The organism is Microbacterium pasadenense, from assembly GCF_047246565.1.
GTDB lineage: Bacteria > Actinomycetota > Actinomycetes > Actinomycetales > Microbacteriaceae > Microbacterium.
The window spans coordinates 1-115343 of sequence record NZ_JBFOKN010000004.1 but is presented as its reverse complement, the minus strand read 5'-3'; the positions used below and the strand labels follow the sequence as shown (position 1 = coordinate 115343).

The 115343-nt window shown below is 70.5% G+C and carries 98 protein-coding genes and 1 pseudogene (1 of these 99 running past the window's edge); 70 read left to right on the top strand and 29 right to left on the bottom strand.

Annotation, left to right across the window (positions count from 1 at the left end; genetic code table 11):
* The 4 genes in view from AB3M83_RS12750 to AB3M83_RS12735 are tightly spaced (at most 14 nt apart) and all read right to left on the bottom strand, a layout consistent with a single transcriptional unit that may run on beyond the window.
* Positions 1-696: the 5' portion of a TolB-like translocation protein gene (locus AB3M83_RS12750; RefSeq protein WP_412948729.1), read on the bottom strand. Its footprint begins 645 nt before the window's first position; 696 of the gene's 1341 nt are visible here — the first part of the coding sequence; its start codon is at positions 694-696; its stop codon lies off the left edge, out of view.
* Positions 696-1754 carry a polysaccharide pyruvyl transferase family protein gene (locus AB3M83_RS12745; RefSeq protein WP_412948726.1) on the bottom strand — a complete coding sequence of 353 codons (1059 nt, stop codon included), beginning with the start codon at positions 1752-1754 and terminating at the stop codon, positions 696-698. The genes AB3M83_RS12750 and AB3M83_RS12745 overlap by 1 nt, the downstream gene beginning before the upstream one ends.
* Before the next feature lie 14 nt (positions 1755-1768).
* Positions 1769-2671: a glycosyltransferase family 2 protein gene (locus tag AB3M83_RS12740; protein WP_412948724.1), complete on the bottom strand. Its 903-nt coding sequence runs from the start codon at positions 2669-2671 to the stop codon at positions 1769-1771.
* Complete coding sequence (locus AB3M83_RS12735; protein ID WP_412948721.1) at positions 2668-3471, bottom strand: WecB/TagA/CpsF family glycosyltransferase; 804 nt, start codon at positions 3469-3471, stop codon at positions 2668-2670. The genes AB3M83_RS12740 and AB3M83_RS12735 overlap by 4 nt, the downstream gene beginning before the upstream one ends.
* Before the next feature lie 556 nt (positions 3472-4027).
* Between AB3M83_RS12735 and rplM the strand changes: the two genes are divergently transcribed.
* From rplM to AB3M83_RS12710, 5 genes are all read left to right on the top strand, one after another.
* Positions 4028-4474, top strand: a complete 447-nt coding sequence (gene rplM / locus AB3M83_RS12730) for a 50S ribosomal protein L13 (RefSeq protein WP_412948719.1) — start codon at positions 4028-4030, stop codon at positions 4472-4474.
* Positions 4475-4503: 29 nt separating this feature from the next.
* Positions 4504-4989 carry a 30S ribosomal protein S9 gene (gene rpsI, locus AB3M83_RS12725; protein WP_412948716.1) on the top strand — a complete coding sequence of 162 codons (486 nt, stop codon included), beginning with the start codon at positions 4504-4506 and terminating at the stop codon, positions 4987-4989.
* Between the two features lie 7 nt (positions 4990-4996).
* Positions 4997-6340, top strand: coding sequence for a phosphoglucosamine mutase (glmM, locus tag AB3M83_RS12720; protein WP_412948714.1), 1344 nt, complete (start codon positions 4997-4999; stop codon positions 6338-6340).
* 56 nt (positions 6341-6396) lie between these two features.
* Complete coding sequence (locus AB3M83_RS12715; RefSeq protein WP_412948712.1) at positions 6397-7539, top strand: acyltransferase family protein; 1143 nt, start codon at positions 6397-6399, stop codon at positions 7537-7539.
* Positions 7540-7692: 153 nt separating this feature from the next.
* On the top strand, positions 7693-7863 hold the full coding sequence (locus AB3M83_RS12710; RefSeq protein WP_412948710.1) for a CsbD family protein: 171 nt from the start codon (positions 7693-7695) through the stop codon (positions 7861-7863).
* Between the two features lie 60 nt (positions 7864-7923).
* On the opposite strand, the gene AB3M83_RS12705 is transcribed toward AB3M83_RS12710, so the two are convergent.
* Positions 7924-8673, bottom strand: a complete 750-nt coding sequence (locus tag AB3M83_RS12705) for a GntR family transcriptional regulator (protein WP_412948709.1) — start codon at positions 8671-8673, stop codon at positions 7924-7926.
* A 182-nt stretch (positions 8674-8855) separates the two neighbouring features.
* On the opposite strand from AB3M83_RS12705, the gene AB3M83_RS12700 reads away from it, so the two are divergent.
* The 9 genes from AB3M83_RS12700 (at position 8856) to AB3M83_RS12660 (ending at position 21510) form a co-directional block, all read left to right on the top strand.
* The gene (locus tag AB3M83_RS12700) at positions 8856-9947 is read left to right on the top strand and encodes a substrate-binding domain-containing protein (RefSeq protein WP_412948707.1); all 1092 of its coding nucleotides are present in this window, start codon (positions 8856-8858) and stop codon (positions 9945-9947) included.
* Positions 9948-9979: 32 nt separating this feature from the next.
* Positions 9980-11470 carry a sugar ABC transporter ATP-binding protein gene (locus tag AB3M83_RS12695; RefSeq protein ID WP_412948704.1) on the top strand — a complete coding sequence of 497 codons (1491 nt, stop codon included), beginning with the start codon at positions 9980-9982 and terminating at the stop codon, positions 11468-11470.
* The gene (locus tag AB3M83_RS12690; RefSeq protein WP_412948701.1) at positions 11467-12459 is read left to right on the top strand and encodes an ABC transporter permease; all 993 of its coding nucleotides are present in this window, start codon (positions 11467-11469) and stop codon (positions 12457-12459) included. The genes AB3M83_RS12695 and AB3M83_RS12690 overlap by 4 nt, the downstream gene beginning before the upstream one ends.
* Positions 12456-13514 carry an ABC transporter permease gene (locus AB3M83_RS12685; RefSeq protein ID WP_412948699.1) on the top strand — a complete coding sequence of 353 codons (1059 nt, stop codon included), beginning with the start codon at positions 12456-12458 and terminating at the stop codon, positions 13512-13514. Before AB3M83_RS12690 ends, AB3M83_RS12685 begins: the two co-directional genes overlap by 4 nt.
* Positions 13507-14379: a 3-hydroxy-5-phosphonooxypentane-2,4-dione thiolase gene (gene lsrF, locus AB3M83_RS12680; protein ID WP_412948696.1), complete on the top strand. Its 873-nt coding sequence runs from the start codon at positions 13507-13509 to the stop codon at positions 14377-14379. The genes AB3M83_RS12685 and lsrF overlap by 8 nt, the downstream gene beginning before the upstream one ends.
* 81 nt (positions 14380-14460) lie before the next feature.
* Complete coding sequence (locus tag AB3M83_RS12675) at positions 14461-16125, top strand: glycerol-3-phosphate dehydrogenase/oxidase (protein ID WP_412948694.1); 1665 nt, start codon at positions 14461-14463, stop codon at positions 16123-16125.
* Positions 16126-16144: 19 nt separating this feature from the next.
* On the top strand, positions 16145-17635 hold the full coding sequence (locus AB3M83_RS12670) for an FGGY-family carbohydrate kinase (RefSeq protein WP_412948691.1): 1491 nt from the start codon (positions 16145-16147) through the stop codon (positions 17633-17635).
* A complete protein-coding gene (locus AB3M83_RS12665) occupies positions 17632-19560 on the top strand; it encodes an SDR family NAD(P)-dependent oxidoreductase (protein ID WP_412948689.1) in 1929 nt (642 codons plus the stop codon). The genes AB3M83_RS12670 and AB3M83_RS12665 overlap by 4 nt, the downstream gene beginning before the upstream one ends.
* Before the next feature lie 117 nt (positions 19561-19677).
* Positions 19678-21510, top strand: coding sequence for a hypothetical protein (locus AB3M83_RS12660; protein ID WP_412948687.1), 1833 nt, complete (start codon positions 19678-19680; stop codon positions 21508-21510).
* Positions 21511-21707: 197 nt separating this feature from the next.
* Here the strand turns inward: AB3M83_RS12660 and AB3M83_RS12655 are convergent, their stop codons facing one another.
* Positions 21708-22649, bottom strand: a complete 942-nt coding sequence (locus tag AB3M83_RS12655; RefSeq protein WP_412948685.1) for a Ppx/GppA phosphatase family protein — start codon at positions 22647-22649, stop codon at positions 21708-21710.
* Between the two features lie 73 nt (positions 22650-22722).
* Here AB3M83_RS12655 and coaA point away from each other — a divergent pair, with 73 nt between their 5' ends.
* From coaA to rfbD, 4 genes are all read left to right on the top strand, one after another.
* On the top strand, positions 22723-23670 hold the full coding sequence (gene coaA / locus AB3M83_RS12650; RefSeq protein ID WP_412948682.1) for a type I pantothenate kinase: 948 nt from the start codon (positions 22723-22725) through the stop codon (positions 23668-23670).
* 97 nt (positions 23671-23767) lie between these two features.
* Positions 23768-24637, top strand: a complete 870-nt coding sequence (gene rfbA, locus AB3M83_RS12645) for a glucose-1-phosphate thymidylyltransferase RfbA (protein WP_412948680.1) — start codon at positions 23768-23770, stop codon at positions 24635-24637.
* 2 nt (positions 24638-24639) lie between these two features.
* Positions 24640-25638, top strand: a complete 999-nt coding sequence (gene rfbB / locus AB3M83_RS12640; protein ID WP_412948678.1) for a dTDP-glucose 4,6-dehydratase — start codon at positions 24640-24642, stop codon at positions 25636-25638.
* A 2-nt stretch (positions 25639-25640) separates the two neighbouring features.
* On the top strand, positions 25641-27047 hold the full coding sequence (gene rfbD / locus AB3M83_RS12635) for a dTDP-4-dehydrorhamnose reductase (RefSeq protein WP_412948782.1): 1407 nt from the start codon (positions 25641-25643) through the stop codon (positions 27045-27047).
* An 84-nt stretch (positions 27048-27131) separates the two neighbouring features.
* Here rfbD and AB3M83_RS12630 read toward each other — a convergent pair whose 3' ends face one another.
* Together AB3M83_RS12630 and AB3M83_RS12625 are read right to left on the bottom strand one after the other, a co-directional pair.
* The gene (locus tag AB3M83_RS12630; RefSeq protein WP_412948676.1) at positions 27132-30950 is read right to left on the bottom strand and encodes an IPT/TIG domain-containing protein; all 3819 of its coding nucleotides are present in this window, start codon (positions 30948-30950) and stop codon (positions 27132-27134) included.
* A gap of 285 nt (positions 30951-31235) precedes the next feature.
* The gene (locus tag AB3M83_RS12625) at positions 31236-31712 is read right to left on the bottom strand and encodes a CAP domain-containing protein (protein ID WP_412948675.1); all 477 of its coding nucleotides are present in this window, start codon (positions 31710-31712) and stop codon (positions 31236-31238) included.
* A gap of 176 nt (positions 31713-31888) precedes the next feature.
* On the opposite strand from AB3M83_RS12625, the gene glmS reads away from it, so the two are divergent.
* Both glmS and AB3M83_RS12615 read left to right on the top strand, forming a co-directional pair.
* The gene (gene glmS / locus AB3M83_RS12620; protein ID WP_412948674.1) at positions 31889-33739 is read left to right on the top strand and encodes a glutamine--fructose-6-phosphate transaminase (isomerizing); all 1851 of its coding nucleotides are present in this window, start codon (positions 31889-31891) and stop codon (positions 33737-33739) included.
* Positions 33740-33875: 136 nt separating this feature from the next.
* Complete coding sequence (locus AB3M83_RS12615; protein WP_412948673.1) at positions 33876-35186, top strand: UDP-glucose dehydrogenase family protein; 1311 nt, start codon at positions 33876-33878, stop codon at positions 35184-35186.
* A 109-nt stretch (positions 35187-35295) separates the two neighbouring features.
* Here the strand turns inward: AB3M83_RS12615 and AB3M83_RS12610 are convergent, their stop codons facing one another.
* Positions 35296-36246 carry a CPBP family intramembrane glutamic endopeptidase gene (locus AB3M83_RS12610; protein WP_412948672.1) on the bottom strand — a complete coding sequence of 317 codons (951 nt, stop codon included), beginning with the start codon at positions 36244-36246 and terminating at the stop codon, positions 35296-35298.
* An 84-nt stretch (positions 36247-36330) separates the two neighbouring features.
* Between AB3M83_RS12610 and AB3M83_RS12605 the strand changes: the two genes are divergently transcribed.
* The 4 genes and pseudogenes from AB3M83_RS12605 to tsaE all read left to right on the top strand — a co-directional run bounded on the left by AB3M83_RS12605 (position 36331) and on the right by tsaE (position 39580).
* A complete protein-coding gene (locus AB3M83_RS12605; protein WP_412948670.1) occupies positions 36331-36918 on the top strand; it encodes an arsenate reductase/protein-tyrosine-phosphatase family protein in 588 nt (195 codons plus the stop codon).
* A gap of 561 nt (positions 36919-37479) precedes the next feature.
* Positions 37480-37830: pseudogene (locus AB3M83_RS12600) on the top strand (holo-ACP synthase); the annotation flags it as partial.
* 125 nt (positions 37831-37955) lie between these two features.
* Positions 37956-39080, top strand: coding sequence for an alanine racemase (gene alr / locus AB3M83_RS12595; RefSeq protein ID WP_412948669.1), 1125 nt, complete (start codon positions 37956-37958; stop codon positions 39078-39080).
* Positions 39077-39580: a tRNA (adenosine(37)-N6)-threonylcarbamoyltransferase complex ATPase subunit type 1 TsaE gene (gene tsaE / locus AB3M83_RS12590; RefSeq protein ID WP_412948668.1), complete on the top strand. Its 504-nt coding sequence runs from the start codon at positions 39077-39079 to the stop codon at positions 39578-39580. The genes alr and tsaE overlap by 4 nt, the downstream gene beginning before the upstream one ends.
* On the opposite strand, the gene AB3M83_RS12585 is transcribed toward tsaE, so the two are convergent.
* The gene (locus AB3M83_RS12585; protein ID WP_412948667.1) at positions 39558-39695 is read right to left on the bottom strand and encodes a hypothetical protein; all 138 of its coding nucleotides are present in this window, start codon (positions 39693-39695) and stop codon (positions 39558-39560) included. The genes tsaE and AB3M83_RS12585 overlap by 23 nt on opposite strands.
* Before the next feature lie 18 nt (positions 39696-39713).
* Between AB3M83_RS12585 and tsaB the strand changes: the two genes are divergently transcribed.
* From tsaB to AB3M83_RS12565, 4 genes are read left to right on the top strand one after another with little or no spacing between them, the layout of a single operon-like run.
* The gene (gene tsaB / locus AB3M83_RS12580) at positions 39714-40382 is read left to right on the top strand and encodes a tRNA (adenosine(37)-N6)-threonylcarbamoyltransferase complex dimerization subunit type 1 TsaB (RefSeq protein WP_412948665.1); all 669 of its coding nucleotides are present in this window, start codon (positions 39714-39716) and stop codon (positions 40380-40382) included.
* Positions 40379-40930: a ribosomal protein S18-alanine N-acetyltransferase gene (rimI, locus tag AB3M83_RS12575; protein ID WP_412948663.1), complete on the top strand. Its 552-nt coding sequence runs from the start codon at positions 40379-40381 to the stop codon at positions 40928-40930. The genes tsaB and rimI overlap by 4 nt, the downstream gene beginning before the upstream one ends.
* A gap of 10 nt (positions 40931-40940) precedes the next feature.
* Positions 40941-41999 carry a tRNA (adenosine(37)-N6)-threonylcarbamoyltransferase complex transferase subunit TsaD gene (tsaD, locus tag AB3M83_RS12570; protein ID WP_412948661.1) on the top strand — a complete coding sequence of 353 codons (1059 nt, stop codon included), beginning with the start codon at positions 40941-40943 and terminating at the stop codon, positions 41997-41999.
* Entirely contained in the window at positions 41996-42592 is a 597-nt protein-coding gene (locus tag AB3M83_RS12565) for a hypothetical protein (protein WP_412948659.1), read from the top strand. Before tsaD ends, AB3M83_RS12565 begins: the two co-directional genes overlap by 4 nt.
* Before the next feature lie 16 nt (positions 42593-42608).
* On the opposite strand, the gene AB3M83_RS12560 is transcribed toward AB3M83_RS12565, so the two are convergent.
* Positions 42609-43808 (bottom strand): class I SAM-dependent methyltransferase, encoded by a 1200-nt coding sequence (locus tag AB3M83_RS12560; RefSeq protein ID WP_412948657.1) that lies wholly within the window; start codon positions 43806-43808, stop codon positions 42609-42611.
* A gap of 194 nt (positions 43809-44002) precedes the next feature.
* Between AB3M83_RS12560 and AB3M83_RS12555 the strand changes: the two genes are divergently transcribed.
* The 3 genes from AB3M83_RS12555 to AB3M83_RS12545 all read left to right on the top strand — a co-directional run bounded on the left by AB3M83_RS12555 (position 44003) and on the right by AB3M83_RS12545 (position 49118).
* A complete protein-coding gene (locus AB3M83_RS12555) occupies positions 44003-45358 on the top strand; it encodes a hypothetical protein (RefSeq protein WP_412948656.1) in 1356 nt (451 codons plus the stop codon).
* Between the two features lie 170 nt (positions 45359-45528).
* Positions 45529-47448 carry a dynamin family protein gene (locus tag AB3M83_RS12550; RefSeq protein WP_412948655.1) on the top strand — a complete coding sequence of 640 codons (1920 nt, stop codon included), beginning with the start codon at positions 45529-45531 and terminating at the stop codon, positions 47446-47448.
* The gene (locus tag AB3M83_RS12545; RefSeq protein ID WP_412948653.1) at positions 47445-49118 is read left to right on the top strand and encodes a dynamin family protein; all 1674 of its coding nucleotides are present in this window, start codon (positions 47445-47447) and stop codon (positions 49116-49118) included. Before AB3M83_RS12550 ends, AB3M83_RS12545 begins: the two co-directional genes overlap by 4 nt.
* A 394-nt stretch (positions 49119-49512) precedes the next feature.
* Here the strand turns inward: AB3M83_RS12545 and AB3M83_RS12540 are convergent, their stop codons facing one another.
* From AB3M83_RS12540 to AB3M83_RS12530, 3 genes are read right to left on the bottom strand one after another with little or no spacing between them, the layout of a single operon-like run.
* Positions 49513-50418 (bottom strand): IniB N-terminal domain-containing protein, encoded by a 906-nt coding sequence (locus tag AB3M83_RS12540; RefSeq protein WP_412948650.1) that lies wholly within the window; start codon positions 50416-50418, stop codon positions 49513-49515.
* Positions 50415-52940, bottom strand: coding sequence for a helix-turn-helix transcriptional regulator (locus AB3M83_RS12535; protein ID WP_412948647.1), 2526 nt, complete (start codon positions 52938-52940; stop codon positions 50415-50417). Before AB3M83_RS12535 ends, AB3M83_RS12540 begins: the two co-directional genes overlap by 4 nt.
* A 3-nt stretch (positions 52941-52943) precedes the next feature.
* The gene (locus tag AB3M83_RS12530; RefSeq protein ID WP_412948645.1) at positions 52944-54356 is read right to left on the bottom strand and encodes an Hsp70 family protein; all 1413 of its coding nucleotides are present in this window, start codon (positions 54354-54356) and stop codon (positions 52944-52946) included.
* Between the two features lie 310 nt (positions 54357-54666).
* Here AB3M83_RS12530 and groES point away from each other — a divergent pair, with 310 nt between their 5' ends.
* The 4 genes from groES (at position 54667) to AB3M83_RS12510 (ending at position 58269) form a co-directional block, all read left to right on the top strand.
* Positions 54667-54963 carry a co-chaperone GroES gene (gene groES, locus AB3M83_RS12525; protein ID WP_017203655.1) on the top strand — a complete coding sequence of 99 codons (297 nt, stop codon included), beginning with the start codon at positions 54667-54669 and terminating at the stop codon, positions 54961-54963.
* Positions 54964-55116: 153 nt separating this feature from the next.
* Positions 55117-56055 carry an EamA family transporter RarD gene (rarD, locus tag AB3M83_RS12520; protein ID WP_412948642.1) on the top strand — a complete coding sequence of 313 codons (939 nt, stop codon included), beginning with the start codon at positions 55117-55119 and terminating at the stop codon, positions 56053-56055.
* Positions 56056-56228: 173 nt separating this feature from the next.
* Complete coding sequence (locus tag AB3M83_RS12515; RefSeq protein ID WP_412948640.1) at positions 56229-57584, top strand: ABC transporter substrate-binding protein; 1356 nt, start codon at positions 56229-56231, stop codon at positions 57582-57584.
* A 190-nt stretch (positions 57585-57774) separates the two neighbouring features.
* Entirely contained in the window at positions 57775-58269 is a 495-nt protein-coding gene (locus AB3M83_RS12510) for a GNAT family N-acetyltransferase (protein ID WP_412948638.1), read from the top strand.
* Positions 58270-58309: 40 nt separating this feature from the next.
* Here the strand turns inward: AB3M83_RS12510 and AB3M83_RS12505 are convergent, their stop codons facing one another.
* From AB3M83_RS12505 to AB3M83_RS12490, 4 genes are read right to left on the bottom strand one after another with little or no spacing between them, the layout of a single operon-like run.
* Entirely contained in the window at positions 58310-59077 is a 768-nt protein-coding gene (locus tag AB3M83_RS12505; RefSeq protein WP_412948637.1) for an ABC transporter ATP-binding protein, read from the bottom strand.
* Positions 59074-60120, bottom strand: coding sequence for an ABC transporter ATP-binding protein (locus AB3M83_RS12500; protein ID WP_412948635.1), 1047 nt, complete (start codon positions 60118-60120; stop codon positions 59074-59076). Before AB3M83_RS12500 ends, AB3M83_RS12505 begins: the two co-directional genes overlap by 4 nt.
* Positions 60110-61090 carry a branched-chain amino acid ABC transporter permease gene (locus AB3M83_RS12495; RefSeq protein WP_412948633.1) on the bottom strand — a complete coding sequence of 327 codons (981 nt, stop codon included), beginning with the start codon at positions 61088-61090 and terminating at the stop codon, positions 60110-60112. The genes AB3M83_RS12500 and AB3M83_RS12495 overlap by 11 nt, the downstream gene beginning before the upstream one ends.
* A gap of 6 nt (positions 61091-61096) precedes the next feature.
* Entirely contained in the window at positions 61097-62365 is a 1269-nt protein-coding gene (locus AB3M83_RS12490; RefSeq protein WP_412948632.1) for a branched-chain amino acid ABC transporter permease, read from the bottom strand.
* Positions 62366-62682: 317 nt separating this feature from the next.
* On the opposite strand from AB3M83_RS12490, the gene guaB reads away from it, so the two are divergent.
* The 7 genes from guaB (at position 62683) to AB3M83_RS12455 (ending at position 71336) form a co-directional block, all read left to right on the top strand.
* Positions 62683-64185, top strand: a complete 1503-nt coding sequence (gene guaB / locus AB3M83_RS12485; RefSeq protein ID WP_412948780.1) for an IMP dehydrogenase — start codon at positions 62683-62685, stop codon at positions 64183-64185.
* 216 nt (positions 64186-64401) lie between these two features.
* On the top strand, positions 64402-65292 hold the full coding sequence (locus tag AB3M83_RS12480; protein ID WP_412948630.1) for an endonuclease domain-containing protein: 891 nt from the start codon (positions 64402-64404) through the stop codon (positions 65290-65292).
* A gap of 112 nt (positions 65293-65404) precedes the next feature.
* Entirely contained in the window at positions 65405-66523 is a 1119-nt protein-coding gene (locus AB3M83_RS12475; RefSeq protein ID WP_412948778.1) for a GuaB3 family IMP dehydrogenase-related protein, read from the top strand.
* On the top strand, positions 66523-67419 hold the full coding sequence (locus AB3M83_RS12470; RefSeq protein WP_412948628.1) for an SURF1 family protein: 897 nt from the start codon (positions 66523-66525) through the stop codon (positions 67417-67419). The genes AB3M83_RS12475 and AB3M83_RS12470 overlap by 1 nt, the downstream gene beginning before the upstream one ends.
* A 10-nt stretch (positions 67420-67429) precedes the next feature.
* On the top strand, positions 67430-67948 hold the full coding sequence (locus tag AB3M83_RS12465; protein ID WP_412948625.1) for a DUF3817 domain-containing protein: 519 nt from the start codon (positions 67430-67432) through the stop codon (positions 67946-67948).
* On the top strand, positions 67945-69525 hold the full coding sequence (guaA, locus tag AB3M83_RS12460) for a glutamine-hydrolyzing GMP synthase (RefSeq protein ID WP_412948623.1): 1581 nt from the start codon (positions 67945-67947) through the stop codon (positions 69523-69525). The genes AB3M83_RS12465 and guaA overlap by 4 nt, the downstream gene beginning before the upstream one ends.
* Positions 69526-69725: 200 nt before the next feature.
* Positions 69726-71336 carry a sensor histidine kinase gene (locus AB3M83_RS12455; RefSeq protein ID WP_412948621.1) on the top strand — a complete coding sequence of 537 codons (1611 nt, stop codon included), beginning with the start codon at positions 69726-69728 and terminating at the stop codon, positions 71334-71336.
* A 131-nt stretch (positions 71337-71467) separates the two neighbouring features.
* Here the strand turns inward: AB3M83_RS12455 and AB3M83_RS12450 are convergent, their stop codons facing one another.
* Entirely contained in the window at positions 71468-72367 is a 900-nt protein-coding gene (locus tag AB3M83_RS12450; RefSeq protein ID WP_412948619.1) for a Bax inhibitor-1/YccA family protein, read from the bottom strand.
* A 132-nt stretch (positions 72368-72499) separates the two neighbouring features.
* Here AB3M83_RS12450 and AB3M83_RS12445 point away from each other — a divergent pair, with 132 nt between their 5' ends.
* The 5 genes from AB3M83_RS12445 (at position 72500) to AB3M83_RS12425 (ending at position 80181) form a co-directional block, all read left to right on the top strand.
* Entirely contained in the window at positions 72500-73507 is a 1008-nt protein-coding gene (locus tag AB3M83_RS12445) for a glycerophosphodiester phosphodiesterase family protein (protein ID WP_412948616.1), read from the top strand.
* Positions 73508-73619: 112 nt separating this feature from the next.
* Positions 73620-74867, top strand: coding sequence for an MFS transporter (locus AB3M83_RS12440; protein ID WP_412948614.1), 1248 nt, complete (start codon positions 73620-73622; stop codon positions 74865-74867).
* 10 nt (positions 74868-74877) lie between these two features.
* Positions 74878-75810, top strand: coding sequence for an ABC transporter ATP-binding protein (locus tag AB3M83_RS12435; protein ID WP_412948611.1), 933 nt, complete (start codon positions 74878-74880; stop codon positions 75808-75810).
* A complete protein-coding gene (locus AB3M83_RS12430; RefSeq protein WP_412948609.1) occupies positions 75807-76886 on the top strand; it encodes an ABC transporter permease in 1080 nt (359 codons plus the stop codon). Before AB3M83_RS12435 ends, AB3M83_RS12430 begins: the two co-directional genes overlap by 4 nt.
* A 187-nt stretch (positions 76887-77073) precedes the next feature.
* Positions 77074-80181, top strand: a complete 3108-nt coding sequence (locus AB3M83_RS12425) for a S8 family serine peptidase (protein WP_412948607.1) — start codon at positions 77074-77076, stop codon at positions 80179-80181.
* A 70-nt stretch (positions 80182-80251) separates the two neighbouring features.
* Here AB3M83_RS12425 and AB3M83_RS12420 read toward each other — a convergent pair whose 3' ends face one another.
* Positions 80252-80665, bottom strand: coding sequence for a DUF8738 domain-containing protein (locus tag AB3M83_RS12420; protein WP_412948605.1), 414 nt, complete (start codon positions 80663-80665; stop codon positions 80252-80254).
* A gap of 108 nt (positions 80666-80773) precedes the next feature.
* Between AB3M83_RS12420 and AB3M83_RS12415 the strand changes: the two genes are divergently transcribed.
* Positions 80774-81070 (top strand): biopolymer transporter Tol, encoded by a 297-nt coding sequence (locus AB3M83_RS12415; RefSeq protein ID WP_412948603.1) that lies wholly within the window; start codon positions 80774-80776, stop codon positions 81068-81070.
* A 4-nt stretch (positions 81071-81074) separates the two neighbouring features.
* On the opposite strand, the gene AB3M83_RS12410 is transcribed toward AB3M83_RS12415, so the two are convergent.
* The 3 genes from AB3M83_RS12410 to AB3M83_RS12400 form a co-directional block, all read right to left on the bottom strand.
* Positions 81075-81746 carry a hypothetical protein gene (locus AB3M83_RS12410; RefSeq protein WP_412948601.1) on the bottom strand — a complete coding sequence of 224 codons (672 nt, stop codon included), beginning with the start codon at positions 81744-81746 and terminating at the stop codon, positions 81075-81077.
* 57 nt (positions 81747-81803) lie between these two features.
* Positions 81804-82202, bottom strand: a complete 399-nt coding sequence (locus AB3M83_RS12405; RefSeq protein ID WP_412948599.1) for a hypothetical protein — start codon at positions 82200-82202, stop codon at positions 81804-81806.
* Between the two features lie 252 nt (positions 82203-82454).
* Complete coding sequence (locus AB3M83_RS12400; RefSeq protein ID WP_412948597.1) at positions 82455-84047, bottom strand: serine/threonine-protein kinase; 1593 nt, start codon at positions 84045-84047, stop codon at positions 82455-82457.
* 137 nt (positions 84048-84184) lie between these two features.
* On the opposite strand from AB3M83_RS12400, the gene AB3M83_RS12395 reads away from it, so the two are divergent.
* The 6 genes from AB3M83_RS12395 (at position 84185) to ligD (ending at position 93520) form a co-directional block, all read left to right on the top strand.
* A complete protein-coding gene (locus AB3M83_RS12395) occupies positions 84185-85291 on the top strand; it encodes an FUSC family protein (protein ID WP_412948594.1) in 1107 nt (368 codons plus the stop codon).
* A 99-nt stretch (positions 85292-85390) separates the two neighbouring features.
* Positions 85391-87838: an ATP-dependent helicase gene (locus AB3M83_RS12390; RefSeq protein ID WP_412948592.1), complete on the top strand. Its 2448-nt coding sequence runs from the start codon at positions 85391-85393 to the stop codon at positions 87836-87838.
* A 210-nt stretch (positions 87839-88048) separates the two neighbouring features.
* Positions 88049-89371, top strand: a complete 1323-nt coding sequence (locus tag AB3M83_RS12385) for an HNH endonuclease signature motif containing protein (RefSeq protein ID WP_412948589.1) — start codon at positions 88049-88051, stop codon at positions 89369-89371.
* Positions 89372-89555: 184 nt separating this feature from the next.
* Positions 89556-91247, top strand: coding sequence for a sunset domain-containing protein (locus tag AB3M83_RS12380; RefSeq protein ID WP_412948587.1), 1692 nt, complete (start codon positions 89556-89558; stop codon positions 91245-91247).
* A 110-nt stretch (positions 91248-91357) separates the two neighbouring features.
* Entirely contained in the window at positions 91358-92461 is a 1104-nt protein-coding gene (locus AB3M83_RS12375) for an SseB family protein (protein WP_412948583.1), read from the top strand.
* 45 nt (positions 92462-92506) lie between these two features.
* The gene (gene ligD, locus AB3M83_RS12370) at positions 92507-93520 is read left to right on the top strand and encodes a non-homologous end-joining DNA ligase (RefSeq protein WP_412948581.1); all 1014 of its coding nucleotides are present in this window, start codon (positions 92507-92509) and stop codon (positions 93518-93520) included.
* On the opposite strand, the gene AB3M83_RS12365 is transcribed toward ligD, so the two are convergent.
* The 4 genes from AB3M83_RS12365 to AB3M83_RS12350 form a co-directional block, all read right to left on the bottom strand.
* Positions 93517-94725 (bottom strand): AI-2E family transporter, encoded by a 1209-nt coding sequence (locus tag AB3M83_RS12365; protein WP_412948577.1) that lies wholly within the window; start codon positions 94723-94725, stop codon positions 93517-93519. The genes ligD and AB3M83_RS12365 overlap by 4 nt on opposite strands.
* 47 nt (positions 94726-94772) lie before the next feature.
* On the bottom strand, positions 94773-95813 hold the full coding sequence (locus AB3M83_RS12360; RefSeq protein WP_412948574.1) for an ATP-dependent DNA ligase: 1041 nt from the start codon (positions 95811-95813) through the stop codon (positions 94773-94775).
* A gap of 22 nt (positions 95814-95835) precedes the next feature.
* On the bottom strand, positions 95836-97062 hold the full coding sequence (locus AB3M83_RS12355) for an acyl-CoA dehydrogenase family protein (protein WP_412948571.1): 1227 nt from the start codon (positions 97060-97062) through the stop codon (positions 95836-95838).
* A gap of 77 nt (positions 97063-97139) precedes the next feature.
* Positions 97140-97802 (bottom strand): TetR/AcrR family transcriptional regulator, encoded by a 663-nt coding sequence (locus AB3M83_RS12350; protein ID WP_412948569.1) that lies wholly within the window; start codon positions 97800-97802, stop codon positions 97140-97142.
* A 61-nt stretch (positions 97803-97863) separates the two neighbouring features.
* Here AB3M83_RS12350 and AB3M83_RS12345 point away from each other — a divergent pair, with 61 nt between their 5' ends.
* Positions 97864-99378 carry an FAD-dependent oxidoreductase gene (locus AB3M83_RS12345; RefSeq protein WP_412948567.1) on the top strand — a complete coding sequence of 505 codons (1515 nt, stop codon included), beginning with the start codon at positions 97864-97866 and terminating at the stop codon, positions 99376-99378.
* A gap of 51 nt (positions 99379-99429) precedes the next feature.
* Here the strand turns inward: AB3M83_RS12345 and AB3M83_RS12340 are convergent, their stop codons facing one another.
* A complete protein-coding gene (locus AB3M83_RS12340) occupies positions 99430-99933 on the bottom strand; it encodes a small multidrug efflux protein (protein WP_412948564.1) in 504 nt (167 codons plus the stop codon).
* A gap of 153 nt (positions 99934-100086) precedes the next feature.
* Here AB3M83_RS12340 and AB3M83_RS12335 point away from each other — a divergent pair, with 153 nt between their 5' ends.
* The 4 genes from AB3M83_RS12335 to sucD all read left to right on the top strand — a co-directional run bounded on the left by AB3M83_RS12335 (position 100087) and on the right by sucD (position 104099).
* A complete protein-coding gene (locus tag AB3M83_RS12335) occupies positions 100087-101289 on the top strand; it encodes a sensor histidine kinase (protein WP_412948561.1) in 1203 nt (400 codons plus the stop codon).
* Positions 101286-101888: a response regulator gene (locus tag AB3M83_RS12330; RefSeq protein ID WP_412948559.1), complete on the top strand. Its 603-nt coding sequence runs from the start codon at positions 101286-101288 to the stop codon at positions 101886-101888. Before AB3M83_RS12335 ends, AB3M83_RS12330 begins: the two co-directional genes overlap by 4 nt.
* 124 nt (positions 101889-102012) lie before the next feature.
* Positions 102013-103179 (top strand): ADP-forming succinate--CoA ligase subunit beta, encoded by a 1167-nt coding sequence (gene sucC, locus AB3M83_RS12325; RefSeq protein ID WP_412948557.1) that lies wholly within the window; start codon positions 102013-102015, stop codon positions 103177-103179.
* Between the two features lie 17 nt (positions 103180-103196).
* Positions 103197-104099, top strand: a complete 903-nt coding sequence (sucD, locus tag AB3M83_RS12320; RefSeq protein WP_412948555.1) for a succinate--CoA ligase subunit alpha — start codon at positions 103197-103199, stop codon at positions 104097-104099.
* Positions 104100-104167: 68 nt separating this feature from the next.
* Here the strand turns inward: sucD and AB3M83_RS12315 are convergent, their stop codons facing one another.
* Positions 104168-105586, bottom strand: coding sequence for an NCS2 family permease (locus tag AB3M83_RS12315; protein WP_412948553.1), 1419 nt, complete (start codon positions 105584-105586; stop codon positions 104168-104170).
* Between the two features lie 35 nt (positions 105587-105621).
* Here AB3M83_RS12315 and AB3M83_RS12310 point away from each other — a divergent pair, with 35 nt between their 5' ends.
* The 11 genes from AB3M83_RS12310 to AB3M83_RS12260 form a co-directional block, all read left to right on the top strand.
* Complete coding sequence (locus AB3M83_RS12310) at positions 105622-105966, top strand: DUF2200 domain-containing protein (protein ID WP_412948551.1); 345 nt, start codon at positions 105622-105624, stop codon at positions 105964-105966.
* A gap of 18 nt (positions 105967-105984) precedes the next feature.
* Positions 105985-107244, top strand: coding sequence for a cell division protein PerM (locus AB3M83_RS12305; protein WP_412948549.1), 1260 nt, complete (start codon positions 105985-105987; stop codon positions 107242-107244).
* A 4-nt stretch (positions 107245-107248) separates the two neighbouring features.
* Positions 107249-107836: a phosphoribosylglycinamide formyltransferase gene (purN, locus tag AB3M83_RS12300; RefSeq protein ID WP_412948546.1), complete on the top strand. Its 588-nt coding sequence runs from the start codon at positions 107249-107251 to the stop codon at positions 107834-107836.
* 16 nt (positions 107837-107852) lie between these two features.
* A complete protein-coding gene (gene purH, locus AB3M83_RS12295) occupies positions 107853-109460 on the top strand; it encodes a bifunctional phosphoribosylaminoimidazolecarboxamide formyltransferase/IMP cyclohydrolase (protein ID WP_412948544.1) in 1608 nt (535 codons plus the stop codon).
* Positions 109461-109538: 78 nt separating this feature from the next.
* Complete coding sequence (locus tag AB3M83_RS12290) at positions 109539-110252, top strand: WXG100-like domain-containing protein (RefSeq protein WP_412948542.1); 714 nt, start codon at positions 109539-109541, stop codon at positions 110250-110252.
* Positions 110253-110255: 3 nt separating this feature from the next.
* On the top strand, positions 110256-110942 hold the full coding sequence (locus AB3M83_RS12285; RefSeq protein WP_412948540.1) for an HAD family hydrolase: 687 nt from the start codon (positions 110256-110258) through the stop codon (positions 110940-110942).
* Complete coding sequence (locus AB3M83_RS12280; protein WP_412948538.1) at positions 110939-112066, top strand: hypothetical protein; 1128 nt, start codon at positions 110939-110941, stop codon at positions 112064-112066. The genes AB3M83_RS12285 and AB3M83_RS12280 overlap by 4 nt, the downstream gene beginning before the upstream one ends.
* Before the next feature lie 72 nt (positions 112067-112138).
* Positions 112139-112858 carry a hypothetical protein gene (locus AB3M83_RS12275; RefSeq protein ID WP_412948535.1) on the top strand — a complete coding sequence of 240 codons (720 nt, stop codon included), beginning with the start codon at positions 112139-112141 and terminating at the stop codon, positions 112856-112858.
* Positions 112858-113466, top strand: a complete 609-nt coding sequence (locus AB3M83_RS12270) for a hypothetical protein (protein ID WP_412948534.1) — start codon at positions 112858-112860, stop codon at positions 113464-113466. Before AB3M83_RS12275 ends, AB3M83_RS12270 begins: the two co-directional genes overlap by 1 nt.
* Positions 113467-113515: 49 nt before the next feature.
* The gene (locus AB3M83_RS12265; RefSeq protein WP_412948531.1) at positions 113516-114391 is read left to right on the top strand and encodes a hypothetical protein; all 876 of its coding nucleotides are present in this window, start codon (positions 113516-113518) and stop codon (positions 114389-114391) included.
* A partial coding sequence (locus tag AB3M83_RS12260; protein ID WP_412948528.1) for an RDD family protein occupies positions 114388-115343 on the top strand: 956 nt, incomplete at its 3' end. The genes AB3M83_RS12265 and AB3M83_RS12260, both read left to right, overlap by 4 nt.

Sequence of the window (115343 nt, the reverse complement as noted above, 5' to 3'; positions counted from 1 at the left end):
CTCCTGCCAGCGGGCGATGAACATGATGCGTCGTCCGTCTGGTGACCATTTCACATGAAACCCGAAGAACCCGCCGCGCCTCACGTCGATCTTGGCGAATGACTCGCCGAGCTTCTCGTAGATCTCGGCGAACGAAATCGCCAGACGCGAACGCCCCGTTGCCACGTCGGTTGCGAACAAGCCGTCATCTTCCTGAGCGCCTTGAGGTGCTGAGCGTTCGCTCGCGGGCACCACTACCCCATATCCGGGTTGAACGAGCCATATGCGCTTGAGGTCCGGCGAAAGAAGCGTCTTCCCGTCGGGAGAGGCCATGTACGCAGGCCCCGCGAGCTCGCTCTCCCGGCCAGAGGACGGATCCACGACTGAAGCTCGAGGTTTCCACTCGCCCGGATCGATGCGATTGAAGAACAACTGACTGTCCGAGGCCCCCCATTGAACTTGTGCGCCGAGTTGGGTATCCCATGCGGCGGTTCGTGTTCGATATACCTCGTCGCCGGATTCAAGCGAGATGACGATGACCGAGGCGCTGTCACCGGGCTCAGGCAGCCTGTCCTCGTAGTCAAACTCGGTGAGAGCAACGAAGCTGCCCGACGGACTAATTGGCGACGTGTCATAGAAGCGATGAATCGAAGGAACGCCCGGTCTAGATACCTGGCGTATGGGGACGATAGAGCTGAATGGGGGCGGGGTGGCCATCAGGTTTCAGTGCTCGAATCAGGTGGGATAGGTCCGGTCGGTCGGGCAATGATCGCGGCGACTTCGTCGAGGTCTGACGCGGCGATAGTGACAGCCTTCGCGTATTCCGCTTCTCGCGTCAGCACCGCGTTCACGCTCAGGGCGGACAGGGGCGACTGACCGTCGACGATTTCCAGTTGAAACACGTGGTCGAATGTATTGCGTAGCTTTGCCGGACGCCCCGTGTCGATTCCGATCGGGACGCAGCCCTCCGTGAGCGCGATGATCAGAACGTGAATCCTGTCGCTGAGAACAACCCGAGATGATTGGTACAGGCTCCGCAGCGCCCGCTCGTGTTCTGCGTGGGTCCGGTGGGCTGGCCAATCGAAGAGTTTTCCGCCTAGTTGATCAGCCAACTGAGCGGCACGCGCGGAATCATGCCTTACCTGGACCACAGCGCAGACCTCAAGTGAGTGATCGGTAGCGTAACGCCTGAGCGAGCTGATGAACTCGTGGGAGAGCGGTTCACGGTCCGCGCGCACTGAAACCAAGAGTCGGTTCCGGTTGTCGGCGCGCTCATTCGAAGTGATTCCGAATGCCCAATCCGGCTGAACGATCCCTCTGCCGCACGTCTCGCGACTGGCTCGGTCGCGCCAAGTCAGTACACTCGCAACGCGAGCAAGCTGGCCTAGGGGCGTCTTGGACAGGGAACTTCCTGGACGCACGCTCACGCCGGCGACGATGACCTCGCCGCCCGTTATACGCGCGAGCGTAGCGATCCCAATCTGCCAAGACGCCTTTATCTGCTCAGCTCGCGTTCCTACGAACTCGCCTGCGTTCGCCGCAAAGGTCAAGCGCCCTCGAATCGCGAACGAGCAAGCGCGGATCAGCCATCGGAGCCTAGAGGTGTACGTGACATCGGCAGGTTGCAATCCGAGTCCGGACGCGTAGTCTGCGTCTCTGCCAACGAGGACGTGGAGCTCGCCGCGCGCACGCAAAGCATCAAGATACGCTCGCCGCAGGACCGAGTCCCCGAGGTTATCGCGTTGGCCAGCGGGGTTGACGAAGATCATGTTCATAGCCAGTCCAAGAGTCATACGGAGCTTGACGCTTTCCCCGCGCTCCGGATAGAACGGCGTCGGGATACGAGCGCCGGAATCGACGAAAGCCCAACGAGCACGGCGGCGGGATGAGGTCCATAACGAAGCCCTCGGCGCAGCAACCGAGTAGCGTTCTTCAGGTCACCCGCGGCCAGTGCCGAACGAACAGCCACAGAGCATAGGAAATCGCCTGCCGAACGTCGTGAGATCGGGACTTCGAGGTGATCAAGCCACTCCTCACTCGCGCTCCAATTCGTGGACCGAGAGATAGAGCCGTTCGATCCCTGGTGAACATAGACGAGTGGATCCCGCATTGTAACGATCTCGTGGCCCGCCCTCGCCAGGTCGATCAGTAGCGTCCAATCCTGATGTCGGGAAAGGTCCGCGCGCCAGGGCACTTTGATGGCCGTTGATCTCGTCATCATCAGCGATGAGCTTTGTATGAAGTTGCGGCGAAGCCGCATCGTCGAGCGGTCGAGAAGATAATCAACGATAGAGGCCGAGTTGTCGAAGGGGCGCTCGGGAACCAGCCGGGCCGACGCCTCGGATTGAAGCCATGCCCTAGTCGCGATAACGCTGTCGGGTTTGGCCGTCAGCTGCTCGAGTTGCGCCTCCGTCTTGGTCGGTGCCCACACGTCGTCATCATCGAGGAACGCAACGACTTCAGTCGCAGAGCGCGCGACGCCTAGATTTCGCGCGGCACCGCCACCAATGTTGCCGGACGTGAGCACGAGGCGGTGGGGATAATCGTGGAGCATCGCTCTCACTTCCGCCCCTTTTTCTGGCCGGTCAAGGGTCACAAGCACATCGACCTGGACGCTTTGCTGAGTCACCGACTCGACCGCTCGACGGAGCTCGGGTCGACCGATCGTGGGGATGATTGCGGTGGCCCTCATCGGGTGCTCGTCTTCTTGCGCAGGATGGAAAGGAGGATGAACGGCTCCACGAGATAACGGTGTGCCAATCTCCGCGGATGAGACGCGAGACGCCAGGTCCACTCGAGGCCGATCTTTCCGAGCCACCTGGGGGCGTGGACTTGATGACCGGATAATTGGTCGATCGCTCCGCCTACCGTCGCGATCACCCCTCCGACGTTGGCTTCACGCAGCAGAAGTGCGACTGATTCCTGCAAGGGCATTCCGAGAGCGACGAGGGTGATGTCCGGTTGGAACTGCCGAACTTGCTCGACCGTCTGCTTTGCCTTATCCGGTTCCCACGGGTCTGCGGGGATTCCCAGAAACTTCTTGCAACCCGCACCTTCATAGCGGTTCAGAAAGTCAGCATTGGCCGATTCCGAAGCTCCCAGCACACATATCCGGCGAATTCCCACCAGGCTGATCGCGTCGTCGATCCAGTCGGTGGATCCAATGCGGTATGCGGAGGATAAAGCAACCTCTTTGCGACGCCGACGAACCTTGTTCAAGTAAGTAAGCAGTGGGCGGCCGTCGATAAGCACGAGATCCGCTACTTCGTAGAAAGCTCGAAATCGAGAATTCGTATGAAAGAGGTAAACGCTGTGCAGGTTATGCGCGGCTAGGATCGATGACCCGCGCCGATCGAGTGCCCCCTCGAGGTGGCGTGCCACGTCGAGGGTGGTGCGGGGTGTGACCGAAACCCCGAAAAACTCCAGGACCACGGAATCCAGTGCTGTTGATGCAGAGGCCTCGCGGGGTCTGATGGTTTTCTCTTCGGGCATGTTCGTAGTCTCGTTCACAATCGAGAGGCGGAGTTGGTTTGCAGTCCGCGACGGTTTCGTGGCAAGGGCGCACGCTCGACACTGGGCGAAGCTCCGGCGCCCCAATGAGGGGCACCGTCAGGAGAACCTACCAGGGCGATGTGTCCGCAACGTGTACGCCCTCATCCGTCCTTCCGACACGAATCGTCTCGGTGTCCGCCTCTTGACATGCGGGAACAACACTCAGCCACCGCAAGGTCGGTAGCCGCAGGCACCGATGACGGTGAAGGCGGCGTGCCCTTAGCGGAGTGCGGTAGCGGCCGCATCAGCGATCGCAGTGAGGCCGGGGGCTGAGCTATTCGCACTCTGGGCACCTAGCTCGTCGCGAGTCCGCTGACCGAGCGAATTAGGCGGGTGGCTGATCGTGGCGTAAGCTAGAGCTTTGGTGCTCGGCTCAGCTGACCCGACACCACGAACGTGAGCCCTCCACTGGCGTGTTCTGGCGGCATCCGCGAAGAACCACCCCGGAGCGGGATTCACGAACTCCTCCGTTCGAATCTATGAAAGCAGCACTACTGTGACGCGCACATACACCCCCAAGGCTGGTGAGATCAGCCGCCAGTGGCTGGTCATCGACGCAACCGACGTCGTCCTCGGCCGCCTCGCCTCGCACGCAGCAACCATCCTGCGCGGCAAGCACAAGCCCACCTTCGCCAACCACGTCGACACCGGCGACTTCGTCGTCATCATCAACGCCGACAAGGTGGCCCTCACCGGCCAGAAGCTCGAGCAGAAGAAGGCCTACCGCCACTCCGGCTACCCGGGCGGCCTCAAGTCGGTCACCTACGCCGAGCTCCTCGAGAAGAACCCGGTCCGCGCGGTCGAGAAGGCCGTCCGCGGCATGCTCCCCAAGAACAGCCTGGGACGCCAGCAGCTGTCGAAGCTGAAGGTCTACGCCGGTGCCGAGCACCCGCACGCGGCCCAGCAGCCCACCACGTACACCTTCGACCAGGTCGCCCAGTAAGCGCCGCAGAGAAGAACAAGGATTATCTGATGGCGAAGATCGCTGACTCCCTCGACCAGACCCCCGAGAGCTACTCCACCGAAAGCCCGGCTGCCGCCGAGACCGCACCCGCGCGTCCCGTCCTGTCGGTTCCCGGTGCGGCTGTCGGCCGCCGCAAGCAGGCCATCGCCCGCGTGCGCCTCGTTCCCGGCTCGGGCACCATCACGGTGAACGGCCGCACCATCGAGGACTACTTCCCGAACAAGCTGCACCAGCAGCTGATCAACGACCCGTTCACGGTCCTCAACCTCGCCGGTGGCTACGACGTCATCGCCCGCATCTCGGGTGGTGGCCCCTCGGGCCAGGCCGGTGCGCTGCGCCTGGGCATCGCCCGCGCGCTGAACGAGATCGACGTCGAGAACAACCGCCCGACCCTCAAGAAGGCCGGCTTCCTGTCGCGTGACGCTCGCGTCAAGGAGCGCAAGAAGGCTGGTCTCAAGAAGGCGCGTAAGGCTCCTCAGTACTCGAAGCGTTAATCCTTCGATGGCACTGTTCGGGACGGACGGTGTGCGGGGCCTCGCGAACGGCCCCCTCACCGCCGATCTCGCGCTCACCCTGGCCCAGGCGACCGCTGTCGTCCTGGGCCAGGGCCGTATCGCGAACGCGCGCAAAGCCGCCGGCAAGCGGCTGACCGCGGTCGTCGCCCGTGACCCCCGCGTCTCGGGTGAGTTCCTCTCGGCAGCGGTCTCCGCCGGACTCGCCTCGTCCGGCGTGGATGTGCTCGACGCCGGCGTGCTGCCGACGCCCGCCGCCGCCTTCCTCGTCGGCGACGTCGACGCCGATTTCGGTGTCATGATCTCGGCGTCCCACAACCCGGCCCCCGACAACGGCATCAAGATCTTCGCCCGCGGCGGCGTCAAGCTGCCCGACGAGGTCGAGAAGCGCATCGAAGAGGCACTGGACGCCCCGAAGCTGCTTCCCACCGGCGGCGGCGTCGGCCGCATCCGCCGCTTCGCCGACGCGGAGGACCGCTACGTCGTCCACCTGCTCGGCTCACTCGATCAGTCCCTGCGCGGCGTGCACGTCGTGCTCGACTGCGCGCACGGCGCCGCGTCCGGCGTCTCGCCCGAGACGTTCCGGGATGCCGGCGCGAAGGTCACCGTCATCGGCGCCGATCCCGACGGCGTCAACATCAACGAGGGTGTCGGGTCGACGCACCTCGACCACCTCGTCGGCGAGGTCATTCGCACCGGCGCCGACCTCGGCATCGCCCACGACGGTGACGCCGACCGCTGCCTCGCCGTCGACGCCGACGGCCGCATCATCGACGGCGACCAGATCATGGCGATCCTCGCAGTGTCGATGAAGGAGCGCGGTCTGCTGCGCGAGGACACCCTGGTCGCCACGGTCATGAGCAATCTCGGGCTGCACCGGGCGATGGAAGCCCACGGTATCCACGTAGAGACGACGGCGGTGGGGGACCGGTACGTGCTCGAGCGGATGGCGAACGGTCGTTACTCGCTCGGTGGCGAGCAGAGTGGGCACGTGATCATGAGCGACTACGCCACCACCGGCGACGGCGTGCTCACCGGACTTCACCTGGCGGCCGAGATCGTGCGGCGCCGCAAGCCGCTGTCAGAGCTCGCGAAGGTCATGACGGTGTTCCCGCAGGTGCTGCTCAACGTGAAGGGCGTCGAGCGATCGCGCGCGACCGATCCGGACGTCCTCAACGCCGTTGCAGCGGCGGAAGCCGACCTGGGCGACGAGGGACGTGTGCTGCTGCGCCCGTCCGGCACCGAGCCGCTCGTGCGGGTCATGGTCGAGGCCGCGTCCGAGGAGGACGCGCAGCGGATCGCGGACCAGCTCGCCGAGGTCGTGCGGGGCTGATCCACCTCGGCGCAAGGGGCAGGTCCTACTCAGGCCGTCGCGATAGCGTCGAAACCGTGAGACCCCCGCAGCGCCTGGCTTCCCTCGACGGGCTCCGCGGTGTCGCGGCCGTCGTCGTGCTCGCGCACCACGCGCTACTGACCGTTCCGGCGCTCGCGGCCGGGTACTACGACCGGGTGACGCGCGACCCGCTCGCGTGGATGCTCTCGTACACGCCGCTGCACACGTTCTGGGCGGGGCGCGAGGCCGTCTACCTCTTCTTCGTCCTCAGCGGCATGGTGCTCGTGCTGCCGGTGCTGCGGAAGGGCCGGGAGTTCTTGTGGCTCTCCTACTACCCGAGGCGGGTGCTGCGCCTCTACCTGCCGGTCGCCGCGGCCGTGCTGTTCGGATTCGCCCTGTCGGTGCTCGTCACCCGGTACCAGGCCGAGGGACTCGGCGCCTGGATGAACAACCGCAACGTCGAGTACACCCTCGAAGGGCTGTTCCGCGACGTGCTGCTCGTGTTCGGGCCGTCATGGGTGATCACCCCGCTCTGGTCGCTCCGGTGGGAGGTCTTCTTCTCACTCCTGCTGCCGGTGTTCGTCCTCCTCGCCGCCACGCTGCGGCGGATGTGGTGGGCGAAGATGGCGGCGGTCTTCGCCCTCCTCATCGTCGGCTCGCTGACCGGCTCCTCCTATCTCTTCCTGCTGCCCATCTTCGCCATCGGGGCGCTGCTGATCGCGGAGTGGGAGCGGATCGGAGAGGCGGCATCCCGGCTCGACGCCCGCCCGTGGCGGTGGCCCGCGTTCATCGGGGTGGCATCAGTGCTGACGACGAGCACGTGGCTCCTCGCCGGCGCCGGCGACGCGGCGTTCGCGCGCGCCATCGGGTGGGTGCCGATCCTCGGGGTGACGCTCTTCGTCATCGTCGCGGGGTATCACGCTCCCTCGGTGCGCCTGCTCGAGAGCCGGCTCGCCCAGTGGCTCGGCATGATCTCCTTCGCCCTCTATCTGGTGCACGAGCCGCTGATCATCGCCGCCCGCTTCCTCACCTTTCCCCTCTCGCCGCTCGTCGGCATCGCGGTGTCGGTGCCGCTCGCGTTCCTCATCGCCTGGGTGTTCGCGCACTTCGTCGAGCAGCCCGCGCACCGGCTCGCGAAGGCCGCCGGCATGGGATTCGCGAACCTGTTCACGCGCTCGGCAGCGCGAGGACCGCACTGACCTTTCGTCCCTGATCGAGGCGGTGGGCTTCCGGATGCCGGCGCGTACCTCATCCGGCGGCAAAATGCGACCACTTGGCTCGATCCGGTCCGGCTCCGTAACGTGGGGCATCCGAGGCTGACCGTCTCGGACCGATCGACGGAAGGACCGCTTATGGGACTCGACGACAAGATCAAGAACGCCGCTGAAGACGTCACCGGACAGGCCAAGGAGGGCGCCGGCAAGGCGACCGACAACGAGCGCCTCGAGAATGAGGGCAAGGGCGACCAGATGGGCGCCAACCTCAAGCAGGCCGGCGAGAACGTCAAGGACGCGTTCAAGTAAACACTCATCATCAGCGGCGCCCCGGGTCTTCGGATCCGGGGCGCTTTGCTGTGTCCGGGCTCAGCGGATGCCGACGTAGAACCGCGAGTCCTCGCTGCGGTGCAGCGCGTGGTACAGCTCGAAGGGTGAACCGTCGGCATCCCACGCCACCGACTCGATCGCGAGAACCGGTCGGCCAGGATCGAGCTGGAGGAGGTCAGCGTCTGCGGAGTCCGGGATCACCGCGCTGATCCATCGGTCGGCGCCGCTCGGCTCAACCCCGAACCGGCGCCGCAGCAGTGCGTAGAGCGAGGTGTTCTCGAGTTGACCCGGTGCGAGGGTGGGGAAGCGGTCGAGGGGCAGGACGGTGTCGACCAGCAGCCAGGGCGTGTCGTCGACACTGCGCAACCGGCGCAACCTGACCACCGGAGCGCCCTCGGCGATTTTCAGCTGCACAGCCTCGTCGGGTGTGGCGGTCCGCGTCTCGAACTCGAGGACGCGTGTCGATATGTGGCGGCCGGTCGGGGCGAGGTCATCGGACGAACCGGTGACCGACCCGACGAACTTGAGCTCCGGTCGCTGCGGCGCGACGAATGAGCCGCGGGCACGCACTTTGTAGATCAAGCCCCCGCGTACGAGATCAGCCAGCGCCTCCCGCACCACCGTGCGTGACACCCCGTAGCGATCGATCAGTTCCGACTCCGACGGCAATGCCTGGTCGGGGCGCAGCATGCCCTGAGCGATCTCATCGCGCAGCAACTTCGCCAGCTGCTGCCAGAGAGGCAGATCGGACTCGCGGTCCAGGGCGCTGTTCGTCGCGCGTGTCGGCATGCCGTCTCCTTCGTGGCCGCAGGGGCTCGGCGTTGAGCGTACCAATGGCTCAGTTGACACAACGCCGCCGCATCCCTACCTTAGTCATCACCAACTTGTTATGACGAGTTAGTTGTGACAGGTTCCCTCGCACTCACCACCGAGTGCTCGTCTCGCGACGAAGCGAACACAGGAGGCAAACAATGAAGTTCCCAACGATCCGCCGAACCCTGACGGCGATCACGGCGGTCGCTGCGGCGGCTCTCGTGCTGGCGGGATGTTCGAGCAGTCCCGGCACGCAGACGGCCGGTGCCGGTGAAGACGACCCCAAGGGCCTGAAGATCGCCCTGTCGAACGGCTTCGTCAACGGCTGGCGGCTCACGCTGATCGACAAGTTCGAGACCGAGGCCGAAAAGCTCAAGAGCGACGGCACCGTCTCGGAGTTCTCCGTCGTGAACGCCCCGGGCGAGAACAGCGCGACCGAGCAGGCATCCCAGATCCGCAGCCTCATGCTGAAGAACCCCGACGTCCTGATGGTCATCCCGGCATCGTCGAGCGCGCTGAAGCCGGTCATCGAGGAAGCCTGCACCGCCGGCATCAACGTCATCATCCTCGACGCGGACATGGACACGAGCTGCGGGACGGTCGTGCGGAACGAGTACGGCCAGTGGGGCGCCGATTCGCTGGAGCCGGCGCTCGAAGCCATCAGCGGCAAGGGCAACGTCGTGATCAACCGCGGCGTCGTCGGCTCGCAGCCCGAAGAGGCCTTCCATGCTCGTCAGCAGGAGATCCTCGCCGAGCACCCGGACGTGAAGGTCGTCGCGGAGATCAACGGCTTCTGCGACTCGGCCACGGCGCAGAAGGAGATCGTAGGAATCCTCGGTTCGCTTCCCGAGGTGGATGCCGTGCCCGGCTGCATCGGCGGCATGGGTGTCGTGCAGGCCTTCGAGTCCGCCGGACGCGAGGCGCCGGTGGTCGTCTTCGACACCGACGGCAAGTCGCTCAAGTTCTGGAAGGACAGCGGCATCGACAACGGGTCGTTCGCCGCCCTGACCGACCCCGGCCAGGTCGTGGCCGCGCTCTACGTCGCGCTGGCGAAGGAGCGGGGTGAGGATGTGCCCACCGAGGTGGTGCTGCCCCTCGTCCAGGTTGCTCAGGCGGACCTCGACTACTGGGTCGACGCGCTCGGCACCGACGAGTACGCGGCGATCGCGTGGGATGAGTCCTCCATCGAAGCCGCGCTGTCGGCGATCGCAGCGGGGGAGCCCGTCGAGGCCCCCGCGCTGAAGAAGTAACCCGTACGGCCGACCGGTTCGAAGGAATCTCCATGACCACTGTGATGCGGAGTACCGCACATCCCCGGGCGACAGAGGTCGTCCTGACCGCAACGGACGTGTCCAAGCGGTACGGCAGCACCAGAGCGCTCGCCGGGATCGACCTCACCGTGTCCGCGGGCGAGATCCTCGGACTGGTCGGCCATAACGGTGCGGGCAAGAGCACTCTCATGCGCGTCCTCGCGGGCCGCGAGGCGTCCGACACCGGCCGCGTCAGCTGGCGGGGCGGCCATGAATGGAATCAGTCCGTCGCCGCGCGAGCGGGCGTCCGGATGATCTATCAGGAGCTCGCGCTCTGCCCGGATCTCACGGTTGCCGAGAACATCGCTCTGAGTGACCCGGCGGCGCGGGGATGGGCCTGGCGTCGCACCGCCGAGACCAGAGTCGCGCGGAAGCTGGACAACGTCTTCCCCGGACATGGCATCGACATCGTGCGCCGCACGAGCGACCTGAGCATGGCTCAACGGCAGATGCTCGAGATCGCTCGTGCCCTGTGCACCGATGATCTCTCGATGCTGATCCTCGACGAGCCCACCGAATCGCTCAGTGTGGACGCGACCCGCCAGCTCTACGACCACCTGCGCGATCTCGCCGCAGACGGCGTGAGCATGGTGCTGATCTCCCACCGTATGCAGGAGGTGCTCGCGAACGCGCACCGGATCGCGGTCATGAAGGACGGCCGCATCGTCGACGCCGTGGACACCGAGACGGCGAGCGAGGACGCGCTGCTGACGACGATGGGCGGTGAGGTGCGCGCCGACACCGCCACCATCAAGCGCGTCACGAGCGCAGCCCGCGACGACCTGCAGACGGACGGAACCGTCGCCCGTCTCGCCGACAGCGCGGTGCCCTTCGCCGTCCGACCCGGTGAGATCATCGGGCTCGCCGGACTCGCCGGGCACGGTCAGGACGCGGTGCTCCGTCGACTGTGGGCGGGTGGTCGCGGTGTCAGCGTGACCAGACGGCGTGCGTATGTGCCCGGCGACCGCCAGACCAGCGGCATCTTCCCCCTGTGGAGCGTGGCCGAGAATCTCACGGTGTCCTCGGGACGGGAGCTCTCCGCGGTCGGGGTCATCCGAACACGCCGCAAGACCGATCTCGCCGGCGAATGGGTGCAGCGCCTGAATATCAAGGGCGGGGCGCGCGCGGCCATCACATCGCTGTCGGGCGGCAATCAGCAGAAGGTTCTGGTCGCACGAGCGTTCGCGACGGATGCCGCGCTGGTCCTGCTCGACGATCCGTTCCGCGGTGTGGACGTCGCGACCAAGAACGAGCTCTACGCGCTCATGCGGGTGGAGGCCGCTCGCGGCCGCTCGATCGTCTGGTACTCCACCGAGAACAGCGAGATGGCCCACTGCGATCGCGTGTATGTCTTCCGCTCGGGCCGCATCGTGAGCGAGCTCGCGCACGACGAGATCACTGAGGACCGCATCATCGCCGATTCGTTCGGTGCCCACGACCGCACCCAGGAGGACGTCCGATGAGCACGACCGCGCTCCGATCAGCCCCGCCGCTCGACGCCTTCCCGACTCCCGCAGGTCGCTTCCGCGCGAGCGCCGCCAATGGCTCGCCCGCACTGCTCGCGCTTGCGACCCTCATCGCCATCTTCATCGTCACGGCATTCCTGCAGCCCGGCATCCTGAGCGTGCCCGGGCTCACGCTGATGCTGATGTCATCTGTGCCCCTGGTGCTCGCGGCGCAGGCCCAGATGATCATCATGAGCGTTGGTGACATCGACCTGAGCGTGGGGTACCTCGTCGGTCTGGTGACCGTCATCGCCGCCACTCTCTTCATCGATGCGCCGGTCCTCGCTCTGCTGTCGATCGTCGGGATCGTCCTCGCCTACGCGGTCCTGGCGCTCGTCGTCCAGCGTCGTGGCGTGCCCTCCATCATCGTCACCCTCGGGATGTCGTTCGTGTGGCTCGGCATCGGCCTCCAGATCCGGCCCACGCCGGGCGGGGCGACCCCGGACTGGCTGTCGATGATCTCCACCTGGCGTCCCACATGGTTCCCGGCCCCGGTGATCTTCATCATCGTCGCCACGGCGATCGGCTGGTTCGTGACGCGTCGCGCGCGCATCGGCACGCAGATGCGCGCGCTCGGGTCGCACGCAGCCACCCTCGAGAAAGCGGGGGTCTCGCTGACTCGCACGCGGATCGTCGCCTACGCGCTGGCCGCGATCCTCATGATCCTGGCGGGACTGATGCTCGCGTCGCAGACCTGGTCGGGCGACATCAACGCCGCCAGCGAGTACACGCTGATGACGATCGCGGCGGTCATTCTCGGAGGCGGCACGTTCTCGGGCGGACGAGCGCTGCCGATTGGCACGACTCTGGGCGCCGTCACGCTCGGCCTCATCACGGTCCTGTTGAGCCTCATCAACCTCCCATCCAGCCTGCAGTCGGCCGCGCAAGGACTCATCGTCATCGCCGTGCTCGCCGGTCGCATCATCACCGAGAGGTTCGTCCGATGACCGCTGTCGACACCGCCACGCTCGAGACCGCGTCGAGCAGCCGGCGGCCGATCTGGCCCGCCTGGGGATGGTCCCTCGTCGGGGTGATCGCCGTCTGGGCCGTCATCATCGCGGTACGGCCCGGCTCACCGCTCGATCCGGTGACCCAGTCGCTCTCGCTCGCACCTTTCCTGGTCCTGGTGGCGCTTGGCCAGATGCTGGTCATCACACTCGGCCCGGGCAACATCGACGTCTCGGTCGGGACGGTCATCTCGATGTCCTCGTACGTCTCTGTCGCCGTCGCCGCATCGTTCGGCCCGGTGGTGGGACTGCTCGCAGCCGCCGCGGCGGGCGTCGCTGCCGGTCTCATCTCCGTGGCAGCGATCCTGCTGCTCCGGGTCCCGCCCATCATCGCGACGCTCGCCACGAGCCTCGTGGTCACGAGCGCCACGCTGCTACTGGCTGATGCCGCCCGAGGCGGTGCGGACCCCGCGCTGCGCGGCTTCGTCAACGCGAAGATCCTCGGCATCCCGGTCATCGCGGTCCTCGTCGCCGTCGTGACCGTCGCGGTCTGGTTCCTCCTGCGGCACACCCGGCTGGGGCTGTCGATCATCGCGGTCGGACAGAGCGCGCGGGCCGCCGAACGCGCCGGGATCAAGGTCGCTGGTGTCACGGCGATCGCGTACTTGTTGAGCGCCGGTTTCGCGGGTCTCGTCGGCGGATTGCTGGCTGCGTTCATCTCTCCCAGCACCGTCCTCGGCACGAGCTACATGCTCGATTCGATCGCGGTCGTCGTCATCGGCGGAACGCTGATCTCCGGTGGCCGCCCGGTGCCCGTCGGTGCATGGACGGGGTCCATGTTCTTCGTGCTGCTCTCGGGACTCCTCAACCTCGTCGGCTGGTCGGTCGGCGCGCAGAACGTCCTGAAGGGCGTGCTCGTCGTGCTGGTCGTGGTCGTCGCGTCCGCGGCGACCGGCACCGGCCGCTCCAGTCTCCGACGCCTGCGTGCTTCGCTGCGATCCCCCCGGCCGTCCTCTCACACCACCCCCTCACAGAAGGAGACCAGCAATGGCTGACCTCGACGACCTCCGCGACGGAACCGACTTCTCCGGCGCGACCGCCGCTTCCCGCGGCTTCCACCTCAAGGGCCAGGCGGGCCAGGACTGGGGGATGCGTGCTCGCTTGTCACGCGTCTTCGATCCCGCCGACGGCAAGACGGTGATGCTCGCCTTCGACCACGGCTACTTCCAGGGGCCGACCTCCGGCCTGGAGCGCCTGGACCGTTCGATCCTGCCGCTCGTGCCGCAGGCGGACGCGCTGATGTGCACGCGCGGCGCCCTGCGGACGACCATTCCCGCCGACACCGGGAAGGGCATCGTGCTCCGCGCGTCCGGCGGCCCGAGCGTGCTCAAGGAGCTTTCTGACGAGGAACTCGCGGTGTCCATCGACGATGCCGTACGGCTGGATGCCGCAGCTCTCGCCGTCCAGGTCTTCGTCGGCGGTGAGAACGAGACGAAGTCGATCAAGAACCTCACAACGCTCGTCGATCAGGGGCAGCGCACCGGCATCCCCGTCCTCGCGGTGACGGCGGTCGGCCGCGACATGGTGCGCGATGCTCGCTACTTCCGCCTTGCGACCCGGATCAGCGCCGAGCTCGGTGCCGCATTCGTGAAGACCTACTACGTCGAGGACGGCTTCGAAACCATCACCAGCTCGTGCCCGGTGCCGATCGTGATCGCCGGTGGCAAGAAGGTCGAAGAGCGCGAAGCGCTGCGGGTCGCCTATCAGGCGATTCAAGAGGGCGCGGCGGGCGTCGACATGGGCCGCAACGTGTTCCAGTCGGAGCATCCCGCCGCCATGCTCGCCGCGGTGCGCGGCGTGGTGCACGACGGCCTGGAGCCGGACGAGGCGTTCGACCTCTTCCAGTCTCTGTCTCACTGACCGCCCCGCTGTGGGCGCCGGCGTCCCGCCGCCGCCCACAGCGTCTCCCGGGCGCCCATCTGCCCTGTAAGGACTGCTCTCATGCCCCTTCTCAACACCTACAGCGCTCCGCGCGCCGCCGACGTCGTCGTCATCGGTGCCGGAATCAACGGACTGGCCATCGCGCGCGAAGCAGCTGCGCGCGGTCTGGACGTCGTGATGATCGACCGCGACGACATCGCCGCGCGGACCTCTGCCATCTCGACGCGCCTGATTCACGGTGGACTGAAGTACCTGCCGCGCTTCGAGATCCCGTTGGTGTTCGAGTCGATCCGCGAGCGCGACATCCTGCTGCAGACGGCGCCCCACCTGGTGCGGCCGTATCCGATGCTGATCCCGTTCGCGAAATGGAACAAGACGCCCGGATGGCTGATGTCGTGCGGTCTGATCCTCCACGACGTCCTCGCGCTGGGCAAGAAGCTGCCGCTGAACCGGATCGTCTTCTCCCGTCGCATGAAGAAGGAGTGGCCCTCGGTCGCGCAGGCCGGTGTGAAGTGGGGAGGGCTGTTCCAGGACGCCCATGTCCCCGTGACGGAGCGATTCGCCATGGAGATCGCCATCGACGCCAGTCGTCACGGCGCGACCGTCCTGACCCACACGCCGGTCACAGGCCTGATTCGCGAGGACGGCCGCGTGACGGGGGTCCGCTACCACGACCGGGAGACGGGCGTCGAGCATGAGCTGCGGGCGCCGGTCATCGTCAACTCCGCCGGTCCGTGGGTCGACGCGATCCTCGACCTCGCCGGATCGCACCCACGGAAGATCGGCCCGACGAAAGGCAGCCACCTCGTCGTGGACGCCTTCCCGGGAGCGCCCGACACGTGCATCTTCTTCGACTCCCCGGAAGACGGGCGTCCGATGTTCATCCTCCCGTGGCACGACGGTCGGTTCATGATCGGCACCACCGACCTCCCTTACGACGGGTCGATCGACGAGGTCGTGATCGACGACCAGGAGGTGGACTATCTGCTGCGCTCCGCGAACACCATCGTCCCGGGCGCCCACCTAGTCCCGGACGACGTCCTGTGGTCCTACTCGGGAGTGCGCCCCCTGCCTTACGTCGCTGATCTGACGGACCCGTCCTCGGTATCTCGCGACAGCGACATCATCGTGCACACCGGCGACACCGCGGGGCTGATGACCGTGATCGGCGGAAAATACACGACGCATCGCGCTCTCGGCGAGCAGGCGCTTCGCAAGATCGAGCAGGCGCTCGGACTGCGCCATGAGGCCTCGCCGACTCGCACCGCTCGGTTCCCCGGCGCACCCGCCGACAGTGTGGCCGCTTTCCGGGCGACGTTCGTCGAGCGGAGCAGTCTCGAAGCGCGCACCGCGGGCCGCCTCGCCGACATCTATGGTGCGCTGGCGCGGCCCATCGAGGCGCTCGCGACGACCGACCCGGCGCTCGCCGAAGTCATCGACGACGAGACCGGCGCAATCGCCGCAGAGGTCGTCCACGCCGTGCGCGAGGAAGGTGCAGTGAGTCTCGAGGACATCCTGGTGCGACGCACCGTCATGGCGTTCGCCTCGGACGTCGGTCTGGCTGCGGCGCCGCGTGCCGCAGCGGTGCTCGTCGCCTATGCCGGATGGACGGAGCAGCACGCCGAGGCCGAGGTCGCACGCTACCGTGAAGCAGCTCGGCGTTTCCTGCCGCGGGCGCTTCGAAACGACCTCGTCGAAGACCAGGTCCGCGCCGGAACGCTCTGAACCCGGGAGAACGAGCATCATGAACCCCTGCGTGATCGGCATCGACGTCGGTCTCACATCCGCCAAGGCCGCAGCTTTCGATGCCTCCGGCAACGAGATCCGGACCGTGTCCGCCCCGAATCCTCGGGTCGCCGTCTCGCGCGAGCGACAGGAGATCGACATGCTCGCGCTCTGGAGCGTCGTCGCCGACGTCCTCCGGGACCTCACCGCCGACCTCGCCCGCGAGGGGTGGGCCGTCGCCGCTGTCGGCGCGACGGGGCACGGCAACGGGCTCTACCTCGTCGACGAGGATCTGACACCGGTCCGTGCGGCGATCGCCTCGACGGACAGTCGGGCGGAGAGCATCGTCGCGGGCCTCGATCCGGAACAGGTCGAGCAGGTCCGACTCCTCACCGGCTCCATTCCCTGGGCGGCGCAGCCGGGGGTGCTGCTTCGATGGCTCAGCGAGCACGAGCCCGACTCTCTCCACCGTGCTCGGTGGGCGCTCACCTGCAAGGACTGGCTCACCCTGTGCTTGACCGGGGCGCCCAGCGCCGACCTGTCGGACTCATCGGGTTGCGGCCTCGTCAACCTCCGGACCCGCGACTACGAGCCCGCTGCGCTCGACTTGCTCGGGCTGCCAGCGAGTGTCCGCGCGCTTCTGCCCGAGCTCCACGCGTCCGATGCCGTCGTCGGCGCGATCACGGCGGAGGCCGCGGCGAGCACGGGTCTGCCCGCGGGCATCCCCGTCGTCGCAGGCTGCATGGACTGCGTGGCCAGCCCGCTCGGCGCCGGATCCGCGGGCCGCGGCGACGTCACGGTCATCGTCGGGACCTGGGCGATCAACAGCGTCGTCGTGCCTGCGGACGATGCGCCACCACGCGTGACCATCAACGCGCTTCTCCCCGACCCCGATCTGATGCTGGCCATGGAAGTCGCCCCGACCTCTGCGGCCAGCGTGGAATGGGCCGCCAGCATCCTCGGCGCGCGGGCGACGTCGCCGGTGACGCCACGCGACCTGCTGGACTCCTGCCGGGACGCGCCGCCCCTGGCGGACGGTCTCGTCTTCCTGCCGTTCATCCACGGCGCCCCCGAGCACTTCGGTGCCTCCGGGACTCTGCTCGGCATCAAGGGGAGTCACACCTTCGCTCACGTCGCGCGCGCGGTCGCCGAGGGGATCACGCAGTATCACCGCGTACAGATCGACAAGGTCCGCGCATCAGGCGCCGACGTGGTGTCGGCGCCGTGGACCCTTGCCGGCGGGGGAGCGAAGAACGCCCAGTGGGCGCAGATGTTCGCGGACATCGTCGGGCACCCGATGCGCCGCCAGCTCGGCACCGAGCTGGGCGCCCGTGGCGTGGCGCTGCTGGCGGCCCGAGGCATCGGCGTGGACATGGGTCCGTGGCGGGTCGACCCGGACCCGGCACTCGTCGTGTCACCGGGAGAATGCCGCGACGCGTACCGCGATCAGGCCCGGCGGTTCGATCGCATCCTCGCCGCCATGGGTCACGTCTGGGAGGTCTCGGCATGAGCCGACACGGCAGAGCGTACGAGGCGGACCTCGCCGCGATCGTCCGCGTCAGTCGAGCGCTGGGCGAGGATCCGGCGTTCGTCCTGCACGGCGGCGGGAACACGTCGATCAAGACCTCCGGTGTCGACCTCACGGGCGAGCCCATCGACCTCGTGCTCGTCAAGGGCAGTGGCTGGAACCTGGGCACCATCGAGGCCGCGGGGTTCGCGCCGCTTCGTCGTCGCCGGCTGCAGGACCTGCTCACCCTGGATTCGCTCGACGATGTCGCCATGGTGAACGAGCTTCGGCTGGCGTCGCTGGATTCCGCTGCGCCTACGGCATCCATCGAAGCGCTCCTCCATGCGTACCTGCCGGGCAAGGTGGTGCTGCACTCGCATGCCGATGCCATCGTCTCGCTCACGAACCGGGACGTCGACGCGGCGGAGATCGCGGACGTTCTGGGAGCGCGGGTCCTCGTCCTTCCGTACGTCATGCCGGGCTTCCCGCTTGCGCGCCTGATCGCGTCGACCGACGTGGCGGCGGTCGACGCGGTGGTGCTGCGCAACCATGGCCTCTTCACTTTCGGCGACGATCCCGATGGCACCCTCGATCGGCACCGCGCACTCGTCGCCCGCGCCGCGGAGGCCGCCGGCGTGGAGTCCTGGGGTGATCCCGGCGCGGCACGCCCCCGCACGGGCGACCTGGTCGAGATCGCCGAACTTCGCCGAGAGATCTCGGAGGCTGCTTCGCGTCCGATGCTGCTGAGGCAGTCGGCCTCATCGCGCGCCGCAGAGGTCGCACGACGGCCGGACCTGGTCGCCTGGTCGAGCCGGGGAACCGCGACGCCCGAACACGTGCTGTACACGAAGCGGTCCGCCCTCGTCGGCCGCGACGTGGGTCAGTACGCGGCTCGATACCGGGCGTACGTCCAGCGCAATCGTCACAGAGCGGGTGAGATCGTCGAGCTCGATCCGGCCCCGCGCGTGGTGCTCGATCCTGACCTGGGCCTGCTCATCGCGGGTGACACCGCTCTCGACCTCGGGGTCGCACACGATGTGACACTCCACACCTACGACGTCATCGATGCCGCTGATCGGCTGGGCGGATATCGGTCGCTCGATGAGCCGCTGACGTTCGACATCGAGTACTGGTCCCTCGAGCAGGCCAAGCTCGCCGGTCGAGCCAGGAAGCCACTCACCGGCGAGGTGGCCGTTGTCACCGGCGCGGCATCCGGAATCGGCCGCGCGACGGCGGAGCGGCTCCTCGCGAGCCGCGCGTCGGTGCTCGGGATGGATCTCAACCCGGAGGTTCTCAGCGCCTTCCCGGACGACGGCTGGCGGGGTGTCGTCGGGGACGTCACTGATCCCGCCGCCATCGGTGAGGCCCTCGATACCGCCGTCCGGGACTTCGGTGGTGTCGATGTCGTCGTGGTGGCCGCCGGTATCTTCCCGCCGACTCAGCCGATCGCCGTCCTCGACGATGCCGTGTGGGAACGAGCATTCAGCGTCAACGTGACCGCTGCAGCCCGACTCCTTCGAGCTGCACACCCCTTCCTGGCGAGATCACCCCGTGGAGGGCGGGTGGTCTTGGTGTCGACGAAGAACGTGATCGCGCCCGGCCCCGGCGTCGCGGCCTACTCCGCGAGCAAGGCGGCCGCGGCGCAGCTTGCGCGGGTGGCTGCACTGGAATGGGCGGAGGACGGCATCCGAGTCAATCAGGTCGAACCGGACGCCGTGTTCGATACGGCAATCTGGACGGAGGAGCTGCTGGAGGAGCGCGCGGCCCAATACGGCATGACCGTCGCCGACTACCGGACGCGGAACCTGCTCGGCACCGAGGTCACGAGCGCCGCTGTCGCAGATGCGGTCGCGATGTTCTGCGAAGGACTTCCCGCAACGACGGGCGCCCACCTGAGCGTCGACGGTGGTAACGACCGCGTCATCTGATCCCGCCGCCGTCCGGTGCATGCACGAGAATGATGAGATCCTTCTCATTTTGGTAGTGCCCGGGTCTAGACTGTCCGGACGAGTCGACCCGAAACCGGCTCTTCTGGGGAGTACGTGATGTCCCAGCGAGGATCAGCTCTCGCGAGGCAGCGCATCCTGCTCGGCGCCCGCGTGTGGTGGGACGCCGTCACCGGCGGTGCGTTCTTCACGCGCGCCTCGGCGCTCTTCGCTCTGCTGCTGTCGATGACGATCCTCGCGCCGAACCAGCACTTCGAAACGGGCAGCGGCTACGTCGACGTCGGCGTGGTGGGCTTCGTGAGCGGGACCCTGCTCGTCATCGCCCTCGTGCCTGTCGCGTTCGCGGAACGAGCCGTGCAGGACCGCCGGTCGCGGGCCGTGATGGTTCTGGGGGCCGTCCTGCTGGCATCCGTCGCCCGTCCGTACGTGAACGAAGGGCTGTTCGTCGTCCTCTACGACGTGGCGCCCGCGGGCGACATCTGGCCGGATCGGGCGTTGTCGAACATCCTCATCTGGATGGCGAGCCTGTCGATCATCGCGATGACGATCCGGTCGGCGGAACTCACCCGCGGCACGCGCGGCAGGCTCACCCACGCCGTCGCGACGCTCGAACACGGCCGCCGCCGGCTGGCGCGCTTCGACCAGGACAATCGGGCGATGCTCGCCGAGCTGACGGCCGACCTGAGGGCGCAGCGAGACCGGATGCTCACCGGCACCATCGACTTCGCCGCCGTCCGGGACTATTCGAACACGGTGCGCGCTGCCAGCCACCGACTCGAGGAGCGGGCGCAGCTGAGCCTGCGGCTCGTCGAGGTCGCGGGCGAGGAGTCCGCGCCGGTCGAATCGCCGCGGCCGTCGGCGCTCGCGCTGCTGCAGCCGCCGCCGTTCCTGCTGGTCGGCGTGGTGTTCTTCGTCGGCGCGCTGCCGTACGCGTACGGTGTGGGCGGCATGCCGTCCGCACTCGCCGCGGTCGCGGCCGGCGTGCCCATCACCGTGCTCGCCGACTGCGTCAGCCGGGTGTTCAGCGAGGGGCTGTCCGAACGCGATCGTGGAATCGTGATCGTCGCGACCTGGCTCGGCGCCGGCATCCTGATGACGATGCTCGCCCACCAGCTGGTCGACACCTCCGACCCGTCACGGTTCGTGCCCCTGCTGTCGTTGCCGCTCGTCGCCATCGCGCTCGCCGCCTGCGCCGACGCCATCAACCGCGCCGCCGTCAGCGCTCGGCGCCTCGAGGCGGTGCTCGGGATGGTCGCGCGAACCGTGACGCGCCGCACCGCGCAAGCGCGCCGTCCGCTGCGTCACGCGGCGCACGTGCTGCACGGGCGAGTGCAGGGACGCTGCGTGATCCTCGCCGCCCACGCCGACGAGTGGGAGGTCACGGACGCCGAGATCGAGACCTTCCGGCGCGAGACGGATGCGGCCTTCGACTCGGTGCACGAGGTCACGCCAGAGGCAGACGCGGACGGCCGCGAGGCGGTGCAGTCGGCGCACGAGGAGCTGTCCGAGCTGCTCGCGACCTGGAGCAGCGTCCTCGACGTGACCAGCACCATCACCGATGCCGCCGCCGAGGTGCTCGACGACGAGGAGATCTCGCGCCGCGTCGCCACCGTCGTGAACGAAGGCTTTGTCAACGCGGTGAAGCACTCGGACGCGAAGTCGGTGTGGCTCTCGATCGACGTGGTCGGGGCGACGCTCGCAGTGCGGACCTGGTCGATCGGCGAGTTGGACCATGCTCCAGGGGCGGCCGTCACGAGTCGGCGCGTCACCGGGCTCGGAGACGGTGCCCGGGTGTTCCAGCGCGGTGAGCACGTGGTGCTGGAAGTCTCGCTTCCGGTGCTTCCGGCGGGTGCGCCGGGTGAGCCGGACACGGATGCCGCGGGTGCGGCCGGCAGGCTCGGGCGGAAGGCCTTCGGGACCCGGATTCGGTGAGACGCCCTGATCTCGCCGAGCCGGACGGACCTGGGCGTCCTCGCCGAGACGGACGGTTCGCGGCGAGACGGACGTCGTGACGGTGCGTCTCGCGCTGGATCGTCCGTCTCGCGCTGGATCGTCCGTCTCACCGGCGATCGTCCGTCTCACCGGCGATCGGGTGTCTCGGTGCGGCCGGGCGGGGCGGCATCCGTCCCTCAGGTGCCGGGCGCGCTCCAGCTGAGCGACTCGATGTAGCGCAGCAGCACGCCCTCGCGCAGCGCCCATGGCGAGACCTCGAGCTCGTCGACGTCGAGCAGCGTCATGGCGGTGTGCAGGACGACGGCGCCCGCGACGATCTGGAAGGTGCGATCCGCGGTGATGCCGGGCAGCTCCTGGCGAGCGGATGCCGGGATGCGCGCCAGCCGGGGGATCCACGCTCCGAGTGCCGAGCGCGGCAGCATCCAGCGTTCCGCTCCGATGCCCGGTGCGGTGTATCCGGCGAGCTTCGCCAGCGAGCGGATCGCCTTCGACGACCCGACGATGCGGTCGGGTCGCGGCTGGGTGCGGAGCGCCTCGGCGACCGGCGTCAGCACGGCGGTCGCGTGCTCGCGCAGGCGGTCGACCGCATCGAGCCCGGGCGGATCGTCGGGCAGGAACTCGATCGTCATGCGGCCCGCGCCGAGCGGGACGGATGCCGCCAGGTCGGGCAGCTCGTCCTGGCCGGCCGCCACCTCGAGCGAGCCGCCGCCGATGTCGAAGAGGAGCACCTGGCCGGCCGACCAGCCGAGCCACCGGCGCACCGCGAGGAAGGTGAAGCGCGCCTCGGTCTCGCCACCGAGGACTTGGAGCTCCTGGCCGAGCGCATCCTCGATGCGCTCGATCACCGCGGGTCCGTTCGCCGCTTCGCGGACCGCACTCGTGGCGGTGGCGAGCAGCTCGACGACGTTCTCCTTCTTCGCGACCTCGCGCGCCTGGGCGACCGCGGCCACCAGCGCCTCGACGCCGGTCTCGGTGATCGTGCCGTCGGCATCCAGGTACCGCATCAGCCGAAGGACGGTGCGCTGGCTCGTCGTCGCGAGGGGCCGGCCGCCCGGCCGCACGTCTGCGACCAGCAGGTGGACGGTGTTCGAACCGATGTCGAGGACTCCGAGGCGCACGGTCCGACAGTAGCGCGTGGCTTGCGCGGGCACGCGGACGGAGGCACGCCGGCGGGGAGATAGAGTTGCGGCGATGTCCCCGGACGAGACGCTGATGACCGTCGATTCGCTCTACCGCGAGATCGGCCGCGCGGAGTGGGCGCGCATGGCCGCCGGCATGCAGAGCCCGCTGACCGAGACCGAGGTCGTGCAGCTGCGCGGCATCGGCGATCGCCTCGACATCCGCGAGGTGCAGGAGGTCTACCTCCCCCTCAGCCGGATGCTGTCGCTCTACGCCAGTGCGACCAAGCGGCTCGGCGCCGACACCGCCGGGTTCCTCGGCGAGGCCGACTCGACCACGCCGTTCATCGTCGCCGTCGCCGGCTCGGTCGCCGTCGGCAAGTCGACCGTGGCGCGCCTGCTGCGGGAGCTCATGAGCCGCTGGCCGGGGACGCCCCGGGTCGAGCTCGTCACGACGGACGGGTTCCTCTACCCCAACGCCGAGCTCGAGCGTCGCGGAATCATGGACCGCAAGGGCTTCCCGGAGTCGTACGACCGCCGCGCCCTCGTCGAGTTCCTCGTAGCCGTGAAGTCGGGCGCCGCCGAGGTGCGCGCTCCTTATTACTCGCACATGCGGTACGACATCATCCCCGACGCGCACGTGACGGTGCGGCGCCCCGACGTCATCATCGTGGAGGGGCTGAACGTCCTGGCATCCGCCCCGAACCCGCACGACATCGCGGTCAGCGAGCTCTTCGACTTCTCGGTCTACGTCGACGCCGAGATCGCGCACATCACACAGTGGTACGTCGACCGGTTCCTCGCGCTGCGCGCCGCCGCGTTCTCCAACCCGAACTCGTTCTTCCGGGTGTTCGCCGACATCTCCGACGACGAGGCCGTCGAGCGCGCGCTCGGGTTCTGGAACGACATCAACCTGCCGAACCTGCGCGAGAACGTCGAGCCCACGAAGCACCGCGCGAAGCTCGTGCTGCAGAAGGGGGCGAACCACACCGTCGAGACGGTGCGGCTGCGCAAGCTGTAGATCGGATGCCGCGACATCGGCGCGCCTCGGGACCCTCGGTAGGATCGCTTCTGGTCTCATGGCCAACTTCACGGTCGATCGACCAGACGGGGGAACGATGAAGGGCATCATCCTGGCGGGCGGTTCGGGCACGCGCCTGCACCCGATCACCCTGGGCACGTCGAAGCAGCTGATCCCGGTGTACGACAAGCCGATGGTCTACTACCCGCTGACCACGCTCATGCTCGCCGGCATCCGCGACATCCTCATCATCACGACGCCGCACGACGCCGAGCACTTCGAGCGGCTGCTCGGCGACGGCTCGCAGTTCGGCGTGACCCTCACGTTCGCGCAGCAGCCCTCGCCCGATGGGCTCGCGCAGGCCTTCACGATCGGCGCCGACCACATCGGCGACGACAGCGTCGCGCTGGTCCTCGGCGACAACCTGCTGTACGGGCCGGGTCTCGGCTCGCAGCTGCAGCGGTACCGCGACGTCGACGGCGGCGCGGTGTTCGCCTACTACGTGGCCGAGCCGAGCGCCTACGGCGTGGTCGAGTTCGACGAGAGCGGCCGCGCCGTCTCGCTCGAGGAGAAGCCGGCGCAGCCGAAGAGCAACTACGCGGTGCCCGGTCTCTACTTCTACGACAACGACGTCGTCGAGATCGCCCGCAACCTCGAGCCCTCGCCGCGTGGCGAGTACGAGATCACCGACATCAACCGGGCCTACCTCGAGCGCGGCAAGCTCGCGGTCGAGGTGCTGCCGCGCGGCACCGCCTGGCTCGACACCGGCACGTTCGACCAGATGCTCGACGCCGGGGAGTACGTCCGCACCATCGAGCGCCGCACCGGACTGCGCATCGGTGTCCCCGAGGAGGTCGCCTGGCGGCAGGGCTTCCTCACCGACGAGGAGCTCCGCGATCGCGGCGAGAAGCTCGTCAAGTCCGGCTACGGAAAGTACCTGCTCGACATCCTGAATCGGGGCGCATGACCATGGCTCACCTTCTCGTCACCGGCGGCGCCGGCTTCATCGGCTCGAACTTCGTGCACCACGTCGTCGCGCACACCGACCACACCGTCACGGTGCTCGACAAGATGACCTACGCGGGCAACCGCGCCTCACTGGCGGGGCTGCCCGACGACCGGGTCGACGTCGTCGTGGGCGACATCGCCGACGCGGAGCTCGTCGACGGGCTCTTCGCGAAGGCGGATGCCGTGGTCCACTACGCCGCCGAGTCGCACAACGACAACTCTCTGCACGACCCGCGGCCGTTCCTCGACACGAACATCATCGGCACGTACACGCTCCTGGAGGCCGCCCGTCGCCACGACACCCGGCTGCACCACATCTCCACCGACGAGGTGTACGGCGACCTCGAGCTCGACGACCCGGCGCGCTTCACCGAGCAGACCCCCTACAACCCGTCGTCGCCGTACTCGTCGACGAAGGCCGGGTCGGACCTGCTCGTCCGCGCCTGGGTGCGCTCGTTCGGCGTGCGCGCGACGATCAGCAACTGCTCGAACAACTACGGCCCGTACCAGCACGTCGAGAAGTTCATCCCCCGTCAGATCACGAACGTGATCCGCGGCATCCGTCCCAAGCTCTACGGCAAGGGCGAGAACGTGCGCGACTGGATCCACGCCGACGACCACTCGTCCGCCGTGCTGACCATCCTCGACCGGGGCGAGATCGGCGAGACGTACCTCATCGGCGCTGACGGCGAGAAGGACAACAAGACCGTCGTCGAGCTGATCCTCGAGATGATGGGCCAGCCCCGCGACGCGTACGACCACGTCACCGACCGGGCCGGGCACGACCTCCGCTACGCGATCGACTCGACGAAGCTCCGCACCGAGCTGGGCTGGACCCCGGCGTACTCCGACTTCGAGGCCGGCCTCGCGGCGACCATCGACTGGTACCGCGCCCACGAGGACTGGTGGGCGCCGGCCAAGGACGGCGTCGAGGCCTTCTACGCGACCAAGGGCCAGTGACCGTGGCGGAGACCGAGTTCGGCAAGCAGCTGCAGGCCATCGAGACGACGATCCCCGGGCTGACCCTCTGGGAGCTGCCTGTCCACGGCGACAGCCGAGGCTGGTTCAAGGAGAACTGGCAGCGCGAGAAGATGACCGCCCTCGGCCTCGCCGACTTCGGCCCGGTGCAGAACAACGTGTCGTTCAACGACGCCGTCGGGACGACGCGCGGCATCCATGCCGAGCCGTGGGACAAATGGGTGTCCGTCGCGACCGGCCGGATCTTCGGCGCGTGGGTCGACCTGCGCGAGGGCCCCACCTTCGGCGCCGTGTTCACGGCCGAGATCGACCCGTCGCGCGCGATCTTCGTGCCTCGCGGCGTCGGCAACTCGTACCAGACGCTCGAGCCCGACACCGCGTACACGTACCTCGTGAACGACCACTGGTCGCCGGATGCCTCGTACTCGTTCCTGAACCTGGCCGACGAGACCGCCGCGGTCGACTGGCCCATCCCGCTCACCGACGTCGAGATCTCGGCGAAGGACCTGGCGCACCCGCGGCTGGCGGACGTCGTGCCGATCCCGGCGAAGAAGACGCTCGTCGTCGGTGCCGGCGGCCAGCTGGGGCTCGCGCTGCGCGCCGCGTACGCGGGCGACGCGACCGTCGAGTTCGCGACGCGTGCGGACCTCGACCTGACGGCGGACCTGTCCGGCGCTCGCCGCTGGCGCGACTACGGAACGATCGTCAACGCTGCCGCCTACACCGCGGTCGACGCCGCCGAAACCGACCGCGCCGGGGCGTGGGCGGGCAACGTCTCGGCGGTCGCGCAACTCGCGCGCATCGCGACCGAGCACGGCATCACGCTCGTGCACGTCTCGAGCGACTACGTCTTCGACGGGTCGGCGACGTCGGCCTACCGGGAGGACGAGCCGTTCGCCCCGCTCGGCGTGTACGGGCAGACGAAGGCGGCAGCGGATGCCACGGTGTCGACCGTGCCACGGCATTACATCGTCCGCACGTCGTGGGTCATCGGCGAAGGGAAGAATTTCGTCCGGACCATGGCGTCGCTCGCCGCGCGGGGCGTCGACCCGTCCGTGGTGGACGACCAGGTCGGGCGGCTGACGTTCACGGACGACATCGCCCGCGGCATCCGTCACCTGACCTCGTCGGGTGCGCCGTACGGCACCTACAACCTGACCGGCGCGGGGGAGCCCGCCTCGTGGGCGGACATCGCGGCGGAGGTCTTCGAGCTGACCGGCTCCGACCGCGCCCGGGTGACGGGCGTCTCGACCGAGGCGTACTTCGCGTCGGCGGCCGCGCCGGTGTCGCCGCGGCCACGTTGGTCGGTCCTCGACCTGGCCAAGATCGAGGCGACCGGGTTCACGCCGCGCGACTGGCGCGAGTCGCTGCGGGAGTACCTCGCCGAGTAGGCACCGGAGGTTCCGGTGCGGGCGGGACATCGCCCGCGCAGCACGAAGGGCCCGTCGCGATGCGACGGGCCCTTCGTGGTCCGGTCAGGCGGTGCGGCGGCGCAGCAGCGCCATCGCACCGGCGGCCATCAGCAGGAGTCCTGCCAGCAGCGTCATGACGAGCGCCGTGCTGTCACCACCGGTACCGGGCAGCGAGCCGCCGGCGCCCGTTCCGTCACCGGTGTCGCTCCCGGCTCCGACTCCGTCACCGGTGCCGTCGCCGGCACCCGTCCCATCGCCGGCGCCGCTCCCGTCACCGGGGCCGCTGCCGTCGGCCGCGGGGAGGTAGGTGAAGGTGCCGGGGTCGCTCGGACCATCGGGCGAGGCCACCACCACGTCGACGGCACCCGGCGAGCCGGCCGGCGTCGTCACGCGGATCTCGGTGTCGGAGATCACCTCGAGCGCGGTTCCCGGAACGCCGCCGAAGAAGACGCTCGTCGTGTCGCCGAGGTTCTGACCGGTGATGGTGACCACGGTGCCGCCCGTCTCGGGACCCTCCGCCGGGGTGATCGTGCCGATCACCGGGGCATCGGTGTACTCGAATCCGTCCGGCAGCGTCTCGGTGCCGCAGGCATCCGACCCGACCACCGTGACGTCCACCGTGCCGACGCCGGCCGGCGCCACCGCGACGATCCGCGAGTCGCTGATCACCTCGAAGCTGGTGGCGGGAGTCGTGCCGAAGAGCACCGCCGTGGCATCCGTGAAGCAGTCGCCGATGATCGTGACCTCGGTGCCGCCCTCCTCGGGGCCGCCCGGAGGCGTGACCTCGTCGATCTCGGTGCCGGCGATGTAGGTGAAGTCCACCGGCGCGCTGTCCCCGTTGGGGTGCAGCACGACCACGTCGACCGTGCCGGGAGCGTGCGCCGGCGAGGTCACCGTGATCTCGGTGTCGCTGTCGACCGTGAATGCCGTTCCGGCGATGCCGTCGAAGCTGACGCCGGTGGCCCCGGTGAAGCCCTCACCCGAGATCGTCACCACAGTGCCGCCGTCCTCAGGACCCCGGTCGGGGTCGAGGCCGGTGACGCTGGGGACGTCGAGGTAGGTGAAGTCGCCGGCCGTCACGTCGCCGCCGGGGTGCTGCACCACGATGGGAACCGTGCCGGGCGTTCCGGGCGGGGTCACCACGGTGATCGTGCCGTCGTCGACCACCTCGAAGCCCGTGCCGGGCTCGCCGTCGAACGTGACACCGGTGGCGTCGGTGAACCCGTCGCCCTCGATCGTCACGACCGTGCCGCCCGTCTCGGGACCCTCGGTCGGGTCCGCCGCGGTCACGACCGGGGCGGGCAGGTACTCGTACCCGTCCTCCTCGGTCACGTCGCCGCACGTCCCCGAGGTCACCACGGTGACATCGACCACGCCGGTGCCGGCCGGGACGACGGCGGTGATCTCGGTGTCGCTCACGACCGTGAAGCTGGTCGCGGCCGTGTCGCCGAACAGCACGGCGGTGGCATCCGTGAAGCAGTCGCCGGTGATCGTCACCGTGTTGCCGCCGTCCTCGGGACCGACGCCCGGGTCGACCTCGTCGATCTCGGCCACGTCCAGGTACTCGAAGTCGAAACCGGCCGAGTCGCCCGTGCCGTTGGTCACGACGACGTCCACGATCCCGGGAGCACCCGGCGGGGTGATCGCCTCGATCTCCGTGTCGCTCACGACCGTGAACTCCGCTGCGTCCACCCCGTCGAAGGTCACGGACTCGGTGCCCGTGAAGTCGGTGCCGGTGATGGTCACCGCGGTGCCGCCCGTCTCGGGTCCCTCACCCGGGTCGATGTCCGACAGCGTCGGCGACCCCGGGATGACGTACGTGAAGCCGTGGTCCACGGTCACGTCACCGCAGTCGGGGTCGCTCGTCTCGATCGTCACGTCGACCGCGCCGGCGGTGCCCGCCGGGGTGGTCACGGTGAGCTCGGTGTCGCTGATGACATCGAGGTCGGTTCCGGCAACGCCGTCGAACAGGACCGCGGTGGCATCCGTCAGGCACTCGCCGACGATCGTCACCGTGTCACCGCCGTCGGTCGATCCGGAATCAGGCGTGATCGAGTCGACGGACGCGACGTTGTAGTACTCGAACTCGAGCGAGTCGTCGGTTCCGTCCGGGTTCGTCACCGAGACGGCGACCGTGCCCGGCTCCGCCTGGGCGGGAGCCGTCGTCGTGATCGATCCGTCGGAGTTCACGGTGAAGTCCTCGACGGGGACGGTGCCGAAGAGGATCTCCGTCACATCGGCGAGGTTGTCACCGGTGATGGTCACCTCGGTGCCGCCCGTGACCGGTCCGCGCGTGGGGTCGATGGCGAGATCGGCGGGCAGCGCCAGCGCCTCGGCGCGCACGGTGGCGGATGCCAGGTTCAGAACCAGCAGGCCGGCACCCAGCTCGTCGGCCACCGCGATCCGCAGCGCCTGACGAGTGTAGCCGTCGCCGTCCAGACCGTTCGGGTCCCGGAAGTCGCTGCCGGTGGTGACACCGCCGACCTGGACGCTCAGCACCGTCGCGACGAGGTCGAAGACCGGCGCGAGAGCATCGATCGCCGTCGTCAGCGTGGTGTCGAGGGCGTCCGTCAGGGCCGGAAGGTCCAGCGCGGACTCGAGGACGTCGTCGACCGCCGGAAGGAGCGTCGCGGTGACGAAGTCCGTGACCGGCGTGAGCACGTCGCCCACCGGAAGGTCGAGCACGTCGACATCGACGTCGACGTCGGGCGTCGGCTGGCCCTCGTTGCCGAGGAAGCCGCCCAGGGTGCCGGTGACGGCGACGTCGACGGAGCCCAGTCCGTCGAGCAGCGTCGTCGTGACGCCGAGGTCGAGCTCGGTGGTGTTCAGGACCGTCGCGATCGCGGCCGGCAGCGCGGTGTCGATGACGTCGACGATCGCATCGGACACGATGGTCGAGAGGCCGGTCGCGCTGATCAGCTCCGTCGTGGCGCCGCTCGTGTTGCCGTTCAGGCCGTCCGCGACGAGCGAGTCGAGGTCGACCGTGACGGTACCCGCGCCGAGGTCGACGGTGACAGCGCCGGAGGTGGCCGGCGCGGCGGTCAGCGCGGTGACGACTGCGCCGAGGTCCAGGTCCAGGTCCACGGTGGTGTCGCTGTCGCCCACCGTGAGCAGCGGGAGGGCGTCGATGACGTCGACGACGTCGGTGAGCGCTTCTTCCAATTCGCCGACGGTGCCGTTCACGTCCGCGCTGGTGTCGTCGAGCGTGGCTTCGAGCGCCGTGACGATCTCGCCGATGGCGGGAGCGTCGATGGTGATCGTTCCGCCGGCGATCTCGTAGTCGCTCGTGATGTCGGCGCCGCCTGCGGTGCGGTCGGCCTGCGCCTGCGCCGCGACCGCGCCGATGTCCAGGGCGACGTCGTCCACGACATCGTCGACGCCGAGGGCTGCGAGAAGGGGGGCGAGTGTGACCGTCGTGGACGCCGCAGGGCCCGCGCCGGCGACGGCGATCGCGCCGTCGCCGGCGATCGCACCCGACGAGGCGAACGCGCCGCCGGCATCCGTTCGGGCGTACTGCTCGGAGACGCCGAGGTCGACGAGCTGGTTGAGCGGGATCGCGTTCGCGCCGACCTGCACGTTCAGTGCGCCGAGCGCGGTGAGGTCGATCGGCTCCGCGACCTCGCCGCCGGGAAGGTAGTCGCTGTACGCGCCGTCGATGTTGGCGACGGTGTCGAGGTCGATGATGCCCGAGCCGGAGAGCAGGACGCCCTCGGCTTCGGCTCGGTCCTCAGCTGCGGCGAGCGCCGCACCTCCGCCGAGGGAGGCGAGGGCGAGGCCGAGAGTGACCCCTCCCGCCGTGAGGGAGCGCCACCGGCTCCCGGTGCGAAGAACGGGCCCGGTCGTTGGCCGGCCGCCCTCGCGTGATCGCTGAGATCTCAGCACTATGCATCCCTTTCGTCAGTGAACGGAACGCACGAGGCATGCATCTTCCCCCCGTGCTTCGGTGCCGCTGGGGGCGGACACCGACTCTTACGAGGGTTATGGGAGTGCCCAGCGGGCTCACAGCCCCTTGACAGGAAAGGTGCGAATAGGTGACGATGCGTCAACTTCGGCCGACGGCCCGCGACCAGTCGAAGAGCGCCCCGGGGTGCTCGCAACCAGGGCTCGTTGGGGCTCGGGGGATCGAGACCCGGTTCCCGGCCGCCATCCGCGGCCCGGGACCGTCGGTCAGTACTTGCCGAACACCTGCGTGTAGTACGGCTGCCCGCTCTTGGAGCAGGCGACCGCGACGCCCATCCGGTTGTAGCCGCCCAGGATGTTCTTGCGGTGGCCGGCCGACTTCAGCCACGCGGGCGTCACCTTCGTCGGGGAGTAGCCGTACGCGACGTTCTCCGCTGCGGCGGTCCAGCCCTTCGGGATCTGCGACGCGTACTTCGGGTTGTGCTTCATCGTCTTGCTGGCGGCCTGCTTCTCGGACCACCGAAGCGCGACCTTCGCCATGCTGCTGCTGGCCGTGAGGGCCTTCTTGCCGGCCTTCTTGCGTGCCGCGTTGACGTCGCTGAGCACCTTCTTCTGGACCGACGTCTGCGACATCGAGACGCAGCTGGTGGATGCCGCGGTGGCCGCGGATGCCGGGAGGACGGCGAGCGTCAGGGCAGCGGTCGCGGCCATCGCCAGGCGCGAACGGGTGAGGAAACTGGGCATGGGTGCCTCCGGCTGGGGGATCGGCGGACTTTTCCAGCGTCAAGGAAACCACGTTCCGGCTGGACACCGCATGAACGGGGTCGTTCCGGTGCGGCGGCGGGCGGCGGGGAGCAGCTCGACGCGCCCGGGAGGACTGCGAGGCAGCGACACAGCCGTGCGCCCCTAGCATTGACCACATGTGCGGAATCGTCGGATACGTGGGCCCTCGCGACAGCCAGGCCATCCTCCTCTCGGGCCTCGCCCGCCTCGAGTACCGCGGGTACGACTCCGCCGGGATCGCGGTCATCGACGGCGGCGGCGACCTGGGGATGCGCAAGCGCGCCGGAAAGCTCCAGGTGCTGCGCGACGACCTCGGCGAGACGCCGATGGCCGACGGCACGACGGGGATCGGCCACACCCGCTGGGCGACCCACGGCGGACCGACCGACGAGAACGCGCACCCGCACCTCGCCGACGACGACAGGCTCGCCGTCATCCACAACGGCATCATCGAGAACTTCGCCGAGCTCAAGGACGAGCTGCTCGCGCAGGGGTTCTCGTTCCGGAGCGAGACCGACACCGAGGTCGCCGCGGTCCTGCTGGGGCGCGAGTACGCGGCATCCGGCGATCTCGTCGACGCCTTCCGCCGCGTCGCCGCGCGTCTCGAAGGCGCGTTCACGCTGCTCGCGATGCACCAGGACCAGCCCGGCCTCGTCGTCGGCGCCCGCCGCAACTCACCGCTCGTCATCGGGCTGGGCGAGGGTGAGAACTTCCTCGGCTCCGACGTCGCCGCGTTCATCGAGCACACGCGCAACGCCCTCGCGATCGGCCAGGACCAGATCGTCGCGATCACGCCCGCCGGCGTCGAGGTGACCGACTTCTTCGGCAACACCGTCGAGGTCGAGCCGTTCGAGGTCGTGTGGGACGCGTCGGCCGCAGAGAAGGGCGGCTGGTCGTCGTTCATGGCGAAGGAGGTCTCGGAGGAGCCCGAGGCCGTCGCCAACACGCTGCGCGGACGGCTGCACGACGGCGCCGTCACGATCCCCGAGCTGGACGGCCTCGACGACCTGTTCGCCGGCATCGACCGCATCGTGGTCATCGCGTGCGGCACCGCCGCGTACGCCGGCATGGTCGGCAAGTATGCGCTCGAGCAGTGGACCCGGGTCCCCGTCGACGTGGAACTCGCCCATGAGTTCCGGTACCGCGACCCGGTGATCGGCGAGAACACCCTCGTCGTGTCGATCTCGCAGTCGGGCGAGACCATGGACACCCTGATGGCCGTCAAGTACGCCCGCGAGAAGGGCGCGAAGACGCTGTCGATCTGCAACACCCAGGGCGCGACGATCCCTCGCGAATCGGATGCCATCGTCTACACGCACGCCGGACCCGAGGTCGCGGTGGCCTCGACGAAGGCGTTCGTCGCCCAGATCACGGCGCTCTACCTGCTGGCCCTGCACGTCGGCCGCGTCCGCGGCACGCTCTCGGCCGAGGTGTCGCAGGACGCCGTCGAGCAGCTCGAGGCGATCCCCGAGAAGATCGCCCGCGTGCTCGAGACCGAGCAGCCCCACATCGAGCAGTTCGCACGCTGGATGGGCGACACGCAGTCCGTGCTGTTCCTCGGCCGTCACGTCGGCTACCCGATCGCCCTCGAGGGGGCGCTCAAGCTCAAGGAGATCTCCTACATCCACGCGGAGGGATTCGCCGCGGGCGAGCTCAAGCACGGGCCGATCGCGCTCGTCGAGCCCGGTCAGGCCGTCTTCGTCATCGTCCCGTCGCCGCGCGGGTCGGGTGAGCTGCACAAGAAGGTCGTGTCGAACATCCAGGAGATCCGCGCCCGCGGCGCCCGCGTCATCGCGGTCGCCGAAGAGGGCGACGCCGCGGTGCTGCCGTTCGCCGACGAGGTGCTACGCATCCCGCTGGCCGGACCCCTGTTCGAGCCGCTGCTGGCCGTCGTGCCGCTGCACATCTTCGCCATGGGGCTCGCGACCGCGAAGGGCCTGGACGTCGACCAGCCTCGCAACCTCGCGAAGTCCGTCACCGTCGAGTAGGACCCGGCCACGGGCCGGTACCGGTCGAGCGCGGGATCGTGTCACCGCGAAACCCGCCGAATACGAGCCGGTGACATCCGTCTGGTAGACACGTCCGGGGGCGTGGCATACCGCGTCCGGAATCTAGGAGCTGTGCATGCGTCTGTCGGTCATCGGTTGCGGATACCTCGGAGCCGTTCACGCGGCGGCGATGGCGTCCATCGGGCACGAGGTCGTCGGCATCGACGTCGACGCGCAGAAGATCGAGTCGCTGTCTCGGGGTGAGGCTCCGTTCTTCGAGCCCGGGCTCTCGGAGATCCTCACCGAGGGCATCGCCTCGGGGCGCCTGAGCTTCACGACCGATTTCGCCGCCGCACAGGGAGCCGCCGTGCACTTCGTCGGCGTCGGAACCCCGCAGGTCAAGGGCGGCTACGCCGCCGACCTCACCTACGTCAACGCCGCGATCGACGCACTGCTGCCGTACCTGAGCGCAGGCGACCTCGTCGCCGGCAAGTCCACGGTTCCGGTCGGCACGGCCGCGACCCTCGCCGAGCGGGTCGCTCCGACCGGCGCGACGCTCGTGTGGAACCCCGAGTTCCTGCGCGAAGGATTCGCGGTCAAGGACACGATCGACCCCGACCGGCTCGTCGCCGGTGTTCCGGCGGGGGACGAGGGCGAGCGCGCGGCGGGCATCCTCCGCGAGGTCTACCACCCGTCGGTCGCCAAGGGCACGCCCTTCATCGTCACCGACTACGCGACCGCCGAGCTCGTGAAGGTCTCCGCGAACGCGTTCCTTGCGACGAAGATCAGCTTCATCAACGCGATGGCGGAGATCGCCGAGGTCACCGGTGCCGACGTCACGACCCTCGCGGACGCCATCGGTCACGACGCCCGCATCGGCCGCCGCTTCCTCGGCGCGGGGATCGGCTTCGGCGGCGGATGCCTGCCGAAGGACATCCGCGCGTTCTCGGCTCGGGCCGAGGAGCTCGGCCGGGGCGAGTCCGTCGCGTTCCTGCGCGAGGTCGACGAGATCAACCTCCGCCGCCGCGAGCGGGCCGTGCAGCTGGTCGTCGAGGGTCTCGGCGGGGCTGTCTATGACAAGAAGGTGACCGTGCTCGGGGCGGCGTTCAAGCCGCACTCCGACGACATCCGCGATTCGCCCGGACTCGACGTCGCGGTGCGCCTGCACGGCCTCGGCGCGCATGTGACCGTCACCGACCCCGAGGCGATTCCCAACGCGCGGCGCGTGCACCCGCAGCTGACCTACGTCGCGGACCGCGACGAGGCGCTCACCGGTGCGGACGCCGTCGTCGTGGTCACGGAGTGGGACGAGTACCGCCGCGAGCTCGACCCGGCCCACGCCGGTTCGCTCGCGGCAGGACGCGTCGTCGTCGACGGCCGCAACTGCCTCGACCCGGCCGCCTGGCGTGCCGCCGGCTGGCAGTACCTCGGCATGGGCCGGCCGTAAGGGTCGGGGGAGGTCGGCGCGCCCGGCATCCGTCGTCGGCTCGCTGAAGCGTTCCTCCTGAGCAGAGGCGACGACCGGCGCGTCGTCGGCTTCGACGCACCCGGGCGGATCAGCGGAGGATGGTCCCGGCGGCGACGATCACGAGCATCGTCGTGTTGTACACGATGTGCACGATCACGGCGCTCCAGATGCGACCGGTCAGCATGACGAGCAGCGCGCACGTCAGGCCGAGGGCGCCGAGGGGAAGCGCCTCCGCGAGCGGGAGGGATCCGTCGACGGCGTGCATCAGGATGAACGTCGCCGTCGAGACGAGCACGGCGGCCAGCGCGGCGGCGAAGCGTCCGGCGGGCCGGCGCAGCAGCGTGTACACGACCACCAGCAGGACGGTGCGGAAGAAGAACTCCTCCACGACGGGCGCGATCAGACCGCCGGGCAGCGCCTCGGTCAGGAACCACGTCGGGGGGATCGAACCGTCGAGCGTCGCGATCGACGGGAGCGGCTGGTGTCCGGCATCCGTCACCCAGCCCTGCAGCAGGCGGAGCAGCAGGCCAAGCATGACGCCGAACAGCAGGTCGACGGGGCGGAGCTTCAGCAGGCCGGCCGGCCGGCCGCGGGAGAAGGCGTAGACGACGGCGAAGAGCATGCCGACCCAGAGCGCGGTCGTCGAGACGAGGCCCGACCAGGGCGAAGTCCAGATGCTGCTGATCAGCGCGCTGCCGAAGGCGCCGATCCCGAGGCTGATGAGGGCGATCGCAAGGACGATCGCGTCCCACCGGCGGACCGCCGTGCCGCCCAGGCGCCAGTCGGTGCGCTGGACGCGGCGGCGCCGGCGTGGGGCGGGATCGTCGTCGAAGCCGAGGTCGCGCAGAACGTCGGTCGATGCGGCGGCGGATGCCGAGGCTCCCGCCGCGCCGCCCGTCGGGGCGGGCGCGGTGCTCGGGTCGTGCGCCGCGCCGGAAACAGCGATATCGCCGGTCGCAAGGGCGTCGCCGGTCGCGTTCTCGGGGGTCACCGCCTCGGGATCGGGGGCACCCGGACCGTCGCTAAGCTGTTCCTGCACGGGGCCTACGGTACCCGGTGCCCGCCCGCAGCTCGTCGAGCCGCCGCCCGAGGCGCCGCGGCATCCGACATCGGAAGGACCCCCGTGATCCAGATCCTGACCGTCTGCACCGGCAACATCTGCCGGTCCCCGCTCGCCGCACAGCTGCTCGCGCACCGGATGGCCGACATCGGCGTGGAGGCGACGAGCGCCGGCATCCGTGCCCGCAACGGCGATCGGATGCCGATCGAAGCCGTCGAGCTGGCGATGGGCGCCGGGATCCTGGGCGACACGTCGAACGCGCACCGCGCGCGATTCCTGACAGAGGCGCTGCTGCAGGACCCCGAGCTGGTCCTCGCGATGGACCGCGGTCACCGCCGCGAGGTCGTCGAGCTGGCACCGGGCAAGCTGCGGGCGACGTTCACGATCCGCGAGTTCGAGCGGCTCGCCGCGGTGACCTCGGACGACACGATCCGCGCGGGCGCCGTCGGCGCCGATCCGCGGGAGCGGCTGCGCGGCGCGCTCGCCGTCCTGGCCGGTCAGCGCGGCCTCGCCCTCCCTCCCGCCGACCCGGCCGACGACGACGTCGTTGACCCGTACGGTCGCTCGCGCGAGACGTACGCCCGGTCGGGTGCGCAGCTGATGCCCGGCATCGACGCCGTCGAGCGCGTCATCCGCCTCGCGGTCGGCTGAGCGCAGCGGCGTGCGTCGGGGGCTGGCCCTCGAGCGTTGCCGGCACTCGTGACGGAGATTCTGTCGGTGGGTGCGGGTCGGACCGCGGAATGGCGCGACGGTGCCGGTCGCGGATGCCGGAATCTCCGTCGCGAGTGCAGGGGCTGTGCGGTGACCCGGCCTCGCAGGGGTCTCGCGGCCGGGTGTCCGCCGCTTGCGGCCCGGGGTGCATGGGGTTCCATCGCCGTCGGGGCCCGAGCGTTGCCGGCACTCGTGACGGAGATTCCGTCGGTGGGGGCCGGCCGAACACGGAATGGCGCGGGTGTGCCGGTCGCGGATGCCGGAATCTCCGTCGCGAGTGCAGGGGCTGTGCGGGGGACCGGCCTCGCGGGGGTCTCGCGGCCGGGCGGGCACCGGCGTTCGGGGGCGCCGCGGCCGGGTGGGACCGGGCTTCGGGCGGGTCGCGCGAACCGGCATCCGTCGCCCGGCGGCAGCCACCCGGCCGTCGCGCGCCGCAGGCCGGCGACCGACGGGCGGCGATAGGCTGAACGGATGCCGCAGCGCGCGGCCGGAGGAGGCGACGTGATCATCGGAATCGGTGTCGACCTGGTCGACATCCCGCGATTCGAGCGGTCGATGGAACGCACGCCGAAGCTGCTCGACCGCCTCTTCACCTCTTCCGAGCAGCAGCTGAAGCCGCACTCGCTCGCCGCCCGGTACGCCGCCAAGGAGGCGCTGATCAAAGCGCTCGGCGGCTCGGACGGCGTCCACTGGACCGACATCGAGGTCGCGGCGGAGCCCTCAGGTCGGCCGGTCTTCGCTCTGTCGGGCGAGACGGCAGCGACCGTCGAAGCCCGCGGCATCACCGCCCTCCACCTCTCGCTGTCGCACGACGCCGGCCTCGCCGCCGCATACGTCGTCGCCGAAGCCAACCGGCAGGCGGGCGCGGACGGGGTCCCGCAGCAGGTCGAAGCAGACGCGCAGCCAGTCGCCGAAGCGCACCCGCAGGCCGACTCCGACGCGCACCCGCAGGCCGTCTCCGACGCGGAGGCCGGCAGATGACCCGCATGCCCGACGGCGTGGCGCGCGAGGCCGTCATCGACGTCTCGGCGATCGAGCACAACGTCCGTCACCTGGCCGCGCTGACCGACGCCGAGGTCATCGCGGTCGTCAAGGCCGACGGCTACGGTCACGGCGCCGTCCGTTCCGCCCGCGCCGCGCTCGCCGGTGGCGCCGCCCGCCTGGCGGTCGTCGACGTCCGAGAGGCACTCGAACTGCGGGATGCCGGCATCGACGCCCCCGTCCTCGCCTGGCTCCACGCCCCGAACTCCTCCTTCGTCGACGCCGCCGCCGCGCGGATCGAGCTGGGGATCTCGAGCTTCGACCAGCTCACGGCAGCCGCAGCGGCAGCATCCGTCGACACGCCCGTCGACATCCACCTCAAGGTCGAGACGGGGCTCGGCCGCAACGGGATCGCCCCGTCGGACTACCAGACGGTGTTCGCCGAGGCCGCGCGCCTCGAGCGCGCCGGCCTCATCCGCGTCGTGGGCATCTTCAGCCACCTGTCCAACACGTCGCTCGATGACGACCGCGCCGCGCTCTCGCGCTTCACCGTCGCGCAGGCCGGCGCCGAGGCGGCGGGGCTCCGACCCCGGCTGCGGCACATCGCGGCGTCGCATGCCGCCATAAGCATGCCCGAGGCGCGGCTCGGCTGCGTGCGACTCGGCATCTCCATCTACGGCCTCTCGCCGTTCGAGGACCGCACCTCGGCAGACCTCGGGCTGCGGCCCGCGATGACCCTGCGGGGATCGGTCGCGGCCGTGCGACGGGTGCCCGCAGGCCACGGCGTCTCGTACGGGTACCTGCACCGCACGGCATCCGAGTCCACGCTCGCCCTCATCTCGCTCGGCTACGCCGACGGCGTGCCGCGAGCGGCCTCCGGCGCCGGCCCGGTCGCGATCGGCGGTCACCACTACCGCGTCGCCGGCCGGATCGCGATGGACCAGTTCGTCGTCGACGTCGGCGATGCACCCGTGACGGTCGGCGACGAGGCCGTCCTGTTCGGCGATCCCGAAGCCGGAGCGCCGTCCGTGACCGAGTGGGCGGATGCCGCGGGGACCATCAACTACGAAGTCGTCACGCGCATCGGCAGTCGCGTGCCCCGACGGGAGGTGCGCTCATGAGCGGCATCGAACGGTTCGCCGGTGAGCGCGAGGTCGCCTCGCCCGCCGACATGGAGGAGCTCGGCCGGCAGCTCGGCGCGACGCTGCGACCGGGGGACCTGATCGTCCTGACGGGGCCGCTCGGTGCCGGCAAGACGACGCTCACGCGCGGGATCGGCGCCGGTCTCGGCGTCCGCGGACCGGTGCAGAGCCCGACGTTCGTGATCGCGCGGACGCATCCCTCCGAGGTCGACGGTCCACCGCTCGTGCACGTCGACGCCTACCGGCTGGGGTCTCCCGCGGAGCTCGACGACCTCGGCCTCGACGTCGACCGCTCGGTGACGATCGTCGAATGGGGCCGCGGCATGGTCGACGGGCTCGCCGACGCCTGGTGGGAGATCGAGATCGCGCGCGGCTGGAGCGGCACGGGTGTCGACAACGCGTGCGGCACGAGCAACTCCTACGTCCAGGACCTCGAGGACACGGCGCCCCGCACCGTCACGGTGACGCGACGTCCCTGACCGCGGCCACACCGACGGCGGCGACGCTGACCGCGGCCACACCGGCCGCGGCGACGCCGATGACTCCGCCCGGCGCGCTCGTCGCGCCGAGGGCGGCAGCCGATCGTCGACGCATCCCGATACCCTTGACCTCGTGATTCTCGGCATCGACACGTCCCTCGGCACCGCCGTCGCGGTCGCCGACACCGACGGCGCGGTGCACGCCGAGGCGTCGAGCCCCGATCCGCTCGGTCACGCCGAGATCATCGGCACCCTGCTCCAGAACGTGATGACGGATTCCGCGCGCGGCCCGATCGGCGCGACGGGCGTCCCGCAGGCGGTCGCCCTCACCGCCGTCGCCGCGGGCATGGGCCCCGGGCCGTTCACCGGCCTGCGTGTGGGGATCGCCGCGGCGCGGGCGTTCGCCCTCGGGCGCGGCATCCCGGTCGTCCCCGTCGCGAGCCACGACGCCGCGGCGCTCGCGATCCTGCTCGCCGACCCCTTCGCCGACGTGCCGCGCTTCGCCGTCGTCACCGACGCGCGCCGCCGCGAGTTCGCGTACACGGTCTACGAGGGCGTCGACGACGACGGGCTGCCGGTGCGTGCCGACCGTCCCGCGCTCTCCACGCGCGACGACATCGACGCCGTCCTCGCCGCCGCGGGCGCGGAGCGACGGGACGTCACGGCGATCCCGGGCGCCATGGTCGCCCTGGTCGCCGCGCGCGCCCTCGCGGCCGACCGCGTCGAGCACCTCGACGAGCCGCTGTACCTGCGCGCACCCGATGTGACCCCGCCCGCCGCCCGGAAGAAGGTCGGCTCGTGACCCTCCGCACTGCCCAGCCCGACGATCTCGCCACGATCATGCGCCTCGAGCGCGAGACGTTCCCCACCGACGCGTGGAGCGAGCCCATGATCCGCGACGAGCTCGTCTCGCCGCACGGCCGGTACGTCGTCGACGTCGAGGCCGGGCAGATCCTGGGATACGGCGGCGTGCGTGCGGTGCAGGGCGCTCCGGATGCCGACATCCAGACCATCGCGATCGCCGAGGCCGCCCGCGGTCACGGCCGCGGCCGGGCGCTGCTGCGCGAGCTGATCGCGACGGCGCACGCGCGCGGGGCGCGCTCGGTGTTCCTCGAGGTGCGCGACGACAACCCGAACGCGACCGCGCTGTACGCCTCGGAGGGCTTCCTGCAGATCGGCCGCCGGCCGCGGTACTACCAGCCCGACGACGTCGACGCGATCGTGATGAAGCTCGACCTGTCCGGCTGGACCGCCGCTCATCGTGGCGACACGGATGCCGCGGCGCCCGCCGCCGACGACGGTGCCGGTCCCCGCCGCAGCGGCGGGGATCAGACTCCGGGGTGGCGCTGACATGGCCGGGATGAGCCGCGAGCCGCTCGTGCTCGGGATCGAGACCAGCTGCGATGAGACCGGCATCGGCATCGTCCGCGGCCGCTCCCTGCTGAGCAACACGATCGCGAGCTCCATGGACGAGCACGCCCGCTACGGCGGGGTGGTGCCCGAGGTCGCCGCGCGTGCCCACCTGGAGGCGCTGCAGCCGACGATCGAAGCGGCCCTCGCCGAGGCGGAGGTCGAGCTCGCCGACATCGACGCGGTCGCCGTCACGAGCGGCCCCGGCCTCGCGGGTGCGCTCATGGTCGGGGTCGGTGCGGCGAAGGCGCTCGCCGTCAGCCTCGGCACACCGCTCTATGCGGTCAACCACCTCGTCGGCCACATCGCCGCGGACGTCCTCACCGGCGACGAGGTGGAGTACCCGACCGTCGCGCTGCTCGTCAGCGGCGGCCACACGTCGCTGCTGCTGGTCCGCGATCTCGTGTCGGACGTCGAGCTGCTCGGCGAGACCATGGACGACGCCGCCGGCGAGGCCTTCGACAAGATCGCCCGCATCCTCGGACTGCCGTATCCCGGCGGCCCCGAGATCGACCGGGCCGCCGCGTCCGGCGACCCGAACGCGATCCGCTTCCCGCGCGGCATGTCCCGGGCGTCCGACATGGCCGAGCACCGCTACGACTTCTCGTTCTCGGGGCTCAAGACGGCCGTCGCCCGCTGGGTCGAGCAGCGGGAGGCGGCGGGCGAGGACGTCTCGGTGCCCGATGTCGCGGCATCCTTCCGCGAAGCGGTCGTGGACGTCCTCGTCACGAAGGCGCTCGACGCGTGCGCACGTCACGACGTGCCCCGCCTGCTCCTCGGCGGCGGCGTCATCGCGAACCGTCGACTGCGGGAGGTCGCCCTCGAGCGCGCCGCGGCGGCCGGCGTCTCGGTCCGGATCCCGCCGCTGTCGCTCTGCACCGACAACGGCGCCATGATCGCCGCGCTCGCGTCGGAGCTCATCATGAGCGGACGCCCCGCCTCGACGCTCGAGTTCGGCGCCGACTCGACTCTCCCGGTCACCGAGATCCAGGTCGCGGCAGCGGTATGACCGAGCCGAGCGAGGAACGGATGCCGTCGCCCGCGGCGCCGGCCGATCCGTCTGAGCCGGCCACCTCCGCGGAGCCGACCACCCCCGCGGCGCCGGCCGGTCCGTCTCCGCGGCCCGGCGCCGCAGCCGACGACGCCGTGCCGGCCACCTCGATCGAACCGCCGTCACCCGACGTCGCCCGCGTGCCGTCGACCCCGGTCCTGCCGGGGGAGCACCGCGGCGGGTTCCGGCGCGAGCTCACCCAGCCGCTCCCGATCGCGCCGCCGCTGGAGGTCCATCCCGAGCCGGGCCTGGTGACCGGGGAGCTCCTGAACCCCGACCCGCAGGTCCACTGGATCCACCCGCCGCCCACCCTGCCGCACAGCGCCGGCTGGTCGCTGCTGGCCGGCGTCCTCGGTCTGATCCTCTCGTTCTTCGTGGGCTGGGGCTTCCCGATCGGCCTGCTCGGCGCCGTGCTGGCGATCCTCGCGATCCGCCGGCCCTGGGAGAACCGCGAGATGGCGGTCTGGGCGCTCACGCTGAACCTGGCGTCGCTTGTCTACAGCGCCGGCTGGCTCTGGTGGGCCTCGACGCAGGGGCCGCTGTTCGGCTGAGGCGACGCGGGGTCGGTCAGACGCGGTCGGCGAGGAGCGCGAGGCGCTTCGCCTTCGGGCCTTCGCCGACCTTGGTGAGGATCAGTGTCGCCGAGTCGTCTCCGCGCAGCACGAGCTTGCGGCGGAACTGCGCGGGGTCGACGTCCACGCCGCGCTTCTTGATCTCGATCGTGCCGATCCCGTGCGTCCGCAGAGCGGCGTTGATCGTCGGCACCTTCATCGGCATGACCTCGCGCACCCGGAACGACTGCACGAACGGGCTCGTCAGGGCGGCATCCGACGTCAGATAGGCGATGCCGTCCGAGATCATCCCGGCCTGCAGCTCGCGTGCGACGTCCCCGATCAGACGGGCACGGATGACGGCGCCCGCGGGCTCGTGCACGAACGCGCCGAGCTCGCGCACCGGCTCGTCCGAGACGTCGGCCCCCGCGGTGATCTCGTGCGCTGCGCCGCCCCGGATCACGAGCGCGGAGCGCGTCACCCCGGGGCGCGCGAGGACGCCCGACCACAGCACGAGCTCGATCGTCGAGCCGTCGACGCTGATCCACTGCGCCTCGACGTCGTCGGGGATGAGGGCCCGGTCAAGGCCCGGTCCGAGCTTGATGCCCACCGGCAGCCGGGATGCCAGGGCGAACGCCCAGTCCAGGGACGGCGACCAGTCCTCGGGTCGCGTGCGGGCCGTCTCGGAATGGCCGGCGGTACGCCGTGCCGGGTCGAGCCAGACGGCTTCCACCTCGCCCAGGTCGACGTCCTCCGCCCGGGCGTGCCGGACGGACACCTCGTCGCCGAAGGGTGCGAGGTTGTACGCCGCGAGTGCGGCGGTGGTCTCGTCGGCGTCGACGGCGAGCACCGTCAGGCCGATGCCGGCGAAGGCGAGTGCGTCGCCTCCGATGCCGCAGCCGAGGTCGGCGACGCTCGCCAGGCCGGCGTCACGGAACCGGCCCGCATGGCGCGACCCCACCTCCAGCCGTGTCGCCTGCTCGAGGCCCGCCCGCGTGAACAGCATTCGCTCCGCGAACGGACCGAACTTGGCCGCCGCGCGCACCCGCAGATGCGCCTGACCGACGACGGCGGAGACCAGATCGGGCGGGTGGCCGGCGGCGCGGAGCTTCGAGACGGCGGCGGCGACCTCCGCGGTGGAGGCCAGCGGTCCGACCTCGTCGATCATCCGCAGTCCCGCAGCGGTCAGGAGGGCGGTCAGCTCGGCCTGTTCCATCCGGCCAGCCTAGGCGCTTCCCCCGCGGCCCCCCGGGGTGGGGGAGGGGCGATCCCCCTCTCCCGGTAGGGGAACCCCCGCAGCCCCCGCAACGCGCCCCGCGCGAGCGGGGGATTGTCCCCGATGACGGGATCCCGGCACGGCAGCAGACTCGTCGCAACGAGCGCCGCCGGCGCCTAACGAGAGGACCCATCGTGGCCGACAACAACTTCCTCAGCGACGTGGACGAGACGGTGGACTCGTACAACGACAACTCCACGGACACCGACAACTCGGACAACAGCGACAACAGCGACAACTCCGACAACTCGATGAACGACAACTCGGACAACTCCGACAACTCGGACAACAGCGACAACTCGGACAACTCCGACAACTCGGACAACTCCGACAACTCGGACAACAGCGACAACTCGGACAACAGCGACAACTCCGACAACTCGATGACCGACAACAGCGACAACTCCGACAACAGCGACAACTCCGACAACAGCGACAACTCGGACAACTCCGACAACTCGACCAACGGCTGGGGCGTCGGCAACAACTCGGACAACTCGATCAACGACTCGGGCAACGACAGCTCGGACAACTCCGACAACTCGGACAACTCCGACAACTCGGACAACTCCGACAACTCCGACAACTCCGACAACTCGGACAACAGCGACAACTCGGACAACTCCGACAACTCCGACAACTCGACGAACGACTCGTACAACGACAACTCGGACAACTCCGACAACTCGACCGACGATCACTCCGACAACAGCGACAACAGCGTCGACTTCACGGACTCGTTCAACGACAACAGCGACAACTCGACGAACGACTCCGGCAACTGGGGCTCCTACAACCAGGACCAGGACAACTCGATCCACGACTCCGCGAACGACAACTCGGTGCACGTGGGCGTCCGTGACTACACGACGAGCTTCGGCGGTGCCGGTGCGGCTCCGCTGGCCGGGCTGGGCACCGTGTCGGGGAACGTGTCGCTCAACGCGACGAACCTCGACCAGTCCGTCAACGCCAACGTCTCCGCTGGCGGCGATGTGGCGATCGGATCCGGGTCGACGGCGACCGTCGCGAGCGGCACCGGCGCGAACGCAGCCGGCAACGACCTGTCGATCGACAACTCGATCGACAACTCGGTCGACTACGCCATCGGCGGAGATGCGGTGATCGGCAGCACGATCACGACCAACACGTCGATCAACTCGGGCAACACGTGGACGGACGAGTCGACCACGGACAACTCGATCACGACGACGGTCAACACCTCGATCGCCGACTCCTTCGACCACGAGCTCGCGTTCGACTCGTTCAACGACAACTCGGACAACAGCTCGATCTCCGACTCGCTGAACGAATCGATCTCCGACTCCCTCAACGAATCGTTCAACTCGGAGTTCAACCCGACCAACACGAACACGCAGTCGTGGAACGAGGAGTCGAACAGCATCTGGTCGGGCGGTCTCGGCAACAGCAACGACCTCGTCGACGACGGGGCCACGAACACCGAGACGCCGGACGTCGAGGACGCGTTCTGATCTGAGACCTACGGGGCCCTGAACCGTCCACCGGTGACGGGCCCCGGAGGGTCACGTCGTTGCGGATGCTGACAGCGCCGCCGACCCGACCTCCCTTGTCTGGGACAGACCGAGTCGATACGGTGCCGCTGGGGGAGCATCCGCAACGACGTGGATAGCGAGGAACGCCTATGCCGAATCCGCCGGGGGAGCACACCGCGCCGGGGCACGCCCCCGGCGCGCTCGTGCGCGTGGCCGACGACGTGACCCGCACCAGCCGGGAGTGGGGTCGCGACGATCTCGCCGAACGGCTCGCATCCACACGTGCTCGGCTGGCGGACCCGTACGTGCGGGTCCTGGTCGTCGGCGAGTACAAGCAGGGCAAGAGCAAGCTCATCAACGCCATCGTCGGCGCCCCGGTATGCCCCGTGGACGACGACATCGCCACGCGCATCCCCACGGTCGTCGGCTACGGCCCGGCGCCGACGGCGGCGGTCCTCGTCCGGCACGCACCGGATGCCGACCCGGTGCGCCACGAGATCCCGATCGACCAGGTCTCGGGGTTCGTGTCCGCGGAGCACCCGAAGCATGCCGGCGGCGATGTCGTCGCGGCGGAGGTGCTCGTCCCGCGGGAGATCCTCCGCGGCGGCCTGCGCCTCGTTGACTCACCGGGTGTCGCCGACGTGCAGGCGTTCCGCGCGCTCTCCGCGCTGACCGCGCTGTCGGGCGCACACGCCATGCTTATGGTCTCAGACGCCTCGCAGGAGTACACCGCCCCCGAGCTGCGGCTGCTGTCGCAGGCGCTGCGGGTGTCGCCCCACGTGTCCGCCGTCGTCACCAAGACGGACGCCTACCCGCAGTGGCGCCAGATCACCGGCATCGACGCGGGGCACCTCGCCACCGTCGGCGAGGTGCCCGTCTTCCCCGTCTCGAGTGATCTGCGGCTGGCCGCCGCCGCGCGGCAGGATCGCGAGCTCAACGAGGAGTCGGGATTCCCCGAGCTCATCCAGCACCTGCACCGCGACGTGCTGCAGCGCGCCGGCGACCTGGAGCGGCGCGCGGCCGCCGCCGACCTCCACGATGTGCTCGAGCAGCTCGGCATCGCCGTCCGCACTGAGCTGCTGGCGCTGCAGCATCCCGAGAAGGCTCCCGAGCTCATCGAGCGTCTGGAGATCGCCCGGCGCCAGGCGGAGGAGTTCCGCAGCCGGTCGTCGCGCTGGCAGACCACTCTCACCGACGGGGTCGCCGATCTCATCGCCGACACCGAGCACGACCTGCGCGACCGTCTCCGCCGGGTGCAGCGGCAGGCCGAGGAGGCGATCGAGGCGGGCGATCCCGGGCCGGTCTGGGGCGAGTTCGCGCAGTGGCTCGACGAGCGCGTGGGCGAGGCGGTGGCCGACACCTTCGTGTGGACCAACGACCGGCAGCGCTGGCTCGCGCAGGAGGTCGCCGGACAGTTCCTCGAGGGCGAGGAGGACATTCCGCAGCTCGACGTGGGTGACATCACGGGTGTCCTCGACCCCGTCGACGAGATCGCCGACCTCATAGCTCCCACGCTCTCGGCGGGCGAGAAGATCTACATCGGCGTGCGCGGCTCGTACGGCGGCGTGCTCATGGTCGGCCTGGCGACGAGCGTGCTGGGCCTCGCGGTCCTCAACCCGCTGTCGCTCCTGGCGGGTGTCCTCGTCGGCCGTCGCGCCTACCGGGAGGACACGCAGGCCCGGCTGTCGCGGCGCCAGACCGAGGCGAAGAACCTGGTCCGCCGGTACATCGACGAGATCGCCTTCCAGGTGGGGAAGCAGCTGCGCGATCGACTGCGCGCCATCCAGCGGGCCACCCGCGACCACTTCGGCACCCGCGCCGACGAGATCTACCGTTCGCTGACCGCCGCCGCCGACGCGGCCCGGAGGCCGGCCGCCGTGTACACGCAGGACCGGGACGCCCGCATCGCCGTGCTGAAGCAGCGCCTGGAGTATCTGACGCGCGTCAGCCGGGCCCTGCCGGTGCGTCCCGCTGAGCTGCCGGACCCGAGCGCGCTGCCCGAGCCCGTCGCGGCGCCGCCGAGGGCGGCCGAGCTGCCCACCGGCTCGACGGCACGGGAGTCGGCGTGAGTGCGGCGGTCCTCACGTCCGCCGTCGCCCTGATCGATGCGGCCCTGGCGGTCTACGGCGATGACGACGACATCGCCGCCGAGCTCGAGGCGTGGCGGGTGCGGATGCGCGAGCCGCTGCGACTGGGGATCGCCGGCATGGTCAAGGCGGGCAAGTCCACCCTGCTGAACGCGCTGATCGGCGAACGGATCGCGCCGACGGATGCCGGTGAGTGCACGCGGATCGTCACCTGGTACCGCTACGGCGCGACGCCGTCCGTGCGCGCGGTCCATGCCGACGGGAGTGAGACCTCGCTCGCCCTCCGCCGGGGCGACGGCAGGCTGCAGCTGGACCTGCGGGGCCTCGATCCGGACGGCATCGCGCACATCGACATCCGCTGGCCCGCCCTCAGCCTCCGTTCGCTCGTCCTGGTGGACACGCCGGGCATCGAGTCGATCTCCGAGCGCGTCTCCGGACGCAGCCTCACCTTCCTCACCCCGGCGCGCGGCGGACCCTCCGAGGCCGACGCCATCGTGTACCTGCTGCGCCACCTGCATCCGTCCGACCTGTCCTTCCTCGCGGCCTTCCGCGACGCCGACAGCGGGGCCGGCAACAGCGTCAACGCGCTCGCAGTCCTCTCGCGCGCGGACGAGGTGGGCGGCGGACGGCTCGACGCGCTCCTGTCGGCCCGCGGCATCGCCGCGCGATACCGCGAGATGCCGGCGCTGCGTCCGCTCGCCGTGACCGTCGTTCCCGTCGCCGGCCTCATCGCCGAAAGCGCGCGCAGCATGCAGGAGCGCGACTTCGCCGCCCTCCGCGAGATCGCCGGCTGGGATCGGGATCAGCGCGACCGGCTGCTGCTGTCCGCGGACCGGTTCATCCGGGACGGCGCATCCGTGCTCGACGCCCGGACGCGGGCGGGGCTCCTCGACCGCTTCGGGATCGCCGGCATCCGCCTCGGCGTGGCTCTCGTCCGCGGCGGCGCCGCGACGTCGCAGCGCCTCGCGGAGCAGCTCGTGATCCAGAGCGGGCTGGAAGAGCTGCGGTCGGTGATCCGACGGCAGTTCCGCAGCCGGGCGGCGGCGCTCAAGACGCGAGCGCTGCTGGCCTACATGAACGATCTCGTCCGGTCCCGGCCGCTGGCCGGCGCCGATTCCCTCCGGGAGGGGATCGAGGGGCTCGCCGACGCCTCGCACGAGCTGCGCGAACTGGACGTGCTGGCCCGCAGCCGCGTCGACGGTCTCGGGCTGACGGGCGGGGTCGTCGACGAGGCGGAGCGCATCCTCGGAGCGGACGGGACGGATGCCGCGGCTCGGGTGGACGCGGCTCCCGACGCCACGCGGCGGCAGCTCGCCGAACGCGCCGACGAGCTGCTGACACGGTGGCGGGCGCTCGCCGAATCGCCGAGCACCTCGCGGGCCGCACAGCGGGTCTGCGCGGTGGTCGTGCGGACCCTGGACGGGATCCTGTCAGAGGTCGGACCCGCCGGCGGTGGCGGGTCCATGGCGGACGTCGAAGCGGCGACGGGTCCAGGCGCGGGACGCCGGGAGCAGCGACGCCAGCAGAGCGAGGGTCAGGAGCCCGGCGTACGCGAGCGCGAACATCCGGAGCGGCATCCCGGCTTCGCCGGGACGGGTGAACTCCAGCGCGACGACGCACAGCCCCCCGAAGGCGGCCAGCGTTCCGCATAGCCAGGCGCGTGCGCCCGGCCGCCGGTTGGCGAAGGCCACCGCCGCCCACAGCTGGACCAGCAGGAGTGCGACGAGCGCTCCGAACAGGGACCAGAAGACGATGTCCGCCGTCGAGTCGACCGTCTCGGCCGCCCGTTCGGGATCGACGAGCTCGACGCGCTCCCGGATCCGGACGAGTTCGTCGCTGCGCGTGATGAAGAAGTACCCCGCCGCCACGGCGCCCGCCGCGAGCCCGAAGATCCACAGCGCCTCGGCCAGTCGGGACGAGAGCGGAGGTGGGATGTTCGCCACCACCGGGGCGGAGTTGGGCGTCGCGAGGGTCGGGCGCTCGGGCTGCGCCCGTCCGGTCCGCAGCGGACCGGACGGGCCCGAGGACGGCGTCGTCATCGTGCTCTCAGTACTCCGACTCGGCGGTGGTCTCGGCCAGCGGCTCCGGCTCCGAGAGCGCCGTGCTCTCGTCCGCAGCGTAGGGGTCCGACTCGTACGAGACCGTCGCCGGCTCGGCCGCCGCGGGCTCGGGCTCCGGCTCCGGCTCCGGCTCGGGCTCGGGCTCGGGCTCGGGCTCGGGTTCCGCGACCGCGGCCGCGGGCTGTCCGGCGGGCTCGGCCTCGGCCTCGGCGGCGGGCGCAGGAGCGGATGCCGGGGCGTCCGCCGCTGCGGGCGGTGTCACCGTGGTGGTGGCCGACCCGTCCGTCACCGTCGTCGTGATGGAGCCGTCCGTGACCGGCGCGGTGACGACGTCGTTGTGGGATCCGACCGCGGTGTCCACGTCGACGGTGCTGTCGATCACCGCGTCGCCGCCGACCGTGACGGTCGTGGAGGAGTCGGTGCTGTCGTCGTCGACGATGTCACGACCTGCCGCCGATGCTCCCGCACCGCTCGCGATGATCGCCTCGTTGTCGAAGAGCTGGAGGATGTCGCCCTCGGCCCACAGGTTCTGATTCACCGACTGGTCGAGGATCGTCGAGTTGTTCGTCACGTAGGCGTTGTTCGTGATGAGATCCTGCAGCTGCCGGATGACCTCGCTGGGCCCGGCTCCGCCGGGATCCGGGTTCCCGACCGGCCCGGCCGGGGCGTTCGGGAGGAACGGGCCCGGGTCGTTGCGGAGGATCACATGGGGGTTGTCGTAGACCATCGGCAGGACCGAGCAGAGGTCGTTGTAGTTGACGTTCTCGAGCCCTCGAGAGGCGAGCGTCCCCTCCGGATCGGCCTCGAACTCCGCCGCGACATCGGGGTCGCCGAGCAGGCTCAAGATGAACTCGATCAGCGCGTTCGCCATGGTCGCGATCACGTTACTCATGTGTCCTCCTGGGTGTGACTGGTCGTGATTCCGTCCTCGCCGCCGAGCATGGCCCGGAGCTTCGTGAGGAGGTCGGAACGGGAAGTGGCGTCGACGCGACGGCGGATCCGCGCGATGTGGTGCTCCGCCGTGCGGGGCGAGATGAACAGGGACTGGCCGATCTCGATGTAGGTCTTCCCCTGCAGCACGAGGCGGGCGACCTCGGTCTCGCGGTCGCTGAGGGCCGTACCCTGCAGCTCGAGCATCGTGGGCTCCTCGTGGCCGGACGCGGAGCGTGGCGCCTGCGTCGGGTGCAGCTCGCGAGCGCAGGCGAGCAGCTGCGCGTAGACCTGCCGGTCGGTCGTCCGCGCCGCGCCGTGGGCTGCGAGCCGCGCGCCGTCCCAGGCGAGACCCTGAGCCCGCAGGTCCCGAGCGGAGTCCTGCACGGCCACGGGGTCCACCCGGCCGGCGAGCACGTCCGTCCACACCCGTCCGGCCGTGGCGAGCCGGGCAGCGAACGGGCTGTGCGCGGCGGCGGCGAGCAGGACATGCGCGTGGGGCACCAGGAGCTCGGGTCTGCCGAGAAGGATGCCGCGCTGGATGCCGTTCCAGTGCAGGAGCGGGCTCCACAGCGGCGGCTCCCCGGCGGCGGCGAGCGTCGACAGCGCGGCATCCACCTGACGCTGCGTCGTGTCGGGCGTGTCCGTGCGGGCGGCCGCGAGGGACAGCTCGCCGAGGAAGGGGAAGAGGAAGACGTCGAACCGCTGCTGGTGGATCTCGCGGGCGGCGCCGTGGAACACCGTGATGAGCTCCGCCGTGGTGGCGTAGCGGCGAGCGAGCGCCGTCTCGCACGCGGCGAGGATCAGCCGGTCGCGCGGCACCAGCTCACCGTCCAGCTCCGCGACCTCCGTCAGGAGCGTCGTGGCCGCGAGCGGCTCGGCGGCGAGGATCGCGATCCATGCGCGCCAGAGCAGGATCCTCGCGCGGGCCCAGTGCCCGCACTGCCGACGAGCCTGCGCCGATTCGAGGACGGATGCCGCCAGCGCCAGCCGGCCCGTGGACAGCGCGGCGGCGGCCGCGACGACGGCGGGCGGCTCGACCAGCGGGAAATCGGAGTGCGTCGAGCTGTACAGCTCGGAGGCGACGACGAGGTCGTCCACGGCCGCGCCGACGTCGTCGCCGACCGAGTCGGTGAGCGCCGCCGTGAGCGCATCGGACGCGACGCTCAGGGTGTCCGGCGAGCCGGGGAGCGGCGGGACGCCACCGCCGCCGAGCCGCGCGTCCCGTCCGAGGGTGATCAGGGCGGCGCGTGCCCGCGACGCCGCGGTCCCGGCCGTGTCGGCGTGCAGGGCGGCGCCGACTTCGAGCACCCCGCGGGAGGCCCAGACGGCTGCGGCGGCATCGGCGGCGAGGGCGCGGTGCGGGTGGTCCGCGAGGGGCAGGAGACGGTCGAATGCCGCCCCGGCGGCATCCGGGTCGCCCGCGTTGAACGCGGCGATCCCGATCGCGAGCGCGACGTCGGTGGGGTCGTCCGATGCGGCGGCCGCCTGCCGGTAGAGCGCCCACGCCTGCGCCGGAGCGGTCGTGCGCAGCCCGTCGGCGCGTGCGATCAGCTGGGACGGCGTGGATGCCGCGGTGTCGCGCCAGGCCTCGGACACCCGCTCCGCCGAGGCGACATCGGCGGATCCCTCCGGCATCCGATGCGCCGGCACCAGCGCCCGCACGGCCGTCCGCACCACCGGCGGCGGCGCCCCGTTGGGCGCGAGCAGGCCGGCCGTGCACCCGTCGGCGACCATGGCATCCCACGTCATCCCCGGGGTCGCCCGCAGCGCGAGTTCGCTCGGGCGGAGCGTGCAGAGCGCCTCGAGCGAGTGACGGTGCGCGTCGTCGAGGGAGTCGAGACGGTGGGCGATGACGGTTCGGAGCGTGCGGGAGAGGTCGCGGTGGGTCGGGTCGACGCCGCAGACCCCCGGGTCATGGGCGTCCACGGCCGCGAGCGTCAGCCAGGTCAAGCCGCCGGTCTGCTCGACGATCGCCTGCGCGCAGTGTGCCGGGATCCGGGTGACCTCGACGATCTGCTCCGGCGTGATCTCACCGAGCAGCGCCGGCGGGCAGGTCTTCTGCAGCCGGGCGCTGACCGCGCGGAGCTCGCCGGTCGGCCGGGGAAGATGCGCGACCACGACGCTCGCGTCGGATTCGGCGACCAGCGCCTGAAGGGCGTCCATCTCGCCCGGCGCGAGGGACTCGGCGTCATCGATGACGACGACGTCCACGGCGGCGGCACCCGACGGCGTCGCACCGATCCGCAGTCCCCGCTCGGACAGCTCCGCCCGCAGCGCGGCGAGGGCGGCCGACTTCCCGGCGCCGACGGGACCCGACACGACGCCGCGGATCGGCAGTTCCACCGCGAGGAGCGGCGTCACGGCCGACTCGGCGAGGAAGGCCGACAGCGACTCGGAGGGGCTCCGGCGGGTGTGAGGTGCCGACGCGCGCGCGGCATCCCGAGACGGTGCGGGGGTGCGGGGCGACGCGTCGGAGAACACCTCTCACACCCCCGCCCGGCTGTGCTTCCGTGAGCGCGCCGGAATGGTCACGATCGGGGAAGAGGGCGGCGGAGACGTCTGCGGTGTATCGGACGTCCCAGACGGGATCGCCGACATCCGTGGTGCAAGGGCGGGAGTCGGGGGCAACTCCTCGCGTGCACCGTCCGGCGTCTCCGCCGCGGTTCGGGGGTCGCGGCCCGGCTCGGGTTCGCGAGGAGGAAGCGGGGTGGGGGTCAGGGCCTGCATCACGGCGCCGAGGACGGCCCAGCCGGCGCGTCGCACGGCTCTCGTGGGCCCGGTGGCGAAGGGGGGATCCGGCGCCTCGGCCGTCACGTCGCCGGTCGCGGCCGCCGGAACCGGCTCGCGCCTGGCGTCCGGCACAGGGCTCGCGGCGGCACCGCGCACGAGCACGCTCTGCGGGTCGGGATCCGTCGCCACGGGGATCGCGAGATGCTCGGACAGCAGCTGCAGCACGCGGGGGATACGGCTGGATCCGCCGAACGCGAGCACGCAGGAGAGGTCGGCGACGGCCACGCCGGCATCCGTGCAGAGGGCGGACACGGCGGCGATGGTCGCCCGCACGTCGTCCTCGATGAGCGCCTCGAACTCGTCGCGCACCAGGCGGACGACATGCTCGCCGCCCGCGAAGACCACCGGGATGACCGTCTCGGTGTCGAACGAGAGCGCCTCCTTCGCCGCCACGCATTCGCGGCGCAGAGCGGCGAGGGCCAGCGGGCCGGTATCCCGCGCGGCGGGAACGAACGCGAGGACATGTGCGAGGACCGCGTCGTCGAAGTCCGCGCCGCCGATGTCGGTGAGCGACGCCGCCGCGAGGACGTGGGCCTCGCCCGCGCGGATGCGCACGAGCGCCACGTCGCAGGAGTCCGCGCCCAGGTCGTAGACGGCGAAGACCTCGTCGGCGCCGCCCGTCGCGTTCATGCGGAACGAGGCGGCGGCGTCGGGCGCCGACAGGAGCGACGACGGCATCCCGCTCGCATCCAGCGCGGCGGCGAGGCGAGTGCGACGATGCGGTCCCCACGCGGCCGGGACGACGGTCGTGACGGCGGCCGGCTCGTGCCCGAAGGTGTCGACCGCCGCGCCCAGGGCCCACTCGACGACGCCGGCGTAGGCGTCCTCCGCTCGCACCGCTCGACCCGCGATCGTCATCGGGACGTCGTCGCCGATGCGTCGGGTGTAGTCGCGCAGGACTCCGCGGGGGCTGCCGACGGAGCGTCGCGCCGCTGCGTCGCCGTGCAGGAACCCGTCCGCGACGACGAAGACCGCGGCCGACGCCGCGTCGGTGTGATGTCCGAGCCGGAGCGCACGAGCAGGCTCGTTCCGACCCGGTCGGCCCCCCGCGGCCGTGACCCGGTCGCTGCCGATGTCGACAGCGATGTGCAGTGCTCGATTCGACACGCCCACTCCGTGATTCCCCGTGCCGGTGCAGCAGTGCACCAGCAAGTCCCCACACGTCTTCCTACTCCTCGCGCAGGGCAAGGGAAAGATCCGGGCAGGGGGGAGGGGCTACCCCATTCGAGCGGTGGGGGATCCGGGGAGAAGCGGCCTTAGGGGGTAGGGGGACGGCAGCTGCCGGACCTCCGCCGAAACGAGTTGGCACTCGCGTTGCATGAGTGCCAGCCGCGCCCTAGACTTGCGTTAGCACTCTCGGTAAGCGAGTGCTGATGAGTCTTGAAGCAGGACCCCACCAGCAAGAAAGAGGTAGACCGTGTCGGTTTCCATCAAGCCGCTCGAGGACCGCATCGTCATCAAGCAGGTCGAGGCCGAGCAGACCACCGCGAGTGGCCTGGTCATCCCTGACACTGCCAAGGAGAAGCCCCAGGAGGGCGAGGTCGTGGCCGTGGGCCCCGGCCGCATCGACGACAACGGCAACCGCGTTCCGCTCGACGTCGCCGTCGGCGACCGCGTCCTGTACAGCAAGTACGGCGGCACCGAGGTCAAGTTCGGCGCGGACGAGTTCCTCGTCCTGTCGGCACGCGACGTCCTGGCGGTCGTCGTCCGCTGACGCGCAGCACTTCCAGAAGGGCCCGGATGCTTCGGCATCCGGGCCCTTCGCCTTTCCGGCGGCGACACGCCGACGGGATCCGAACGGTGGACGGCAGGATGCCACCGGGCCCGCGGCATCCGCTCCTGTCATGACCGTCGTAGGCTTGTACCCATGACACCGGAACAGGCCGCCCGCGAGAAGACCCTCGGTGGCATCTACGTCTTCGCGGCCTACCTGCTCTGGGGGTTCCTGCCCCTCTACTTCGTGAACCTCGCCCCCACCGGACCGTGGGAGGTCGTGGGCTGGCGGGTGCTGCTGTCGCTCGTCTTCTGCGTCGTACTGCTTGCGCTGACCCGCGGCTGGCAGCGGCTTCTCGCCCTGCTGCGCAACCGGCGGCTCGTCCTCTGGACCGTCCTCGCCGGCCTCCTCATCTACGTCAACTGGCAGGCGTTCCTCATAGGGACCCTGTCGGGTCACGTCGTCGAGACGAGCCTCGGCTACTTCATCAACCCCATCGCGACGGTGCTGCTGGGCGTGATCGTCCTGCACGAGCGCCTGCGGATCGCCCAGTGGATCGCCGTCGGCATCGCCGCGGCCGCCGTCGTGGTGATCATCGTCGCCGTGGGCACGGTGCCGTGGATCGCGCTCACGCTCGCCGCGAGCTTCGCGACCTACGGGCTCGTCAAGAAGAAGATCGGACCGGCCGTCGACGCGGTCAGCGGGCTGACCCTCGAGTCGCTGTGGCTCGTTCCGATCGCCATCCTGCAGCTGGTCCTCGTGGGTGCCAGCACCGGCCTCACCATGGGTCAGGCCGGCGCCGGCCACACCACCCTCCTCCTCCTGGCGGGGGCGGTGACGGCCGTGCCGCTGCTGTTCTTCGCCGCCGGCGCCCGCCGCTCGACGCTCACCGTCGTCGGCATCCTGCAGTTCATCGCCCCGATCATGCAGTTCCTCACCGGCGTCCTCATCCTCGGCGAGCCCATGCCGCCCGAGCGCTGGGCCGGCTTCATCCTGGTGTGGATCGCGGTCGCGATCTTCACGGTCGACTCCCTCCTCCATTCGCGCCGCTCGCGCGCGGCGGTCGACGACGGCGCCCCCGGTCCCGTCTGACATCGACGACGGATGCCGGTTCCGGCATCCGCTCGGCGGCGACCGATCTGGGAGCGCGCCCACGCCGTTACACATCGTTAACGAACGGCAACATTCGCGAGACGAGGCGGCCGCTAGGTTGATCACACCGGTACGGTCCCGATCCGCTCCGGTGTCATCGATCAAGGAGCACTATGAGCGTTCTCACCCGTTCTCGCGCCGCGAAGGTCATGGGCGGCATCGCCCTGGTCGGCGCGAGCGCCCTCGTCCTCGCCGGATGTACGACCTCGAGCAGCCCGGAGGGCCAGGAGACCGAGGAGCCGGCAGGCTTCGACTTCCCGGTCAACTGCGACGAAGCAGAACCGGCGTCGTACACCCCCGAGTACAACTCGACCAGCGAAGGCCCCGCCGAGGACCTCGAATTCACGATCGGCACGGCGCTGCCCGTGACCGGCAACCTGGCCTTCCTCGGCCCGCCTGAGATCGCCGGCACCGAGTTCGCCGCCGCCGAGGTCAACGAGGCCGACAAGGGCGTCTCGATCAACCTCGTCCAGGGCGACTCGGGCGACACCGACAACAAGGCGTACGAGACCGAGATCCCCCGCCTGCTGAACGAGGACGCGACGGCCATCGTCGGCGCCGCGTCGTCGGGTGTCTCGCTGCAGTTCATCGACCAGGTCATCGCGGCCGGGGCGATCCAGTTCTCGCCGGCCAACACGTCGGCGGCCTTCACCGGCTACGAGGACGACGGCCTGTTCTGGCGCACGGCGCCCTCGGACGTGCTCCAGGGACAGGTGCTCGGCAACCTCATCGCCGGCGACGGCAACGAGACGCTCGGCATGATCGTCCTCAACGACTCGTACGGCACCGGTCTCGCGTGCTTCACGAAGACCGCGTTCGAAGAGGCCGGCGGCGAGGTCGTCTCCGCAGCCCTCTACAACACGGGTGACACGAACTTCTCGGCTCAGGTCGCGGACGTTCTGGCCGCGGACCCCGACGCGATCGCCCTGATCACGTTCGAAGAGGTCAAGACCATCATCCCCGAGCTCGTCGGCGCCGACTTCCCGTCGGACAAGATGTACCTCGTGGACGGCAACCTCTCGAACTTCGGCGAGGAGTTCGAGCCGGGCACGCTGACGGGCGCCAAGGGCACCTACCCGGCCGTGGACCCCGAGAGCATCGCCACGTTCCGCGACGACCTGCAGTCGTTCTGGACCGGCGAGGGCAACGCGGAGCTGAACGACTTCACGTACGCGCCTGAGTCGTACGACGCGGTCATCCTCCTCGCGCTCGCTGCACTCGAGGCCGGCTCGGCCGAGGGCGCGGACGTCTCGGCACACCTGCAGAGCGTCTCCGGCGGTGTCGAGGGCGGCACGAAGTGCACGACCTACGCCGAGTGCGCCGACATCATCGTCGCCGGTGACGTCGCGGACTACGACGGCATCTCGGGCGCCATCACGTTCAACGACGTGGGCGACCCGACCGAGGCCACGATCGGCATCTTCGAGTTCGGCGAGGACAACAACAACACCTTCGTCAGCCTCGGCTGATCAGCTCTCACTGAGCGGAACGGCCCCGGTCCTCTCGGACCGGGGCCGTTCCGTGTGCGCGCCCTCTGCTGCGCATGGACGTCACGGTGCTCCCGGCTGAACCTCTGGTCGGTGTGGGCCCACCAGCCCTCGCTGCCGACCGCAACGGGCTGCGCCGCGGCCGGGCTGCGCGGGATGGTTGACTGGCGGGATGGATCCTGTGCGGTGCCGGCCGGCCGACGTCGAGGCGCTGACCGCGTTCCTGAGCGGCGTCGATCTCACCGTGAGCGGTCTCGACGCGCCGAGCGTGCGGCTGTGGATCGAGCGGGACGGGAGCGGCGCGATCATCGGCAGCACCGGGTACGAGATCAGCGCCGACGGTCGCCACGTGCTGATCCGCAGCGTCGCGGTCAGCCCGATGCGGCGCTCCCGTGGCCGCGGAGCCGCCCTCGCGACGTTCGCCCTCGAGCGGGCGGCCGAGGACGGGGCGAGGACGGCGTGGCTGTTCAGCCGCCGCTCGGGCCCGTTCTGGCAGGGCCTGGGATTCGAGTCCGCGGACCGGGACGCGCTGGCGGCGGCGCTGGCTGACACGCATCAGGTTCGCCTGTTCCAGCGGACCGGGCAGCTGAGCCGCGAGATCGCCTGGTCGCGTGCGCTCGGCGCGGCTCGAGAAGTCCTGGGCGCGAGCGTGCGCGGGGTCGGCTGACCGCGATGCCCCGGCTGGTCAGCCGGGGCATCGCCGGTTCTCAGGTGCCGAGCGTGCCCAGGTAGAGCCCGATGACCTTCGGGTCGTTCAGCAGGTCACGGCCCGAGCCCGTGTAGGCGTCGCGGCCCTGGTCGAGGACGTAGCCGCGGTCGCAGATCTGCAGACAGCGGCGTGCGTTCTGCTCGACCATGATCGTCGTCACGCCGGCCTTGTTGATCTCCGAGACGCGCAGGAAGGCCTCGTCCTGACGGGACGGCGACAGACCGGCCGACGGCTCGTCGAGCAGCAGCACGTGCGGGTCCATCATGAGCGCGCGACCCATGGCGACCATCTGGCGCTCACCGCCCGACAGCGAGCCGGCGCGCTGCTGGAGCCGCTTGGCGAGGTCGGGGAAGATCGACGTCACGAACTCCACGCGCTCGGCGACGAGCTTCGGGCGCTGGTAGGCGCCCATCTGCAGGTTCTCCGCGATCGACAGGCTGGGGAACACGTTGTTCGTCTGCGGGACGAATCCGACGCCCTTCTGCACCAGCTTGTTGGCGCGGAGGCCCGTGATCTCCTCGCCGTTGAGCATGACCGCGCCCGAGCGGACCTTCACCTGCCCGAAGATCGCCTTCAGCATGGTCGACTTGCCGGCGCCATTCGGGCCGATGATGCCGATGAGCTCGCCCTTGGCGGCCGTCAGGTTGGCGCCGTTGAGGATGTTCACGCCCGGCAGGTACCCGGCGTGCACCTCCTTCAGCTCGACGACGTTCTCGGCAGACGCCGGGGCGGCGGCTCCGGCCGGGGCGGTGGCGATGTCGCTCACTTGTTCTCCTCCGTGGTCCCGGGTGCCGGGTCCGATGTCGCCGGTGCTGTGGCAGCGGGCGCAGACGACTCCTGGTCGGCCGACGTGGTGGCATCCGCCTCGACGGCATCCTCCAGATCGTGCGCCTGCGCGACCAGCTCATCCGCCTCGGCGGACAGCACGCCCTCGTAGCGACCCGTCACGACGCCGAGGTCGACGTCCTGGTGGGCGCCGAGGTAGGCGTCGATGACGGCCTGCTCCTTCATCACGGTGTCGGGCGGGCCCTCGGCGACGACCTTCCCCTCGGCCATGACGACCACCCAGTCCGCGATGTGACGGACCATGTGCATGTCATGCTCGACGAACAGGACCGTCATGCCGAGGTCCTTGAGGTCGAGGATGTGGTCGAGGAGCGACTGCGTCAGCGCGGGGTTGACGCCGGCCATCGGCTCGTCGAGCATCACGAGGGTCGGGTCGCTCATCAGCGCACGCGCCATCTCGAGCAGCTTCCGCTGACCGCCCGACAGCGATGCGGCGAAGTCCTTCTCCTTCGCGTCGAGCTTGAAGCGGGCGAGCAGGCCCCGCGCCTTCTCCTCGATCTCGGCTTCCTGCTTCTTCCACAGGAAGGGGAGGATGCCCCGCCAGATCTTCTCGCCGCCCTGACCGGGTGCGCCGAGCTTCATGTTCTCGAGCACGGTCAGCAGTCCGAGGGACTTGGTGAGCTGGAAGGTGCGCACCTGGCCCATCCGCGCCGTCTTGAACGCGGGGATGCCGGCGAGGTTCGTGCCGTCGAACGACCAGGTCCCCTCGTTCGGCTTGTCGAAGCCGGTGAGCAGGTTGAACAGCGTGGTCTTGCCCGCGCCGTTCGGGCCGATGAGGGCGGTGATCGCGTTTCGCGGGATCTCGAGGTGGTCGACGTCGACGGCGGTGAGGCCGCCGAAGACGCGCTTCACCCCATCGGCGACGATGATCGGGTCGACCTTCTCCACGCCGGGCCGCACCTCGCCCTTGTGGAGTCCGGTCGCCTTCGCCCGGGGCGTCGGGGCTTCGATGTCAGCGGACAAAGGTCAGCTCCTTCTTGTTGCCGAGGATGCCCTGCGGGCGGAAGATCACCAGCAGCATCAGCGCCACACCCACGAGGACGAAGACGAGCATCTGACTCTGCTCCGGCGTGAGGAACGGCAGCCAGCCGATGTTCACGAGTGCGGGCAGCAGGTTGGACAGGAACGCGCGCACCACCCAGAACAGCACGGCGCCCAGCACCGGGCCGAAGATGGTCGCCGCGCCGCCGAGCAGCAGGGCCGTCCACACGTAGAACGTCTGCGAGGTGACGTAGACGTTCGGGTTCACGTTGGTGCCGAGGGCGGTCACGATGCCGCCGGCGGCGATGATGACGCCACCGACGATGAGCGCCTGCATCTTGAACGCGAACACGTTCTTGCCGAGCGAGCGGACCGCATCCTCGTCCTCACGGATGCCGCGGATGACGCGGCCCCACGGGCTGCTCATCAGCAGCCAGACGAACAGCACGACGATCGCGATCGTGATGATGCCGATGATGATGACCCACCACTGGTCGGACTGGTACGTCCACGGGCCGAACCCGTAACGACCCGGGGGGAGCGGGTTGCTCGCGCGGAAGCCGGCCTGGAAGCCCGAGAGCCCGTCGGCCGAGCCGGTCGTCTCACGGAACGTCGAGGTGAGGAAGAGCAGGCGCACCACCTCGGCGGCGGCGATCGTGACGATGGCGAGGTAGTCGCCGCGCAGGCGCAGCGTCGGAATGCCCATGACGAACGAGAACAGGACCGCGCCGACGAGGCCGACGAGCACCGCCACCGGCCAGGCGAGGCCGAACGTCAGCGTCGAGATGGCGAAGCCGTATGCGCCGACCGCCATGAAGCCGGCGACACCCATGTTGAGCAGTCCGGCGAAGCCGAAGTGCACCGAGAGGCCGATGGCCGCGAGGACGAAGCCCAGCGTGGTCGGCGACAGGATCTGCGCCGCCGTGTTGTTGAGGATCTGCAGGAAGTTCATCAGCCGCTATCCGATTCGCTCTCGGCGTCCGAGGAGGCCCTGCGGACGGAACAGAAGGATGACGATCAGCACGACGAGAGCGCCGACGTACTTCAGGTCGGAGGGGATCCACAGCGTCGAGACCTCGACGAGCAGACCCACGATGATCGCACCGACCAGAGCGCCGAACGCGGTGCCGAGACCGCCGAGAGTGATCGCCGCGAAGATCAGCAGCAGGATGCTGGTGCCCATGTCCCACTTGATCCCGGGACGGAAATACGCCCACAGGACGCCGGAGAGACCGGCGAGCGCGGCGGCCATGATCCACACGATCCGGACGACCGCGTCGACGTCGATGCCGCTCGCCGCTGCGAGCGACGGGTTGTCCGACACCGCTCGGGTCGCACGGCCGATGCGGGTGCGCATGAGCCACCAGGCGAACGCGATGATCACGACGACCGACACCCCCATGCTGATGACATCGGTGATCGACAGGCGGATGGGGCCGAGGCCCGGGATGTTCGACGTCGCGCCGCCGGGCAGGTTGAGCGTGCCGCCGCCGACGAACATCTGGAAGATGTACCGGAGCGCGAGCGACAAGCCGATCGACACGATCATGAGCTGCACCGTGCCGATGCCTTTTCGGCGCAGTGGTCGCCAGAGGCCGGCATCCATGCCGAAGCCGAACAGGGCGGACAGGATCACCGCCAGCGGGATCGCCACCCAGATGGGCATGTCGAGGGCGACGGCGAACAGGAGTGCCGCGAGCGCGCCGAAGGTCACCATCTCGCCGTGCGCGAAGTTCGAGAGACCCGTCGTGCCGAACACGAGCGATGCGCCGATCGCGGCGAGCGCGAGCATGAGGCCGAAGTTGAGACCGTTGACCGCGCGGGACGCGAACTGGTCCCAGAACGATGTCGTCGTGCGCTCGGCCGCACCGAGCGTGAAGTTGCGCGTGATCGTGCTGGTCGCGCCGAACTCCACCTCCTGCGTGAACTCGAAGCCCTCGGGGGCGGTGACGCCGTCCGGCAGCGACGCCTCGTCGAGTTCGACCGTGTAGGTCCCCTCCTTGGAGGGCACGGGAACGCGCCACGCGCCGTTGTCGGCTGTGGTCGCCTCGCCGGTGTATTCGGAACCGGTGACGGTGACGGTCGCTCCTGCGACCGGTTCACCCGCCACTCGGACGTTGCCCTGGACGGCGAACGGGAAGTCCTCGGGGTTCTGCGTCTCGGCGGCCGCGGGGTTCGCGAGTCCGAACAGCAGTGCCCCGGAGAAAAGTCCGGCGAGCAGGGCCATGAGTGCGCGTCTGAAGCGAGAGCTTCCGCGCGCAGCGTGGGTTGTCGTCACCGACACCTCCTGTTGAGCATGGTCAGCGCGCAGAGTACGGGTGCCTTCGGCGCCACACGACCGTATCCAGCGATTGTTGCCGGTGTGTTTCGGAGCCGCAACTATCGGGGAGCGCGAGTCGTGCCCCGCGCGGTATCGATCTGGTATCGCTCCCACGTTTCGCGGGTTCGTCCATGCCGATTCCCGAATGCACCGGCATCCGGAATGAAATGGCCCGCCCGAGCCTTAGAATTCGTACAGGCCGGAGCGACGCAGGAGATCACATGGTGGAGTACAACGACCCGTTCGGATTCGTAGGACTGACGTACGACGACGTCCTGCTTCTCCCCGGCCACACGGACGTCATCCCGTCCGAGGCGGACACCTCGTCCCGGGTCACCCGGCGGATCACCGTCGCCACGCCGCTCCTGTCGGCGGCGATGGACACCGTCACCGAGTCGCGCCTCGCGATCGCGATCGCGCGCGAGGGCGGGATCGGCATCATCCACCGCAATCTCTCGATCGCCGATCAGGCGGCGATGGTCGACCGCGTGAAGCGCAGCGAGTCGGGCATGATCACCGACCCGATCACGACCACGCCGGACGCCACGATCGAAGAGGTCGACGGGCTCTGCGGCCAGTACCGGATCTCGGGTCTGCCCGTCGTCGACGACGACGGCAAGCTCGTCGGCATCGTCACCAACCGCGACATGCGCTTCGTCTCCGGTTTCGAGCGGCAGACCACCAAGGTCCGCGACGTCATGACGAGCGAGGGCCTCATCACGGCGCCGGTCGGCATCGGCGCCAATGACGTCATCGCGCTGTTCGCCCACCACCGGGTCGAGAAGCTGCCGCTGCTCGACGACGACGGGAAGCTCGCCGGTCTCATCACGATCAAGGACTTCGACAAGAGCGAGAAGTACCCCCTCGCGACGAAGGACGACCAGGGCCGGCTGCGGGTCGGCGCCGCGATCGGCTTCTTCGGCGACGCGTGGGAGCGCGCCGAGGCGCTGCGCGACGCGGGCGTCGACGTCATCGTCGTCGACACCGCCAACGGTCAGTCGGCCGGCGTCATCGACATGGTCCGCCGCATCAAGGCCGACAGCTCGTTCGATGCGATCGACGTCATCGGCGGCAACGTCGCGACGCGTGAGGGCGCCCAGGCGCTCATCGACGCGGGCGTGGATGCCGTCAAGGTCGGCGTCGGGCCGGGCTCCATCTGCACGACCCGCATCGTCGCGGGTGTCGGTGTGCCGCAGGTGACCGCGATCTACGAGGCATCCCTCGCCGCCCGCGAGGCCGGCGTGCCGATCATCGCCGACGGCGGCCTGCAGTACTCGGGCGACATCGCGAAGGCGCTCGTCGCCGGTGCCGACACCGTCATGCTGGGCTCGCTCCTCGCCGGCACCGACGAGTCGCCGGGCGAGGTCGTCTTCCAGGGCGGCAAGCAGTTCAAGCTCTACCGCGGCATGGGCTCGCTCGGGGCGCTGCAGACGCGCGGCAAGAAGACCTCTTACTCGAAGGACCGCTACTTCCAGGCCGATGTGCCGACCGACGACAAGCTGATCCCCGAGGGGATCGAGGGTCAGGTCGCGTACCGCGGCCCGGTGTCCGCCGTCGCGTACCAGCTGGTCGGCGGCCTGCGCCAGTCGATGTTCTACGTCGGGGCACGCACCGTCGACGAGCTGAAGGCGCGCGGCAAGTTCGTGCGCATCACCTCCGCCGGGCTGAAGGAGTCGCACCCGCACGACGTCCAGATCGTCGTCGAGGCGCCCAACTACAAGCGCTGAGGCCCGACGGGCCGGTCGGCGGGCGCGGCATCCGTCGCGTCGGCGCCACAGTTCTCGGCGAGCGTCACAGGTTCCGTTGTGGATCCTGTGACGCTCGCGAATTTCCGTGCGCGCGGCGCGCGGCGCTGATTCCTCCACAGGCTCGTTCCGCGAGCAGCTGTCCACCGCCGCACGACGACGGGCGCGGAGGCCGCGTGCCCGGACGACAGTCGACGTATGGCTGCGCCGCCGTTCACCGCCGATGACGTGATCGCCTGGCTCCGGCAGCGCGACGGAGTGGGACGGCGTTCCGATCTCCGTGCGGCCGGATGCCGGGACTCGACGGTCCGCTCGCTGACCGAGTCCGGGCGGGTCCGGCCGATCCGACGCGCCTGGGTGGCGCTGCCCGCCGCGGATCCGCTGCTCGCTCTGGCGGCGTCGGTCGGCGGCCGCGTGACCTGTCTGTCCCTCGCCCGCCAGTGGGGGTGGTGGGTCCCACCGAACCTCGACGCGGGTCCCCATCTCCAGATGCTCCCCGGCAAGGGCGCCGCCCACACGCCGCCAGGATGGCAGGGAAACCTGCACTGGACGCGGCCAATAGTGCCGCTCGCGCCTACCGTGCTGCGGGCGACGATTCACGACGCGCTGGCGCACATCGCGACCTGTGTGCCGTTGGACAGTGCGCTGGTGATCTGGGAATCCGCGGCTCGCAAGGAGCGGCTCGCGCCGGCGATGCTGCAAGCCGTGCGCTGGCCGGGTGTCGCTGCGCGGCAGCTGGCGGCGGCGGTCGAGGGCCTGTCGGATTCAGGCCTCGAGACGATCGTCGCCGTGGCGCTCCGGCGGATGGGACTCGCCGTCCGTCAGCAGGTCTGGATCGCGGGCCGTCCCGTGGATCTGCTGGTGGGGGAGCGGCTCGTCGTGCAGATCGACGGCTATGAGTTCCACTCGGACAGCGCGCAGCGCGGACGCGATATCGCTCATGACGCCGAACTGCGGCTGCGGGGGTACACCGTCCTGCGGTTCAGCTACGCCCAGGTCGTGCACCACCTCGCCCGCGTCGAGGAGACGATCCGGCACGCCGTGGCGCAGGGCCTGCACCTCGCGCGCGGCAGTCACACTTCTCGGTGACGCGCACACGATCCCGGCGCGGTCGCGTGAGCCCGGCTGGATTCTGTGCGGCTCGCGGCGAGGGCGCCACCCGCGGGCCGTCGGCCCCTCCCGGTAGGCTGGGAGGGTGAGCATGGAAATCGAGCTCGGCCGCGCCAAGCGCGCTCGCCGCGCGTACTCGTTCGACGACATCGCGGTGGTGCCCTCGCGCCGCACCCGCAACCCCGAGGATGTCTCGACCTCCTGGTCGATCGACGCGTACAGCTTCGGCATCCCGGTGCTCGGCGCGCCGATGGACTCCGTCATGAGCCCGCGCACCGCCATCATGCTCGGCCAGCTCGGCGGGCTCGGCGTCCTCGATCTCGAGGGCCTGTGGACCCGCTACGACGACCCCGAGCCGCTCCTCGACGAGATCGCGGCGCTCCCCGCCGACGGCGCCACCCGCCGCATGCAGGAGCTGTACGCCGCGCCGATCAAGCCCGAGCTGGTCCGCGACCGCCTCGCCGAGATCCGCGCCGCCGGCGTCACCGTCGCCGGCGCGCTCACACCGCAGCGGACGCAGGAGCTCTACGAGACCGTCGTCGCCGCCGGCGTCGACCTCTTCGTCATCCGCGGCACGACCGTCTCGGCCGAGCACGTCTCGAGCGTCGACGAGCCGCTGAACCTCAAGAAGTTCATCTACGACCTCGATGTGCCGGTCATCGTCGGCGGCGCCGCGACCTACACGGCCGCGCTGCACCTGATGCGCACCGGAGCCGCCGGCGTGCTCGTCGGCTTCGGCGGCGGCGCGGCATCCACCACCCGCGCCACCCTCGGGCTGCACGCTCCCATGGCCACGGCGGTCGCCGACGTCGCCGGCGCGCGCCGCGACTACCTCGACGAGTCCGGCGGTCGTTACGTCCACGTCATCGCCGACGGCGGCGTGGGCACGTCCGGTGACATCGTCAAGGCGATCGCCATGGGCGCGGATGCCGTCATGCTCGGCGTCGCGCTGGCGCGAGCCACCGACGCCCCCGGCCAGGGGTACCACTGGGGTGCCGAGGCGCACCACGCCAAGCTGCCGCGCGGCAGGCGCGTGCAGGTGGGGCAGGTCTCCCCGCTCGAGGAGATCCTCTACGGGCCCGCGCCCGTCGCCGACGGCACGGCCAACCTCATCGGCGCGCTCCGCAAGTCGATGGCCACGACCGGCTACTCCGACCTCAAGGAATTCCAGCGGGTCGAGGTCGTCCTCGCGCCGTACGCCGCTCACTGATGACGGACGCCCTCCCCGTCGACGACGTCCCCGACGTCTTCCCGCCGACGCTGCGGGAGGTCCTGCTCCGACCGTTCTGGATCGGGATGCTCGCCGTCGCGCTGATCGTCGCCGGCGTCTTCGCCTGGCTCGGCCAGTGGCAGCTCGGCAACGCGATCGACACCGATCCGCCCCCCGCGGGGGCGACCGAGCAGGTCCGTCCCCTCGGTGAGGTGACGGAGCCGGGGGAGTACCTCGCCGAGCCGCTCGTCGGCCAGCAGGTCGAGGTGTCGGGCTCGTTCGTCCGGGGCGACTTCACGGTCATCACCTCCCGATTCGACGACGGCGAGGCGGGCTTCTGGGTCGCCGGTCAGTTCCGCGTCGACCCCGACACCGACCGCACGACGGGACCGACGTCCCTCGCGGTGGCCGTCGGCTTCACGCCGAGTCGCGCCGAGGCGGATGCCGCGGCATCCGCCCTCGATGAGGCGCCACCGCAGGACGTCACCCTCACCGGTCGTCTCATCTCCGACGAGGGCGCGCAGGCGCCGCCGAGCGGCGCGGACCCGTTCGACGTCCCGCGGATGTCGTCGCCGGCGCTGCTGTCGCAGTGGAGCGACGTCGAGGGCCTCGACGTGTACCGGCCGTACCTGACCTCGAACGAGCCGTTCGGCGGCCTCGGCGAGATCCACTCACCCGCGCCGAGCGAGCTCTCCTCGGTGAACTGGCTCAATATCTTCTACGCCATCGAGTGGGCCGTGTTCGCGGGCTTCGCCTTCTACATGTGGTACCGACTCGCCCGCGACGCCTGGGAGAAGGAGGTCGAAGAGCTCGCCGGCGACGACGAGGACCTGCTGGCCCCGGACGCCGACCCGTCACCCCGCGACGGCGCGGAACGCCCCTCGCCGCAGACGTAGACTGGAAGCCATGCCTGTCCAGCCCAAACTCGCCTCTTTCCCGGCGATCCGTGGCGCCCTGCGGTTCTACCAGATCGCGTCGATCATCACCGGTGTCGGCCTCCTGCTGCTGCTCGCCGAGATGATCCTCAAGTACACGCCGCTGCACACCGAGCTCTTCGCCGGCGGGTCCGGCGGTCTCCTGTGGTTCGCCACGGCGATCCCCGGTCCCGACTGCCAGTGGTTCTCGCTGTTCCTGCCCGGTTCCGACCAGTGCGAGATCGTGTCGACCGGCGACGGCGTCAACATCTCGCTCGCGATCCTGATCGTGCACGGATGGTTCTACGTCGTGTACCTGTTCGCGTGCTTCCGGCTGTGGAGCCTCATGCGCTGGGGCTTCCCCCGCTTCATCGTCCTGGCCCTCGGCGGCGTCGTGCCGCTGCTGTCGTTCTTCATGGAGCTGCGCGTCGCCCGCGAGGTGCGGGCGTACCTCGCCACGCGTGAGGCCGCGGCATCCGTCCCCCACGAAACCCCTCTGGAGACCCGGTGACAGAGCAGACCGAAACCTCCCAGCGCCCCGTCCTGGTCGTCGACTTCGGCGCCCAGTACGCGCAGCTGATCGCCCGCCGCGTCCGTGAGGCGGGCGTGTACAGCGAGCTGGTCCCGCACACCGCCACCGCCGCGGAAATCGCCGAGAAGAACCCGGTCGGCATCATCCTCTCCGGCGGGCCGTCGTCGGTGTACGAGGACGGCGCACCCCAGCTGGACGGGGCCGTCTTCGACCTCGGCGTGCCGACGCTCGGCATCTGCTACGGCTTCCAGTACATGGCGAAGACGCTCGGCGGCGAGGTGGCGAACACGGGCCTCCGCGAGTACGGCGCGACGGATGCCTCGATCATCACCGACAGCGTCCTGCTCGACGGCCAGCCGGTCGAGCAGAACGTGTGGATGAGCCACGGCGACCAGGTCGCGACCGCTCCCGACGGCTTCGAGGTGCTCGCGCGCACGGCGGCCACGCCGGTCGCCGCGTTCGCCGACGACGCCCGCAAGCTGTACGGCGTGCAGTGGCATCCCGAGGTCAAGCACTCCGACCACGGCCAGCGCGTCCTCGAGAACTTCCTGCACAAGGCGGCGGGCCTGCCCGCCGACTGGAACAGCGACAACGTCATCGCCGAGCAGGTCACGAAGATCCGAGCGCAGGTGGGCACCGGCCGCGTGATCTCGGCGCTGTCGGGCGGCGTCGATTCGGCCGTCTCGACGGCGCTCGTGCACAAGGCCGTCGGCGACCAGCTGACCGCCGTGTTCATCGACCACGGCCTCCTCCGCAAGGGCGAGCGCGAGCAGGTCGAGAACGACTACGTGGCCTCCACCGGCGTCCGTCTCATCACCGTCGACGCGCGCGAGACGTTCCTGAACGCCCTCGCCGGCGTCAGCGACCCGGAGCAGAAGCGCAAGATCATCGGCCGCGAGTTCATCCGCGCGTTCGAGAAGGTGCAGCAGGACCTGATCGCCGAGGCGGCGGCCGAGGGCGACCCGATCGGGTTCCTCGTGCAGGGGACGCTCTACCCGGACGTCGTCGAGTCCGGCGGCGGAGCGGGCACCGCGAACATCAAGAGCCATCACAACGTGGGCGGCCTCCCCGAGGACCTGCAGTTCGAGCTCGTCGAGCCCCTGCGGACCCTGTTCAAGGACGAGGTCCGCGCGATCGGCCGCGAGCTGGGGCTGCCGGAGGCGATCGTCGGCCGGCAGCCGTTTCCGGGGCCCGGCCTCGGCATCCGCATCGTGGGTGAGGTCACCGCTGACCGTCTCGAGATCCTGCGTGACGCCGACGCCATCGCCCGCGCCGAGCTGACGAAGGCCGGCCTCGACGCGGAGATCTGGCAGTGCCCGGTCGTGCTGCTCGCAGACGTCCGGTCGGTCGGCGTCCAGGGCGACGGTCGCACCTACGGTCACCCGATCGTGCTGCGGCCCGTCTCGAGCGAGGACGCGATGACCGCCGACTGGACGCGGCTGCCGTACGACGTCCTCGCGCGCATCTCGAACCGGATCACCAACGAGGTCCGCGACGTCAACCGCGTCGTCCTCGACGTGACGAGCAAGCCGCCGGGGACCATCGAGTGGGAGTGACGCTCCCGCTCGTCCAGAGCCCTGCGGGGGAGTGACGCTCCCGCGCCGAACGCATGCCGCGACCCGATGGGGGTCGCGGCATCCGTCGTCCGGCGGCCATGGCGCGCATCCCGCCGCGTCGGCTTGACACCGGCGGCGGGGCCGGGTGAGAGTGAAACAGGGGACACGGCCGTCCCGCAGCCGACAGCCGAGGGAGACGTGTGCTCGAGCGACCGAGGACGCAGCACTATGCGCAGGTGCTCATGGCGTTCTGCTCGCTCGTCATGCTGGTGGCCGTCGGGCTCATCGCGCCGGACCGCGTGACGCCGCTGTTCGTCCTCGGCGTCGTCGCCATCGTCGCGGGCGCCGTCGTGATGTACGTCGTGTGGCGCGCTCAGCCGATGATGAGCACCAGGTGGATCGCGATCGTGCCGCTCGCCGACATCCTGGCCGTCGTGCCGATGCGGGATGCGGCGAGCGCCGTCCTGCCGACGGTCGGGATCATCGTCATCTTCCCCATCGGCTGGCTCGCGTTCGCCTTCCCCCGCATCCCGATCGTGATCGGCGTGGTTCTCACCGCTCTCGTCCCGCTGCCGAGCGTCTTCCGGCAGGGCGCCCAGTTCGACAGTCCGGGCGACTGGCTCCAGTTCGTCGCCCTGCCCATCACGATGGCGCTCTACGCCATGACCATCCGCATCATCGCGAGCGACCTCCGCAGCCTGCGCGGCCGCGCCCGCACCGCGGCCGAGGAGCTCGACGAGCTGCTCCGGGTGTCGGGGAGGGACGGCGCCGTGCTGCAGACGCTCACCGACACCATCGACGACGCCGTCGCGCTGTTCGACCCCCGGGGGACGCCGCTCCTCCTCAACGAAGGGGCGCGCGCGTTGATGGCGAACGCGGGTGTCGCCACGCTGAACGATCCTCGCGTGAGCCCGCGCGTGCGCGAGGCGGACGGGGTCACCGCGTTCGAGACCGGGCCGGAGCTCGTCCAGCGGGTGCGGCGCGGCGAGCTCGCGGCCCCGCACCTGCTGCACACCGGGCCCCCCGACGACCAGCGGACCCTGCGCGTCACGATGCGTCCCGTCGCCCGCGGCGACGAGGAGTTCGGTCTCCTCGCCATCGGTCAGGACATCACCGAGCTCGTGCACGCCGTCGAGGTCCGCGACCGCTTCCTCGGGACCGTCGGGCACGAGTTCCGCACGCCCCTGACGGTGATCCTCGGCCAGGCCGACCTCGCGCTGATGGGCGACCCCGTCGACCGGGCGCGCTGGGAGGCGGTCGAGCGGGCCGGCGAGAGGCTGCTGGGCCTCGTGGAGCGGCTCATCGCTGCCGGCCAGGCCGACGTCCAGACGCAGGGCGGCACGGCGCGGGTCGCCGAGGTCGTGCGTCGGGCGGTGGCCGAGCTGACCGACGAGAGTGCGGGCCGCGGCATCCGTGTCACCGTCGACGGCGACGAGGTCCTCACCGCCCGCATCGGGCCGCGGGACCTCGACGCGATCGTCTCTGAGCTGGTGCGCAACGCCCTGCGGTTCACCCCCGACGGAGGCGGCGACGTGCGCGTCGCGTTCCGAGCCGAGGCGGACAGCGCCGTGGTCGACGTCGTCGACATCGGCATCGGGATGACGCCGACCGAGCGGACGCGTGCCTTCGAGCGCTTCTACCGGGCACCGCACGCGCACCGAGCGGCGGTCCCCGGGGCCGGGCTCGGACTCCCGCTCGTGAGCGCCCTCGCCGCGGCGAACGGCGGCACCATCGTCCTCGCGGCCAACGAGCCCGCCGGCACCCGCGCCACGCTGCGGGTGCCGCTGGCCCGCACGCCCCGGGGCGCCTGACCCGCAGGCCTCGAGCGCACTGCGCGCTCCACGGTGTGCGTCCCGCTGGCGCGCGGCGCGCCCCGCGGTGCGGGTCCCGGAACGACGAAGGCCGCCCGGCGAACCGGACGGCCTTCGAAGAGCGTGGGCGATCAGTCGCTGCCGCGCAGGATGGCGATCATGCGCAGGATCTCGACGTACAGCCAGACGACCGTGACCATGATGCCGAAGGCGCCGACCCAGCCGAACCGGCGCGGCGCGCCGTTCCGCACACCCTGCTGGATCTGGTCGAAGTCGAGGACGAGCGAGTACGCCGCCATGATGACGACGAGGATGCCGATGACAAGGCCCAGCGGGAAGGGGCCGATCTTCGCGCTGTGCAGACCGAACATCATGTCCTGCGGGAGCACGTTCGTCCACATGAGCACGACGTTCAGCAGCGAGAACACGAGGTAGCCGACCATCGCGATCATGAAGATCTTCGTCGCCTTGGCGGACGCGCGGATCTTGCCGCTCGCGAACAGCGCGAGCGTGGTGCCCACGACGGCGAGGGTGGCGAGCGTCGCCTGCATGACGATGCCCGGCCAGATGAACTCGAAGAAGGCGGAGAGGCCGCCGACGAACAGGCCCTCGAAACCGGCGTATGCGAAGATCAGGGCGGGCCGGACCTTCTTGCGCGACGTGAAGGTGATGACCATCGCGAGGACGAAGCCGCCGAGCGCGCCGATGATCCACGGCATCATCGTGGGGACGGGGTTCTCGTTCGTCACCGGCGACAGGGTCCACACCCAGCCGACGACGGCCGTCACGAGGAGGATCGCGAACAGCGAGAGCGTCTTGACGACCGTGTCCTCGACGGTCATGCGGCCGGTCTGCGTGGCGCCGGCCGTCGGGGCGGCGTACATGCCCTCGAGCTGTGCGTTCGCCGCGACGTCGGCGGTCTGGTGCGATGCGGACGAGGCGGCGGTGCGCTGAGCGGGCGGGGTCAGGCCGGGGCGCTGCTGCTCCTGGAAGGCCGGATTGTTGAAAGCGAAGTTGCCGGAGGCTGCCATGATGTGTCTCCAAAGTCGACTCACAGCACTGTGCTGTGCAAACCAGCGTATCGGACCGTGATTCCGCGGGAAGGGCCCTGCCCTGTGAGAGCACCATGAGGTGTCCGGCGGGCGCTCGTTAGCCTGGGACACATGCCCCGACGCCGCCCTCTCGTCATCGGCCATCGCGGCGCCCCCGGCTACCGCCCGGAGCACACCCGGTCGTCGTACGAGCTGGCCGCCGAACTGGGCGTCGACGCCGTCGAGCCGGACGTGGTGTTCACGCAGGATGCGGTCGCCGTGGTCCGTCACGAGAACGAGATCAGCGGCACCACCGACGTCGCCGACCATCCGGAGTTCGCCGACCGGCGGACGACGAAGTCGATCGACGGGGCGGACCTCACCGGATGGTTCACCGAGGACTTCACCTGGGACGAGCTGTCGACGCTTCGCGCGCGTGAGCGACTCCCGCAGCTACGGCCGCGCAGCGCCTCCTTCGACGGCACCCAGCCGATCCTCCGGCTGGCGGAGGTCCTCGACCTGGTGCGCCGGGCGGGGCTCGACCAGGGGCGCGAGATCGGGGTGGTGCTCGAGATCAAGCACGCCACGTACTTCGCGGGCATCGGCTACGACGTCGCCGCCCTGCTGGCGGCGGAGCTCGCGAGGGCGGGCTGGGATGCCGGGCAGCTCCCGCTCACCGTCGAGTCGTTCGAGCAGTCGGTGCTGGCGGACCTCCGGTCCCGCGGCATCCGCGGCCGGTACGTGTACCTGCTCGAATCCACCGGCCGCCCGTTCGACCTGGTCGCATCCCTGGGGAGGAAGGCGCCCACGTACGCGTCGCAGCTGACGGATGCCGGCCTGGACCGGCTCGCCGCGCAGGTCGACGGGATCAGCCTCGACAAGCGGATCGTGCTGAACGAGCGGGGCGGCCGCGTCCACGCCCCTTCTGCCGTCGTCGCCCGGGCGCATGAGCGGGGCCTCGCCGTCTACGCCTGGACGTGCCGTCCCGAGAACGCCTTCCTCGCCCGGCCCTTCCGCCGTGGCCGTGACAAGGCCGCGCACGGCGACTGGGAGGGGGAGTGGCAGATGATCGCGGATGCCGGCGTCGACGGCGTCTTCGTCGACCAGCCCGACCTCGGCGTCGAGTTCTTCCGCAGGTAGGCGCGGTACGATCTCTTCCTGGTGCGCCCGGATCCGCGGCGCGCCCCGTGTAACTACCTGATCCCGTGGAGAGTCAAGGCGGCACGCAGCCCCCTCTGCACGGAGGTCCCCCATGACAGCCACCACGACGACCGCGGCGCGCCCGATACGCGAACTCGCCGGGACGGTCGGGTTCTGGTACTTCGCGATCGCCCTGATCGCACGGCTCCCCTACGCGATGATCGTGGTCGGCGTCCTCACGATGGTCGTCGACGCCCGCGGCTCGCTCGCCGTCGGTGGCCTGACGTCCGCGATGGTGGGCCTCGGCACGATCGCGACCGGGCCGCTCATCGGCGCCGCCGCCGACCGGTACGGGCAGCGGCCGGTCCTGCTCATCGCCGCCGCGGTGCAGAGCGCCGTCCTGCTCGCGCTCGTCGCCGTCGCCTACGGCGACACCCCCGACAGCGTGCTGCTGCTCGTCTCGGTGCTCGCCGGGGCGACGGCGCCGCAGGTGTCGCCGCTGTCGCGTGCCCGGCTCGTCGCCGCGATCGACCGCATGCATGTCCCCGACCGCGGGCGCCTGCAGGAGTCGACGATGGGGTACGAGTCGGCCGTCGACGAGATCGTCTTCGTGTTCGGTCCGGTCCTCGTCGGGGTCGTCGCGATCGCCCTCGACCCGGCGGCGCCGGTCGTCGCCGCGGCGGCCCTCACGATCCTGTTCGTCGCGGCCTTCGCCCTGCACCCCACCGCCCGCACGCCCGTCCACGCCGACGCCGTGCGCCGGCGCGAGCCCGCTCGCGCGGTGCTCCGCCCCGGCATCCTGCTGGCGGCCGCCGGCACGTTCGCGACGGGCCTCTTCTTCGGCGCCATGCTGACCTCGCTCACCGCCTTCACGGCGGAGGGCGGGTTCCCGGAGCAGACCGGCATCCTGTACGGCGTCATGGGGATCGGGTCGGCCGTCCTCGCGCTGGGTGTGGGGCTGCTGCCCCGGCGCTTCCCGCTCGCCTGGCGCTGGGTCGCCTTCACGGCGGTGCTCGTCGTAGGCGCGGTCTGGGCGACCTCGGCGACCGGCGCGATGTCGATGGGCTTCGCCCTCGCGCTCGCCGGCTGCGGCATCGGCCCGACCCTCGCCACGGTGTACGCCCTCGCCGCCGCCCGTTCCCCGCGTGGCCGCGAGTCCACCGTCATGACCATCCTCGGGTCGTCGGTCGTCGTCGGACAGGCGCTCGCCGCCATGCTCGTCGGGATGCTCGGCGAGTCCGCCGGTGCGGGCACGGCGCTGTGGGCACCGGTCATCGCCGCCGTGCTGCTGCTGGGAGCGGGCCTCGCCAATCTCCAGCGCAGCCGCCGCCTCCCGGGGGGAACCGCCGTCGCCCCCTAGGGTGAGCGGTATGACAACCCCCGGCATCGTCGCGGACGGGGTGCGGCGTTCCTTCGGAAACGTCCAGGCCGTCCGCGACGTCACGTTCCAGGCCCCCGAGGGCGCCGTCACCGGTCTTGTCGGCCCCAACGGGTCCGGCAAGACCACCCTTCTGCTGATGCTCGCCTCGCTGCTCGCACCGGACGCCGGGACCATCCGCATCGGCGGCGTGGACCCGGTCGCCGAACCCGGCGCAGCGCGCCGGCTGCTGGGGTGGATGCCGGACAGTCTCGGCGCCTGGCCGTCCCTCACCGCCCGCGAGACGATCGCCGTCACCGGGCGGCTCTCCGGCCTCGACAAGCCCGCCGCGGCGGCGCGCGCCGCTGAGCTGCTGGGCACCGTCGGACTGACCGATCTCGCCGATGCGCCGGCCCGCGTGCTGTCGCGGGGGCAGAAGCAGCGTCTCGGGCTCGCCCGTGCGCTGGTGCACGACCCCCGCGTCCTGCTCCTGGACGAACCGGCGTCGGGCCTCGACCCGCAGGCGCGCATCGACCTGCGCGTGCTGCTGCGGCGGCTCGCCGCCGAAGGCCGCACCATCCTCGTCTCCAGCCATATCCTGTCCGAGCTCGACGAGGTCGCCGACGACGCGATCTTCCTCATGCAGGGCGAGACCGTCAGCGCCGAGCGCATCGCCGCCGCCGCGGGACGGGAGCGGACGTGGCGCATCCGCCTGGCCGATCGCGACGCGACCGCCGCCGCGCTGCCGGTCGCGCAGGCGCTCGGCCTTGACGTCGCGATGATCCCGATCGACCGTCGCGACCTTCTCATCGCGTTCGCGTCGGACGCCGACGCGGCGCACGGGCTCGCCGTCCTGGTGGGTGCCGGTCTGCCGGTGGCGGAGTTCTCCGCGTCGACGGGCCTGCTCGAACACACCTTCCTCGACCTCGAAGGAGGTGCGCGATGAACTTCTCGCGACTGTGGACGATCGCCACCCTGGATCTGACCCAGCGCATCCGGACCGTGTCCTGGTACGTGCTGCTCGGCGTCTTCGCGCTGCTCCTGATCGGCGCGACGATGCTCTCCTTCTTCGCCTTCGGCTACATCGAGGACACCGGGGCGGGCGTCTACTCGACCGTCGTCTTCATCACGCTGCTCCTCATCGTGCTCGTGTCACCGACGCTGAGCGGCAACACGATCAACGGCGATCGGGATGCCGCGACCCTCGCGCCCGTCCAGGTCACACAGGCCACGACCGCCGAGATCATCCTCGGCAAGTTCCTCGCCGCCTGGATCACGGGTCTCGCGTTCGCGGCGGTCGCCGTGCCCTTCCTCCTCATCGCATCGCTCGGCGGCGGGGTGAACGTGCTGACCGTCCTGGTCTCCGCGATCATCCTGGTCGTCGAGACCGGCGTCATCGCCGCGTTCGGCACCGCGCTGAGCGGGATCCTCGCGCGTCCGCTCTTCTCCGTCGCGGCGACCTACCTCGTGGTGGCCGCTCTCGCGATCGGCACGCTCATCGGGTTCGGGCTGCTGGGGTCGAGCATCACGTCGGAGCAGACCTACCGCTATCAGTCCGCGGAGTACGACCCGACGACGGGGGCGCCCGTGTGCACGGACGGCTCCGAGGACTGCTGGGACGACCCCGAGGAGATGGTCTGCGGCGAGTGGGAGACGAGCGTCAGCCGGGTCCCCCGTTTCGACGCGGTCTGGTGGATGCTGGCGGCGAACCCGTTCGTGATCCTCGCGGACGCCACCCCGGTCGGATTCGACCGCACCGGGCACCCGGTCGATCTCTTCGGATACGCGAAGACCGCCGTCCGCTGGGCGCAGATCCCGCCCGAGCTCGAGAGCAGCTGGAGCGAGTGCGCGCCGTACGCAGACGACACCCGGACGAGCGAGGAGGTCATCGCCGCCACGGTCCCGAGCTGGTTCGTCGGTCTCGGCGTGCAGCTCGCGGCTGCCGGGCTGCTGCTCTGGTGGGCCGGCGCGCGGACGCGGACCCCGGCGCGGAAGCTTCCGCCGGGCACCCGCATCGCCTGAGCCGGCGGCCGCCGCCGCCGCTCCCGGGTCGATCGTGCAGGTGAGGATGTTCTCATCTGCACGATCGATGCTTGGGGGATTGGGAGGGGATGCATAGCCTCCAATCAGTCTCGACGTCGCGTCGCCCTCGCACACGTGAGTCATCGCCGCCTGCCGAGCTCCCCTCCCATAAGGAAAGGCGTTTCCCTTGCACCGACGCATACTGGCAGTCGCGGGCGTCCTCGCCCTCTCGCTGCCCACCACCGCGGCCGTCGCCGCGACCGGCGACGCACCGTCGCCGTCACGGTTCGCCGAGGCACCCTCAAGCGGCCGCATCGACAGCTCCCTCGTCGCCGCCGCGATCGACCCGGACCGCAAGGTCACCGTGATCGTCGAGATGGAAGGCGACCCCGTCGCCGTGGTCGAGGCGGAGAAGGGCCGCGACCTCACGAAGAGCGAGCGCTCGTCGGTGAAGAAGGATCTGAAGAAGAAGCAGGACGCGATCCGCGGCGACATCACGGGCAAGGGCGGCAAGATCCGCGCGCAGATGCAGTCCGCGTACAACGGCATCCAGGCGACGCTGCCGGCCGGCGAGGTCGAGGACGTCTCCACGCTGCCCGGCGTCGTCGCCGTGCACGCCGCTGTCGTGCACGAGCTGGACAACTCCGTGTCCGTTCCCTACCTCGGCGCCCCGGCCGTGTGGGAGGACACCGGCTACACCGGTGAGGGTGTCAAGGTCGCCATCCTCGACACCGGCATCGACTACACGCACGCCGACTTCGGCGGTCCCGGCACCGTCGAGGCGTACGAGGCTGCCGCCGCCGTCTCGGACCAGCCCGCCGATCCGGCGCTGTTCGGTCCCGATGCTCCGCGCGTCAAGGGCGGCATCGACCTCGTCGGCGACGAGTACGACGCCGACGGTGAGGGCGACGCCCTCATCCCGCGGCCCGACACGAACCCGCTCGACTGCGGCGGTCACGGCTCCCACGTCGCCGGCACGGCCGGCGGATCGGGCGTCACCGCCGACGGCACGACCTTCGCCGGCCCGTACGACTCGACGACACCGTCGGTCGACTTCCGCGTCGGTCCGGGTGTCGCACCCGAGTCCGACCTCTACGCCGTCCGCGTCTTCGGCTGCGAAGGCTCCACCGACGTCGTCGTCCCGGCCATCGACTGGGCCGTCGACAACGGCATGGACGTCATCAACATGTCGCTCGGCTCGTCGTTCGGCACCGGCGACAGCCCCGACTCGATCGCCTCCGCCAACGCCGTCGGCGCCGGCGTCGTCGTCGTCGCCTCGGCCGGCAACTCCGGCCACAACCCCTACCTCACCGGTTCGCCCGGGACCGGTGACGGCGTCATCGCCGTCTCGGCCGTCGACAGCACCGAGAGCTTCCCCGGAGCCGCCGTCACCGTCGGCGATCAGACCGTCGAGGCGATCGTCGCCAACGGCGCCTCGGTCGACGGCCTGGGCGAGCTCACCGTCGTGCGGCTGACGGACGACCCGGCCACCCCGGCCAACGAGGCGCTGGGATGTGCGGCATCCGACTACACCCGCGTCGGCATCGTCCCGGGCGGCGACCAGCTCGCCGTCGTGCTGCGCGGAACGTGTGCTCGCGCCGCGAAGCCGATCTTCGGCCAGCAGGCGGGCGCTGCGGCGGTCGTCATGGTGAACACCGACGAGACGCTGCCGCCCTACGAAGGGCCGATCTTCAGCAACCCCGACGACGGCACACCCTTCGAGGTGACGATCCCGTTCCTGGGCGTGCGCGCCTCGGCCGGCGCCGCGTTCGTCGACGGGGAGACCGCCACGCTGGTCGGTCAGCAGATCGACAACCCCGGCTTCCGCGGGTACGCATCCTTCACGTCGTCCGGTCCCCGCAGCGGTGACAGCTCGATCAGCCCCGACGTCGCGGCGCCGGGTGTCTCGATCGCATCCGCCGCCGTCGGAACCGGTTCGTCGCCCGCCATCATGTCGGGCACCTCGATGGCCGCCCCGCACGTCGCGGGCGTCGCCGCCCTGACGGTCCAGTCCCACCCGGACTGGGACGCCGCCGAGGTCTCCTCCGCGATCGTGTCCACAGCCGACCCCGAGAAGGTCGCCGGCATCAACCCGACCCTCGGCGGCGTGGGCCTCGTCGACATCGCCCAGGCGGTCGCGACGACCGCGACGGCGACGGGCGACCGCTTCAAGACCGAGGCCGGCTGGCTTCGTGAGGCCGCGCTGAGCTTCGGCTTCGACGAGTCCACGCGGAGCGTCGGCGGGACGAAGACGGTGACCGTCCACAACAACGGCAGCAAGACCGTGACCTACACCGTCGGCTCGGCGCCGTCCTCGCAGTCACTGGACGCGAAGGTGTCGGTGAGCTCGAAGAAGGTGACGGTCCGCCCCGGCAGGACTGCCAAGGTCCGTGTCTCGGTGTCGGCAGCGGCATCGTCGATCCCGAGCTCGCTGAACCCGGACGACCCGTTCGCGTTCTTCGAGATCTCGGGTGACGTCGTGTTCACCTCGTCGGGCTCGACGCTGCGCGTTCCCTACCTGCTGGTGCCCCGCTCGAACAGCGACGTCGACGTCAGAGGCTCGCTCGGCACGCGCGGCAAGGTGTCCGACGCCGACCGCACGCTCACCCTCTCGAACAAGAAGGGCGCGATCAGCGCTGACGCCGATGTCTACACGTGGGGGCTGTCCGACAAGAAGGACGTTTCCCGTTCGGCGGACACCGGTATCGACCTCCGCGCGGCCGGGGTGCAGTCCTTCGGGACCGAGGACGGCGAACTGGCGGTCTTCGCGGTCAACACGCACTCGCGGTGGTCGAACGCCGCGAGCAACGAGTTCGACGTGGTGATCGACACCGACCGCGACGGCGAGCCGGACTGGGTCGTCATCGCGGTGGACTCGGGCCTCGTCCGTGCGGGCAGCATCGACGGCATCAGCGAGGTGTTCGTGCAGGAGGTGGCCACCGGCGAGCTGTTCTCGACCGGCTTCCTCTCGCAGGCGCCGACCGACAGCAGCACCATCCTGCTGCCGGTGTACCTGTCCGACATGGGCATCACCGATGCCTTCGACTACAGCTTGCAGTCGTTCAGCCTGACCGGCGACGGCACGGACGAGTTCGCCGGCACGGCGACCTACGATCCGGCTGACCCCGCGATCGAGAACGGCCAGTATGTGACGGTGCCGAAGGGCAAGAGCGTGAAGACGACCGTTCACACGGACGCGTCGGCGTTCGCCGCTCAGAAGCCGCTCGGCAGCATGATCGTCGTCACCGACAACGAGTCGGGCGCCGACGAGGCGCTGCTCGTGGCCGTCAAGTAATCCCCCCAGGAGAGGGGGCGGTGCGCATCGCGCATCGCCCCCTCTGTCGTTCCGCCGGACGCGGTCGCCGTCACCGTTCGCAGAGGCGCGGGTCACCGCCGCCCACCCGGTAGTCGTACGTGACGCCGTCGACGCGGACGACGATCCTCATGCCGTCGACGAGCGCCTGGGTGTACGACCGGCCGGGCTTTGGGCAGCCCAGCGAGCCGTCCGTGAAGGTGACGGCCTCGGCCGAGACGAGGTCGGGCGTGCCGGTGATGCCCCGGGCGGCGAGGTCCGCGTCGATGGCCGCCCACGTCGCGTCGGGAACCGTCGGCGACCCGGTCGGACCGAGCGGGCCGGGAGTCGTCGTCTGGAACGGCGGGCGGGCCGAGCCGCTGGAGGACGAGGAGGGGGAGGGCATGATCGCTCCGTTCGCGCAGGCCGTCAGGGTGAGGGCGGCCAGCAGAACGGATGCCGCGCCGGAGAACCGCGAAGAACGCATGATGACCTCCACCCGAGAGGCTACGCCGCCCCGGCCGATGAGGCGACGGTCCGAGGCGATGGGTCGCTCGAGCCGCGGCATCCGTACCGGACCGCGCATACTGGGGCGATGACCGACGAGGATGCCGACGCCGAGCGCTGGCTCGTCATCGACGGTCGGCGCTGGCGGCGGACCGACCCGTCGCTGCCGGAGGACGTGGTCGCGGCGCTGACCTCCCACCTCGGCCGCGGTCGCTCGGCGGTCCGCGCGGCCAAGCGGGCGGGCGACGACGAGGCGCTGCAGGATGCCCGCCGTCGGGTCGGGCTCGCCAAGCACGGGCTGGGGGAGCGCGGGCCGTACTGGTGGGAGGAACCCGAGGCGGATCGGCTCGCCCGAGCGCGGGACGCGCTGAGAGAACTGGACTGACCCCTCACCGGGCGGTCGGCTGGAGGGACAGGATCGCATCCGCGACGGTCGTGGGCTCCTGCAGCATGCCGAGGTGTCCCAGCTGGAGGATCCGCACGGGCCAGCGGGCGTCCGCGGCGACGCGGATCGCGTCCGCGTAGGTCGCGCCGAACGCCACGTAGGCGAGATCGAGACCGACTGACCAGTCTTTCGCCGCCGTGGCACTCGAGGACAGGTAGGACAGCGGGACGCGCGGCGCGTCGGCGTCCACGCGCCGGAAGGTCGCGAGATCCGGGAACAGCGCGGCGACATCCGCTTCCGGCCACCACTGCGTCCACGGCGGGAGCAGGCCGTGCGGCGCGGAGGAGGTGAGCATCTCGCGCAGGCCGGCGGGGACGACGGGCCACGTGCCGCCGCTCAGTGGCGGGATGATCGCATCGAGGAACACGACCTGCGTCACCGTCGACCCGGCCGTGACGGCGGGAACGAAATTGCCGGCGTTGGAATGGGCGATCGCGACCGTCGCACGCGCTCGGTGCGCGGCCGCGACGTAGGTATCCGCAGCCGCCTGAGCCGTCGCGGCCGACGTGGGAGCGGCCCATTCCGCGGTCCACCCGCGCCGGCGCAGCGCGACAGCGAGCGGATCCATCACCTGACCCGGGAGGAACGCGCTTCCCATGATGATCGCCCTGCTCACGTCGTCAGCCTAGGAGCCCTCCCGTGGAGCCGCACTGCTGCGGATCGCTCGATGCGGTCAGCTCGCGGTCAGGGCCTCCGGCGGTGCCACCGCGACGATCGCGGCGGCGACCCGCACGAGACGAGGGTCCGCGGCCGCCAAAGCGTCGGCTTGCAGCGTGGCGACCGCGAGGTACTCCGCGTCACGGAGTTCCGCCCAGTCGTGCTCGCGTGCGAGGTTCCAGGCCGTGCGTCGGGAGACCCGGTCGCCGAGGAGGCGGATCTTCGTCTCGGTGGCCCGGGTGTGGAGAGCGAGGGCGGCCTTCTCGTCCCGCGCGCCGGAACGGACGTCGGCGAGGAGGATCTCGAGGAGATCCGGAAGCACCCGGTTCGGCGCGACGAGCGCGTTGCCCGTCGCGACCACGACATCGCCCGAGGCGATGAGCAGCAGCGTCGCCGCATCGATTGCGTATCGCACCGGCGTCACCCTACTCCGGTCCCACGACATCGTCCGGGATCGGTCGCTCCGACCGGGTCCTCTTCCGGCGGTCATCGCGCACAGTCGACGCGACGGCGGGAGTCGAACCCGCTGCACATCCGGTATGACCCGGTGCCCGGAACCACCCGGACCGTCGCGATGACCACACGCTAACGTGCGCCGTCGACGTCCGCACGGGTTGTTTCCCGGGATGACACTCCATGCCGCGTCGCTGTCGACGGCTGCCGATCGTCAGGGCCCGGAGTTCCCCTTGCCGTTCCCGCCGCCGTTGCCGTTCCCGCCGCCGTTGCCGTTGCCGTTGCCGCCGCCGTTGCCGTTGCCGTTGCCTCGAGCCTTCTCCGCGGCTGCTTTCTCGGCATCCTTCGCCGCGTCCTTCGCGGCCTTCTCGGCATCCTTCGCGGCTTTCTCAGCCGCCTTCTCGGAATCCCTCGAGGCCTTCTCGGCTGCCTTCTCGGCCTCCGTCGCGGCCTTCTCGGCCTCCTCGGCTGCCTCGTCGGACGACGGGCTGGACGGGCTCGGCTTCGTCGTGGTGGTCGTCGTCGAGGTGTCGACGGTGACCGCATCGCGGTCGTCGGTGGTGTCGTCGGTGGCGTCGTCTGCGGTGTCGTCGGACCGCAGCGGCTCGATCTCCTCCGCCTCGTCGGCGATCTGCTGCTCGACGCCCGACGACGGCGACGGCTCGGTGACGGTGGAGCCCACCTCGGGGCCGCCGGTCCCCGGAAGCCCCCCTGCCCAGAGGTTGCCGGCGATCACGAGGATCGCCGCTGCTGCTGCGGCGAAGCCCACGAGGGTCCACGGTCGGGTCCACAGCCGCCGCCGCGGCGCGCTGCGGGACGTCGCCACCGGGCTCACCGGCGGGCGGGGTCGCGGCGGGACGGGAGGGAGGGCCCGCGTCGCGACATCCGCGGGGGAGACCGGGTGGACCGCCTCCATCCGCACGGGGGTCGCCGGAGCGTCGTCGCCGACGGGCTCGGGGCGGACGATGTCGACGGGGAGCCCACCGGCGCGTTCCGCCACCTCGCGCGCGGCGGGGCGATCGGCCGGATCACTCGCGATCATCGCGGTCAGCAGTGCCGACCATTCCGGGCCGATCCACTGCGGCACGTCGGGCGTCTGGATCAGCCGTGCCATCACCTGGCCGATGCCGGATGCCTCGGGGAACGCGCGCTGGCCGCTGAGCGCCTCGAGCAGCAGCAGACCGAGGGCGTAGACGTCGGCCGGCGGACCGGCCGGTCCGCCGCGGACCTGCTCCGGCGCCAGGTACGCGGCGGTGCCGATGACGGTTCCCGGCGAGGTGTGGCGCGTGCCGTCGGCGAGGTACGCGACGCCGAAGTCCGCCAGCTTCGCCCAGTAGCGGCGACCGGGCGCCGCGCTCGGCGCGAGGAGGACGTTCGACGGCTTGATGTCGCGGTGGATGATGCCGGCGCTGTGCACGACGTGGAGCGCGGAAGCCAACTCCACCGCCATGGCGGAGACTTCCGCGGCGGCCATCGCGCCGTCCTGAAGCGCCTGCGACAGCGACGGCCCCTCGACGAACTCCATGACGAGGTACTCCGGCTCACCGGGGACCACGTGCGCGTCGAAGAGCGTGACGAGAGAGGGGTGGTTGAGCGAGGCGAGCAGCGCCATCTCGGTGCGGGCGCGCGGACCGATCGCGAGGTCGTCGGCATCCGTCCGCATCATCTTGACGGCGACGGTCCGTCCGAGGATGACGTCCTCCGCGCGGAAGACGCGGGCCATGCCACCCTGGCCGACGCAGTCGCCCAGCTGGTAGCGACCGGCCAGCAGCGCGGCCGTCTGCGGCTCGTCGTGCGGTTCGGTCACGGTCCTGCCTCCATGCGCGCCGCTCGGGTTCGCGACATCGCGACGCTATCGCCCGGTGGCGGCTGCCCTCCCCCCGGTTGACGGGGGCGGTGTTTGGTGCAAGGGCGGGGCTCAGCCGCGAGCGATAACGTGACGGAATGCCCCGAAACGCCCCCCGGCGCACGGCCGCGCAGGTCGCGCTCGCCGCGCGCCGCACCGGCCGCGACGTGTTCTCTCCCCGCCGCCTGATCCTGGCGCTGAAGACGGCGGTCGCCGCCGCCGTCGCGTGGTACCTCGCTCCGTGGGTGCCGTACGCCGACGCCGAGTACTCGTACTACGCGCCGCTCGGCGTCCTCGTGAGCATGTACCCGACGGTGGCGGACTCGGCACGGGCGGGACTGCAGGCCCTGATCGGACTGGCCTGCGGCATCGCCGTCGGGTTCGGCGGGCTCGCGATCGTCGGGGCGGGAGCGCCCGGCATCGTCGCGCTGGCCGTGGTCGTCGCCGTGGGCGTCACGCTCGGCGGCATCCGTGCGCTCGGCATCGGACGGGACTGGATCGCGCTGGCCGGACTGTTCGTCCTGCTGCTGGGCGGGCGCGACGCCGACGGATTCTCGTCGTCGTACCTGCTCACGATGGCGTTCGGTGTGGTGATCGGCGTCATCGCGAACTATCTGCTCGTCCCGCCGCTGTACCTGCAGAGCGCCCGCGATCGACTGTCGGAGCTGCGCGCCGCCGTGACGACGGCGCTCGACCGGGCCGCCGATTCCGTGGCGGCGGGCGAACTGTCGCCCACCACGCTGCGGGAGGACGGGGCCGCCCTCGCGGAGATGTCCACCGCTGTGGCCGACGACGTCGACGAGGCATCCCGGTCGGAGCGCGCGAACGTGCGGGCGCGAGGCCTCGGCGGCGTGCGGGATGAGAACTCGCAGCGCTGGTGGGGTCTGGAACGCACGACCTACCTCGCGCGGGACCTCCTCGACGTGCTCGCCCAGCAGAATGAGCTGGACGAGCGCCACGGCGATCTCGCCGCGTTCGCGGAGGCGCTGCGTCGCGTGGCCGATCTCGTCGCCACACCGCCCGGCGACAGCGATATCAAGGGCCGGACGGATGCCGCGTGGCAGGCCGTGGAGGCGTACGGGAGGACACTGCCCGTGCCCCGCGACGCGACGGACACGCACGATCGACCGGGCCTCTGGATCGTCGGCGCACTCGGACGGATCATCGACATCTCGCGACGCGTCTATGACGCGCTCGGCGAGTGACCGGCCGGATCCCACTCGCGGCGGACCACTGTGGCATCCGCCCTCACGCATTGCCCGGCCCGGCACGATGTCAGCGGGTGAACGTAGACTGAGGGGGACATGACCGACCCTCTCACGCCCGTCATCCTGGGCGCCTCGCAGTCCGACGGCCGCCCCGACGAAGACCTGCTTCGGGGGCTCAATGCGCCTCAGCGCGACGCCGTCACCTCCCGCGGGTCGGCCCTCCTCATCGTCGCCGGTGCCGGCTCGGGCAAGACCAGCGTGCTGACCCGGCGCATCGCGTCGCTGCTGCGGACACGCGAGGCATGGCCGAGCCAGATCCTCGCGATCACGTTCACCAACAAAGCCGCGGGCGAGATGCGGGAGCGCGTTCGTCAGCTGATCGGCGACAGCGCGCAGGGCATGTGGATCTCGACGTTCCACTCCGCGTGCGTGCGCATCCTCCGCCGCGAAGCCGACCAGTTCGGATTCACGAAGAGCTTCACGATCTACGACTCGGGCGACTCGCGTGCGCTCATCAAACGCCTCGTCAAGCAGCACGAGGGCGACGCCTTCGGGTTCACCCCCGCCGCCGTGCAGGGCCGCATCTCGAAGCTGAAGAACGAACTCGCCGACGCGGAGTCCTACGCCCGGCAGGCGAACATGAGCGACCCCGCCGAGCGGGTGTTCGTGGACATCTTCGCCGACTATCAGCGCGCTCTCCAGAAGGCGAACGCGTTCGACTTCGACGATCTGATCGCGCAGACGGTGTACCTGTTCCGCGCCTTCCCGCACGTCGCGGACGTCTACCGCAAACGGTTCCGGCACGTCCTGGTCGACGAGTACCAGGACACCAACCACGCGCAGTACGCGCTCATCCACGAGCTGACCCGTCCCGTCGTCGGCAAGGCCGGCGATGCGTTCTCGAGCGGCGGGATGATGATCTTCGAGCCGGACGAGGCGCCCGAGATCGAGGGTGCCTCGCTCACCGTCGTCGGCGACTCGGACCAGTCGATCTATGCGTTCCGCGGCGCGGACATCCGCAACATCAGCGAGTTCGAACGCGACTTCCCCGGCGCGAAGGTCGTGCTGCTCGAGCAGAACTACCGGTCGACGCAGAACATCCTGTCGGCCGCGAACGCGGTCATCGGGCACAACTTCGACCGCAAGGACAAGAAGCTGTGGACGGATGTCGGCGACGGAGAACCGATCATCGGGTTCACCGGCTACTCGCAGCACGATGAAGCGCAGTTCGTCGCGGACGAGATCGAGTCGCTGCACCGCAGCGGGGTCGACTACTCCCAGGTGGCCGTCTTCTACCGCACCAACTCGCAGTCGCGCGCGCTCGAGGAGATCTTCATCCGAGCGGCCCTGCCGTACAAGATCATGGGCGGCACCAAGTTCTACGAGCGCGCCGAGATCAAGGATGCGATCGCGTACCTCGTCGCCGTGGCGAATCCCGCGGACGAGATGGCGGTGCGCCGCATCCTGAACCGTCCCCGCCGTGGGATCGGGGACGTCACCGAGACGGCGATCGCCCGGTACGCCGCGGAGGAGGGCATCACCTTCCGCGATGCGCTGGCGAACGCGTCGGCGCTGGGCGTCGGACCGAAGATCCAGCAGGCGATCGCGCACCTCGATGCCGTTCTGGCCGAGGCATCCGAGATCATGCTGCCGAGTTCCGGCGAGGTGGCGCCGTCGACATCCGTGACCGAGGGGCTGAACCTGCTCCTCAACAAGTCCGGATACTCCGACGCGCTGCGCATGTCGAAGGACCCGCAGGACGAAGCGCGCGTCGAGAACCTCGACGAGCTCGTCGCGGTCACCCGCGAGTTCGCGCGAAACAACCCCGAAGGCACCCTGCTCGACTTCCTCACCGAGGTGACACTCGTGTCGGATGCCGACGATCTCGACGACGCATCGGGTTCGGTGTCGCTCATGACGATGCACACCGCCAAGGGGCTGGAGTTCGACGCCGTGTTCGTCACCGGCGTCGAAGAGGATCTCATCCCGCACCGCATCTCGGCGGGCGAACCCGGCGGGCCGCAGGAGGAGCGTCGGCTGTTCTACGTCGCGCTCACACGCGCCCGGAAGCGCCTGTTCCTGTCGCTGGCGATGACCCGTGCGCAGTTCGGCGAGGTGACGGCGGCGATGCCCAGCCGGTTCCTGCAGGAGATCCCGCACCAGCTGATCGACTGGCGGCAGTCGCCCGGAGACGTCAACTCCCGCGGCGGCACCCAGTCCCGTGCTCTCAACGGGCGCCGCGCGGGCGCGGGCGGCGGGTCGCGCTTCGGCGGATCGAACCGGTACGGCGACGACCTCGTGCCGCTGCCGCCCCGTGAGAAGACCGGATCGATCGAGAAGTTCGCGAACCGCATCCCCTCGAAGGTGCGCGACAACGGCGACCTGGAGCTGGCTCCGGGCGACCGCATCCGCCACGACGACTTCGGCGAGGGCCGGATCGACATGGTGACCGGCGAAGGCGCCAAGCGAGTCGCGCACGTCCGGTTCGACGGTGCCGGGGCGAAGAAGCTGCTGATCAAGATCGCGCCGATCACCAAGCTGTAGAGCGTGTCCGGCGGACGGATCGCGCTCGCCCTCGGGTGATGCGCGGGGTCGGTGATGCGTGCGGTCGGTGATGCGTGCGGTCGGGTAGCCGAATCTCGTGAGAGCGCCGTCTTCTCCACAGGTCGTCCTGCTGGCGGGTTGTCCACAGGAATCGGCGTTGATCTGGGGTTGTGTGGGGTGGATGTCGGACCCCCTCGTCAGAATGGGGGTATGACAGCACTGGTTCCGGAGCCCGGTTCGGGGGCTCGGCGTCTCGCGGAGATCGTCGACGCGGTCGCGGGTCGGCGGCGGGAGATCGCCCGGTTGCAGGCGGCGGAGGCGGCGCTGCTGTCCGAGGCGATGGATGTCGCGTTGGAGCAGATGGGTCCGCCGTCGCGGGATCTGGATGCGCCGTATGACGTTCCGGTCCGGTCGGCGGCGGCGCAGATCGCGGTCGCGGTGCGGGTGTCGGATCGGACGGTGCAGGCGTGGATGGATGCCGCGCACACACTGTGCGACCTGTTCCCGGCGACGCACGCGGCGCTGGGTGAGGGGCGGATCGAGCGGTCGCATGCGCAGGTGATCGCCGAGGCCGGGGTCAACATCCTCGATGCGGCCGCGCGGGTGGAGTTCGAGGGGGCGGTGCTGCCGGTCGCGGAACGGGAGTCCGCGAACCGGTTGCGGCCGATCGCGCGGCTGCTGGCGCAGCGGATCCACCCGGTCCCCCTCGCCGACCGGCACCGGGCCGCCGCGGCCCGCCGCGGCGTGTGGCTGCGGGAAGGGGTCGACGGGATGGGGGAGCTCGGGTTCAGCGGGCCGATGGTCCAGGTCACGGCGATCAAATCCCGCCTCGACCTCCTCGCCCGCGAGGTCATCGACGCCCGGCACGGACGGTCGGGTGGTGATCCCGGTGATGCGCTCGAGGGACTGAACGAACCGTGCTCGCGAGATACCCGGTCGATGGGGGAGGTCCGGTTCGACGTCGCAGCAGACCTGCTGCTCACCGGGCACGCCACTCCCCAGGACTCCGAGGACTCCCTCCCGCGAGGCGATGCGATCCGCGCACGCGTGCAGATCACCGTGCCGGTGCTGACCCTCCTTGGCACGTCCACCGAGCCTGCGGAACTCGCCGGGCACGGACCGATCGACCTGGACACCGCCCGCGACCTGGCCGGCCACGCCCCCGGGTGGGACCGGGTGCTCACCCATCCGGTCACCGGGTGCGTGCTCGCGGTGGACCGGTACCGGCCCACCGCAGAGCAGCGTCGCTTGCTCGCGGTCCGGGACGAGCACTGCCGGTTCCCCGGCTGCCGGCAACCTGCACACCGGTGCGACATCGACCACACCATCCCCGCCGGACACGACGGCCCCACCGAGATCTGCAACCTCGCCCACCTCTGCCGCAGACATCACACCCTCAAACACCACTCCGCATGGAAAGGCCGACAACACCCCACCGGCGTCCTCGAATGGACCAGCCCCAGCGGGCACACCGTCCCCGACATCCCCGCCCGCACCCTCGTGTTCACCGCGGTGGATCCGCCACCGTTCTGACGCCGGAGTGGATCGCGGCGCCCTTCTCCTCGGAGAGACGAGTTGCGTAGCCGGATCGTGATCTCGGCCGGCGATATCCGTAGCGCGGATGGCTCGTCCGTCGTGTGACAATGACCTGTGGCCACCCGCTGGGAGGGGGTCGCAGAACATCGCGATCCCGATCGCGTCTCACTGGGGGAAATCAATGGAGATTGCTGCGCGCCGTCGCACACTTGCCACGATCACTGCGTCAGCGCTGCTGGCCGGGACGATCTTCGCGCTGCCGCAGGCTGCGACCGCCGCGGAGGTGACGGGATCCATTTCCGGCACGGTCACGTCCGACGTCATCGAGGACGGCGACGGGTGGGTAACGGCCTACCAGGTCAAGGCGGATCAGATCGTCGACGAGTTCGGAGCGCCGATCGCCGAGGACGGAACCTACTCGGTCACAGATCTGCCCGCCGGCACGTACCGGTTGGCCTTCACCGATTCCGCCGGATGGTACGACGACCTGATCCACTGGCAGGAATGGTGGAACGACTCGACCACCTTCGCCGCCGCCACGGGCCTCGAGCTCTCGGCGGGCGCGTCCCTTCTCGGCATCGATGCGGATCTCGAGTCCGTCAGCGGGAAGGCGTCCTACCCCGTCATTCAGGGCAAGCCGGCCGTCGGGACGAGGCTCACGGCGTACCCCGGAGTGTGGCCCGCCGGTGCTCAGCTGGACTACGAGTGGTACGTCGGTGGCGACGAGAGCCCCGTTGCCACGACGCCGTCGTTCACACCGACATCCGCCCAGCTCGGCGAGCCGCTCTCGGTCGTCGTGTACGCGGCGATCGATCCGTTCGGGACGGCGAGTTCCACGCACTGGCAGTACAAGGCGAGCTACCAGACCTCCGCCGTGGTGGCAGGAACGCTCACCGCCGCGACCCCGACCGTCTCGGGTACCGCTGCCGTCGGCAGCACCCTCAAGGCGAACCCCGGCAGCTGGACGAAGGGCACTTCCCTCGCCTACCAATGGTACGCCGACGGCAAGGCCATCTCCAAGGCGACCGCCGCGGCCTACAAGGCCACATCAGCCGTCGCCGGCAAGGCGCTGAGCGTGAAGGTCACCGGCAAGAAGGCCGGGTACAAGAGCTTGTCGAAGGCGTCCAAGGCGACCGCCAAGGTCACGACCGCCGGCACGCCGACCGTCTCCGGATCGGCCGTCGTGGGCGCCACGCTCACCGTCAAGGCGGGAACCTGGACGAAGGGCGCGTCGCTCTCGTACCAGTGGTACGCCGACGGCAAGGCCATCTCCAAGGCGACGAAGTCGGCCTACAAGGTGACCTCGGGGGCCGCGGGGAAGCCCCTCACCGTCAAGGTGACCGGCAAGAAGGCGGGATACGCGACCGTCTCGAAGACCTCGAAGGCGACGGCGAAGGTCACCCTCGCCGGGACGCCCGCCATCACGGGAACCGCCCAGGTCGGCAAGAAGCTGACCGCCAAGGCGGGCAGCTGGACGTCCGGAACGTCGTTCAGCTACCGGTGGTACGCGAACGGCAAGGCGATCTCGAAAGCCACCAAGTCGACGTACACCGTGGCATCCAGCGTGACGGGCAAGGCGCTCACCGTGAAGGTCACCGGCAAGAAGTCGGGTCACACCACCGTCTCGAAGACGTCCAAGGCCACGGCCAAGGTCAAGGCAGCTGCGAAGAAGCCGTCGAGCAAGGCGGCGCCGATCAGCACGAACAGCTGCCCGAAAAGCCACCCCATCAAGGGCAACCAGACGACCCGCCACACGAGCGACTGGATCTACCACGTTCCCGGCGGGCAGTACTACGGCGTCACGAACCCCGAGGAGTGCTTCGCCACCGAGGGCGCGGCCCAGCGGGCCGGCTACCGCGCCTCCATGCGCTGAACACCCGCGTCGACAGGCGCACGGCACACCGCACCGACGCCGGTCGGGCAGGGCAGATCGCCTTCGCCCGATCGGCGTCCGCCGTATCCGCCGCCGCGTACGCTGAACCCATGGCTCTGTTCTCCCGCCGCTCCAAGAACCAGCCCGACGATTCGGCGAATCAGCCCGACGAACACGCTGAGGTCCCCGTCGACGCCGACACGACCCTCTCCGGCGTGCACGAGGACGTCTCGGCCGCCGTCGCCGCCGAAGAAGCCGACCGGGGCCCGGAAGAGGCCGTGCCGCACGTCCCGATCTCGGTCTCGACCTACGGGCAGACGGCCCGGCCCGCCGCCGCGCAGCCGGCATCCGCGTCGACGGCCGGCGCCCCCGCCCTGCCGCCGGTCCCGGCCGAAGCGCCCGTCCGCACCGAGGGCCACGCCGGCATGCCCGACAACACGCTCCTCCTCGCGGCCCTCGCAGGCCTGCCCGAGACGCCCGACAACGCCGCCATCCTCAACGTGATGCGCCAGGCGCTCCAGGGGACGCTATACCTGCGGGTCCTCGGCGATGCCCGTGCGCAGCTGAAGGAAGGCGCGCCCCTCCGGCTCGCGATCTCCACCCTCGGCGACAAGAAGTTCCTCCTCGCCTACAGCGGTGCCGCCGGCATCCAGGCGGGCGTCGCCGTCGACCCCGACACGAGCACCTCGATCCTCGGCCAGCCCACCCAGTCGGTCCTCCGCAACGCGATCGACGCCGGGTACGACGGGCTCATCATCGACCACGCCGGTCCCGGGCGCCGGATCATCCTGCCGACCGCACTCCTCACCCGCACCCTCGAGCAGGCCGACCCGGAGTTCACGATCAAGAACCTGCTGAGCGACGCGCGCACCGACGCCACCGCCCGGTACGTCGTCGAGGCGCTTCTCAAGACGCCCGTCTGGATCGCCGCCGGAACCCGCAGCGACGGCGAAGGCCTCGGCATCGCCGAGGCCCGCAGCGCCGACGGCGTCCGCTACCTGCAGGTGTTCTCGCACCCGCTCGAGGTCCTGGCGCTCCGCCGGGACGACCGCCCGCTGCCGATCACGGTCGCCCAGCTGGCGACCGCCCTCGCGAGCGACCCCGCGCTCAGCGGCGTCCTCGTCGACGCGGCAGGACCCTGGATCCGGCTCGACCGCGCGCAGCTCGCGCCGCTCCTCGCCTTCGCCGAAACGGATGCCGGAGCCGCTGAGTAGCCACCCCCTGTGCCGGCCGACGGGACCGGCTCTAGGGTGGGTCGCATGGCGTCCGAGCGAATCACCCTGACGATCCCCGGCGGACGCGAGCTCTCGCTCTCGAGCCCGAACCGCGTGCTCTACCCGGACGTCGGCATCACCAAGCACGAGCTCGCCGAGTACGTCCTGGCGGTCGCCGAGCCGTTCCTCCGTGCCAACGGGCACCGGCCGGTGTCGCTCGAGCGCTTCCCCGACACGGTCGACGGGGACAGCTTCTTCTCGAAGAATCCCCCGAAGGGGACGCCGGACTACGTGGACGCCGTCATGTGCACCTACAACAGCGGCCGCCGGCATCCGCAGGTGGTCCTGAACGAGGCCGCCGCGATCGCGTGGGCGGTGCAGATGAACACCGTCGTCTTCCATCCCTGGGCCTCGCTCGCCGACGACACCGACAACCCCGTCGAGCTGCGCATCGACCTCGACCCGCAGCCGGGGACGGACTTCGCGGATGCCGCGGCCGTCGCCCCCGCGCTCCGCGACGTCCTCCGCGAAGCGGGACTGGAGGCATGGCTCAAGACGAGCGGCAACCGCGGCATCCACGTGTTCTGCCCGATCGAGCCGACCCACGAGTTCCTCGACGTCCGCCACGCCGTCATCGCGGCGGGCCGCGAGCTTGAGCGCCGCCTGCCCGAGAAGGTCACCACCAACTGGTGGAAGGAGGAGCGCGGGGAACGCGTCTTCATCGACTTCAACCAGGCGAACCGCGACCGGACGATGGCGGGCGCTTACAGCCCTCGCGCCCTGCCCGGCGCGACCGTCGCGACGCCGATCGGCTGGGATGAGCTCGAGGCGGGCGTCGACCCGACGGCCTTCACCGTCCGGACCGTGCCGCAGCGTCTGGCCGACATCGGCGACCCCTGGGAGGGGCTGCAGGATTCCCCGGGTCGCATCGACACCCTGCTGGAGTGGTGGCAGCGCGACCTCGACACGGGGCTCGGCGAGCTCCCGTTCCCGCCGGAGTTCCCGAAGATGCCGGGAGAGCCGCCGCGCGTGCAGCCGTCCCGCGCGAAGAAGGACTAAGCGACCGGAGTGTCGGCCGTCGACGGGTCGGCACCCGACCGGGCGGCCTGACGGTGCTCGCGCGCCGGACGCGGCCGCGCCCACCGGGCCGGCGTGTCCGGGCCGTCCCACACCTGGATGATGCCCCACGCGGCTGCCGTCAACGGCACCGCGAGGATCGCGCCCACGATCCCGCCGAGCACGGTGCCGACGGTCAGCGCGATCAGGATGACGAAGGCGTGCAGCTTCATCGAGCGTCCCATGAGGACCGGCTGCAGGAAGTTGCCCTCCGCCTGGTTCACCACGACGACGACGGCCACGACGATGAGGGCCACCACCCAGCCGTTCGCGACGAGCGCGACGAGTGCCGCCAGGATGCCGGCGAGCGTTGCTCCCACGATCGGGATGAAGGCCAGGATGAACACGAGCACCGCGAGCGGGATCGCGAGCGGCACCTGCAGGATCAGCAGGCCGATCAGGATGCCGAGGGCGTCGACGGCCGCGACGGCCGCCGTGCCACGCACGTACGAGCCGAAGGTGTGGACCGTCTTGTCGCCGATGCGGAGCGCACGCTCGTACGACTCGCCCCGGAACGGGCGGAGCAGGAACGCCCACATCTGCGGGCCGTCCTTCAGGAAGAAGAAGAGCATGGTCACGAACAGGACGAATCCGGTCAGGAAGCTCGCGACCGCACTGACGCCGGCCAGCGCGCCCGACCCGAACTGCGCGCTCGTGAGGAAGTCGGTCGCCGTCGCGATCACGCTGTCGATCTGCTCCTGATCGATCTCGATGGGCAGCGTCTGCACCCACGCCAGCAGATCCTGGAAGCCGCCCTCGGCGCTGCTGTACAGCTCATCCCATTGGTCGCGGACCGCCCACGTGATGAGCCAGGAGAGCGCCCCGAGGATCACGACGATCGCGAGAAGGGTCAGGATCGTCGCCAGCGCGTCGGGGACACCTCGTCGCCGCATCGCCCTCATGACGGGGGACACCGCCGACGCGATGATCAGCGCCAGCAGGAGGGGGATCGTCACGACGGTCAGCTGCAGCAGTCCCAGCATGACGGCGACGGCGAGGCCGACGACCAGGATGATCTGCAGCGCCCGGGTCGCGAGGCTGCCGAAGCCGTCCGACCAGAGGCTGAACGGCTTTCCGGGCGTCGTCACCCGCACCGGACGCGCGTCGTCCAGCCGCACCGAACGAGGGGAGGAGTCGAAGAGGCCCATGGAGCGACCCTAGACGACGGGGGCGGGGATCGACCGAACCCCTTGACTCATTCGAGGACGCGACCGAGGTCGTACGCGGAGACCGTCTCGAGCTGATCGAACGTGCACGACCGGGCTTCCCGGTCGGGGCGCCACCGCTGGAACTGGACGGTGTGGCGGAAGCGGTCGCCCTCCAGCTGGTCGTAGGCCACTTCGAGCACCCGCTCCGGCCGCAGGCGCACGAACGACACGTCCTTCGAGCCCGCGAAGCGCGAGCGGTCCGATTCGCCGGTGACGGCGCGGCCGTCATCGTCTCGCTCCACGAGCGGGGCGAGCTCGTCGATGAGTGCGAGCCGCCGTGCGTTGCTCCAGGCGGCGACGCCGCCGACCGAGCGGAGCTCCCCGGCATCGTCGTAGAGGCCGACCAGCAGCGAGCCGACCCCCGCGCCGCTCTTGTGGATCCGGTATCCCAGCGCGACGACGTCGGCAGAGCGCGCGTGCTTGATCTTGAACATCGTCCGCTTGTTCGGCGCATACGGCGCAGCGAGCGGCTTCGCGACGACGCCGTCGAGGCCGGCGCCCTCGAACTCGGCGAGCCATCGCTCGGCGACCTCGCGGTCCGTCGTCGTGCGCGTCAGATGGACGGGCGCCGGCACGTCTGCGAGCACCTCTTCGAGCTGCGCGCGGCGCTCCGCGAACGGCTCGCCCTGCAGATCGCGGTCGCCGCGCGCGAGGAGGTCGAAGGCGACGAACATCGCCGGATGCGTCTCGCTGAGCATCGTCACGCGGGATGCCGCAGGGTGGATCCGCTGCGAGAGGATCTCCCACTGCAGCCGCTGCGACCCCGGCTCACCGTCTGCCACGACGATCTCGCCGTCCAGGAGGCACGGTTCGGGGACGAGACGCGCGATGGCCTCGACGAGTTCCGGGAAGTACCGGGTCAGCGGCTTGGAGCCGCGGGACCCGATCTCGACGTCCTGGCCGTCCCACGAGATCAGCGCGCGGAACCCGTCCCACTTCGGTTCGAAGCTCAGGCCTCCGGGTGTCTTCGCCGGATCGGGCACGGCCGGGACGGACTTCGCGAGCATCGGTGCGGGGATCTCGTACATGCGCCCCATCCTGCCGGTCCGATCAGGCGAAGGCACCCATTCCGGTGATGTCGCGACCGAGCAGCAGCGCCTGCACCGACTCGGTGCCCTCGTAGGTGTGGATCGCCTCGATGTCGGCCATGTGCTGCATGACGCCGTTCTCGAGCAGGATGCCGTTGCCGCCGAGCAGGTCGCGGGCGGTGGCCGCCACCCGCCGTGCGGCACGGGTGTTGTGGAACTTCGCGAGCGACGCCTGCGTCGGCCGGAGCCCGCCCGCGGTCTCGAGGTCGGCGAGCCGGCGGCAGAACAGCTGCATGGCGGTGAGGTCCTCGAGCATGTGCGCGAGCCGCTCCTGCACCATCTGGAACTTCGCGAGCGGCTTGCCGAACTGCACCCGCTGCTGCGCGTACTGCAGCGCCGCCTCGTAGCAGGCCGTCGCGTGGCCGAGCGCCGACCAGGCCACCCCCGATCGCGTCGCGTAGAGGACGGTGGAGGCGTCCTTGAAGCTCCGGGTGCCGGGGAGGACGGCATCGCCCGGGACCCGCACGTCGTCCAGGGCGATGTGGGCCTGGTGGATGCCGCGCAGCGAAGCCTTGCCGGTGATCACCGTGCCGGTGTAGCCGGGCCGATCCTGTTCGACGAGGAAGCACCGCACGGCGCCGTGCAGCTCGGAGCCCTCATCGTCGACACGCGCCCACACGAAGGTGATCCCGCCGGTCGCGCCGTTGCCGATCCACTTCTTCGCACCCCGGATGACCCATTCGCCGCCGTCCCGGCGCGCGACGGTCTCGAGCGAGACGGAGTCCGATCCGTGGTCGGGCTCGGTGAGCGCGAACGCCGCCGGGACCTCGCTGCGGGCGACCGCGCTCAGCCACCGCTCCTGCTGGTCGTCGCTGCCGAACAGCGCCAGGGTGCGCAGCGCGAGGCCGCCCTGGACCGCGAGCACGGTGCCGAGCGATCCGTCGCCGCGGGAGACCTCCATGTTCACGAGGCCCGCCGCGAGCGGCGAGAACCGGGTCAACCGGGGGTGCTCGATCCCGTCGTTGAGCAGGTCGAGCTCACCCAGGCGGGCGGCGACGTCCATCGGGTAGTCGGCGGCGTCCCAGGCGTCGCGCATCCGGTCGCCGACCTCGTCCACCAGGTCCTGCGCCCGCTCCCAGACCTCGCGGTCGGCATCGGGGATGTCGGCGAAGACGGCGTAGTAGTCGGTGCCGACCCGGCCGAGCACGTCGTAGTGCGGGACGGAATCGCCGGGGAGAGGAGAGGTCATGCACTCAGATTACGCCGGGTCCTGGCATCGGGTGCCGATACCGCTGAGACGCGGTGCCACCCGGTACCGGTCCGGTGTCAGCGCAGCGATCCGAGCCGACGGGCGACCTCGGCGGCCGGCATCCGTCGCGGGAACGTCGCCACGACGACATCGTCGTCGGCGGGCGTCTCGCCGTCGGGGTGCACGCCGAAGCGGTGCATCAGGTCGTCGTACGCATCGGTGAGAGCGGATGCCGGCACGCGCTTGGTGCCACGCAGCAGGCGACGCAGCACGTGATTGTGGACGGCGGTCACCATCGCGGCGTACGCCACGGCGTCGACCGGATCGAGGCCGGGCAGCGCCTGGCGGAGGTACTCGTCGAACAGCCGCTCGTAGCGGAACACGGTGACGATCTCGCGGTCACGCAGGGACGGCACGTCGCGGACGACGGCGTAGCGGCGGCGGGCGAGCTCGGGGTCGGCGGCGAAATGGCGGAACACCTGCACGGACGCCTCGCAGACCGCCGCCCAGGGGCTGTCGTGCGCGCCGGCGAGGAACCCGCGGAGCTGGTCGAGCAGGACCTCGTGGTCGGCGAAGACGACGTCGTCCTTGCCGCCGAACTGACGGAAGAAGGTCGAGCGCGAGACACCCGCCGACTGCGCGATCTGCTCCACGGACGTCTGCTCGTACCCGTGCTCCGCGAACAGCGCGAGCGCGGCCGCCACCACGGCGCTTCCGGCGGCACGAGCGTCATCGACCATGGGGGAGAGCCTACTGTCAAGCAGGTTGTCGCCGGTCGGCGGGGCCGCATTGACTGAAGCAATGACCTCGCTCTGGAAACAGGATGCCCCCGCCGTCGCCGGCCTGCCGTTCGAAGCCGGGACGCGACACGACGTCGTCGTGGTCGGCGCGGGTCTGACGGGGCTCGCCACGGCGCTCGAGCTCGCCCGGGCCGGCATGGACGTCGCGGTCCTCGAGCGCGGCGGCATCGGCGAGCTCGCATCCGGGTCGAACACCGGCAAGGTGTCCCTCCTGCAGGGCACGACGCTGTCCTCGCTCCGCCGCGGTCACCCCGATTCGCTCGTCCGCGCCTACGTCGACGCCAACCGCGACGGCTTCGACTGGATGGTGCGCACCGCCGACGAGCTCGGCGTTCCGACGACCGTGCGCACGGCGTACACGTACGCGCAGACGCCGGACGGCATCGACGCCGTCTACGCCGAGCACGACGCGGCCCGCGAGGCGGGGCTCGACGTCCGCTTCGCGGACGCGGCGGAGACCGGCGCGGCAGCCGTGTCGATGACGGCCGCCGTCGCCCTCGACGGGCAGCGGGCGATCGATCCGATGCGCATGGTCGAGGCGCTCGCCGCCGCGTTCGTCGCGGCCGGCGGCACGCTGCATCTGGGCGTCGCGGTCACGGGTGTCTCGGTGCTGCCGCAGCCGCGGGTGAAGACGGATGCCGGCCCCGTGTTCGCCGATCAGGTCGTGCTCGCCACGGGCACGCCCATCCTCGATCGCGGCCTGTACTTCGCCAAGGTCAGCGGCATGCGCTCGGCGTGCGTGTCGTTCGAGCTGGAAGGACCGCTGCCCGACGGCATGTACCTGTCGGCCGACGAGCCGACCCGCTCGGTGCGGACGGTGACGGCGGACGACGGGCCGTCCGACGTGGCGCAGCTGGTCGTCGGAGGCGCCGGGCACCCGGTCGGCCGCGCCGAGTCCGAGCGGGCGCGGCTCGACGAGCTCGCCGAGTGGGCGCGCGGCATGTTCCCGGTGGGCCGGGAGACGCACCGCTGGTCGGCGCAGGACTACACCTCCCACAACCTCGTCCCCTTCGTCGGGGTGCTGCCCCGCTCGCTCGGCCGGGTCCGGCTCGCGACGGGCTACGCCAAGTGGGGCCTCACGAACGCGCCGGCGGCGGCGCTCCGGCTGGCCGCCGAGATCCGCGGCATCCCGCGTGGAGAACGGCCGGCCTGGATGACCCAGCTGGGGACGCGGCTGACGATGCCCGCCGACCTGGCCCGTGGCGTCGCGGCGAACGCGGAGGTCGGGGTGAAGGCGGCGACCGCGTGGACGGATGCCGAGTCCCGGGCCGTGCCCGTGCCTCAGCCCGCCGAGGGCGAGGGCGTCGTCGCGCAGCGACGCGGCCGCCCCGTGGGAATCTCCACCGTCGACGGTGAGACCCGGGCCGTGGATGCGGTCTGCCCGCACCTGGGCGGGGTGCTGGAGTGGAACGACCTCGAGTGCACGTGGGACTGCCCGCTGCACGCGTCGCGGTTCACGGCCGAGGGCCGGCGGATCGAGGGCCCCGCGACGCGCGGCCTCCGCCGCCTCGGCTGACGGCCGCCGGCCGGCGCGCGCGGGGTCCCGCCGCGCGGTCGCCGCGCGGCCTCACAGCGCGGCGGCGATCACTCCGGTGATGATGAGGGTGATGACCGTCGTCCACAGCACGATGGCGGCGCCCTGCCAGAACAGCACGCGACCCGTCGGGACGCCGGTGCCCGTGAGGGCGGCTGCCGTGAACTGCGTCGGCAGGAGCAGCGGGCCGAGCAGGCTCACCCCGGGCGTGCCGTAGCGGTGGTAGGCGTTCTGGAACTTCTCGGCCCGGGCCGACGTCGGCTTCTCGGCACCGGAACCGGCGCGCGTCGTCACGGCGGTGCGGACGCGCGCGGTGACGAGGACGACGACGGCGACGCAGACGAAGTTGCCGATCGCCGCGGCGATCGCCGAGACGACCGGGTGGATGCCCCCGACGATGCCGATCGCCGCGGCGCCCTCGCCCTCGATGAAGGGCACGGCGCCGGCGAGCGCCACGACGAGCGGCTGGAGGAGGTCGGGCATCTGGGAGACGAGGTCCTGGAAGCCGGCGACGAGGTCGGAGACGGGGTTGGACATGAGGTCCTCTCAAGATCGCGCCGATCGGATCTCGATCGGCTCTGATCCATCCCATCGCGGCGGCCGCCGCCGCGGCAGTGTCGCCGCGTCACGCATCGCCGGGAGCATCCGCGGGTCGAGGGGTGACAAACGTCATGGTCGTACTGTGGCGATGTGAGCCTCCCCGACCCCGCACCCTCACGCACCGCGGTCTCGCTCGCGCGGGGCGTCTCCGCCACCGGCTGGTACATCGCGAGCTCGATGGTGTTCTTCCTGCTCGGGACCCTCTTCGTCTGGGCCGTGCACGTGCTCCTCGCCGAGGCAGGAGGGCGCCGTCCCCTCCTCGTCATCGGGGTCGGCGTCGGGTCCGCCCTCGTCCTCGCGGCGACCGCCATCCTGCTCGCCCGCTACCGGCGCGACGGCGACCTCGACGAGCGGGACCGCACGCCGGGGCTCGGTCGCTTCGTCTCCGTGCCGGTCCTCGCGGGCGTGGCGGGCGCCGTCCTGCTGGCCCTCGCGGCGGGGTCGCCGCTCCTCGGGGCATCTCTCGCAGGGTCCGTCCTCTGCCTCGTCCGATGGGGCCCCGGCATCCGCTGGCGCGGCGTCATCCTCCTCGAGGTCGGCCTGGTCTGTCTCTGGTTCCTGGAGCGGGCGACCTCGGCCACGGCCGGGGAGACGTTCCTGATCTCCTTCTTCGCGATCATGCTCCCGCCCGCGCAGGCGCTCTCGCTCTGGTCCTGGGACGTCGTGCTCGAGCTCGACCGCGCCCGCCATGTCGAGGCGCGCCTCGCCGCCGTCCAAGAGCGGCTACGGCTGGCGAGCGACCTCCACGATCTCCAGGGCCACCACCTGCAGGTGATCGCCCTCCAGCTGGAGCTCGCCGAGCGGATGATCGAGCGCGACCCGGATGCCGCCGCCGACCAGATCCGCCTCGCGCGCGCCTCCGTCGACGAGGCCCGCGACGGCACGCGCGCCCTCGCGGGCCGGTTCCGGGGCGTCCCGCTGCCGGACGAGCTCGCCAACGCCGCCGACCTCATGCGGGCCGCGGGTCTGACGGTGTCGCTCGATGTCGATCCGGGCGCGGCATCCGCCCCCGCGGACCTCCTCGGTCCGGTCGTGCGCGAGTCCACGACGAACATCCTCAAGCACGGCGGCGGCCGGTGGGCACGGCTGGGGCTGCACCTGCAGGGAAGCGCGTGGCGCCTCGTCGTGGCCAACGATCCCGGCAGCGGGTCCGCCATCGGCGCGGGTGCCGGGCTCGAGGGGATCGCCCAGCGCGTGGCGGTCGTCGGAGGGGACGCCACGTCGCGACAGGACGCCGAGCGGTTCGAGCTGGTCGTGACGGTCCCCGCCCGCGGAGAAGGAGGAGCGCGATGATCCGCGTGCTGATCGCCGACGACGAGGACATGATCCGGACGGCGCTCGCCGCGCTGCTGCGACTGGAGGACGATCTGGAGGTCATCGCGGAATGCAGCGACGGCGAGACGGCCGTCGCCCTCGCCCTCGAGCTGCGCCCCGACGTCTGCCTGCTGGATCTCGAGATGCCGGGGATCGACGGGGTCGAGGCCGCGGCGCGCATCCGCCAGCGGATCCCCGCCCGCTGCGTGGTCGTCACCCGGCACGCCCGCCCCGGCGTGCTGCGCCGGGCGCTGAGCGCCGGCGTGGACGGCTTCCTGCCGAAGTCCCGTCGCGCGGACGACGTCGCGGCGGTGATCCGGGAGGTCGCTGCCGGCCGCCGGTACGTCGATCCCGAGATCGCGGCGGACGCGCTCAGCGACGAGCGGAGTCCGCTCACCGATCGCGAGCTGGACGTCCTGCGGGCGGGCGCGCGCGGTGAGACGATCGCGCAGATCGCGGCATCCCTGCACCTCTCGGCGGGCACCGTCCGCAACCACGTCTCCTCCGTCCTCGGGAAGCTGGGGCTGGCGACACGGCAGCAGGCGGCCATCCTGGCCCGCGAGCGCGGCTGGATCTGATCCGGCGGCCCCGGTCCCGGCGGGAGCGCTCAGGAGCGGGTAGTAGGCTTTCGACCGGGCGATCTCTTGATATCGAGAGATTTCCAGCGCCCGTCACCCCGCCGTCGCCCAGCGAAGGATTGCAGTGGACCTTTACGAGTACCAGGCACGAGACCTGTTCGAGAAGTACGAGGTGCCGGTGCTCGCCGGCATCATCGCCGACACCCCTGAGGAGGCGAGGGCAGCCGCCGAGAAGATCGGCGGAGTGGTCGTCGTCAAGGCTCAGGTCAAGACCGGAGGTCGCGGCAAGGCCGGCGGCGTCAAGGTCGCCAAGACCCCGGACGAGGCGTTCGAGGCGGCCCAGGCCATCCTCGGCCTCGACATCAAGGGCCACGTCGTCCAGCGCGTCATGATCGCCCAGGGCGCCGACATCGCCGAGGAGTTCTACTTCTCGGTGCTGCTGGACCGCGGCAACCGCTCCTACCTGAGCCTGTGCTCGGTCGAGGGCGGCATGGAGATCGAGGAGCTCGCCGTCGAGCGTCCCGAGGCGCTCGCGCGCATCGAGGTCGACCCGCTGCAGGGCATCGACAAGGCCAAGGCGCTCGAGATCGCGAAGGCCGCGAACTTCCCCGAGGACCTCGTCGAGAAGGTCTCGGACGTGTTCGTCAAGCTGTACGACGTGTACAAGGGCGAGGGCGCGACCCTCGTCGAGGTGAACCCGCTGGTGCGCACCGGCGCCGGCGACATCGTCGCCCTCGACGGCAAGGTGTCCCTGGACGACAACGCCAGCGAGGTGCGCCACCCCGAGCACGAACAGCTCGAGGACAAGGGCGCCGCCGACCCGCTCGAGGCCAAGGCGAAGGCCGCCGGCCTCAACTACGTCAAGCTCGACGGTCAGGTGGGCATCATCGGCAACGGCGCCGGACTGGTCATGTCCACGCTCGACGTCGTCGCCTACGCCGGCGAGGGCCACGGCGGGGTCAAGCCCGCGAACTTCCTCGACATCGGCGGCGGCGCGAACGCGCAGGTCATGGCCGCCGGCCTCGACGTCATCCTCGGCGACGAGCAGGTCAAGAGCGTCTTCGTGAACGTGTTCGGCGGCATCACCAGCTGCGTCGCGGTCGCCGAAGGCATCGTGAAGGCCCTGGAGATCCTGGGCGATTCCGCCACCAAGCCGCTCGTCGTCCGCCTCGACGGCAACCAGGTCGAAGAGGGTCGCGCGATCCTGGCCGACGCGAACCACCCGCTCGTCACGCTCGCCGCGGGCATGGACGAGGGCGCCGACAAGGCCGCCGAGCTGGCGAACGCCTGAGACAGAAGGAACCGAGAATGTCGATCTATCTCAACAAGGACTCCAAGGTCATCGTCCAGGGCATCACCGGCGGCGAGGGCACCAAGCACACCGCGCTCATGCTGAAGGCGGGCACCAACATCGTCGGCGGCGTCAACGCGCGCAAGGCCGGCTCGACCGTCACGCACGAGAAGCCGCATGAGGGCGAGGTCGAGCTGCCGGTCTTCGGCACGGTCGCCGAAGCCATCGAGAAGACGGGCGCCGACGTGTCCATCGCCTTCGTCCCGCCGGCGTTCACGAAGGACGCGATGATCGAGGCCATCGACGCCGGGATCCCGCTGCTCGTCGTCATCACCGAGGGCGTTCCCGTCGGCGACACCGCCGAGGCGTGGGCCTACGCGAAGAGCAAGGGCAACAAGACCCGCATCATCGGCCCGAACTGCCCCGGCATCATCACCCCCGGTGAGGCGCTCGTAGGCATCACGCCCGCGAACATCACCGGCAAGGGCCCGATCGGCCTCGTCTCGAAGTCGGGCACCCTGACCTACCAGATGATGTTCGAGCTGCGCGACCTCGGCTTCTCCACCGCCATCGGCATCGGCGGCGACCCCGTCATCGGGACCACGCACATCGACGCCCTCGAGGCGTTCGAGGCCGACCCCGAGACCAAGGCGATCGTCATGATCGGCGAGATCGGCGGCGACGCCGAAGAGCGCGCCGCCGACTACATCAAGGCGAACGTGACGAAGCCGGTCGTCGGCTACGTCGCCGGGTTCACCGCACCCGAGGGCAAGACCATGGGCCACGCCGGCGCCATCGTCTCCGGCTCCGCGGGCACCGCCCAGGCCAAGAAGGAGGCCCTCGAGGCCGCCGGCGTCAAGGTCGGGAAGACCCCCTCCGAGACCGCCGACCTGGTGCGCGCGATCATCGAGAGCCTGTAGCAGTCGAGCAGGAACGAAGAGGGCCGGATGCCAGTGGCATCCGGCCCTCTTCGTCGGTGCGGGCGGGATCAGACGCCGAGCAGCGCCTCGATCGGCCCGCGGGCGAAGTACAGCACGAACCCGAACGCGACGACCCACAGCAGCCAGTGGACCTGACGCGCCTTGCCCGAGAGCGAGTTGACGACGACCCAGCTGATGAAGCCGGCGCCGATGCCGTTCGCGATCGAGTAGGACAGCGGCATGACGGTCGCCGTGAGGAACACCGGCAGCAGCACGTTGAACTCCGAGAAGTCGATGTGCTTGATCTGCGCCAGCATCATGGCGCCCACGAGGACCAGCGCCGCGGCGGCGATGAAACCGGGGACGAGGCCGGTGACGGGGGTCACGAACATCGCGAGCAGGAACAGCACGCCGGTGACCACGTTCGCGAAGCCGGTGCGGGCTCCCTCGCCGATGCCGGAGCCGGACTCGACGAACACCGTGGCCGACGACGAGGAGGTCGCGCCGCCGACGACGGCGCCGACGCCCTCGACGATCAGCGCCGACTTGATGCGCGGGAAGTCGCCCTTCTCGTCGGCGAGGTCCGCCTCCTTCGCAAGGCCGGTCATCGTTCCCATCGCGTCGAAGAAGTTCGTGAACACGAGCGTGAACACGAACATCAGCAGCGCGACGAAGCCGACCTTGCCGAGGTCGAAGCCGAAGTCGACGTTGCCGACCAGGCTGAGGTCGGGCAGGGCGAACAGTCCGGCCGTCAGGCCGAAGTCGGCCACCGGCGTGAAGAGGTTGGCGAGAGCGGCGAGGATCGTGCCGGCGACGAGGGCGATGAGGATGGCGCCCTTCACCCGCACGGCGATCAGGACGCCGCCGATGAGGAGGGTGACGACGAACAGCAGCGTGTCGATCGACGCGACCGACCCGGCGACGCCGAGCTCCAGCGGCGTGCCCTCGGCGGGACGGACGAAGCCGGCGTTGACGAACCCGATGAAGGAGATGAACAGGCCGATGCCGACCGTGATGGCGAGCTTCAGCTGTACGGGGACGGCGTCGAAGATCATCTTCCGCAGGCCCGTCGCGGCCAGCAGGACGATGATGAGGCCGTTGATGATCGTGAGGGCCATCGCCTCGCCCCACGTCACCTGGCCGACCACGGAGAAGGCGAGGAACGCGTTGATGCCGAGACCCGCGGCGAACGCGAACGGCAGGCGCGTGACGATGCCGAACAGGATCGTCATGAAGCCGGCGGTGAGGGCCGTGCTCGCCGCGACCGCGCCGGGCGGGAGCACCGTCCCCTCGACGTCGGCGGTCGACAGGATGATCGGGTTCAGGATCACGATGTAGGCCATCGTCACGAACGTGACGACGCCACCGCGGACTTCGGTGCCGATCGTGGATCCGCGGCGGGTGATCTCGAAGAAGCGGTCGAGGGCGGAGACGGATGCCGGTGCGCCGGCATCCGTCTGGGGGGAGCGTGTTGGGCTGGTCACCATCCGAGATTAGCGGCGCCAGGGGATACGCTTCCGTCATGCACCGGATCTTCACGACGAGCTTCGCGTCGGTGTACCCCCTGTACCTCGCCAAGGTGGAGCGGAAAGGGCGGACGAAGGCGGAGCTCGATGAGACGATCCGCTGGCTCACGGGCTTCGACGACCGCGCCCTCGCGGCGCAGATCGACAGCGGCTCCACCTTCGAGCAGTTCTTCGCGGCGGCGGACCTCAATCCGGGCGTCGCGGGCATCACCGGCGTCGTCTGCGGCGTGCGCGTCGAGGAGATCGAGGACCCGCTCATGCGCCGCATCCGGTACCTCGACAAGCTCGTCGACGAGCTGGCTCGCGGCAAGGCGCTCGAGAAGGTCCTGCGGGCTCGGTGACGGTAGGGTCGGTTCGGCATGAACCGCCTGCTCGTCTTCCTCCTCGCCGCGCTCGACGCCCTGATCGTCGTCGCCGTCGGCGTCGCTCTCGTGCTCGCGCCGATGACGCTGCTCTGGGCGTTCGGTCTCGGCCTCGAGGCCGACTGGTCGGCGCTCTGGCCGGTCAGCGGCACGGTCTGGCAGCTCGGCCACTTCGTCCCCGTCGAGGTCTCGCTGCCGGAGGAGCTCCTCCTGCTCGGCGGCCTGTCGGAGCAGGCGGGCGAGTTCGGCGTCTCGCTCGCGCCCTCCGCGCTCGCCGTGTTCACCGCGGTGCTCGGCTACCGATCGGGTGCGCGCGCCGCCCGAGCCGGCGCCTGGCCGACCGGAGTGGGTGCGGGCACCCTCGTCGTCGCCGTCCTGGCATCCGTCATCGCCGCCACCAGCGCGACGCAGGTCGCGACGGTCCCGCCCGTCGGCGCGATCCTCGCCCCGGCGCTCGTCTTCGGCGTGCCCGCCCTCATCGGCGCTCTCGTCCGCGCCTGGAGCGACGGTGACGGCGGCCTCGTCGACGCCGTCTCCGACCGGCTCCCCGACGCCGTGCAGGACGCGGTGGACGCCGCGGTGCGCGGGCTCGCGATCTGTCTCACCGGGCTCGTCGGCCTCGGCGCCCTCCTGCTGGCGCTGCTCTTCGTGCTCCGCGGCGGCGAGATCGTGGCGCTCACCCAGGCGGCGCATGCCGACCTCCTCGGTGTCGTCGTGCTGTCGCTCGGCGCCGCCTTCTACCTGCCGACGCTCGTGGTCTGGTTCGCGGGCTTCGTCGCGGGCCCGGGCTTCGCCGTCGGCACCGGGACCGCGGTGTCGCCCGCCGGGACGAGTCTCGGTCCCATCCCCGGCATCCCGGTCCTGGGGGTCGTGCCCGAGTCGACCTCCACGTGGCTGCTGCTGCTCGCCCTGCTCGTCGTGGGCGTGGGGGCGTTCGCGGGCTGGTTCGTCCGCGGCATGCTGCTGACCGGGCAGCCGGATGCCGAGTCGCTCCGCCCGCGGATCGTCGCGCTCGCCGGGCTCGCCGTCGGCAGCGCCCTCGGCGCGGCGACGCTGGCATGGGCGGCACAGGGCGCGCTCGGACCCGGCCGGATGGCGGAGCTCGGACCCGAGCCCGGTGCGCTGGCCCTCGCCGTCGGGCTCGAGATCGGCCTGGGCGCCGCGATCATGCTGTTCTCGCCGCGCCCCGCGGACGAGTACTCGGGCGAGCCGGCGCCCGTCTCACCCGAGGTGTCCTCGGCCGCCCCGCTAGACTGATCCGGTGCTCACGGTCGCCGTTCTCATCTCGGGCACGGGCTCCAATCTGCGTGCCCTGCTCGAAGCCGCCAGCGAACCCGGGTTCCCTGCCCGCGTCATCGCGGTCGGTGCCGACCGCCAGGCCGACGGCTTCGTGCACGCCGAGCACTACGGCATCCCGACCTTCATGGTCCCGTTCGAGGAGTTCGAGACCCGCGAGGACTGGGGCCGCGAGCTCCTCGCCCACCTCGACGTGTGGGCACCCGATCTCGTCATCCTGAGCGGCCTCATGCGCCTGCTGCCGGCCGCCGTCGTCGAGGCGTGGTCGCCGCGGATGCTGAACACCCATCCCGCCTACCTGCCCGAGTTCCCCGGCGCGCACGGCGTGCGCGACGCGCTCGCCGCCGGCGTCTCGGAGACCGGCGCGAGCGTCATCGTCGTCGACAACGGCGTGGACACCGGCCCGATCCTCGCCCAGGAGCGCGTCCCGGTCCTGCCGGACGACACCGAGCACACCCTGCACGAGCGCATCAAGCCCGTCGAGCGGCGCCTGCTGATCGATGCGGTCCGCCGCGTCGCATCCGGCGAGCTCGACCTCACCCAGACCGCCTGACCCGAGGAGAAACCCGATGGCCGGACCGCAGATCGACCCCGCTCTCTACCGTTCGCGCGATGTCGTCCCGGTGCGCCGCGCGCTCATCTCGGTGAGCGAGAAGGCCGGCCTCCTCGAGCTCGCCCAGACGCTGACCGCCTCGGGCGTCGAGATCGTCTCCACCGGCGGCTCGGCCGCGATGCTGCGCGAGGCGGGCCTCGACGTGACGGACGTGTCCGAGATCACCGGCTTCCCCGAGTCGCTCGGCGGCCGCGTCAAGACGCTCCACCCGAGCGTGCACGCGGGCCTGCTGGCCGACCTGCGCCTCGAGGACCACGAGACGCAGCTCGCCGATCTCGGCATCGCGCCCTTCGAGCTCGTCGTCGTGAACCTGTACCCGTTCGTCGAGACGGTGAGCTCCGGGGCGACCGGCGACGCGGTCGTCGAGCAGATCGACATCGGCGGGCCCGCCATGGTCCGCGCCTCCGCGAAGAACTTCGCCAACGTCGCGATCGTCGTCTCGCCCGAGTCGTACCCCGCGATCATCGACGCGGTCCGCGGTGGCGGCACGACCCTCGCCCAGCGCCGCGATCTCGCCGCGCGCGCCTTCGCGCACACGGCGAACTACGACCGTGCCGTGGCGACGTGGTTCGCCGAGGAGAGCCTCGCCGACGAGAACGAGCTGCCGCAGCACCTGACGATCAAGGCCGAGCGCCTCGCCACCCTCCGCTACGGCGAGAACTCGCACCAGCGGGCCGCGATCTACACGCGCGTCGGCGGGCACGGCATCGCCCAGGCCACGCAGCTGCAGGGCAAGGAGATGTCCTACAACAACTACGTCGACGCGGATGCCGCCCTGCGGGCCGCGTTCGACCTCGTGAAGCCCGCGGTCGCGATCATCAAGCACGCGAACCCGTGCGGCATCGCCATCGGCGCCCCGAACGCGCTCGACCCGATCGCCTCGGCCCACCTGCGTGCGCACGAGTGCGACCCGACGTCGGCGTTCGGCGGCGTCATCGCCGCGAACCGCACCGTCACCCTCAAGATGGCGGAGAACCTGCGCGACATCTTCACCGAGGTCATCGTCGCGCCCGCCTTCGAGCCCGCCGCCCTCGAGGTCTTCCGGCTGAAGAAGAACCTGCGCGTGCTCCAGCTGCCCGACGACTGGCGACAGGAGCCCATGGACGTCCGGCTGGTGTCGGGCGGACTGCTGCTGCAGGACGCCGACCGGTTCCCCGACGAGATCGAGTCGCTCGTGGACGGCTGGCAGCTCGTGGCGGGGGAGCGGCCCGCGGACGACGAGCTCAGCAACCTGTCGTTCGCGTGGAAGAGCTGCCGGGCCGTCAAGTCGAACGCCATCGTCCTCGCGAAGAACTCCGCAACGGTCGGCATCGGCATGGGACAGGTGAACCGCGTCGATTCATGCCGGCTCGCCGTCGAGCGCGCCGGGGACCGCGCCGCGGGCTCGGTGGCGGCATCCGACGCGTTCTTCCCGTTCGCAGACGGGCCGCAGGTCCTCATCGACGCCGGGATCACGACGATCATCCAGCCGGGCGGATCCGTCCGCGACCAGGAGGTCATCGACGCCGCCCGTGCCGCCGGAGTGACCATGTACTTCACCGGCGAACGCCACTTCTTCCACTGACCCCCACCGGCGCCGTGCGCGTGGGGAGTTCTCCCCATCGTGCGTCGGGGCCGGGTTCGCATACAGTCGTCGCTGGAGGTGCCCGCCGTGGGAATGATGCTGCCGAATGAGCTGATCTGGGTGATGGAGAAGCTCGGGTTCGACTGGCCCGACATCGACGAGGACGAACTGCGCCGTGGTGCGCAGATGGTCTCGGTGTTCCGGGACGACCTCGAGGACAAGCTGCAGGCGATGGACCGCAAGGTCAACGGCGACCTCGCCGCCGCCATGCGCGGTCAGGCCGGACCCGCCTACGTCGGCGCCTGGAACGCCAACCGGTCGCAGAACCTGCAGCGGCTGCTCGACATCCTGGGCCCCGTGCCCACGGGCGTGGACATCGCCGCGGGAGCCGTCCTGGCTCTGAAGATCAAGGTCATCGCCGACGTGACGTCGACCATGATCGCGCTCGTCGCCATGCTCACGAACCCGGTGACCGCCCTCGGCGCCGGCCCCATGCTGATCATCAAGAAGAAGCTCCTCAACGCGGCGGTGGACGTCGCCGTCGAGCAGGTGCTCAACCAGGTCCTCCCCATGGTGATCGAGCCCCTCGCCGAGGAGCTGCCGGGCGTCATCATGGCCGCCCTCGACTCGCCGATCGTCGAAGCGGTCGCCGGGGACCCGGACGAGTTCTACGCCGACCTGCAGGCGCTGGAGCAGGCCGAGGGCGAGATGCAGCAGCACGCCGCGGACGTCGAGACGCTCACCGAGCGGCTGATGTCGGATCTCGCGAGCCTGAACATCGGAGGGGACTGACCCATGGGGATGAGCCAGGTCACCCGGCAGATCAAGGACTCCCTCGACGGGATGCCGGTGCACGTCCGTCAGCTCGCCGAGATGTTCCGCAAGCACGGCCAGAAGCAGCAGCGCAACACGGGGCGCGTGGACGACCTCGACGCGACGGACGTCCCCGAGGCGCTTCGGGACGGCTGGAAGAAGGACTCGTGGCACACCCCCGACCGTGTCGTGGGGACGGGCAAGTCGAACCGGCCGTACCCGGCGGAGTACCTCGACGCCGACTACATCGAGCAGCACATCCGCCGGTTCGACGGCGGAGCGACGCGGTTCTACAAGCAGGACAGCCTCGGGAAGTACGGCCCCGGCAACGCGGGCACGACGTTCGTCTTCCCGACGTCGGAGATCGACTCGATCATCGAGAGCGCGGGCGGCAACCGCGAGCGGCTCGGCGAGATGCTCGGCCTCGGCAAGGACTTCTTCGAGCCCGGCACCACGATCGTGCGCGCGGACTTCTCGTACGACGAGATCGCCGGCGGCAACCTCCGGATGCCGCGGGGCAACGAGGGCGGCGCGAACGCGCAGTGGATCCCCGGCGGCTACCTCCCCGAAGGCATCCCCGAGGCGGTGTTCACGGTGAACCCGTCCTCGACCGGCGCGAACCCGTCCGTCGGCGGCACCTGGGGTCAGTTCTCCGAGTTCACTCCGTGACGGCGGCGGACGCGGGGGCGGTCCGCTATCCGAAGCGTCTCGAGGTCTTCCGTCTCGAAGCGCTGGGCGACGACCCCTACTACGGGGACGAGGAGGCGAAGGGCCGCTACCTGACCGGACAGGCGCTCACGGTGATCCCCGGCGACGAGCCGATCGAGTGGAAGCTGTCCGTCTCGAGCAGCGAGCATCCGTTCTCGGGTGACAGCTACCGCTTCTCGGTGACCTCGCACACGGCCAGCAAGGCGGTCCTCCGCGAGGTGACGTGGGAGACGGTGGCCGGTGAGCTGTTCTGCCGGCGCATCGTCGACCTGTTCTACCCGAACGGCGATCCCTTCGGCGGGGCGCCGTCGACCGACGTGATCCGGGTCACCCAGCTCTTCTTCACCGACGGCGTGGCGCAGGTCATCCGGACCTCGCCGATCCAGGACGACAGCTTCCGCGAGGTGGCGGATGTGCCCCAGAGCGGGCTCCGCCGTCCGCTCCCCGCCTTCGGGGACTGGGCCGACCTCGTGGCGGCCTCCTCGCCGGACGACATGCCGCGGTTCGGGCTCGACACGATCGACGCCGCCGAGGCCTTCGCCGGGCGCTGCGCGTCCCGGGGAGCGCCCGTCGCGGCCGGCCGCGGGTGGCGCATCGACGGCACCGAGGGCGACGTCCTCGCTGCCGTCCGGGCGATCGTCCGGTTCCAGCCGGTCGAGTCGCCGGTGACCGTCCTCGATCGGGGACCGCTCAGGATCCTGCCGCTCGCCGCGCAGGGCGGCGACCCCCGCTCGGCAGGGCGTGACCCGCACGAGGAGCGCCGCCGCATGAAGGATCTGGCGGACCGCGTGCGGGACGCCTTCGCGCAGCACGAGGGCTCTCCGATCGACGTCGAGCTCGGCCGGCACGGCGACGACCGGGTCGCGGCGTACGCGGCGTCGCTCCGAGCCGCGGGCGCGACGCGGGCGACGTGGTGGGAGTTCGACTCCCTCGGCGTGGTGCTGGTGTGGGCGGGCAGCGAGACCATCGGCGATCTCACGCTCGCCGTGCACATCACGCCGGTGAGCTGGGTCTCGGAGCGGCAGACCAAGCCGGGCGGCGGGTCCATCGACGTCGCGTGGTCGCGCGAGGAGCTCGTGGCGTGAGGAAGACGTCGCCGTCAAGAGCCGGACGGCGATCGGGCGTACGGATAGCATCCCGGAGGAGGAGGGGGTTCCATGGGCATCGGTGGTGAGGTCATCCGGCCGCTGAAGGATTCGCTGGACGGCATGCCGGTCCACGTCCGCCAGCTGGCGGAGCTGTTCCGCAAGCACGGGCAGAAGCAGAACCGCAATACGAACCGGGTCGACGTGCTCGACTCGACCGACGTGCCGGACGCGCTGCGGGACGGCTGGCGGACGGACTCCGATTGGACGCCTGACGCCGTCCTCAGCTGGAAGGGCGACGCACCCGATCCGAGCGACTACCTCGACGCGGATTACATCGCCCAGCACCTGGCGCGCTTCGATGACGGCGCCAGCCGGATCTACTTCTCCGACACCCTCCATCAGTTCGGCCCCGGGCAGCGCGACAACACGACGTTCGTCTTCCCCACGTCCGAACTGCAGAACATCCTCGACGAGAGCGGCGGCAGCGCCAACGAGGTCGCCGACCGCCTGGGTCTCGACCGGGAATGGTTCTTCGACGCCAACGGCGACCCCGTTCCGGTCGAGGTGCGGCACTTCGACCCCTCCGAGCTCAGCAACCTCCGCATCCCGTCGGGCAATGAGGCCGGCGCGAACGACAAGTGGATCCCCGGCGGATACCTGCCCACCGGCATCCCCGAGGCCGTGATCGACGTCCCGCCGTCGGCGACGGGCTTCGGCCCCCCGAGCAACCCGACGGACTACAACCCGGGGCTGTGGCCGGGGACCGCGCAAGGTCTGACCCTGCGCTGATGGACGGACTCACCCACGCCGGCGACGGCCCTCCCTGGCTCGCCGGCCACGCGCATCAGGGCGACGAGGTGCGCTCGCTGTCCGGCGGCGGGACGCTCGGTGTCGCCGAGCAGATCGTCGTCGCCGCCGAGACGTTCGTCGGTCCCACCGGATCGCTCCCGCCGACGGGGGCGATCGCGGACGGCGTCCCGGTTCTCGCCCGCGGAGCCGCGTCGGTCATCCCGCTGTCCTGGCGACCGTCGCCGGCACCGGCCGACGCGTTCGCGGCACGCGCCAACGAGCTGTGGACGGCTGTCCGCGCCGCCTGCGAACACCGTCACGGCGCGGCGCTGTCGGTCGATCTGGGAGACGGCGGCTCCCGCAACGGCTATGTCCGGGAGCTGAACCGAACCGGAGTCCGGCGGGCGGACTGGTGGGAGTCGGGCGGGGCGGCGCTCGTGCTCGTCGTCCACGGCCCGCCGCTGCCGGCGCGCCCCACCGCCACCGCCCTGCACGTCGTGCCGCTCGGGTGGGTCTCGGAGCGTCGCCCGTCGCGCACGGTCGGCCCCGCGGAGCTGTCCTGGTCTGGGATCGACCTCGACGACGCTCACGAGGGGCGACGCGGATGACGCGCGAGTCACGGATAGCCTGGAAGCCGAACCAAGAGGACGGACACTCATGACCGAGACAATCGGAGACATCGACGTGACGCTGGTGCCGCGCATCTACGGCGCGAGCGAGCTCGGCGTGCTGTCACTGACGGCTCCCGGCGCCTCGCACCCTCGCGTCGAGTACGTCGGCGGGGATCTCTTCGTGGGCCTGGACGACGCGCGCGACCACGCCGCGCTGACGCAGGGGCAGGCTGACGCCCTCGGTCGTCCGTTCACCGAGGCGCTCGCCGCCTCGCTCCCCGACGCGGCCGGACCGGCCGACGCGGTCGACGGTGCGCTCGTCATCGACGACGAGGCGGTCGCCGCCGCTGTGCTCCTCGAGCCGGCGCGGCTTCCGGCGGCGGGCCTCTCGGGCGCCCCCGTGGTCTTCGCGCTGTCGCGGCAGCGCGTGGTCGTCGTCGGCTCGGACGACGAGGACGCCGTCGGACGCGTCCTCGACCTCGCCGACGAGCTGTTCGAGGCGGGCGGCCCGCTGGTGAGCGCGCATCCGATCGTCCGGGCGGACGAGGGCTGGGCGCCCTTCCCCTGGCGCGAGCGGTTCCCGTCGCTCGAGCTGCGCTTCGAACGGATACTGCGGCTGTTCAGCGTCCGTGCCTATGACGTCCAGACCGCCGCCCTGCAGCGACCGGACGTCCACATCGCCGAGGCGAAGATCCAGGTGCTGGAGTCCGGCGTCACCGCGACCTACGCCGCGTGGCCGAAGGGGACGGCGACCCTCCTCCCCGTGGTCGACAACGTGATCATCGCCGACCCGTCCGGCCAGCTCAGCGTCGCGACTCTCACCCAATTCCTCGACGCGGCCGGCGACGCCGTCGTGCGGACGGGGCTCTCCCCGGCGCGCTACTTCGTGCCGGGCGATCAGCCGCGAACCTCAGAGGCATGATCTGGGAGATCGATCAGCCGGAGAGCACCCTCGACGGCGTGGACGCCGCCGGTCGGCCCGATCCGGCGTACTCCGCCGCGCTCGGTCTGCTGCCGGCCCCCTACGGGCGTCGGGTGCTGGCATTCGTCGTGGACATCGCGATCTGGACGCTCCTGCAGCTGCCGCTGTGGCTCGGAGCGGTTCCGCTGCTGCTCAAGCTCGCCACCGGGTCGATCTCACCCTACGGATTCGTCAACCATCCGGACTTCGTCTTCGCGGTCGTCATGGCCGCGGTCTCCGTCGCACTCATGCTCGCGTTCGCCCTCGTGCAGTGGATCCTCCACGGCCGCCGCGGTGTCACGATCGGCAAGGCGATGACGGGCATCCGCAGCGTGAACGTGCGGACGCTGGAGCGACCCCGTGCCGGCGCGGTGCTGCTGCGGTTCCTCCTCGTCGGCGCTGCCGGGCTGCTGCCCGCCGTCGGCACCATCGTCATCCTCGTCTCGCCGACCTTCGACCCGCAGCGGCGGGGGCGCGGCCTCCACGACCGCGCCACCGGGGTCTGGCTCGTCGACATCCGGCGAGGGCTGAACCCGTACGACGAGAAGCGGATGCGCATCGCGCGGAAGTCGGTCAAGGCGGAACCGCTTCCCGAGCGCGCTCAGCGGCCCTCCCTCGCGACACCGAGCGACCCCACCAGCCACGTGGACTACCGGCCCGGCAACCGCATCAGCGCGGGCGTCCTCGGCGTCGGCCGTGCACCGGACGCGGCGCCCGCGGCAGCCGATGCCGCACCGGCGGCCGCCCCCGCCGCGCCGGCGCCCGGCGTCATCGACGGTGCGCCGGACTTCGCGGCCGCTGCGCCCGCGGCCGCTGCGCCCGCGTCCCCGGCACCCGCGTCCCTCGCCACACCGGCTCTGCGGGACGTCGCCGCACCGACTCTGCGGGACGTCGCCGCGCCGGCGCCCGAGCG

Bases quoted from the DNA above. Each gene is read 5' to 3' on its own strand.
- AB3M83_RS12745 (WP_412948726.1), bottom strand. From the start codon at position 1,754: ATGAACATGATCTTCGTCAACCCCGCTGGCCAACGCGATAACCTCGGG.
- AB3M83_RS12740 (WP_412948724.1), bottom strand. From the start codon at position 2,671: ATGAGGGCCACCGCAATCATCCCCACGATCGGTCGACCCGAGCTCCGT.
- AB3M83_RS12735 (WP_412948721.1), bottom strand. From the start codon at position 3,471: ATGCCCGAAGAGAAAACCATCAGACCCCGCGAGGCCTCTGCATCAACA.
- rpsI (WP_412948716.1), top strand. From the start codon at position 4,504: ATGGCGAAGATCGCTGACTCCCTCGACCAGACCCCCGAGAGCTACTCC.
- glmM (WP_412948714.1), top strand. From the start codon at position 4,997: ATGGCACTGTTCGGGACGGACGGTGTGCGGGGCCTCGCGAACGGCCCC.
- AB3M83_RS12710 (WP_412948710.1), top strand. From the start codon at position 7,693: ATGGGACTCGACGACAAGATCAAGAACGCCGCTGAAGACGTCACCGGA.
- AB3M83_RS12705 (WP_412948709.1), bottom strand. From the start codon at position 8,673: ATGCCGACACGCGCGACGAACAGCGCCCTGGACCGCGAGTCCGATCTG.
- AB3M83_RS12700 (WP_412948707.1), top strand. From the start codon at position 8,856: ATGAAGTTCCCAACGATCCGCCGAACCCTGACGGCGATCACGGCGGTC.
- AB3M83_RS12695 (WP_412948704.1), top strand. From the start codon at position 9,980: ATGACCACTGTGATGCGGAGTACCGCACATCCCCGGGCGACAGAGGTC.
- AB3M83_RS12690 (WP_412948701.1), top strand. From the start codon at position 11,467: ATGAGCACGACCGCGCTCCGATCAGCCCCGCCGCTCGACGCCTTCCCG.
- AB3M83_RS12685 (WP_412948699.1), top strand. From the start codon at position 12,456: ATGACCGCTGTCGACACCGCCACGCTCGAGACCGCGTCGAGCAGCCGG.
- lsrF (WP_412948696.1), top strand. From the start codon at position 13,507: ATGGCTGACCTCGACGACCTCCGCGACGGAACCGACTTCTCCGGCGCG.
- AB3M83_RS12675 (WP_412948694.1), top strand. From the start codon at position 14,461: ATGCCCCTTCTCAACACCTACAGCGCTCCGCGCGCCGCCGACGTCGTC.
- AB3M83_RS12670 (WP_412948691.1), top strand. From the start codon at position 16,145: ATGAACCCCTGCGTGATCGGCATCGACGTCGGTCTCACATCCGCCAAG.
- AB3M83_RS12665 (WP_412948689.1), top strand. From the start codon at position 17,632: ATGAGCCGACACGGCAGAGCGTACGAGGCGGACCTCGCCGCGATCGTC.
- AB3M83_RS12660 (WP_412948687.1), top strand. From the start codon at position 19,678: ATGTCCCAGCGAGGATCAGCTCTCGCGAGGCAGCGCATCCTGCTCGGC.
- coaA (WP_412948682.1), top strand. From the start codon at position 22,723: ATGTCCCCGGACGAGACGCTGATGACCGTCGATTCGCTCTACCGCGAG.
- rfbA (WP_412948680.1), top strand. From the start codon at position 23,768: ATGAAGGGCATCATCCTGGCGGGCGGTTCGGGCACGCGCCTGCACCCG.
- rfbB (WP_412948678.1), top strand. From the start codon at position 24,640: ATGGCTCACCTTCTCGTCACCGGCGGCGCCGGCTTCATCGGCTCGAAC.
- AB3M83_RS12625 (WP_412948675.1), bottom strand. From the start codon at position 31,712: ATGCCCAGTTTCCTCACCCGTTCGCGCCTGGCGATGGCCGCGACCGCT.
- glmS (WP_412948674.1), top strand. From the start codon at position 31,889: ATGTGCGGAATCGTCGGATACGTGGGCCCTCGCGACAGCCAGGCCATC.
- AB3M83_RS12615 (WP_412948673.1), top strand. From the start codon at position 33,876: ATGCGTCTGTCGGTCATCGGTTGCGGATACCTCGGAGCCGTTCACGCG.
- alr (WP_412948669.1), top strand. From the start codon at position 37,956: ATGACCCGCATGCCCGACGGCGTGGCGCGCGAGGCCGTCATCGACGTC.
- tsaE (WP_412948668.1), top strand. From the start codon at position 39,077: ATGAGCGGCATCGAACGGTTCGCCGGTGAGCGCGAGGTCGCCTCGCCC.
- AB3M83_RS12585 (WP_412948667.1), bottom strand. From the start codon at position 39,695: ATGCGTCGACGATCGGCTGCCGCCCTCGGCGCGACGAGCGCGCCGGGC.
- tsaD (WP_412948661.1), top strand. From the start codon at position 40,941: ATGAGCCGCGAGCCGCTCGTGCTCGGGATCGAGACCAGCTGCGATGAG.
- AB3M83_RS12565 (WP_412948659.1), top strand. From the start codon at position 41,996: ATGACCGAGCCGAGCGAGGAACGGATGCCGTCGCCCGCGGCGCCGGCC.
- AB3M83_RS12560 (WP_412948657.1), bottom strand. From the start codon at position 43,808: ATGGAACAGGCCGAGCTGACCGCCCTCCTGACCGCTGCGGGACTGCGG.
- AB3M83_RS12550 (WP_412948655.1), top strand. From the start codon at position 45,529: ATGCCGAATCCGCCGGGGGAGCACACCGCGCCGGGGCACGCCCCCGGC.
- AB3M83_RS12540 (WP_412948650.1), bottom strand. From the start codon at position 50,418: ATGAGTAACGTGATCGCGACCATGGCGAACGCGCTGATCGAGTTCATC.
- rarD (WP_412948642.1), top strand. From the start codon at position 55,117: ATGACACCGGAACAGGCCGCCCGCGAGAAGACCCTCGGTGGCATCTAC.
- AB3M83_RS12515 (WP_412948640.1), top strand. From the start codon at position 56,229: ATGAGCGTTCTCACCCGTTCTCGCGCCGCGAAGGTCATGGGCGGCATC.
- AB3M83_RS12510 (WP_412948638.1), top strand. From the start codon at position 57,775: ATGGATCCTGTGCGGTGCCGGCCGGCCGACGTCGAGGCGCTGACCGCG.
- AB3M83_RS12495 (WP_412948633.1), bottom strand. From the start codon at position 61,090: ATGAACTTCCTGCAGATCCTCAACAACACGGCGGCGCAGATCCTGTCG.
- AB3M83_RS12490 (WP_412948632.1), bottom strand. From the start codon at position 62,365: ATGGCCCTGCTCGCCGGACTTTTCTCCGGGGCACTGCTGTTCGGACTC.
- AB3M83_RS12480 (WP_412948630.1), top strand. From the start codon at position 64,402: ATGGCTGCGCCGCCGTTCACCGCCGATGACGTGATCGCCTGGCTCCGG.
- AB3M83_RS12475 (WP_412948778.1), top strand. From the start codon at position 65,405: ATGGAAATCGAGCTCGGCCGCGCCAAGCGCGCTCGCCGCGCGTACTCG.
- AB3M83_RS12470 (WP_412948628.1), top strand. From the start codon at position 66,523: ATGACGGACGCCCTCCCCGTCGACGACGTCCCCGACGTCTTCCCGCCG.
- AB3M83_RS12465 (WP_412948625.1), top strand. From the start codon at position 67,430: ATGCCTGTCCAGCCCAAACTCGCCTCTTTCCCGGCGATCCGTGGCGCC.
- AB3M83_RS12450 (WP_412948619.1), bottom strand. From the start codon at position 72,367: ATGGCAGCCTCCGGCAACTTCGCTTTCAACAATCCGGCCTTCCAGGAG.
- AB3M83_RS12445 (WP_412948616.1), top strand. From the start codon at position 72,500: ATGCCCCGACGCCGCCCTCTCGTCATCGGCCATCGCGGCGCCCCCGGC.
- AB3M83_RS12440 (WP_412948614.1), top strand. From the start codon at position 73,620: ATGACAGCCACCACGACGACCGCGGCGCGCCCGATACGCGAACTCGCC.
- AB3M83_RS12435 (WP_412948611.1), top strand. From the start codon at position 74,878: ATGACAACCCCCGGCATCGTCGCGGACGGGGTGCGGCGTTCCTTCGGA.
- AB3M83_RS12430 (WP_412948609.1), top strand. From the start codon at position 75,807: ATGAACTTCTCGCGACTGTGGACGATCGCCACCCTGGATCTGACCCAG.
- AB3M83_RS12420 (WP_412948605.1), bottom strand. From the start codon at position 80,665: ATGCGTTCTTCGCGGTTCTCCGGCGCGGCATCCGTTCTGCTGGCCGCC.
- AB3M83_RS12415 (WP_412948603.1), top strand. From the start codon at position 80,774: ATGACCGACGAGGATGCCGACGCCGAGCGCTGGCTCGTCATCGACGGT.
- AB3M83_RS12395 (WP_412948594.1), top strand. From the start codon at position 84,185: ATGCCCCGAAACGCCCCCCGGCGCACGGCCGCGCAGGTCGCGCTCGCC.
- AB3M83_RS12390 (WP_412948592.1), top strand. From the start codon at position 85,391: ATGACCGACCCTCTCACGCCCGTCATCCTGGGCGCCTCGCAGTCCGAC.
- AB3M83_RS12385 (WP_412948589.1), top strand. From the start codon at position 88,049: ATGACAGCACTGGTTCCGGAGCCCGGTTCGGGGGCTCGGCGTCTCGCG.
- AB3M83_RS12380 (WP_412948587.1), top strand. From the start codon at position 89,556: ATGGAGATTGCTGCGCGCCGTCGCACACTTGCCACGATCACTGCGTCA.
- AB3M83_RS12375 (WP_412948583.1), top strand. From the start codon at position 91,358: ATGGCTCTGTTCTCCCGCCGCTCCAAGAACCAGCCCGACGATTCGGCG.
- ligD (WP_412948581.1), top strand. From the start codon at position 92,507: ATGGCGTCCGAGCGAATCACCCTGACGATCCCCGGCGGACGCGAGCTC.
- AB3M83_RS12365 (WP_412948577.1), bottom strand. From the start codon at position 94,725: ATGGGCCTCTTCGACTCCTCCCCTCGTTCGGTGCGGCTGGACGACGCG.
- AB3M83_RS12360 (WP_412948574.1), bottom strand. From the start codon at position 95,813: ATGTACGAGATCCCCGCACCGATGCTCGCGAAGTCCGTCCCGGCCGTG.
- AB3M83_RS12355 (WP_412948571.1), bottom strand. From the start codon at position 97,062: ATGACCTCTCCTCTCCCCGGCGATTCCGTCCCGCACTACGACGTGCTC.
- AB3M83_RS12350 (WP_412948569.1), bottom strand. From the start codon at position 97,802: ATGGTCGATGACGCTCGTGCCGCCGGAAGCGCCGTGGTGGCGGCCGCG.
- AB3M83_RS12345 (WP_412948567.1), top strand. From the start codon at position 97,864: ATGACCTCGCTCTGGAAACAGGATGCCCCCGCCGTCGCCGGCCTGCCG.
- AB3M83_RS12340 (WP_412948564.1), bottom strand. From the start codon at position 99,933: ATGTCCAACCCCGTCTCCGACCTCGTCGCCGGCTTCCAGGACCTCGTC.
- AB3M83_RS12330 (WP_412948559.1), top strand. From the start codon at position 101,286: ATGATCCGCGTGCTGATCGCCGACGACGAGGACATGATCCGGACGGCG.
- sucD (WP_412948555.1), top strand. From the start codon at position 103,197: ATGTCGATCTATCTCAACAAGGACTCCAAGGTCATCGTCCAGGGCATC.
- AB3M83_RS12315 (WP_412948553.1), bottom strand. From the start codon at position 105,586: ATGGTGACCAGCCCAACACGCTCCCCCCAGACGGATGCCGGCGCACCG.
- AB3M83_RS12310 (WP_412948551.1), top strand. From the start codon at position 105,622: ATGCACCGGATCTTCACGACGAGCTTCGCGTCGGTGTACCCCCTGTAC.
- AB3M83_RS12305 (WP_412948549.1), top strand. From the start codon at position 105,985: ATGAACCGCCTGCTCGTCTTCCTCCTCGCCGCGCTCGACGCCCTGATC.
- purH (WP_412948544.1), top strand. From the start codon at position 107,853: ATGGCCGGACCGCAGATCGACCCCGCTCTCTACCGTTCGCGCGATGTC.
- AB3M83_RS12285 (WP_412948540.1), top strand. From the start codon at position 110,256: ATGGGGATGAGCCAGGTCACCCGGCAGATCAAGGACTCCCTCGACGGG.
- AB3M83_RS12275 (WP_412948535.1), top strand. From the start codon at position 112,139: ATGGGCATCGGTGGTGAGGTCATCCGGCCGCTGAAGGATTCGCTGGAC.
- AB3M83_RS12270 (WP_412948534.1), top strand. From the start codon at position 112,858: ATGGACGGACTCACCCACGCCGGCGACGGCCCTCCCTGGCTCGCCGGC.
- AB3M83_RS12265 (WP_412948531.1), top strand. From the start codon at position 113,516: ATGACCGAGACAATCGGAGACATCGACGTGACGCTGGTGCCGCGCATC.